Source organism: Flavobacterium amnicola, from assembly GCF_004122165.1.
GTDB lineage: Bacteria > Bacteroidota > Bacteroidia > Flavobacteriales > Flavobacteriaceae > Flavobacterium > Flavobacterium amnicola.
In genome coordinates, this window is record NZ_SBKO01000004.1 from 1 (window position 1) to 115,343 (window position 115,343).

Annotated in this window: 117 protein-coding genes, 3 tRNA genes and 1 riboswitch (1 of these 121 running past the window's edge); of the genes, 45 read left to right on the forward strand and 75 right to left on the reverse strand. The window is 33.1% G+C overall.

Going from position 1 to position 115,343, the window contains the following annotated elements; all coding sequences use genetic code 11:
• The 10 genes from EQG63_RS09315 to EQG63_RS09360 all read left to right on the forward strand — a co-directional run.
• Positions 1 to 634: hypothetical protein (locus EQG63_RS09315; protein WP_206733265.1), on the forward strand; the 634-nt coding region annotated here is incomplete at its 5' end.
• Positions 631 to 1,131 carry a hypothetical protein gene (locus tag EQG63_RS09320; RefSeq protein ID WP_129436108.1) on the forward strand — a complete coding sequence of 167 codons (501 nt, stop codon included), beginning with the start codon at positions 631 to 633 and terminating at the stop codon, positions 1,129 to 1,131. The genes EQG63_RS09315 and EQG63_RS09320, both read left to right, overlap by 4 nt.
• A 161-nt stretch (positions 1,132 to 1,292) precedes the next feature.
• Positions 1,293 to 2,141: a DUF4238 domain-containing protein gene (locus EQG63_RS09325; RefSeq protein ID WP_129436109.1), complete on the forward strand. Its 849-nt coding sequence runs from the start codon at positions 1,293 to 1,295 to the stop codon at positions 2,139 to 2,141.
• A 202-nt stretch (positions 2,142 to 2,343) separates the two neighbouring features.
• Positions 2,344 to 2,949, forward strand: coding sequence for a hypothetical protein (locus EQG63_RS09330; RefSeq protein ID WP_129436110.1), 606 nt, complete (start codon positions 2,344 to 2,346; stop codon positions 2,947 to 2,949).
• A gap of 172 nt (positions 2,950 to 3,121) precedes the next feature.
• Complete coding sequence (locus tag EQG63_RS09335) at positions 3,122 to 3,670, forward strand: hypothetical protein (RefSeq protein ID WP_129436111.1); 549 nt, start codon at positions 3,122 to 3,124, stop codon at positions 3,668 to 3,670.
• Positions 3,671 to 3,848: 178 nt separating this feature from the next.
• A complete protein-coding gene (locus tag EQG63_RS09340; RefSeq protein ID WP_129436112.1) occupies positions 3,849 to 4,367 on the forward strand; it encodes a hypothetical protein in 519 nt (172 codons plus the stop codon).
• Between the two features lie 171 nt (positions 4,368 to 4,538).
• Positions 4,539 to 5,063, forward strand: coding sequence for a hypothetical protein (locus EQG63_RS09345; RefSeq protein ID WP_129436113.1), 525 nt, complete (start codon positions 4,539 to 4,541; stop codon positions 5,061 to 5,063).
• A 173-nt stretch (positions 5,064 to 5,236) separates the two neighbouring features.
• Positions 5,237 to 5,497, forward strand: coding sequence for an RNA methyltransferase (locus EQG63_RS09350; protein WP_129436114.1), 261 nt, complete (start codon positions 5,237 to 5,239; stop codon positions 5,495 to 5,497).
• A 229-nt stretch (positions 5,498 to 5,726) separates the two neighbouring features.
• A complete protein-coding gene (locus EQG63_RS09355; RefSeq protein WP_129436115.1) occupies positions 5,727 to 6,494 on the forward strand; it encodes a DUF1796 family putative cysteine peptidase in 768 nt (255 codons plus the stop codon).
• A gap of 87 nt (positions 6,495 to 6,581) precedes the next feature.
• A complete protein-coding gene (locus EQG63_RS09360) occupies positions 6,582 to 7,034 on the forward strand; it encodes a dihydrofolate reductase family protein (RefSeq protein WP_235827828.1) in 453 nt (150 codons plus the stop codon).
• Positions 7,035 to 7,137: 103 nt separating this feature from the next.
• On the opposite strand, the gene EQG63_RS09365 is transcribed toward EQG63_RS09360, so the two are convergent.
• Genes EQG63_RS09365 through EQG63_RS12395 form a run of 3 tightly spaced genes read right to left on the reverse strand, consistent with a single transcriptional unit; the run spans position 7,138 to position 12,011 of the window.
• Complete coding sequence (locus EQG63_RS09365) at positions 7,138 to 7,818, reverse strand: hypothetical protein (RefSeq protein WP_129436116.1); 681 nt, start codon at positions 7,816 to 7,818, stop codon at positions 7,138 to 7,140.
• Between the two features lie 35 nt (positions 7,819 to 7,853).
• Positions 7,854 to 10,316, reverse strand: a complete 2,463-nt coding sequence (locus EQG63_RS09370; protein ID WP_394343568.1) for a TonB-dependent receptor — start codon at positions 10,314 to 10,316, stop codon at positions 7,854 to 7,856.
• 3 nt (positions 10,317 to 10,319) lie between these two features.
• A complete protein-coding gene (locus tag EQG63_RS12395; protein ID WP_129436118.1) occupies positions 10,320 to 12,011 on the reverse strand; it encodes a M23 family metallopeptidase in 1,692 nt (563 codons plus the stop codon).
• A 187-nt stretch (positions 12,012 to 12,198) separates the two neighbouring features.
• Here EQG63_RS12395 and EQG63_RS09380 point away from each other — a divergent pair, with 187 nt between their 5' ends.
• The 3 genes from EQG63_RS09380 (at position 12,199) to rny (ending at position 14,570) form a co-directional block, all read left to right on the forward strand.
• Positions 12,199 to 12,489: a hypothetical protein gene (locus EQG63_RS09380; RefSeq protein WP_129436119.1), complete on the forward strand. Its 291-nt coding sequence runs from the start codon at positions 12,199 to 12,201 to the stop codon at positions 12,487 to 12,489.
• A gap of 8 nt (positions 12,490 to 12,497) precedes the next feature.
• Positions 12,498 to 12,794, forward strand: coding sequence for a cell division protein ZapA (locus tag EQG63_RS09385; RefSeq protein ID WP_129436120.1), 297 nt, complete (start codon positions 12,498 to 12,500; stop codon positions 12,792 to 12,794).
• 213 nt (positions 12,795 to 13,007) lie between these two features.
• Positions 13,008 to 14,570 (forward strand): ribonuclease Y, encoded by a 1,563-nt coding sequence (gene rny / locus EQG63_RS09390; RefSeq protein ID WP_129436121.1) that lies wholly within the window; start codon positions 13,008 to 13,010, stop codon positions 14,568 to 14,570.
• A gap of 317 nt (positions 14,571 to 14,887) precedes the next feature.
• On the opposite strand, the gene EQG63_RS09395 is transcribed toward rny, so the two are convergent.
• Positions 14,888 to 15,868 (reverse strand): FKBP-type peptidyl-prolyl cis-trans isomerase, encoded by a 981-nt coding sequence (locus EQG63_RS09395; RefSeq protein ID WP_129436122.1) that lies wholly within the window; start codon positions 15,866 to 15,868, stop codon positions 14,888 to 14,890.
• A 78-nt stretch (positions 15,869 to 15,946) separates the two neighbouring features.
• Between EQG63_RS09395 and EQG63_RS09400 the strand changes: the two genes are divergently transcribed.
• Genes EQG63_RS09400 through EQG63_RS09410 form a run of 3 tightly spaced genes read left to right on the forward strand, consistent with a single transcriptional unit; the run spans position 15,947 to position 17,411 of the window.
• Positions 15,947 to 16,336 (forward strand): RNA-binding S4 domain-containing protein, encoded by a 390-nt coding sequence (locus tag EQG63_RS09400; RefSeq protein WP_129436123.1) that lies wholly within the window; start codon positions 15,947 to 15,949, stop codon positions 16,334 to 16,336.
• Positions 16,323 to 16,904, forward strand: coding sequence for a methyltransferase domain-containing protein (locus EQG63_RS09405; RefSeq protein WP_129436124.1), 582 nt, complete (start codon positions 16,323 to 16,325; stop codon positions 16,902 to 16,904). Before EQG63_RS09400 ends, EQG63_RS09405 begins: the two co-directional genes overlap by 14 nt.
• Positions 16,905 to 16,913: 9 nt before the next feature.
• Positions 16,914 to 17,411: a phosphoribosyltransferase domain-containing protein gene (locus tag EQG63_RS09410; RefSeq protein ID WP_129436125.1), complete on the forward strand. Its 498-nt coding sequence runs from the start codon at positions 16,914 to 16,916 to the stop codon at positions 17,409 to 17,411.
• Here the strand turns inward: EQG63_RS09410 and EQG63_RS09415 are convergent.
• The gene (locus tag EQG63_RS09415; protein WP_129436126.1) at positions 17,403 to 17,921 is read right to left on the reverse strand and encodes a shikimate kinase; all 519 of its coding nucleotides are present in this window, start codon (positions 17,919 to 17,921) and stop codon (positions 17,403 to 17,405) included. The two genes, EQG63_RS09410 and EQG63_RS09415, sit on opposite strands and share 9 nt — an antisense overlap.
• 128 nt (positions 17,922 to 18,049) lie before the next feature.
• On the opposite strand from EQG63_RS09415, the gene EQG63_RS09420 reads away from it, so the two are divergent.
• The 3 genes from EQG63_RS09420 (at position 18,050) to EQG63_RS09430 (ending at position 18,355) form a co-directional block, all read left to right on the forward strand.
• Positions 18,050 to 18,122: transfer RNA gene (locus tag EQG63_RS09420), tRNA-Lys, on the forward strand.
• 39 nt (positions 18,123 to 18,161) lie between these two features.
• Positions 18,162 to 18,234: transfer RNA gene (locus EQG63_RS09425), tRNA-Lys, on the forward strand.
• Between the two features lie 38 nt (positions 18,235 to 18,272).
• Positions 18,273 to 18,355 (forward strand) — tRNA-Leu (locus tag EQG63_RS09430).
• Positions 18,356 to 18,582: 227 nt separating this feature from the next.
• Here EQG63_RS09430 and EQG63_RS09435 read toward each other — a convergent pair.
• Positions 18,583 to 19,734 (reverse strand): lycopene cyclase family protein, encoded by a 1,152-nt coding sequence (locus EQG63_RS09435; RefSeq protein WP_164974492.1) that lies wholly within the window; start codon positions 19,732 to 19,734, stop codon positions 18,583 to 18,585.
• 73 nt (positions 19,735 to 19,807) lie between these two features.
• On the opposite strand from EQG63_RS09435, the gene EQG63_RS09440 reads away from it, so the two are divergent.
• Genes EQG63_RS09440 through EQG63_RS09455 form a run of 4 tightly spaced genes read left to right on the forward strand, consistent with a single transcriptional unit; the run spans position 19,808 to position 23,511 of the window.
• Complete coding sequence (locus tag EQG63_RS09440) at positions 19,808 to 20,707, forward strand: MerR family transcriptional regulator (RefSeq protein WP_129436127.1); 900 nt, start codon at positions 19,808 to 19,810, stop codon at positions 20,705 to 20,707.
• Between the two features lie 56 nt (positions 20,708 to 20,763).
• Positions 20,764 to 22,224, forward strand: coding sequence for a phytoene desaturase family protein (locus EQG63_RS09445; protein ID WP_129436128.1), 1,461 nt, complete (start codon positions 20,764 to 20,766; stop codon positions 22,222 to 22,224).
• A gap of 1 nt (position 22,225) precedes the next feature.
• A complete protein-coding gene (locus EQG63_RS09450; RefSeq protein WP_129436129.1) occupies positions 22,226 to 23,065 on the forward strand; it encodes a phytoene/squalene synthase family protein in 840 nt (279 codons plus the stop codon).
• Positions 23,066 to 23,067: 2 nt separating this feature from the next.
• Positions 23,068 to 23,511 (forward strand): sterol desaturase family protein, encoded by a 444-nt coding sequence (locus tag EQG63_RS09455; RefSeq protein WP_129436130.1) that lies wholly within the window; start codon positions 23,068 to 23,070, stop codon positions 23,509 to 23,511.
• Between the two features lie 29 nt (positions 23,512 to 23,540).
• Here EQG63_RS09455 and EQG63_RS09460 read toward each other — a convergent pair whose 3' ends face one another.
• The 4 genes from EQG63_RS09460 to EQG63_RS09475 all read right to left on the reverse strand — a co-directional run bounded on the left by EQG63_RS09460 (position 23,541) and on the right by EQG63_RS09475 (position 27,388).
• On the reverse strand, positions 23,541 to 24,062 hold the full coding sequence (locus tag EQG63_RS09460) for a DUF4252 domain-containing protein (RefSeq protein ID WP_129436131.1): 522 nt from the start codon (positions 24,060 to 24,062) through the stop codon (positions 23,541 to 23,543).
• A 1-nt stretch (position 24,063) separates the two neighbouring features.
• Positions 24,064 to 24,333 (reverse strand): hypothetical protein, encoded by a 270-nt coding sequence (locus EQG63_RS09465; protein ID WP_129436132.1) that lies wholly within the window; start codon positions 24,331 to 24,333, stop codon positions 24,064 to 24,066.
• A gap of 145 nt (positions 24,334 to 24,478) precedes the next feature.
• Entirely contained in the window at positions 24,479 to 25,555 is a 1,077-nt protein-coding gene (locus tag EQG63_RS09470; protein ID WP_129436133.1) for a YncE family protein, read from the reverse strand.
• 3 nt (positions 25,556 to 25,558) lie between these two features.
• The gene (locus EQG63_RS09475; RefSeq protein WP_129436134.1) at positions 25,559 to 27,388 is read right to left on the reverse strand and encodes a TonB-dependent receptor plug domain-containing protein; all 1,830 of its coding nucleotides are present in this window, start codon (positions 27,386 to 27,388) and stop codon (positions 25,559 to 25,561) included.
• Between the two features lie 31 nt (positions 27,389 to 27,419).
• Positions 27,420 to 27,617, reverse strand: a riboswitch (cobalamin riboswitch).
• A gap of 60 nt (positions 27,618 to 27,677) precedes the next feature.
• On the opposite strand from EQG63_RS09475, the gene EQG63_RS09480 reads away from it, so the two are divergent.
• The 5 genes from EQG63_RS09480 to EQG63_RS09500 are packed head-to-tail and all read left to right on the forward strand — an operon-like array spanning position 27,678 to position 32,335.
• Positions 27,678 to 28,541, forward strand: a complete 864-nt coding sequence (locus tag EQG63_RS09480; protein ID WP_129436135.1) for a T9SS type A sorting domain-containing protein — start codon at positions 27,678 to 27,680, stop codon at positions 28,539 to 28,541.
• Positions 28,542 to 28,580: 39 nt separating this feature from the next.
• The gene (locus EQG63_RS09485; protein WP_129436136.1) at positions 28,581 to 29,723 is read left to right on the forward strand and encodes an ABC transporter substrate-binding protein; all 1,143 of its coding nucleotides are present in this window, start codon (positions 28,581 to 28,583) and stop codon (positions 29,721 to 29,723) included.
• Positions 29,724 to 30,749, forward strand: a complete 1,026-nt coding sequence (locus EQG63_RS09490) for an iron ABC transporter permease (RefSeq protein WP_129436137.1) — start codon at positions 29,724 to 29,726, stop codon at positions 30,747 to 30,749.
• A complete protein-coding gene (locus EQG63_RS09495) occupies positions 30,749 to 31,531 on the forward strand; it encodes an ABC transporter ATP-binding protein (RefSeq protein ID WP_129436138.1) in 783 nt (260 codons plus the stop codon). Before EQG63_RS09490 ends, EQG63_RS09495 begins: the two co-directional genes overlap by 1 nt.
• A gap of 42 nt (positions 31,532 to 31,573) precedes the next feature.
• Positions 31,574 to 32,335 carry a dienelactone hydrolase family protein gene (locus tag EQG63_RS09500; RefSeq protein WP_129436139.1) on the forward strand — a complete coding sequence of 254 codons (762 nt, stop codon included), beginning with the start codon at positions 31,574 to 31,576 and terminating at the stop codon, positions 32,333 to 32,335.
• On the opposite strand, the gene EQG63_RS09505 is transcribed toward EQG63_RS09500, so the two are convergent.
• Genes EQG63_RS09505 through EQG63_RS09515 form a run of 3 tightly spaced genes read right to left on the reverse strand, consistent with a single transcriptional unit; the run spans position 32,332 to position 34,334 of the window.
• Positions 32,332 to 33,291, reverse strand: a complete 960-nt coding sequence (locus EQG63_RS09505) for an acyltransferase family protein (protein ID WP_129436140.1) — start codon at positions 33,289 to 33,291, stop codon at positions 32,332 to 32,334. The genes EQG63_RS09500 and EQG63_RS09505 overlap by 4 nt on opposite strands.
• A gap of 3 nt (positions 33,292 to 33,294) precedes the next feature.
• Entirely contained in the window at positions 33,295 to 33,747 is a 453-nt protein-coding gene (locus EQG63_RS09510; protein WP_129436141.1) for a tRNA (cytidine(34)-2'-O)-methyltransferase, read from the reverse strand.
• Positions 33,748 to 33,761: 14 nt separating this feature from the next.
• On the reverse strand, positions 33,762 to 34,334 hold the full coding sequence (locus tag EQG63_RS09515) for a pseudouridine synthase (protein ID WP_129436142.1): 573 nt from the start codon (positions 34,332 to 34,334) through the stop codon (positions 33,762 to 33,764).
• Between the two features lie 73 nt (positions 34,335 to 34,407).
• Between EQG63_RS09515 and EQG63_RS09520 the strand changes: the two genes are divergently transcribed.
• Positions 34,408 to 34,821, forward strand: a complete 414-nt coding sequence (locus EQG63_RS09520) for a hypothetical protein (RefSeq protein ID WP_129436143.1) — start codon at positions 34,408 to 34,410, stop codon at positions 34,819 to 34,821.
• A 1-nt stretch (position 34,822) separates the two neighbouring features.
• On the opposite strand, the gene EQG63_RS12400 is transcribed toward EQG63_RS09520, so the two are convergent.
• Both EQG63_RS12400 and EQG63_RS12405 read right to left on the reverse strand, forming a co-directional pair.
• Positions 34,823 to 35,689, reverse strand: a complete 867-nt coding sequence (locus tag EQG63_RS12400) for a hypothetical protein (protein WP_317125550.1) — start codon at positions 35,687 to 35,689, stop codon at positions 34,823 to 34,825.
• Between the two features lie 3 nt (positions 35,690 to 35,692).
• Entirely contained in the window at positions 35,693 to 36,355 is a 663-nt protein-coding gene (locus EQG63_RS12405; protein ID WP_317125551.1) for a glycosyltransferase family 39 protein, read from the reverse strand.
• Between the two features lie 108 nt (positions 36,356 to 36,463).
• Here EQG63_RS12405 and rmuC point away from each other — a divergent pair, with 108 nt between their 5' ends.
• The 3 genes from rmuC to EQG63_RS09540 are packed head-to-tail and all read left to right on the forward strand — an operon-like array spanning position 36,464 to position 38,727.
• Complete coding sequence (rmuC, locus tag EQG63_RS09530; RefSeq protein ID WP_129436144.1) at positions 36,464 to 37,801, forward strand: DNA recombination protein RmuC; 1,338 nt, start codon at positions 36,464 to 36,466, stop codon at positions 37,799 to 37,801.
• Between the two features lie 6 nt (positions 37,802 to 37,807).
• On the forward strand, positions 37,808 to 38,176 hold the full coding sequence (locus tag EQG63_RS09535) for a 6-phosphogluconate dehydrogenase (protein ID WP_129436145.1): 369 nt from the start codon (positions 37,808 to 37,810) through the stop codon (positions 38,174 to 38,176).
• Positions 38,177 to 38,178: 2 nt separating this feature from the next.
• A complete protein-coding gene (locus EQG63_RS09540; protein ID WP_129436146.1) occupies positions 38,179 to 38,727 on the forward strand; it encodes an acyl-CoA thioesterase in 549 nt (182 codons plus the stop codon).
• 89 nt (positions 38,728 to 38,816) lie between these two features.
• Here EQG63_RS09540 and EQG63_RS09545 read toward each other — a convergent pair whose 3' ends face one another.
• Genes EQG63_RS09545 through EQG63_RS09555 form a run of 3 tightly spaced genes read right to left on the reverse strand, consistent with a single transcriptional unit; the run spans position 38,817 to position 40,947 of the window.
• Positions 38,817 to 39,659, reverse strand: a complete 843-nt coding sequence (locus EQG63_RS09545; protein WP_129436147.1) for a DUF5777 family beta-barrel protein — start codon at positions 39,657 to 39,659, stop codon at positions 38,817 to 38,819.
• Between the two features lie 3 nt (positions 39,660 to 39,662).
• Complete coding sequence (locus EQG63_RS09550; protein WP_129436148.1) at positions 39,663 to 40,427, reverse strand: T9SS type A sorting domain-containing protein; 765 nt, start codon at positions 40,425 to 40,427, stop codon at positions 39,663 to 39,665.
• A 1-nt stretch (position 40,428) separates the two neighbouring features.
• The gene (locus EQG63_RS09555) at positions 40,429 to 40,947 is read right to left on the reverse strand and encodes an ankyrin repeat domain-containing protein (RefSeq protein ID WP_129436149.1); all 519 of its coding nucleotides are present in this window, start codon (positions 40,945 to 40,947) and stop codon (positions 40,429 to 40,431) included.
• 156 nt (positions 40,948 to 41,103) lie between these two features.
• Between EQG63_RS09555 and EQG63_RS09560 the strand changes: the two genes are divergently transcribed.
• Both EQG63_RS09560 and EQG63_RS09565 read left to right on the forward strand, forming a co-directional pair.
• On the forward strand, positions 41,104 to 41,454 hold the full coding sequence (locus tag EQG63_RS09560) for a hypothetical protein (protein WP_129436150.1): 351 nt from the start codon (positions 41,104 to 41,106) through the stop codon (positions 41,452 to 41,454).
• 7 nt (positions 41,455 to 41,461) lie between these two features.
• Positions 41,462 to 42,001, forward strand: coding sequence for a YceI family protein (locus EQG63_RS09565; RefSeq protein WP_129436151.1), 540 nt, complete (start codon positions 41,462 to 41,464; stop codon positions 41,999 to 42,001).
• 3 nt (positions 42,002 to 42,004) lie between these two features.
• On the opposite strand, the gene EQG63_RS09570 is transcribed toward EQG63_RS09565, so the two are convergent.
• Positions 42,005 to 42,958 (reverse strand): ion channel, encoded by a 954-nt coding sequence (locus EQG63_RS09570; protein WP_129436152.1) that lies wholly within the window; start codon positions 42,956 to 42,958, stop codon positions 42,005 to 42,007.
• Between the two features lie 56 nt (positions 42,959 to 43,014).
• Between EQG63_RS09570 and nhaA the strand changes: the two genes are divergently transcribed.
• Positions 43,015 to 44,157 (forward strand): Na+/H+ antiporter NhaA, encoded by a 1,143-nt coding sequence (nhaA, locus tag EQG63_RS09575; protein ID WP_129436153.1) that lies wholly within the window; start codon positions 43,015 to 43,017, stop codon positions 44,155 to 44,157.
• Here the strand turns inward: nhaA and EQG63_RS09580 are convergent.
• The 3 genes from EQG63_RS09580 to EQG63_RS09590 form a co-directional block, all read right to left on the reverse strand.
• On the reverse strand, positions 44,154 to 45,713 hold the full coding sequence (locus EQG63_RS09580; RefSeq protein WP_129436154.1) for an NAD(P)/FAD-dependent oxidoreductase: 1,560 nt from the start codon (positions 45,711 to 45,713) through the stop codon (positions 44,154 to 44,156). The genes nhaA and EQG63_RS09580 overlap by 4 nt on opposite strands.
• 76 nt (positions 45,714 to 45,789) lie before the next feature.
• Positions 45,790 to 47,031, reverse strand: coding sequence for a formate-dependent phosphoribosylglycinamide formyltransferase (purT, locus tag EQG63_RS09585; RefSeq protein ID WP_262707800.1), 1,242 nt, complete (start codon positions 47,029 to 47,031; stop codon positions 45,790 to 45,792).
• Positions 47,032 to 47,164: 133 nt separating this feature from the next.
• Positions 47,165 to 49,036, reverse strand: coding sequence for a peptidase U32 family protein (locus tag EQG63_RS09590; protein WP_129436156.1), 1,872 nt, complete (start codon positions 49,034 to 49,036; stop codon positions 47,165 to 47,167).
• Between the two features lie 264 nt (positions 49,037 to 49,300).
• Here EQG63_RS09590 and EQG63_RS09595 point away from each other — a divergent pair, with 264 nt between their 5' ends.
• Together EQG63_RS09595 and EQG63_RS09600 are read left to right on the forward strand one after the other, a co-directional pair.
• A complete protein-coding gene (locus EQG63_RS09595) occupies positions 49,301 to 50,857 on the forward strand; it encodes a T9SS type A sorting domain-containing protein (RefSeq protein WP_129436157.1) in 1,557 nt (518 codons plus the stop codon).
• Between the two features lie 49 nt (positions 50,858 to 50,906).
• A complete protein-coding gene (locus EQG63_RS09600) occupies positions 50,907 to 51,140 on the forward strand; it encodes a hypothetical protein (protein WP_129436158.1) in 234 nt (77 codons plus the stop codon).
• 76 nt (positions 51,141 to 51,216) lie between these two features.
• Here EQG63_RS09600 and EQG63_RS09605 read toward each other — a convergent pair whose 3' ends face one another.
• From EQG63_RS09605 to recQ, 3 genes are all read right to left on the reverse strand, one after another.
• The gene (locus tag EQG63_RS09605; protein ID WP_129436159.1) at positions 51,217 to 52,212 is read right to left on the reverse strand and encodes a fasciclin domain-containing protein; all 996 of its coding nucleotides are present in this window, start codon (positions 52,210 to 52,212) and stop codon (positions 51,217 to 51,219) included.
• A 264-nt stretch (positions 52,213 to 52,476) separates the two neighbouring features.
• Complete coding sequence (locus tag EQG63_RS09610; RefSeq protein WP_129436160.1) at positions 52,477 to 53,934, reverse strand: FAD-dependent oxidoreductase; 1,458 nt, start codon at positions 53,932 to 53,934, stop codon at positions 52,477 to 52,479.
• A gap of 94 nt (positions 53,935 to 54,028) precedes the next feature.
• Positions 54,029 to 56,224: a DNA helicase RecQ gene (recQ, locus tag EQG63_RS09615; RefSeq protein WP_129436161.1), complete on the reverse strand. Its 2,196-nt coding sequence runs from the start codon at positions 56,222 to 56,224 to the stop codon at positions 54,029 to 54,031.
• Positions 56,225 to 56,307: 83 nt separating this feature from the next.
• Here recQ and EQG63_RS09620 point away from each other — a divergent pair, with 83 nt between their 5' ends.
• The 5 genes from EQG63_RS09620 (at position 56,308) to EQG63_RS09640 (ending at position 59,520) form a co-directional block, all read left to right on the forward strand.
• Positions 56,308 to 57,273, forward strand: coding sequence for a KpsF/GutQ family sugar-phosphate isomerase (locus EQG63_RS09620; protein ID WP_164974493.1), 966 nt, complete (start codon positions 56,308 to 56,310; stop codon positions 57,271 to 57,273).
• Between the two features lies 1 nt (position 57,274).
• Positions 57,275 to 58,096: a twin-arginine translocase subunit TatC gene (gene tatC, locus EQG63_RS09625; protein ID WP_129436162.1), complete on the forward strand. Its 822-nt coding sequence runs from the start codon at positions 57,275 to 57,277 to the stop codon at positions 58,094 to 58,096.
• Positions 58,080 to 58,433, forward strand: a complete 354-nt coding sequence (locus EQG63_RS09630) for a carboxymuconolactone decarboxylase family protein (protein ID WP_129436163.1) — start codon at positions 58,080 to 58,082, stop codon at positions 58,431 to 58,433. Before tatC ends, EQG63_RS09630 begins: the two co-directional genes overlap by 17 nt.
• An 87-nt stretch (positions 58,434 to 58,520) precedes the next feature.
• On the forward strand, positions 58,521 to 59,261 hold the full coding sequence (gene lptB, locus EQG63_RS09635; protein WP_129436164.1) for an LPS export ABC transporter ATP-binding protein: 741 nt from the start codon (positions 58,521 to 58,523) through the stop codon (positions 59,259 to 59,261).
• 22 nt (positions 59,262 to 59,283) lie between these two features.
• Positions 59,284 to 59,520, forward strand: coding sequence for a DUF5808 domain-containing protein (locus tag EQG63_RS09640; RefSeq protein WP_129436165.1), 237 nt, complete (start codon positions 59,284 to 59,286; stop codon positions 59,518 to 59,520).
• Between the two features lie 97 nt (positions 59,521 to 59,617).
• On the opposite strand, the gene EQG63_RS09645 is transcribed toward EQG63_RS09640, so the two are convergent.
• Together EQG63_RS09645 and EQG63_RS09650 are read right to left on the reverse strand one after the other, a co-directional pair.
• Positions 59,618 to 60,475, reverse strand: coding sequence for a glycoside hydrolase family 25 protein (locus EQG63_RS09645; protein ID WP_129436166.1), 858 nt, complete (start codon positions 60,473 to 60,475; stop codon positions 59,618 to 59,620).
• Positions 60,476 to 61,216, reverse strand: coding sequence for a CDP-alcohol phosphatidyltransferase family protein (locus EQG63_RS09650; protein ID WP_129436167.1), 741 nt, complete (start codon positions 61,214 to 61,216; stop codon positions 60,476 to 60,478).
• Positions 61,217 to 61,329: 113 nt separating this feature from the next.
• Here EQG63_RS09650 and EQG63_RS09655 point away from each other — a divergent pair, with 113 nt between their 5' ends.
• Both EQG63_RS09655 and EQG63_RS09660 read left to right on the forward strand, forming a co-directional pair.
• Positions 61,330 to 62,406, forward strand: coding sequence for a putative type IX sorting system protein PorV2 (locus EQG63_RS09655; protein WP_449404002.1), 1,077 nt, complete (start codon positions 61,330 to 61,332; stop codon positions 62,404 to 62,406).
• Between the two features lie 45 nt (positions 62,407 to 62,451).
• Complete coding sequence (locus tag EQG63_RS09660; protein ID WP_235827829.1) at positions 62,452 to 63,561, forward strand: lipoprotein N-acyltransferase Lnb domain-containing protein; 1,110 nt, start codon at positions 62,452 to 62,454, stop codon at positions 63,559 to 63,561.
• A gap of 52 nt (positions 63,562 to 63,613) precedes the next feature.
• Here EQG63_RS09660 and EQG63_RS09665 read toward each other — a convergent pair whose 3' ends face one another.
• The 28 genes from EQG63_RS09665 to EQG63_RS09800 all read right to left on the reverse strand — a co-directional run bounded on the left by EQG63_RS09665 (position 63,614) and on the right by EQG63_RS09800 (position 91,843).
• The gene (locus EQG63_RS09665) at positions 63,614 to 65,008 is read right to left on the reverse strand and encodes an exopolysaccharide biosynthesis polyprenyl glycosylphosphotransferase (RefSeq protein ID WP_129436168.1); all 1,395 of its coding nucleotides are present in this window, start codon (positions 65,006 to 65,008) and stop codon (positions 63,614 to 63,616) included.
• A 62-nt stretch (positions 65,009 to 65,070) separates the two neighbouring features.
• Positions 65,071 to 66,435 (reverse strand): O-antigen ligase family protein, encoded by a 1,365-nt coding sequence (locus EQG63_RS09670; protein WP_129436169.1) that lies wholly within the window; start codon positions 66,433 to 66,435, stop codon positions 65,071 to 65,073.
• 1 nt (position 66,436) lies between these two features.
• Positions 66,437 to 67,504 (reverse strand): glycosyltransferase, encoded by a 1,068-nt coding sequence (locus tag EQG63_RS09675; protein ID WP_129436170.1) that lies wholly within the window; start codon positions 67,502 to 67,504, stop codon positions 66,437 to 66,439.
• A 2-nt stretch (positions 67,505 to 67,506) separates the two neighbouring features.
• Entirely contained in the window at positions 67,507 to 68,622 is a 1,116-nt protein-coding gene (locus tag EQG63_RS09680) for a glycosyltransferase (RefSeq protein WP_129436171.1), read from the reverse strand.
• Positions 68,619 to 69,668: a glycosyltransferase family 4 protein gene (locus EQG63_RS09685; RefSeq protein ID WP_129436172.1), complete on the reverse strand. Its 1,050-nt coding sequence runs from the start codon at positions 69,666 to 69,668 to the stop codon at positions 68,619 to 68,621. Before EQG63_RS09685 ends, EQG63_RS09680 begins: the two co-directional genes overlap by 4 nt.
• 57 nt (positions 69,669 to 69,725) lie before the next feature.
• Positions 69,726 to 70,565 (reverse strand): class I SAM-dependent methyltransferase, encoded by an 840-nt coding sequence (locus tag EQG63_RS09690; protein WP_129436173.1) that lies wholly within the window; start codon positions 70,563 to 70,565, stop codon positions 69,726 to 69,728.
• A 25-nt stretch (positions 70,566 to 70,590) separates the two neighbouring features.
• Positions 70,591 to 71,397, reverse strand: coding sequence for a class I SAM-dependent methyltransferase (locus EQG63_RS09695; RefSeq protein WP_129436174.1), 807 nt, complete (start codon positions 71,395 to 71,397; stop codon positions 70,591 to 70,593).
• The gene (locus EQG63_RS09700; RefSeq protein WP_129436175.1) at positions 71,372 to 72,535 is read right to left on the reverse strand and encodes a glycosyltransferase family 4 protein; all 1,164 of its coding nucleotides are present in this window, start codon (positions 72,533 to 72,535) and stop codon (positions 71,372 to 71,374) included. Before EQG63_RS09700 ends, EQG63_RS09695 begins: the two co-directional genes overlap by 26 nt.
• Positions 72,535 to 73,914 (reverse strand): hypothetical protein, encoded by a 1,380-nt coding sequence (locus EQG63_RS09705; RefSeq protein ID WP_129436176.1) that lies wholly within the window; start codon positions 73,912 to 73,914, stop codon positions 72,535 to 72,537. Before EQG63_RS09705 ends, EQG63_RS09700 begins: the two co-directional genes overlap by 1 nt.
• The gene (gene neuC, locus EQG63_RS09710; protein ID WP_129436177.1) at positions 73,914 to 75,035 is read right to left on the reverse strand and encodes a UDP-N-acetylglucosamine 2-epimerase; all 1,122 of its coding nucleotides are present in this window, start codon (positions 75,033 to 75,035) and stop codon (positions 73,914 to 73,916) included. The genes EQG63_RS09705 and neuC overlap by 1 nt, the downstream gene beginning before the upstream one ends.
• Positions 75,032 to 75,691, reverse strand: a complete 660-nt coding sequence (locus EQG63_RS09715; RefSeq protein ID WP_129436178.1) for a TylF/MycF/NovP-related O-methyltransferase — start codon at positions 75,689 to 75,691, stop codon at positions 75,032 to 75,034. Before EQG63_RS09715 ends, neuC begins: the two co-directional genes overlap by 4 nt.
• The gene (gene neuB / locus EQG63_RS09720) at positions 75,684 to 76,730 is read right to left on the reverse strand and encodes an N-acetylneuraminate synthase (protein WP_129436179.1); all 1,047 of its coding nucleotides are present in this window, start codon (positions 76,728 to 76,730) and stop codon (positions 75,684 to 75,686) included. The genes EQG63_RS09715 and neuB overlap by 8 nt, the downstream gene beginning before the upstream one ends.
• On the reverse strand, positions 76,727 to 77,392 hold the full coding sequence (locus EQG63_RS09725) for an acylneuraminate cytidylyltransferase family protein (protein ID WP_129436180.1): 666 nt from the start codon (positions 77,390 to 77,392) through the stop codon (positions 76,727 to 76,729). Before EQG63_RS09725 ends, neuB begins: the two co-directional genes overlap by 4 nt.
• Positions 77,385 to 78,026, reverse strand: a complete 642-nt coding sequence (locus tag EQG63_RS12380) for a CatB-related O-acetyltransferase (RefSeq protein WP_164974494.1) — start codon at positions 78,024 to 78,026, stop codon at positions 77,385 to 77,387. The genes EQG63_RS09725 and EQG63_RS12380 overlap by 8 nt, the downstream gene beginning before the upstream one ends.
• 9 nt (positions 78,027 to 78,035) lie before the next feature.
• Positions 78,036 to 79,055 (reverse strand): glycosyltransferase family A protein, encoded by a 1,020-nt coding sequence (locus EQG63_RS09735; protein WP_129436182.1) that lies wholly within the window; start codon positions 79,053 to 79,055, stop codon positions 78,036 to 78,038.
• A 2-nt stretch (positions 79,056 to 79,057) separates the two neighbouring features.
• Complete coding sequence (locus EQG63_RS09740; protein ID WP_129436183.1) at positions 79,058 to 79,951, reverse strand: glycosyltransferase family 2 protein; 894 nt, start codon at positions 79,949 to 79,951, stop codon at positions 79,058 to 79,060.
• A gap of 23 nt (positions 79,952 to 79,974) precedes the next feature.
• Positions 79,975 to 81,015 (reverse strand): acyltransferase family protein, encoded by a 1,041-nt coding sequence (locus tag EQG63_RS09745; protein ID WP_129436184.1) that lies wholly within the window; start codon positions 81,013 to 81,015, stop codon positions 79,975 to 79,977.
• A gap of 41 nt (positions 81,016 to 81,056) precedes the next feature.
• Complete coding sequence (locus EQG63_RS09750) at positions 81,057 to 81,911, reverse strand: glycosyltransferase family 2 protein (protein ID WP_129436185.1); 855 nt, start codon at positions 81,909 to 81,911, stop codon at positions 81,057 to 81,059.
• Between the two features lie 19 nt (positions 81,912 to 81,930).
• A complete protein-coding gene (locus tag EQG63_RS09755; protein ID WP_129436186.1) occupies positions 81,931 to 83,124 on the reverse strand; it encodes a glycosyltransferase family 4 protein in 1,194 nt (397 codons plus the stop codon).
• Positions 83,121 to 84,272, reverse strand: a complete 1,152-nt coding sequence (locus tag EQG63_RS09760; RefSeq protein WP_129436187.1) for a glycosyltransferase family 1 protein — start codon at positions 84,270 to 84,272, stop codon at positions 83,121 to 83,123. Before EQG63_RS09760 ends, EQG63_RS09755 begins: the two co-directional genes overlap by 4 nt.
• Entirely contained in the window at positions 84,265 to 85,413 is a 1,149-nt protein-coding gene (gene rffA, locus EQG63_RS09765) for a dTDP-4-amino-4,6-dideoxygalactose transaminase (RefSeq protein ID WP_129436188.1), read from the reverse strand. Before rffA ends, EQG63_RS09760 begins: the two co-directional genes overlap by 8 nt.
• A gap of 57 nt (positions 85,414 to 85,470) precedes the next feature.
• Entirely contained in the window at positions 85,471 to 86,586 is a 1,116-nt protein-coding gene (locus EQG63_RS09770; protein WP_164974495.1) for a class I SAM-dependent methyltransferase, read from the reverse strand.
• A 4-nt stretch (positions 86,587 to 86,590) separates the two neighbouring features.
• A complete protein-coding gene (locus EQG63_RS09775; RefSeq protein ID WP_129436190.1) occupies positions 86,591 to 87,391 on the reverse strand; it encodes a phytanoyl-CoA dioxygenase family protein in 801 nt (266 codons plus the stop codon).
• A 27-nt stretch (positions 87,392 to 87,418) separates the two neighbouring features.
• Positions 87,419 to 88,318: a glycoside hydrolase family protein gene (locus tag EQG63_RS09780; protein WP_129436191.1), complete on the reverse strand. Its 900-nt coding sequence runs from the start codon at positions 88,316 to 88,318 to the stop codon at positions 87,419 to 87,421.
• Positions 88,319 to 88,320: 2 nt separating this feature from the next.
• Positions 88,321 to 88,989 carry an acetyltransferase gene (locus tag EQG63_RS09785; protein WP_129436192.1) on the reverse strand — a complete coding sequence of 223 codons (669 nt, stop codon included), beginning with the start codon at positions 88,987 to 88,989 and terminating at the stop codon, positions 88,321 to 88,323.
• A 9-nt stretch (positions 88,990 to 88,998) separates the two neighbouring features.
• Entirely contained in the window at positions 88,999 to 89,697 is a 699-nt protein-coding gene (locus tag EQG63_RS09790) for a WbqC family protein (protein WP_129436193.1), read from the reverse strand.
• Entirely contained in the window at positions 89,697 to 90,974 is a 1,278-nt protein-coding gene (locus EQG63_RS09795; RefSeq protein ID WP_129436194.1) for an ABC transporter ATP-binding protein, read from the reverse strand. The genes EQG63_RS09790 and EQG63_RS09795 overlap by 1 nt, the downstream gene beginning before the upstream one ends.
• A gap of 2 nt (positions 90,975 to 90,976) precedes the next feature.
• Positions 90,977 to 91,843 (reverse strand): ABC transporter permease, encoded by an 867-nt coding sequence (locus EQG63_RS09800; RefSeq protein WP_129436195.1) that lies wholly within the window; start codon positions 91,841 to 91,843, stop codon positions 90,977 to 90,979.
• A 142-nt stretch (positions 91,844 to 91,985) separates the two neighbouring features.
• On the opposite strand from EQG63_RS09800, the gene EQG63_RS09805 reads away from it, so the two are divergent.
• On the forward strand, positions 91,986 to 92,720 hold the full coding sequence (locus tag EQG63_RS09805) for a tyrosine-protein phosphatase (RefSeq protein WP_129436196.1): 735 nt from the start codon (positions 91,986 to 91,988) through the stop codon (positions 92,718 to 92,720).
• A 78-nt stretch (positions 92,721 to 92,798) separates the two neighbouring features.
• Here EQG63_RS09805 and EQG63_RS09810 read toward each other — a convergent pair whose 3' ends face one another.
• The 20 genes from EQG63_RS09810 to EQG63_RS09905 form a co-directional block, all read right to left on the reverse strand.
• Positions 92,799 to 95,180, reverse strand: coding sequence for a GumC family protein (locus EQG63_RS09810; protein WP_129436197.1), 2,382 nt, complete (start codon positions 95,178 to 95,180; stop codon positions 92,799 to 92,801).
• A gap of 5 nt (positions 95,181 to 95,185) precedes the next feature.
• Positions 95,186 to 95,968, reverse strand: a complete 783-nt coding sequence (locus EQG63_RS09815; RefSeq protein WP_129436198.1) for a polysaccharide biosynthesis/export family protein — start codon at positions 95,966 to 95,968, stop codon at positions 95,186 to 95,188.
• Entirely contained in the window at positions 95,965 to 97,935 is a 1,971-nt protein-coding gene (locus EQG63_RS09820) for a polysaccharide biosynthesis protein (RefSeq protein ID WP_129436199.1), read from the reverse strand. Before EQG63_RS09820 ends, EQG63_RS09815 begins: the two co-directional genes overlap by 4 nt.
• A 69-nt stretch (positions 97,936 to 98,004) precedes the next feature.
• On the reverse strand, positions 98,005 to 99,126 hold the full coding sequence (locus EQG63_RS09825; protein WP_129436200.1) for a DegT/DnrJ/EryC1/StrS family aminotransferase: 1,122 nt from the start codon (positions 99,124 to 99,126) through the stop codon (positions 98,005 to 98,007).
• Positions 99,116 to 100,072: an MraY family glycosyltransferase gene (locus EQG63_RS09830; RefSeq protein WP_129436201.1), complete on the reverse strand. Its 957-nt coding sequence runs from the start codon at positions 100,070 to 100,072 to the stop codon at positions 99,116 to 99,118. Before EQG63_RS09830 ends, EQG63_RS09825 begins: the two co-directional genes overlap by 11 nt.
• Positions 100,073 to 100,081: 9 nt before the next feature.
• On the reverse strand, positions 100,082 to 100,975 hold the full coding sequence (locus EQG63_RS09835) for an NAD-dependent epimerase/dehydratase family protein (RefSeq protein ID WP_129436202.1): 894 nt from the start codon (positions 100,973 to 100,975) through the stop codon (positions 100,082 to 100,084).
• Between the two features lies 1 nt (position 100,976).
• The gene (locus EQG63_RS09840; protein WP_129436203.1) at positions 100,977 to 102,185 is read right to left on the reverse strand and encodes a glycosyltransferase family 4 protein; all 1,209 of its coding nucleotides are present in this window, start codon (positions 102,183 to 102,185) and stop codon (positions 100,977 to 100,979) included.
• 5 nt (positions 102,186 to 102,190) lie between these two features.
• A complete protein-coding gene (wecB, locus tag EQG63_RS09845) occupies positions 102,191 to 103,330 on the reverse strand; it encodes a non-hydrolyzing UDP-N-acetylglucosamine 2-epimerase (RefSeq protein WP_129436204.1) in 1,140 nt (379 codons plus the stop codon).
• A complete protein-coding gene (locus EQG63_RS09850) occupies positions 103,327 to 104,526 on the reverse strand; it encodes an O-antigen ligase family protein (RefSeq protein ID WP_129436205.1) in 1,200 nt (399 codons plus the stop codon). The genes wecB and EQG63_RS09850 overlap by 4 nt, the downstream gene beginning before the upstream one ends.
• Positions 104,527 to 104,536: 10 nt before the next feature.
• Complete coding sequence (locus tag EQG63_RS09855) at positions 104,537 to 105,655, reverse strand: polysaccharide biosynthesis C-terminal domain-containing protein (protein ID WP_129436206.1); 1,119 nt, start codon at positions 105,653 to 105,655, stop codon at positions 104,537 to 104,539.
• Position 105,656: 1 nt separating this feature from the next.
• Complete coding sequence (locus EQG63_RS09860; RefSeq protein WP_129436207.1) at positions 105,657 to 106,079, reverse strand: WxcM-like domain-containing protein; 423 nt, start codon at positions 106,077 to 106,079, stop codon at positions 105,657 to 105,659.
• Entirely contained in the window at positions 106,080 to 107,117 is a 1,038-nt protein-coding gene (locus tag EQG63_RS09865) for a polysaccharide biosynthesis protein (RefSeq protein ID WP_129436208.1), read from the reverse strand.
• A gap of 3 nt (positions 107,118 to 107,120) precedes the next feature.
• Positions 107,121 to 107,882, reverse strand: a complete 762-nt coding sequence (locus EQG63_RS09870; protein ID WP_129436209.1) for an AglZ/HisF2 family acetamidino modification protein — start codon at positions 107,880 to 107,882, stop codon at positions 107,121 to 107,123.
• Positions 107,883 to 107,884: 2 nt separating this feature from the next.
• A complete protein-coding gene (hisH, locus tag EQG63_RS09875) occupies positions 107,885 to 108,496 on the reverse strand; it encodes an imidazole glycerol phosphate synthase subunit HisH (RefSeq protein ID WP_129436210.1) in 612 nt (203 codons plus the stop codon).
• Positions 108,493 to 109,638 carry an N-acetyl sugar amidotransferase gene (locus tag EQG63_RS09880; RefSeq protein ID WP_129436211.1) on the reverse strand — a complete coding sequence of 382 codons (1,146 nt, stop codon included), beginning with the start codon at positions 109,636 to 109,638 and terminating at the stop codon, positions 108,493 to 108,495. Before EQG63_RS09880 ends, hisH begins: the two co-directional genes overlap by 4 nt.
• Positions 109,639 to 109,704: 66 nt before the next feature.
• Positions 109,705 to 110,643: a hypothetical protein gene (locus EQG63_RS09885; RefSeq protein WP_129436212.1), complete on the reverse strand. Its 939-nt coding sequence runs from the start codon at positions 110,641 to 110,643 to the stop codon at positions 109,705 to 109,707.
• Positions 110,644 to 111,050: 407 nt separating this feature from the next.
• Positions 111,051 to 112,193: an acyltransferase family protein gene (locus EQG63_RS09890; protein WP_129436213.1), complete on the reverse strand. Its 1,143-nt coding sequence runs from the start codon at positions 112,191 to 112,193 to the stop codon at positions 111,051 to 111,053.
• Complete coding sequence (locus EQG63_RS09895) at positions 112,193 to 113,296, reverse strand: glycosyltransferase family 4 protein (protein ID WP_129436214.1); 1,104 nt, start codon at positions 113,294 to 113,296, stop codon at positions 112,193 to 112,195. Before EQG63_RS09895 ends, EQG63_RS09890 begins: the two co-directional genes overlap by 1 nt.
• Position 113,297: 1 nt before the next feature.
• A complete protein-coding gene (locus tag EQG63_RS09900; protein WP_129436215.1) occupies positions 113,298 to 114,422 on the reverse strand; it encodes a glycosyltransferase in 1,125 nt (374 codons plus the stop codon).
• Positions 114,400 to 115,343 carry the 3' portion of an O-antigen ligase family protein gene (locus EQG63_RS09905; protein ID WP_129436216.1) on the reverse strand. The gene runs 79 nt beyond the window's last position, so only the last 944 of its 1,023 coding nucleotides appear in the window; its start codon lies off the right edge, out of view — the gene reads right to left on this strand; the stop codon is at positions 114,400 to 114,402. The genes EQG63_RS09900 and EQG63_RS09905 overlap by 23 nt, the downstream gene beginning before the upstream one ends.

Sequence of the window (115,343 nt, forward strand, 5' to 3'; positions counted from 1 at the left end):
AACAGCGGTTTCACGAAATGGCGGGCTGTTTAAATACCTCATGTTTTTTCTTCACGAAAAAACATTAAATTTAACCGAAAATAAATCGTCCGCTAAATCGCCACTTCGTGAAGCCGGCGGGACGTTAACTGCCATTTTACCAAAAAAAAAAAAAACGAAAAACGAAAATATGAAAAAAGGATTAAAAATTATTGGAATTATTTTAGGAGTTATTGTTTTAATTATCGGAATAATTGGATTTATTGGTTGGAGAAAAATGCAGAAATTTAATTTGCTTCAAGAACAAGCCAATTATATTATGGAAAATTTAGACAATCCAAATATTGGCGAAAAATTTCCAGCTAAATATTTTCCAAAAGAACAACTTGAACCAATTATTGGAGGAATAAGACAAAACTGTGATTGGAAAAATAAAGATGGAAAATTCGTGGATTTTTTCACTGAAAAAAATATAGGAGGAATTGACCAAACTGCATTTATTTATGAATACTATATGAAATGTGATAGTTTGAGATTTATTCTATCATTCAATACCGAAAATGAACCAGAATTAATGGGATTTAAATTCGAGCCAATCGAAACAGAAAATCCAATGATTTTATTTCCCGAAAAGCAATTAAAGAATAGAAAATGAAAATATTACCAATTGAAAAGTTAACTCTAATTACTGAATTGTCAAAATCCAAAGTAATTGAAGAGTTGAATTTAAACATAAGACCAAAACAGAATTTTGGATTTGGAAATAAAAATGTAGAAAGCGGAAAGAAATTCGAAGGAAATATATTTGGTGATAATTTTAATGTTACAAGAATTATAAATTACAAAAATTCATTTCTTCCTGAAATCAATGGTAAAATAATTGAAAAACTAAACGGAACAGAAATTGAGGTTGAATTAAAACCAGCGGGATTTGTTATGGGTTTTATGATACTTTGGTTTGGTGGAGTTTCATTTGGATTTATTGCAACCCTAATTGGAGCAATTATTGGAGAAGGTCCAATTTATGCTTGTATAATTCCATTATTTATGTTGCTTATGGGATTTGGAATGTCGAAATTTGGATTTTCAACAGAAAGTGAAAAATCTAAAAAGGATATAATTGAAATATTACAAGCAAAAGTAAAGAAATAAAAAAACGGCAGTTAACAGCAGTTTGCAAAAATGGCGGGTTTTGGGCTTAATTTAAAGTTGGTTTTGTACTTGCAAAGTCAGTTAAAAACCGAAAGTTTAGGCTTCCTTAAACCGCCACTTCTGCAAGCTGCGGAACGTTAGCTGCTATATTTCAGAACTTCATGGCAAAATTTCAACATAAAAATGACCACCATACAACTCCAAGATGTTATCTGAAAAATTTTTCAGATGACGGAACGTTTATTTATAGAAAATTAAAGCAAAAAAAAGATTTTGGAAAAGAAAATCTTGATTTAGAAAAACCTCTTTCTCTTAAAAGTGCTACAGTAAATGATAATTTCTATACGGTAAAAAAATCAAACGAACCTATGGTGGTTGAAACAATTTTTTACGATTTTGAAGTAGAAAATCATTACGAGAAACTATACAAAAAACTTATCTGTGAAGATTCAGAGATAATCATAACAATAGAAGAGAGAACACGCCTATTAATGTTTCTCCTTTCATTACATTGCAGAACTCCAAAACAATTTGATTTATTCTTCAAAAATATTCCAAAAGAACTTGAACACGAAATGGATATTATTAAAGAAGAATACAAAGCTGGACATATTGGAAAAACCTTGATCGAGTTTACAAAAAAACATGAATACAAAATATTCAAAGTCGCAAAATTATCAGATAGCTCTGAATTTTTAACTAGCGATAATCCATTTCTAATTGTTGATGAAACTGGACATTTAAAAAACATGGATTTCAGAGAACAATTCAATGAAGAAAACAAATTCATAATCCCAATAGACAACAAGCGTTGCATTATTATGACTAATGCAAACGATAAAAACGGTATTCCAATCAGCGGAAAGGTTTTTTATAACAAAATTGAAAGGATGAATGTTGATTGCAATTTTGCACAATTCATTAATTTCTTAACCATAGAAAGCGCCGAAAAACAAATATTTGGTTCAGAAAAATATTTAAAAACATTCTTCAGTTTTGTCAAAATTTAAATAATACAGCAGCTAACAGCGGTTTCACGCAATGGCAGCATAATTGCAAAATTCATGTATTTCTTTCGCAAGAAATATTATCTTAGCAGAAAGAACTCAGTCCCGAAGTCTGCCACTTCGTGAAGCCGGCGGGACGTTAGTGGCAATTTAACATACAGCAACAGCCATAAAAGAGAACAGAATACTAAAAAGAAAATATATTATGAGTAGTGGTTATGATTTAAAAGATATTGCTGAATTTTATTCAAAAAAAACTGATTCTCAATTAATAAATACTGCAACGGAAAAAGCTCATGAATTAAGACCTGAAGTTTTAGAAATAATTGAAAACGAAATTAAAAAAAGAAACTTAAATCCCAATATTTTAGAAGGAGCAAAAGCAGCTCAAAAAAGAGAATATTCAATCGAAGAAGTAACAGAATTATCTCAAAGATTGAGAAGTCTACCGTGTCCGTTATGTGGAAATAAAACTGCAAAACTCAATGCAACAATTATGTACACTGCAAAAAGTTTCATATTATTTTCAGTTTTCAGAGAAGAACCAATAATTGGTTGTCCAGATTGTTTAGATAAAAAAAATGAAGAATCAATAATCTCAACAGCTTTGTTAGGATGGTGGGGATTTCCTTCAGGAATATTAAAAACTCCATTTTACATTTATAATAACATTAAAGAGAAAAAAAAGAATAGAATTTCTGAACCAAATGAAACTTTACTCGGGTTTACAGTAGAAAATATTGGACAAATAGTAGCTTATAAAGATGATTCAGAAAAACTAAAACAAATAATCATGTTTGTGAAAAAATAAACTGCCACTAACAGCGGTTTCATGAAATAGCGAAAGCTGTTTAAGCCGGTTACCAATTTTCCGCTGCAAAATCTTATATTAGCAGAAACAAATCAGTCACGAACTTCGCTACTTCATGAAGCCGCAGGACGTTAGTGGCAAGCTTACAGCAGAAACTTAAAAACATAACCTCATGAAGTTTAAATCATTCAAATTATTTATTACCCTTTGTGTTTTAATTATTAATGTTAACTGCAAGAACAAAAAATCTGAAAAAAAAATTGAACAATTTTACTTTGATAAAGTTGAACATTATTCTACAGATAATAAATCATTAATATCTTTGTCAATTAACAAAAAGCATTACAAAAACTTAGATGAAAACGAAAAAAAATATCTAAAAATTCTTGAAACCAATTTACCTGCAAAAAATAGTGATACTACATTTGTATCGGAACTCCAAAATCTAAACTTTAAAAAAGTAACAGTTGAAAATTCGAATATAAAGATATATAGAGAGATTTTTGCCTCTGAATTTTGTAATGAAATGCAAGAAAATGCTTGCGCACCAATTTATCGTGATATTTATGTATTTAGAAATAATAATAAAATTGTTGGAATAGCAAAAATCTGTTTTAAATGCCAAATTATAGATTTTACAAGTGAAAAATATAATTGGGAAAGATATGGTGAATGTGAAAGTTTAAACAAATTAGAAAATATAAAAAAAGCCAGCCACTAACAGCGGTTTCACGAAATGACGAGAAGCTTAAATGCCACATGTTTTTTCTTCACGAAAAAACATTAAATTTAACCGAAAAAAATCGTTCGCTAAATCGCCACTTCGTGAAGCCGCCGAACGTTAGCGGCTATTTTGGACTAAAATTTGCTCATAAATATTCAACAGAAATAATTACCAAATGAAATTGAAATACTTATTTATACTTTTTACGCTTTTAATTATCCCTAATAGCTTATTTAGTCAAACTAAAACTCCATTCTTAATTAACGATGAGCTTTTTGAATTACCTGGAAAATGGGAAATGCTTGGAAAAGTAGAGAAATCAGGACAATATGGTTTTAACAATAAAAAAAACAAACTTACCCTATTAATTTCTGTTCGAAAAACAGAAAAATTTGAATTTTACTCTAAAGATTTAAGTGAACTTGATTTTTTAAATAAGTTCTATACTTGGGAATCTGAACATTGGTTAAAAGATGACAAGAAAATTGAAGTAGAAAAAATAGAACTAAATGAAACTGAAAAATATATCATTTGGAGGTTAAAAATCATTGACCAAAATATTGAAAGTTTTATATTGAGCGGAGTAAGGAATAGCAGATTAATTGGAATTAGTTTATCCGATAATAACAAAAAAGAACCGAAAAGTAGAAGCGAAAAAACTGAGTTTTTAAAGGACCTTTATTTTAAAAAATAAAAACAGCCGCTAACAGCGGTTTGGCGCCATTGCTAGTAAATCGTCCGTCGGAAACCTAACGGTTTCCTCAAACCCTTCCCTACTCAGAAAAAATTTCGTAAATTGCCGCAACGGCGCCAAGCGCGGGAACGTTAGCTGTAAGCATACCTAAAAAGACGAAAAAAAAATTCAATGAAAAAAATTAAGTATATATTTCCATTATTTTTTTTTATTATAATAAGTTGTAATAATGTAAAAGAAAGTAAAAAAATGCCTCTGTTTAAATTTGACGAAGTAGAACATTATTCTACAGGAAAGAAAGACACAATTTTTTCGAATATTAACAGAAAAAAATATAAAAATCTAACTAATGATGAAAAACTTTATTTAGATTTTGTGGCTGGTAATATTCCAACCAAATTAACTGACAAATCTTTTGTTACAAATCTTAAGAAATTAAAATTCAAGAAAAGAATAATTGACAAATCAAAACTTGATGATTTAAAAGAAATATTTAGCGAAGAGTTTTGTGATGAACTTCAGTTTACTGCTTGTAGCCCGATGTATAGAGATATTTATATTTTCAAGAAAAACAATCAGATTATTGGGATTGCAAAAATTTGCTTTGGATGTGGAATTGTTGATTTTACAAGCAATGACTATAATTGGATTCGATTTGGTGAATGCGATAGTTATAATCGGTTGAAGAAAATTTAAAAATAATGCCTACAGCTAACAGCGGTTTCATGAAATAGCGAGAGCTGTTTAAGCCGGTTGCCGATTTTCCGCTGGAAAATCTTATATTAGCAGAAACAAATCCATCATAAACTTCACCACATCTTGAATCCAGAGGGAAGTTAGCGGTAAGAAATTAAACCAAACCGAAAAATATGGCTTTCTACGAAAATACAGTTCAAAGAATTAGGGAATTCTTCCAGAGAAAGAACGCTGAGTTTTACGAAAAAAAAATGTTTAGCGGAGTTTGCTTCATGGTAGACGATAAAATGTGTTGCGGAACACATATTGACAAAGAAAGCGGTGAAGATTTTTTGCTTTGTAGAATTGGTGAAGAAGTTTACTCAAAAGCACTAGAAATGGAAAACGTGATTCAAATGGAATTTACTGGAAAAGCAATTAAAGGAAGAGAATAATAAAACAACTATTAACAGCGATTAGCTGCCATTGCTGGTTTCCGTTTAAACGGTTGCCAATTATTGTTTCGTCTGTTCGTATTTCCTGTTCGACTCCGTTGAAAATTAGCTATCTTTGCAAAAAATTTCAAATCACGAAAACGCAGCGGTAGTAATACCAGCGATCATTGTGTAATTCGCAACTGACAATCTTGAAATAAGTTGGTTGAAAATTCAAATAAAGTATCTAATGAAAAGAAAATTAAAAAAATCATTAAAAATGTTTTTGCCTTATGGAATTGTTGCTTTGCAAGAAAAGCATAAAGACTATAAAGTTAAGAAAGAAAAAGAATACGTTTTTGATGTTATTTTTAGCCTTGGAAATGCTTGTCGTCCAGCCTATCACTTACAAAAACATCAATTACGGTTTTGTGCAAACCCTTTAGACTGGATGATGTCCTATTCTTTGGACACAGTCATTCATTTGTATCAAACAAAGTTTAATGATTTTTTCCTTGATTATGTAGAAGTTCCACAAAAAATGGATTGGTTTACTGATGTTAAAAATAATGTCACTTCAATTCATTATCCTGAAATTGGAACCGACAATAAAGAATTTAACATAAAAATGAAAAATCGGTTTGAAATAGCAAACAAGAACTTAATTAAAGCGAATAAAATCGGTTTTATTTGTAATCGAAATGACGATCAAATTGCTTTTTCTGATTTTTTAAAAAAAATGGGTGAAATGTATTCGGGCGAAATAACGCTTATACATATAAAACATAATGAAGAAATAGATGGAATTCGTACTCCTATTAAATGTAGTAAGACAAAAATATCGGAAAGACTAAAGTTAATTGAATATGAATTTAATGACGTTCACGAAAACGGAAACGACAAAATTAACAATCCCGATTTTTGGCACGGAAATGTTCGTATTTGGAATAGTATTGTTGGAAAAATTGCTGTAAGACAAAACTTCATCTCTTATTTATTAAAAAGTGAAAAAGTATAAAACTTTGGAATGTAGATTTTAGTGACTTCAATAGTATTTACGGAATTGAATTTGAAGAAATCCAACACAAAATCAAATCACTACCATATGAGAAAGATAATTGCAGCAATTAACACAACCCTTGACGGAATTTGTGATCATACGGCAGGTGTTCCTGATGAAGAAATACACCAACATTACACAGAATTATTACAAGAAGCCGATGCCATACTCTACGGTAGAATCACTTATCAATTGATGCAATATTGGCAAACACTGATAAAAAACCCTTCGGGTGAAAAATCGATGGATGACTTTGCGATGGCTATAAACAACGTTCCTAAAATTGTTTTTTCGCATAGCCTTACCACAACCGATTGGGACAGCGCTACCATGTCGAATCAAACTATAGAAGAAACTGTTTTAAAACTCAAGCAACAAGACGGCGCTCCCATTTTTGTGGGGAGTCGAAGTTTAATTATACAGTTAATGAGACTAAATTTGATTGATGAATACCAACTATGTGTTCATCCTGTTGTGGCAGGAACTGGGATGCCTTAATTTGAAAATATTCAAGAAAGGACCATTTTCAAACTTATAAAAACGAAAACTTTTAGTGGTGGCGCTATAATTCTTTACTACGAACCACAAGAAAAGAAAAGTGTTATTTAACTGGTGAAAACTCCACCGATTTCCAATCTTCAGAAAGGTTTACCGAAAAATAATGCAGTTTATCTTTTTTATCAAATTCACCGTTTTTATTAGCATCTTCAATAGTACGGAAGTACACTTTATTGGTGTTTTCAATAAAATTCCAATCGATTAATTCTTGAACGTCAGGAGAAATTTTGGTAAAATTCTTGCCCATATCCGTACTCAAATACAAGGATTTTATATCATCGGAATCTACTTTTAAATCTTGATTCGTGTCGGCATCTGCCAAAACATAAACAATCATTTTTTTCGATTTCAAATAACTCATTCGCTCTATCATTAGGACTTTATCGGTCAAAACATGAAGGGAATCTTCTCCTACTTTTTGAAATTTAACATTGCGCAAATACCCAGTAACTTCTTCTTCCAATGAATTTGAAATAGTAAAATTTGCTTTGTCTTCGTATCCATTTTTTTTCATCTCCCCCACGCGCAAATCGCCAATTACATAAAGCAACACATTTGAATTTTGAAATTGCAAAGGCAAATCGGCTATTTCTAATCTTGAAGTGTCTTTCTTAATTTCAACTTTTGGCGCGGTGGAATCATATTTAACTTTTGGTTTTGGTTCTTCCTTACAACCAACCAACAATGTCAAAAATGGAACTATATATAGTGAAACGTTTTTCATAGTGTCGAATTTATATCAAATATACCAATTTCATTTTACAACTTCACATTCAATTTTACACTAAAAACTCGTGAAGTCAAATAATTCGGAACGCCATATTGCGATTTGGTATATACATCACGCACCCAAGTATTGGTAATCGCATTTTGGTTGTCAAACAAGTTGAAAATTTCCAAACCAAGTGCTAATTCTCTAAAATTATTCAACCAATTTCCTTTTTCTTTAGCCCTTGCTCTATCGGTAAACACATACGAAAAACCAGCATCGGCACGACGATAATCACGCAAACGCAATTGGTATTGATACGGATCAGCATATGAAGGAGACCCACCCGGCAAACCAGTATTGTACACCAAATTCAAATACATTTTTAGAGCCGGTAAATTGGGAACATAGTCTTGAAAAAGCACTCCAAATTTCAATCGCTGGTCGGTTGGTCGCGCAATAAAACCTCTATTATCGATATTTTCTTCCGTTTTAAGATAACCAAAACTCAACCAAGATTCGGTTCCAGGCACAAATTCACCGTTAACACGTAAATCCAATCCTTGTGCATACGCTTCAGCATTGTTGTTGGCTTGGTAACGAATACGAACATTATCCAAAGTATAAGAATTCACATCAGTCATTGACTTATAGTAGGCTTCCGAAACCAATTTGAAAGGTCTTCTCCACATTTTAAAACTATAATCACTTCCGATTACAAAATGAACCGAAGACTGTGCCTTGACATTGGGTTGCACGACTCCGTTGGCATCACGTAACTCTCTATAAAAAGGCGGCTGATGGTACATTCCTCCTGAAATTCGGAATAAAACGTCTCTCTTCCAACTAGGTTTAATCGCAAATTGTGCTCTTGGACTAATCGTCATCTGGCTTTTACCATTAATCGCATCGCCACTTACTTGCCATTGATGTCCTCTGACTCCAATATTGGTAAAAATCTCATGATCACCCCATTTCGAACGGCGATTCCATTGGGCATAACCTGAAAATCTATTAATATCGGTATAATTAATCGCTCTAACATTGCTGTATGGAACTAATGGACCAGTATAAGAAGTATAAGGTTGTTCATTTACCGGGACATCAAGAATTGGATTGTTTAACGAAAAACCTGCCGAATCGACTACTTCCCATTCTCTGATACGATCACGAATACTTTCTCTAGTATATTTAAAACCCCAATCAATTTGTGTTTCATTTTTTTTATGATTCCCTTTCACTTCAGCATTAACAATCAAAGCATCCAAATCATTTCTGGCATGCGTTAACTGAGAACCAACACCTCTTGAATATTCTACTTCGCCAAAATTTTCATCTCCTAAATTGGAATTGACTTCTCCCAAACGATAATCGGCCAAAATATCAAAATACTCTTGTTCTATAGTATGATACGTCGACAAAATAAATTTGAAGTTCGTATTTTCATTCAAATTATAGATTGATTTTACCGCCCCAAAAAAAGTATTGTATCGGTCTTTTTCTCTTCCTTCATAATTGACCAACAAAGCGATTGGTTCATTAACCGTTCCGAAATTCGTTTGTCGTGTTAAAGGTTGATAATCGTATTTATTTTGCGAAATATTTCCTAAAAATCCGAATTGCCATTTGGTGTTTGGCGTAAAAGTGACATAGGACTGTACATCGGCAAAACGAGGACGGAAGTTGGTTTCGGTTTGTTGACTATTCACTAACAAACTATTATCACGGTAACGAACCCCTGTTATGGCGGACCATTTTTGATTTTTGGACACATTATCCATAGAAATGCTTCCACCCAAAAAACTTGCTTCTAAAGTGGCGCCAAATTTTGATGGTCGACGATAGGTAATATCCAAAACGGAAGATAATTTATCGCCATACTTCGCTTGAAAACCTCCAGCAGCAAAATCGATGTTTTGAACCAAATCGGAATTCGTAAAACTCAATCCTTCTTGCTGACCAGAACGCACTAAAAAGGGACGATAGACTTCAATTTCATTTACATAGACTAAATTTTCGTCATAATTTCCACCGCGAACCGCATATTGGGTACTTAGCTCGTTATTTGCATTTACACCGGGAAGTGTTTTTAAAATATTTTCTACACCTGCATTCGCTCCTGGAATTAAACGAACTGCTTTGGGTGAAATAGTAGTCACTCCTTCTACCCTTTTGTTTCGATTATTATTAATAACTACTTCACCCAATTGCTCGGCAGTACTTTTCAGCACAATATTAAACTCATAATCTTCATTAGGTTTCAGCTCTAAAGTTATAACAGCCGCTTTTAAAGAAAGATGTGAAAACTTTAAATTCGATTTCACATTGCTCGGAATTGTTAAAATATAAAATCCGTTCGCGTTAGATTGTGCGTTTCTGTCTTGAAAAGTAACATTTACATTTTCTACAGGCTGATTGTTTTCATCAAGAATAATCCCTTTTACTCTGGCGGTTTGTGCAAAAGTCACAAAAGAAATAAAACTTAAAAATAAGGTGATTTTGGTCTTCAAAATGTTTTATTTGGTTTTTATAAAATATGATTCAAAAGTAGTAGAATTTCCCATATTATCCTTTACAATAATTTTAAAATCATTTCTACCGTTTATAAATATATCATCAGATAAATAATGCGTTAATCGATTCAGCTTGGTTTCGTACTCCATTAATATCCATTTATCATTTAAATAAGCATTATACTCTTTTATACCTGACAAATCATCGGAAATAGAAATTTTAACTGTTTTTTGTTTGTCTAAAGTGTCGCCTTCTTTAAAATTGGGATTATAAATTTTAGGCGCAGTTTCGTCTTTTGCTAATAGGAATTTTCCTAATTTTTTCACTTTTATAGAAAACGTATTTTCTTTTTTAAATGTTGCATTGTATTCAATTTTTCCATCATCTACATTGGCAATAAACATTTTTTCCCTTGCATCCATTGGAATAGTAGTAGCGTCATAACTAATCGTAATTGGATTATTCATGGCAATGAATTCATCATTAAGAAACAATTCGTCATTGATTACATCAAATTTGACATAAAAATCTTCATAAAAAGTATTCTCAGGAATGAATATCGAAAAATTATCTTTGGCATAACTGTGCTCGTTCAAACATTTTAAAAAATAAGGCGTTTTGTTTACTTCCTTGTGTTCTGTTACGGGAAGTTCTCCGAAGGTAATAGGAATATTAATCGTATTTTCATTTCCGTGAAAATCATGCACCACAATTTTATAATTCATGGTAAGATTGTTCGAAACATTTAAAATTCCTTGATTTTTCATGGTTTTAATAATGCTTTGAGGATAAATATATCCTACAAAGAGCTTCTGATACCTTTGTCTAGTTTCTTTGTACTTTGGATAATCTATAAAGCAATTGATATGTTTGGTTTCATCAAACGAAAAAGTATCAAATTCATAACCATAATAAGGCACTCCGTTTAAAAAGGCTTCCAATTTAAAAATTCCGTTTTTACCGTAATTAAAATCAGAAATATCATGCGCATTTAAACCAAATCCAATTTTCCCGTTGGCTACAATTTTTCCAGCCAAAAAAGTGCCGTCAGGTTGCAGTGTTAGTGGAATATTGACAGGTTTTTCGGAACCATTCACATTGGAAGTATCTCCAAAAGAATAGGCCATCAATCCACTGATAATTGGTGCTTTCGTATCTTTAACTTTTTCATTATAACCAAAGAAAAAAGGATTAATCACAAATTCCGATTTTGTATCCCGAATTTCGAAATGCAAATGAGGTCCGCTTGAACCACCCGTATTTCCGGTATAACCAATTAACTCGCCTTTTTTGACAGGAATTTCGTCGGCTTTTGGTCGAATTTCAATGGTGTAACTTTTCTCAGCATATTGTGTTTCAACGGCAATTTTTTGAATTTTGGGTGCCATACTTTGCAAATGAGCATACACCGAAGTAAATCCGTTTGGATGATCGATGTACAAACATTTTCCATATCCGAATAGGGAGACATTAAGTCTAGAAATGAAACCATCTGCCGTTGCATAAACTGGAAAACCTTCCTTTTGTTGGGTTCTAAAATCGATACCCGAATGAAAATGATTGGGACGCAGTTCTCCGAAGGAACCTGCTATGTTTAAAGGGATATCTAAGGGTGAGCCAAAATAATCTTTTGGATATTTATCTTGGGCAAATCCAACTGCGGAAACTAAAATAAAGGCGTATATAAATCTCATAAAAAACATTTGTGCTAAGATAAAGAATTTGTTTTATAAATAATTACTCACAAAGCAACTTGCTAACACAAACATTATTAAACATTTAAACTAAAAACGAATAAATATTATTTTTTTTAACAAACCTATTGCTATAATTAAATAGAAAAACTAACTTTGTGAAGTTATGTAATGAATTTTTATTCCAATGAGCGAAATAAAAGGAATAGTTGATTCTCTTGAAGTTAAGTTTCAAATGCTTTTCAAAAAAATGGAAAGTCTACAACAAGCAAACAACGAGTTGAGTATGAAACTAAAATATTCTGAAGCAATTATTCAGAACCAAAAAAAAGAGATAACTCAATTAAAATCTGATTTCGACTCGATAAAAATAACCAATTCATTACTTGGTAGTGACGAATATAAGAGAGATACAAAACTCAAAATAAATTCATTAATTAAAGAAATAGATTATTGTATTGCCCAACTTTCTGATTAGAAAGCATAATGAGTGAAAAACTGAAAATTAAAATATCAATTGCCGACCGCGTTTATCCATTAACGGTAGACCCGAGCCAAGAAGAAGGACTAAGAAGTGCTTCGAAAAAGATTGATGCTATGATCAAGCAATTTGAACAAAGTTATGCTGTGCGTGATAAGCAAGATGTATTAGCCATGTGTGCTTTGCAGTTTTCCGCACAAGTAGAGCAAAAACAAATAGACAAAGCTACTGTAGAGGTAGAAACTTTGTTGAAACTCGAAAAAATGAATGAAATTTTAAGTGAATATCTTAACGATAAATAACAAATACGTTCTTTACATACACTAAAAATACTACCTACATTAGTACTTATTTGATAAACTCAACACTAACATTTTAAAATGGGTAAATCTTCAATACTATAGCAAGCCTTTAAGTAGGAAGCTTGAACATTGAGTTAACCCAAAACTTGTCTAATCGAGTTTATACATTTCTTCTAATGTAGGTTTTTTTATACACAAATATTAAAACAAATTATGGACATTTTACTAATCATTATTGCCGCAATAGCTGGTATAGCAGGAGGTTTCGGAATAGCAAAGTACCTAGAAAAGAGCAACGTTTCTAATCTGGTTAAAAACGCTAAAAAAGAAGCGACTTCTATTCTAAAAGACGCCAATCAAGAAGCAGAAAACATTAAAAAAGATAAAATTCTTCAAGCTAAAGAAAAATTTATCGAGCTAAAAGCAGAACACGAACAAGTAATTTTAACTCGTGATCGCAAAGTAGCCGAAGTGGAAAAAAGAGTGCGTGACAAAGAATCACAAATTTCGAACGAATTGGCTAAAGCGAAAAAAATAAACGACGATTTTGAAGCCAAAACAGCAGAATACACCGCTAAAATCGAAAATTTAGAAAAGAAAACTGTTGAAGTTGAAAAAATGCACAAAAGCCAAGTAGAACAACTAGAAGTTATTTCTGGTCTTTCTGCCGACGAAGCAAAAGAACAACTGATCGAAAGTTTAAAAGCAGAGGCTAAAACCAATGCAATGGCGCACATTCAAGACACCATTGAAGAAGCAAAACTTACCGCTCAACAAGAGGCTAAGAAAATTATCATCAGCACTATTCAACGTGTAGGTACAGAAGAAGCAGTAGAAAACTGTGTTTCTGTATTCAATATCGAATCTGATGATGTAAAAGGTCGTATTATTGGTCGTGAAGGAAGAAATATCCGTGCTATCGAAGCCGCTACCGGTGTAGAGATTATTGTTGATGATACGCCAGAAGCAATTATCTTATCTTGCTTTGACCCTGTTCGTCGTGAAATTGCCCGTTTATCGTTACACAAATTAGTAACTGATGGACGTATTCACCCAGCACGTATTGAAGAAGTGGTTGCCAAAACAACCAAACAAATTGAAGAGGAAATTATTGAAGTAGGAAAACGTACCGTTATCGACTTAGGAATTCACGGATTACACCCTGAATTGATTAAAGTGGTTGGTCGTATGAAATACCGTTCTTCTTACGGACAAAACTTATTACAACACTCTAGAGAAGTTGCCAAACTTTGTGGTATTATGGCTGCCGAATTAGGCTTGAATGTAAAACTAGCCAAAAGAGCTGGTTTACTTCACGATATTGGAAAAGTACCTGATACTGAAAGTGATTTACCTCACGCTTTATTAGGAATGCAATGGGCAGAAAAATATGGTGAAAAAGAAGAAGTATGCAACGCTATTGGAGCGCACCACGACGAAATAGAAATGAAATCATTGATTTCGCCAATTATTCAGGTATGTGATGCGATTTCAGGAGCTAGACCAGGCGCTAGACGTCAAGTATTGGATTCTTACATTCAACGTTTGAAAGATCTGGAAGAGATTGCTTACGGATTTGGCGGCGTAAAAAGTGCTTATGCTATCCAGGCGGGTCGTGAACTTCGTGTGATTGTAGAGAGTGAAAAAGTATCGGACGATATGGCTTCTAAATTATCATTTGATATCTCTCATAAAATTCAAACCGAAATGACGTATCCTGGTCAAGTAAAAATTACGGTAATTAGAGAAACTAGAGCCGTAAATATTGCGAAATAACGGTTTTTAAACATAGATGAAACAAAAAAGCTGTCTCACAACGAGACAGCTTTTTTTTGCGCTAATAACCCAATAAAACATATAGGCAAACAAAAGAACAAACATTCCTTTTTTATATAAATATCTTTCGCCTACTGGATGGATTAATATTTAGGCATACTTTTATACATCCAATCAAACATCAGCCTTAAATAGCAGCTACAACTCAATTTAAATTCCAGCAATGGCATTTCAAAATATCAACAGGTAACTACCAGCAATAAAAAAGCCGTCTCAAATTTGCAATGAAACGGCTTGGTTTATCTAATTTTACCTAGTTATTGGCAATTTTTATCTAAATATTTTCTTTTTCGCATTGGATCTGTAGTATTGCCTGAACAATCTGGTGCGTTCTCAAAACTATAATAGCCTCCAGTAGGGATTTTCAACTCATAACTCGTTAATTTACCATCTCCATCATCATCAATATCAAAATAATTTGCAATTCCATCTCCATCAGTATCATCATCATAATAACTTCCGTCACCATCGATATCCTCATACCTAGTGTCAATATGATCAAAATCATTATCCACGTGATTGATTCTCTTTAACGAAAAGGTAAATATTAGTGGTGAATAAGCCGGAATAGTACTTAATGGAGTAGCATAATAACCAAGTCCTGAAGGCAAAAACATTACACCTGCACCAAAATCATTATAAGTAAATTGATTGTTAGAAGGATTTACTGTATACCCGCCTGGTTTAAACAAAGGAAATATTTTTTGCCAGCCTTCAATTAAAGAGTTAGTACCTTTTAAAACAAACCAAACCGGGTTTAAAAGTTTAGAATCAAACGTTTGATTTTCTTCAAAACTTTTATCATTACTATAATTGGACTTTTTATTCAATAGCATTCCACGGTAATTTACCAACACAGAATCTACCACAACTGGGTTTTGCTGCTCAGGTCCATCTCCTGCACCTTCACGGAATTGAATATAATATACTTTATAATTGACACCATTACTCTTTATCATTTTAGTTTTTAGCATATCATTTGCAGTATATACAGTTCTAATAGATTGTGATGCATCAATTGGAGTAGGCAATTTAGAAAAAACAACATCTTCGTAATTATTTGCTGCCGAAGCTGTCATCTTATATTCATCTAGGAATTTTTCAATCCCACCTTTTTCTAATCCATATTGCACATCATAAGGCATAATAAATGTAGAAGTCGGCTGATCCTCCTTCTCACAAGTAAAAGCAGAAAACAAAACAATCGAAAGCAATAATGTAAACTTTAAAAAACGCATATTAATCTATAATTTAGGTGTGCAAGATACAATTTTGATTTATTTTTGTTTGAATTTTAACTTAGTTTTTTAATTTCTATGCGAATTGACAAATACCTCTGGTGTGTGCGTTATTATAAAACCCGAAACATGGTCACCGAAGCCTGTAAAAAAAATCATGTTACGGTTAATGGACAGGTAGCAAAACCTTCTAAAGAAGTCTTTCCTGGTGATAAAGTCACTTTTCGCAAAGATCAAATTACGCAAATCATCACCGTGCTTGATGTTCCTGCCAATCGTGTTGGCGCCAAGTTAGTTGACATGTATCGCAAAGATGAAACTCCGGCAGAATCGTTTGCCCATCTTGAAATGTTAAAACTTGCAAAAGAGCATTACCGCAAAACAGGAGTTGGAAGACCAACCAAAAAAGACCGACGTGATTTAGAGGATTTTGAAACCGATTTTGACACCAACGATGAAATTGAATAGCAACTATTGGCAAATCAGATACCAAACCGCTGAAATTGGATGGGATGCTGGAAGAATTACAACACCATTAAAAGAATACTTTGACCAAATTGAAAATAAATCCATTCGGATTTTAATTCCGGGTTGTGGTAATTCCTACGAATTTGAATATCTTTTAAATAATGGCTTTACTAATGTTTTTGTTTTGGATTATGCGGAAGCTCCCTTAGAAAACATCAAAAAAAGAGTTCCTAATTGCAAAGACAATCAGATAATTTTCGCGGATTTTTTCGAACATCAAGGCGAATATGACCTAATAATTGAACAAACTTTTTTTTGCGCTTTAGATCCTGAATTGCGAGTAAAATATGTCGAAAAAATGCATTCCCTACTTTCCAAAAAAGGAAAATTAGCCGGCTTATTATTTCAATTTCCGCTAACCGAAGTCGGACCACCCTTCGGAGGCTCAAAAGAAGAGTATATTAAACTATTTTCAGATACTTTCGAAATTAAAACACTAGAAACCGCATATAACTCGATAAAACCGCGTCAAAAAAACGAACTGTTTTTTATCTTTACCAAAAAATAACAACACACAATGAACCACAACATCATCTTAAATCATCAAGAAATTGAGTTTAAAATCAAACGTATTGCCTTTCAAATTTATGAAACGTTCATTGATGAAAATGAAATTATTATAGCTGGAATAAATGGAAATGGAAGCATTTTTGCCGAAAAAATAGCTGCAGTTTTACAAACCATTTCACCAATTAAGGTGATTTTATGTGATGTCATTATTGATAAAAGAAATCCAAAAAATCCAATTAGTACTTCAATCCCTGCCGAAAAGTATCAAGACAAAGGATTGATTTTGGTGGATGATGTTTTAAATTCAGGCACAACCTTAATTTATGGTGTAAAACATTTTTTAGAGGTACCACTAAAGAAATTTAAAACCGCCGTTTTAGTAGATAGAAATCATAAAAAATATCCAATTAAAGCCGATTTTAAAGGAATTTCATTATCCACTTCATTATTAGAGCATGTACAAGTTGTGTTTGAAAGCAACAACGATTATGCCTACTTAGAGTAACATTTTCTTAATTTCTTCCACGACATCGGTTGGCGATTTATCATCCACTGAAATGACATGTTTGCATTGATTGTAATAAAAACCACGATCAAACAAATGCTTGGCTATAAATTCGTGCATTTCGGTGGCATCTAAATCTTTTACTAAAGGTCGTTTCTTTTTATTGATAGAAAGTCTTTCGACTAAATTGGATACACTAGCCTTCAAATAAATTGAAATAACTTCTTCCTGCTGCAATATTAAATGATTATTTGCATAACAAGGAGTACCGCCACCAAGACTTAAAACATATGACTCATTTTTTTGAATTTGCTTGACAAATAGTTCGTGTTCAATTCTCCTGAAATAAATTTCTCCTTTTTCAGAAAACAATTCAGAAATCGATTTTTGAACTTCATTTTCGATCAAAAAATCCAAATCATAAAACGGAAACAAGATTTTTTTGGCTAATAATTTGCCAATTTCTGTTTTACCCGAACCCATATAACCTACTAAAACTATTTTCTTCATTCTTCTAAAAGCCTATAAATAAACGCATTGAAAGCAATCTCTAAAAAAAGACAAATTTATCATTAATTTAGTTTGAAATGTTAAAAATAAGGTATTATATTTGCACCCGCATTAAGGAAATGATTTTAGACTTGGTAGCTCAGTTGGTAGAGCACATCACTTTTAATGATGGGGTCCTGGGTTCGAGCCCCAGCCAGGTCACAAAAATGACATTTTAAAAAATTATTTTCCTTAAAGCACGACTTGGTAGCTCAGTTGGTAGAGCACATCACTTTTAATGATGGGGTCCTGGGTTCGAGCCCCAGCCAGGTCACAAAAGTCAAACAGTAATGTTTGACTTTTTTTATTTCCGGCCACGTGGAGAAACGGTAGACTCGCCATCTTGAGGGGGTGGTGCTCGTAAGGGCGTGTGGGTTCAAATCCCACCGTGGTCACATTTGAAATTAAAAGGAAGACAGCCAGTGGCTGTCTGGTAAAAACACCAATCATTCATGGTGTTTTTTTTATATATTTTCAAAGCGAAGCTTTGTTGGGAAAGACAAAGTCAATCCCGCCGTGGTCACATTTACTTCGTACGTTCGCTTCGTTCGGGCGAAATTAAAAGAAGGACTACCAGTGACAATCAGGTATAAAAAACACCAAATTTACTTGGTGTTTTTTTTTAATTAACCTCAAAAAAAAAATATTTGACTAACGCTTTGAGAAAAGGTATTTTTGGACAGGCCCATATGATTTCAAGCTCTTCCATAAATGTTGATTCTTCATCCAAAAAACGTAAAATTTTATCGGGAGCAACTTTTGTAAACATTTCAGAAAAAATTTCCTTACCCAATTCATTATTCTGATACAGTACCGAAACAAAAAGCGTATCATAAAATAAAAACCGATTGCTTTTTTTAAAATTTCGAAAATCGACTGTGTCCTGTTGTAGTGTATTTACTAATCGTTTGGCTTGTTTGGTCGCATTTTTAAACGTATAACCCGTACTGGCTTTTGTCCATCCTCCTGCCGTTCCAATATGCAAAATTCGTTGGGTGTTATTTTTCCAAAAAGGATAAGCTGTCATAGGAATAACGCCTCGCTCTTTTGCAATTACCTCAAAATCTAGAGCTCCTTTGTTTAGTATATAATTCTTGATTTCTTTTTCATACTCATTATCTTTCAATTCATTCGGAGAAAATAAAGTGTATTCTACTAAAGCTTCAGTTGCTGAAAAAGGCAATACATACATAAAACGAGTATTCTCATTTTGTGAAACCGAAAAATCCATAAAATGAACACTATCCGGAGAAAAAACAGGTGCTTTCGTTTTCACAAACCAACCTATAAAATGTTGTTTCAATAATGGATATTTAGTTTGTGATGTCACTGCATCAATAACCGAAACGGCATTAAAAAAATATTCTGAAACAAAGGTTTGTGACGGAGTGTTCACAAAAACTTCTGCTCCATTATCCCGAAAAGAACATACTTTATCCTTAACAAAAACTATATTTTTATTGTCTTTTAATACAGGAATTATCTTGCTATAAAACGATTGTGATTCCAACATTTTATATCTTAATTCTTCAGACAAACATTCTTTTTTATGATTTTCAGTTAGAAAAAAAGCACTTTCCCATTGCTTCCTTACTAAAGGATCCCAATTTCCTTTTCCTTTTTCCCAAAAACACCAAGTTCTATCGTTAGTATCTTTAGTTTCGGGCTCTATTATTAATATAGATTTCCCGACTAGAAAATTATTTTGCATCATTTCGTGCAAAACAAGTAAACTAGATAATCCTAAGCCAGAAAAGATATAATGGTATTTCACTTTAAATATTTTAACAAATATAACGAATTGCAAAAAGAATTGAATAAATTTGTTTAACCAAAACACAAAAAACATGAACAATATAAAAAATGTTTTCAGTATTAAAGATTTAGAAAATCTTTCAGGTATTAAAGCACATACTATTCGTATTTGGGAAAAGCGTTATTCCGTTTTTGCTCCGATGCGAACTGACACAAACATTAGAGTTTATGATTTACAAAGTTTACAAAAACTATTAAATATAACATTACTACACAATCACGGCTATAAAATATCTAAAATTTCCAAAATGGAAGATAGCCAAATTTCAAAGCTTGTAAAAGATATTGTTACCGAAAAAAATTCGAAAAATCATGCTATTAATGCCTTTAAAATGGCTATGATGAATTTTGACCAAAATCTATTTACCACTACGTATAATGAATTACTTTCGGAAAAATCCTTTCAAAAAGTATTTTATGAAGTTTTTATCCCGCTAATGACTGAAATAGGCCTTTTATGGCAATCGGAAACAATAAGTCCTGCTCATGAACATTTCATAAGTCATTTGATACGCCAAAAAATACTCCTAAATACTGAAAAATTACAATATCAAAAAGAAACAAAAACGGACAAAGTGTTTGTCCTTTTTTTACCCATGAATGAAATTCATGAATTAGGTTTAATGTATTTAAATTTTGAATTTGTCTCAAGTGGTTATAAAACCATATATCTGGGTGAAAGTGTACCAACGGAAAGTTTGAAGGATGTTACAAAATATTTCAATAATATCATTTTTGTGACATATATGACGGTTGAACCTGATAAAGATAAAATTAATAACTATCTTAACGACATTGAAAAAGAGCTTTTATCAGAGACTAATTCTCAATTATGGATAACGGGTAGAATGACCGAATTTATTGATTCTAAAAATCAAGGCAAAAACATTAAAGTATATCAAAGTATCAATCAAATAATCTCCGAATTATAATTAACATTAATTTATATAAATTTGTTTAACTTTTTTATATATTTGTTAAACAAATTATGAAAAAAAATATAGCAATAATAGGTTCAGGTTTTTCTTCTTTGGCTGCTGCATGTTATTTAGCAAAAGATGGAAATAACGTTACAGTATATGAAAAGAATAGTACTGTAGGAGGTCGCGCACGTCAATTACATAGAGAAGGATTCACTTTTGATATTGGTCCAACTTGGTATTGGATGCCAGACGTTTTTGAACGATTTTTCGGTGATTTCAATAAAAAACCCTCCGATTATTATGAACTCATAAAATTATCCCCAGCCTATCAGGTTTACTTCGGAGTAGAAGAATTTGTTACTATAGCTGATAATTTAGCCGAAATAGCCAACACATTTGAATCTATTGAAAAAGGAAGTGGGGCAAAATTAATTCGTTTTATTAATGAAGCTAAAAGAAATTACGATATTGCCATCAAAGATTTGGTGTATCGCCCAGGCCTTTCTCCTTTAGAATTAATTACTTTGGAAACCGCCAAGAAAGTCAATCAGTTTTTTAGTACCATTTCAAAGGATGTTCGGAAACAATTCAAAAACAAAAAATTAATCCAAATATTAGAATTTCCAGTACTGTTTTTAGGCGCAAAACCATCAAATACACCTTCCTTCTATAGTTTCATGAATTATGCCGATTTTGGATTGGGCACTTTTCATCCCAAAAACGGAATGTATAGTGTCATTTTGGCTATGAAATTGTTGGCAGAAGAATTAGGCGTAACAATACATACCAATGCAAATGTTGAAAAAATTACTGTTGAAAACGGAAAAGCATCTGGATTAGTTATGAATGGAAACAGAATTGTGGCAGATGTCGTATTATCGGGTGCTGATTACCATCACTCGGAAACTTTATTGGATGCAAAATATAGAATGTATTCTGAAAAATATTGGGAAAAGAAAGTCTTTGCCCCTTCCTCGCTCCTATTTTATGTCGGATTTGATAAAAAAATAAAAAATGTAGAACACCATTCTTTGTTTTTTGATGTTGATTTTGATGTTCACGCAAGAGATATTTATGACAATCCGAAATGGCCTGATGAACCATTATTTTATGCAAGTTTTCCATCAAAAACCGATAAAAATTCGGCCCCAGAAGGCAAAGAAGCTGGAATATTTTTAATTCCATTAGCACCTGGATTAGATGATATTCCTGAAATTAGAGAAGAATACTTTATTAAAATTATTTCAAGACTTGAAAAACTAACCAATCAAGATCTTAAAAATAACATTATATTTAAGGAATCATTTTGTGTTACTGATTTCGTAAAAGAATATAATTCGTACAAAGGAAATGCCTATGGAATGGCCAATACCTTATTACAAACTGCTTTTTTACGTCCCAAACTAAAAAGTAAAAAAGTAAGCAATTTATATTTCACTGGACAATTAACTGTGCCAGGACCAGGTGTACCACCAGCGTTGATTTCCGGAAAATTAGTCGCTGATTTAATTCAAAAATATTCTTAGTATGAAAGCACTTTTTGATACCGTTTCAAATGATTGTAGTAAGTTAGTGACTAAGAAGTATAGCACCTCTTTTTCATTGGCTGTAAAGATGTTGTCTAAAAGTATTCGCCAGGATATTTACAACATTTATGGATTTGTCCGTTTGGCGGATGAAATCGTAGACAGTTTTCACGACTATAACAAAGAAGCCCTTTTTGAACAATTTGAAGCCGATTTGAAATCGGCATTAGACATTGGCATTAGTTTAAATCCGATCTTAAATGCGTTTCAACATACCGTTCGCAAACATGCCATACCACAAGAATTAATAGATTCATTTATGAAAAGCATGCGAATGGATTTATACAAAAATACCTATAAAACAAAAGAAGAATACCACGAATACATTTACGGAAGTGCTGATGTAGTGGGTCTAATGTGTTTAACCGTGTTTGTAAAAGGGAATACCGATTTATATAAAAATCTAAAAGATCCAGCAATGAAATTAGGATCTGCTTTTCAGAAAGTAAATTTTTTACGAGATTTGAAAGATGATTTTGAAGGATTAGACAGAACGTATTTCCCAAACACCGATTTAAACAACCTCAACGAACATTCTAAAAAAGAAATTATTGAGGATATTGAACATGATTTTAAATTGGCGTATGAAGGCATTTTACATTTGCCAATGGAAGCAAAGTTTGGTGTGTACACGGCATATCGATACTACAAACGACTGCTCACCAAACTCAAGGCAACTCCTTCCACAGAAATAAAAAATACTCGAATTAGAGTACCAAATTATCAAAAAGCCGAACTTTTAGCTCGTTGCTATGTTAAATACAGATTAAATATTTTATAATTATGCTTGTACAAATTATTGCCTTTTTGGGAACTTTTTTCTTTATGGAATTTATGGCATGGTTTAGTCATAAGTACATCATGCATGGCTTTTTATGGTATTTACATGCCGATCATCACAAGAAAGATCATGATTCTTGGTTTGAACGTAATGATGCGTTTTTTATTTTTTATGCAGTTGTAAGTATCGGTTTTTTCTTGTTGTGGAAATATGCCATTTTGGAAACAGGATTAGCTATTGGACTGGGTATTTTCGCTTACGGATTGACCTATTTTATGGTACATGATATTTTTATTCATCAACGTTTTAAAATATTCAGAAATGCGAACAATCGTTATGCTAAAGCTGTTAGAAGAGCCCATAAAATGCATCATAAACATATTGGAAAAGACCACGGCGAATGTTTCGGAATGTTACTTTTTCCATTTAAATATTTTAAACCCTAAAAAAAAGCCCTCAAACGAGGGCTTTTCGATTATTTTTTTGCTGCCGAGTTGAGCACTTCTCCACCAGGTAAATTCATACGTTTAGTAAGCAACGAAATTTCATTAATATCAAAATCACCCGTCAAAGACATTAAAACTGTCTCAGAACCTTTTACACCTGTTCCTTCAATAAACATCAAAAGTTCTTTTACTTGTGTAGAACCAGAAGTCGATTTGACATAAATTTTAGCGTTTTTACCACTTTCATTCACACGCATTAATTCTTCCAAACCAGCCGTTGTCAGATATTTATCGACAGTTGCTCGCATATCGGAAGTAGTTTTGGCACTAGATGTTTTATAAACTTTCAAGTTTTCCAGCTTTTTAATCAAACTCAAATACGCTTGATCTTCTTTGCTTTCCATTTTCACTTTACTCATCAGTTCAAACATCTTTTTATTGACCACTACTGAAGAAACCGTACTTTGTCCGTCAAATTTATCTAAAGTCGTTTGAGCATTACCTAAAAAGGAGACTAAAAATACTGCCGTTATTATGACTAACTTTTTCATTTTACTTTACTTTTTTAAATACTTTGTTTTTTGTTGTTTCGTATTCTTTTATATGTTGTGCACTTTCTATGCCAGAATTAATATTCGTCGATAATAAATTCAGTGCTTTTTGGGTTTCTTGATAAGCTTGCTCTGGAGTTGCACAGGTACCTAGCTCATCTTCAATGGATTGTTCCTCTTTTCTAGTGAAGTAAAAAAGAAGCATTCCTAGCAATAGAAATCCACCTACATAGCCCACTATTCGAATACTATCTTTATTTTTTTTGTTCATTTCAAACATTCTTATCTAACAAATATACAGCTGTTCCCATTAAAAAACTATATTTTAGTTGATACAAAACAAAAATCCCGTTCTAATTGAATTAAAACGGGACTATTAAATTATTGAAAAGCTACTTTCCTATTGCATGAATCAATTAATTGAAATAAAATCCTGCTGGAATAACTCCTACTGTATAGTCTTTTTTCAAAACTCCTGATAAAGAATAAATGTATACTTTTCCGTTCGAACTGTAATCTACAGCATCTCCAACAAATATTTTACTGTTTTTCACTGCAAAACTATAAACCCCATAAACGCCTTGTGCTGTTGTAGAAAACAATTCATCAATTGGCAAACTAGTTGCCGTTACATTCATTTTGTAAATATTAGAACCTTCTGTGTAATACATCAAATCATTATCGATAACTAAATTGGAAGGGTGGCTTGTTGTAGCAAAAGCTATAGAGCTAGTCGAATTATTACTCAAATTGATTTTAACTAATTTTCCTCCTGTTTCAGAACCACTCCAAGAAGGTTTTCCTTCACACATTACGTATAATGTTCCGTTATTTTCCACTAATGAATTGGGCACATCACCAACTGTTATTGGAGTAATAGCGTTATTAACTGGATTAATCATAGAAACTGTATTTCCAAAATTATATCCTCCTTTGTGTGCCACATACAATTTATCATTCTCAACTACAATACGCTCCGGACCTTCGGCAACTGGAATTGATGAAGTAACAGTATTCGAAGTCAAATTAATAACCGCAACGAAATCATCGGTATCACTTCCTCCGTCTCCCCAATTCGTTACATATCCTTTTCCTTTATAAAAAGCAATATAACGCGGATTACTCAAGCCAACAGTAATGGAAGTAATGTGTTTCATCGTATATCGGTTAACTATTTCAATTTTGTTTGAGTTGTTTACAACAATATAAGCTTTATCACCATAAAAACCTAAGTCCTGACCAGTATCACCTAACGTTTCGTCAGGATTAACAATTCCGAAAATATTATCTTGAAATTTCGCTAAATCATCCGACACATACGACATTGTACTGTTTGGTGTGCCAAAATTCCCTTGATTTAGTATTAAGACTCCACTAGCATAATTTCCTAAGGGTATTTGCAACTGAGGCGTCACCATCTCATCATCATTAGAACAAGAAGTAAAAAACAAAGCGGTAAATAGAGTGAACGCTGTAATTTTAATAAATTTCATAATTTAAAAATTTAGATTAATGTTGAAAGTATAATTACGTCCGGGCATGGGCCTACCGAGGACATTTTGATAATTCTCATTGGTAATATTAGCGGTTTGAAAACCGACTTTATAATTTTGTTTTTTTCCAAAACCATAACGAATTCCCGAATTGAAAACCATATAATCGGTTAGAATATTTTCATTATCACTTGAAGTAAATACTTGACCGTTATATAAAACCTGAGCGTTTATTGAAAACCTTCTGTAGGCATATAGAAAATTAGTCACCCATTTGTGATTAGGAACATAAATCAATTCCTTTCCCGTCAGCTCATTGATGGATTTGGTAAAGCCATAGGAAGACGAAAAATCAAATCCATGATTCCCAAACGCTTTGTTTCCTTTTAAAACGACCTCAAGTCCATACGTTTTAACTTGATTCACATTTTCTGGCGTCCAAATTCCTGATAGATTAGGCTTCCATTGAATCATATCGCTTATTTTCATTCCAAAACCTGTCAGTTGAAGAGAAACATTTTTAGTAAAAAATTCATGTCCCAATTCTGCTTGATACGAACTTTCTGGCTTTAAATCTTTATTGCCACTTCCTTCCCAATACAAATCGTTAAAACTTGGAATTCTAAAATTTCGAGAACCGTTTAGTTTGATTCTGTAAAAAGACAAAGGTTTGAAAACGGTCCCCATCGAAAACAAAAGCGGACTTTGGTATTGATTGGTGGTTTCTTTTCGGGACGACAATTCATACAAAAACCAATGCGTCACGTTATGCTTTACTAAAATCGAAGCCGAACCAATTTTTCTAACATCCGAAATCAAGTCACTTCCTGAACCTTTCGTTTGTGTATAATCAACAATCCCGTTAATCGTCATTTTCGAAAACAAATGGAACTCCGCATTATATTTTACAATTGCTGTTACCGATTTTCCAAAACTGAATGCATCCTTGCCCGCATTTTCAAAATACTTGTACTCTTCTCCCAAATGGGCAAACCGTAAGGTTGACGTAAATGCATTAAAAAACGCTTTCCATTCCAATAAATTTCGAGTGTCAAAGTTTTGATATTTACTTTTAGAAACCGAACCCAAGGCAGCCGAAAAATGTCTTTCGCCATTGTACGATTGATTATAAAACTTCACAAAATGCTTTTCATTGAACTTGTATCCAAAATTTACATTTAAGCTGTTGTTATAATATTGTCCGTTTTCGTTTTTCTTATTGGTTCTAGGAAAAGTGTAATCGTTGTCGGAACTATTTCGGGAAAAACCAATTTGAGAAGCTATTTTATCGGAACTGATTTTCCCATTAAAATGGGTTCCCAGCGTATTAAAACTTCCATAATCTACTAGAACTTCTCCAGAGATAGCTTTTTTAAAAATCAAATCATTGTTTAAGTGAACAGAACCTCCAATTGCGCTGCTACCGTAAATAGCACTTCCACCTCCAGAACGAACCGAAATGGAATTTAAATTACGGGTTGAAATGGTGTTAAAATCCGTTTGACCGTTTAACTGCGAGTTGATGTTAATTCCGTTCCAGATTACAGCTGTTTGTTGGGCTGTTGTCCCTCTAAACGATACCGAAGAAACCATTCCTAATCCATTTTCCTTGAAATAAATCAGTGAATTGTAATTGAGCAAGTTGGTTAGTGAAGGCTTATTATTCTTAGTAACAGAATCGGATAGTTTCAAAACGGATTGTGATTCCGAATGCTTTTTCAAAAGTAAATCGGATACGGACACTTCTTGCAACTTAATCGCAATAGTATCTTGTGCCAAAGCATATTGACAGCAAAACAGAAGAAAGATTACAACTAATTTCTTTAGACTCATAATTCCAGAACCTTTTTTCCCGAAGATTCGATATTTGTTAAGAATTTAGGCAGGTCTCCTGGCTTGCGTCTTGTTGTTTACCTTCCCATTCCGACAATTTGGAACAGTGGTATTGTAGTTAACAACGAGCTTGATAGCTTACAGTTGCGGGAACAGCTTAGGTTTTGAACCTAATTCCCTTTTAATGTCATTTATTTACTAAATCACAACCTTAATTCGGGTGCAAAGGTAGTTTTATTTCAAGTTAATTTCAAAATCTTTTGTAGATTTATGCAATAATCTTTTCTTGATGAAAAAAATTCACTTTACTTTTATTTTTGTATTGATTGGTTTTATTGGTTTTTGTCAAGTAACCCATGTGCAAATTGACACCAATAATTATATTTATGTACCTGTAAATTGGGGAGAATATTATGGCACACAAACTAGTGATGCCGGACTAAACACGATCTTTCAAAACAATCAAATAACGCAATGTTATCAAGGATCTCATCCTGTTAACCAAAGTAATTCCATTTTTGCAGTTTGTCAAAACAATAATTTATCAAATTTTATTTCCGAGTTAAACAATTACACCTCATTAGTTACAAAAGTTAGCATTTGCCCACAACCAGAAACCTTTGGCGATGTTATGTCCATCACATTATTAAATGAGACAATTGGAATTCCAACTGGTTTTGACAGTAACGGAATCGTGACAACCAATGACGGTGGACTAAATACAATATTTCAAAATTTTAATGTAAAGTATTATAGTCGTGCTTTTCCATCCTATATTGGAACTGAATCTCCAGTAAGGGTATACTACACAAAATGCAATTGCGATATTTCTTTACTAAAAAATCAACTTGACTTATATAATTCTATTATTGAACGTAATTCCTATATAGGCGTTGCTTTTCTGAGTACTAATGAATTTGAAATTTCAAAAACTAATATCTATCCCAACCCATTTTCAACTCAATTAAATATTGATTCAAAAGACAGCATAACTAACTATTCCGTTTTTGATGTTATGGGAAAAGAATTATCAAATTGCCATTCTAAAGTTGAATTTGACCATCAAACTTCTCAATTGCTTAATGGAATTTATTTCTTACAACTTCAGTTTGAAAACGGAAAAACCAGTACCTATAAAATAATCAAAGAATAAAGATTCCTTTTTTTACATTTGCAGTAGATGTAAAACAATATGAACACTTTTTTAAATCGCTTTATTTGCTCTTTAATACTAATCACAATTTGGAGCTGCAAAAAGGAATCAACTTCTACGACAACTTCTGATCAAAAAGTAGAAAACAGTATTCAACATGCAAAAGACTTAGAAATTTACAAACACAAGGGGTATTCTATTATAAAGGTTAAAAACCCGTGGCCTAATGCGAATAAGGTTTTTACATACATCCTTCAAGAAAAAAACGGAATTATCCCCGACAGTTTAAAAGAACACACTACTATTCAAGTGCCAATTAAAAGTGTAGTTGCTACTTCAACAACCCACATATCCTCTTTAGTGATGTTAGAGGTTGAAAACACTTTGATCGGTTTTCCTCACTTGGATTATATCTCTTCAGAAAAAGTCCGCAAAAATATCGACAGCGGAAAAGTAAAAGAATTAGGTAATAACCAAACCTTAAATGTAGAAGTAGCCATCGACTTAGCACCTTCTGTTATTATTGGATATGGTTTGGACAATCACAATCCGAGTTTGGATAATTTAGAAAAAAGCGGATTAAAAGTTATCTTAAATGGTGACTGGAACGAACAATCACCATTGGGTAAAGCCGAATGGATTAAATTTTTTGGTGCCTTATACGGAAAAGAAAAAGAAGCTAATGTCCTTTTTAAAAGCATCAAAGACGAATACGAAAACGCCTTAACCATTGCAAAAAAAGCCAAGTCGCATCCTACCGTTTTAGCTGGAGCGATGTTTGAAGAAATTTGGTATGTCCCGCAAGGACAAAGTTGGGGTTCTTTGTTTTTAAAAGATGCTGGAGCAAGTTATCTTTGGGCGAATGAAATAGGAACGGGAGGTTTGTCATTATCGTTTGAAAAAGTATTCGAAAAGGCACAAAATGCGGATTTTTGGATAGGCCCAGGACAATTTAATTCCTTGGAAGAAATGGTAAAAACCAATCCACATTATGCACAATTTAAAGCCTTCAAAACTAAACAAGTCTATTCGTATTCTCTTAAGAAAGGAAAAACAGGCGGATTGATTTATTTTGAAGAATCCCCTAACCGACCTGATTTGGTATTGAAAGATTTAATTAAAATTTTGCATCCCGAGCTTTTAACTGATTATGAATTGCATTTTTTCCAAAAATTAAACTAATTGTCAGGTTCTCAAAAACATACAATTACTTTCATAGCACTGGGATTACTATTGCTATTCTTGTTATTGCTCAATATTAGTTTTGGTCAAATTGCTATTCCGATAAAAGAAGTTTTTAAAAGTTTGACTGGAAATACAGCCAGTAAAGAAAGTTGGGAATATATTATTTTTAATTACCGATTACCCAAAGCTATTACCGCTATTTTAGTGGGTTTTGGATTATCGATAAGTGGCTTATTAATGCAAACCCTATTCAGAAATCCGCTAGCAGGACCTTATGTTTTAGGTTTGAGCTCCGGTTCGAGTTTAGGAGTAGCTTTTGTCATTATGGGAGCAAGCTTTCTCCCAGTGTATCTAGCTGAAATTTTTCTTTCGCCTTACGGAATAATATTTGCCTCTTGTTTAGGGAGTTTAGTCGTCCTTATTGCCGTATTACTCGTTTCACAACGCATACGGGATACTATGGCAATATTAATTGTGGGATTAATGTTTAGCAGTTTCACGGGAGCTATAGTGAGTTCGCTTACTTACTTTTCAACGGCAGAACAATTGCAAAAATTCACCTTTTGGTCGATGGGGAATCTAGGCAATTTAGCGTGGTCACAAATTTCTATCTTACTTATCGTAACCATAATTGGTCTACTTTTGAGTATCTCAAAAATCAAAGCCTTGGATGCACTTCTTTTAGGAGAAAGTTACGCCAAGAGTCTCGGAATTAACTTCAACAGAACACAGATTATAATTATCCTAGCCACAAGTCTTCTAGCCGGAAGTATTACGGCATTTGTTGGACCTATTGCCTTTGTTGGTTTGGCTGTGCCCCATTTAGCGAAATTGATTTTTCAAACCAGTAAACACTGGATTTTATTTTGGGGAACCTTATTTTTTGGAGCCATCACCATGTTATTTTGCGACTTACTTTCACAATTGGCAGGTACGGTTGTGTTGCCTATTAATGCCATCACCTCTATTATTGGGGCGCCAGTTATAATTTGGCTTTTAATCCGAAAAAGAAACTATAGCTAATGAAAAACAAGACAGTCATAGCTACAAATCATTTGAGTATTGGATATAGTTCCAAAAACTCCAAAACGGTTATTGCCCAAAATATAAACCTGAGTTTTGAGAGCGGAAAACTCATCGCATTAATTGGTGCTAATGGTATTGGAAAATCAACTTTATTACGCACTTTAACAGGAATTCAAAAACCGCTTTCGGGTGAAATCGAGTTGAACCAAAAGCCACTTCAAGCGTATACAGCTCTCGAATTAGCACAAAACTTAAGTGTGGTTTTAACCGAAAAACTTCCTCCAAGTAACTTAACCGTTTACGAATTAGTAGCACTAGGAAGACAACCTTACACCAATTGGGTTGGAAAATTAACCTCAGTCGATCAAGAAAAAATTGCAAATGCAATAGCACTTACTGCTATTCAAGAAATCGTTCATAAAAAACATTTTGAAATCAGTGATGGACAGTTTCAAAAAGTATTAATAGCAAGAGCATTAGCCCAAGACACACCGCTTATCATTTTAGACGAGCCCACTACCCACTTGGATTTGCATCATAAAGTTTCTTTATTCAAACTATTGAAGAAACTAGCACAAGAAACTCATAAATGCATATTATTTTCAACACACGATATTGATTTAGCCATTCAATTGAGTGATGAAATGATCGTTATGACCCAAAAACAATTTATACAAGACCAACCTTGCAATTTAATTGAGAAAGGTGTTTTCAATTCACTATTTCAAGATGAAGACATTACTTTTGATGCTCAAAAAGGAAAGTTTGTTTTCAAATAGTAGTAAAAATTCCCTAAATTTATAGTGCTAAAAAAACGAATTATGAAGACATTATTTTCTTTACTGATTTTAACATCTATGACTATAAATGCGCAACTCAAGACCGTTTCATATGTGGATGGAAACCAAAAACTTGAAGGAATACTAGCTATTCCAAAGAAAAGTTTAATAAACAAAGCAGGTGTTTTAGTACTACCAGCTTGGAAAGGAATTGATAATCATGCTAAAGAAAGTGCTACCGAACTAACTAATTTAGGATACATCGCTTTTGTGGCCGATATTTACGGAATCGACAAAAGACCAACTGACGCGAAAGAAGCCGGACAACAAGCGGGCTACTATAAAACCAATTATGCCGAATATCAAAAAAGAATCCAATTAGCCTTAGATCAATTGGTGAAAGCGGGTGCCAATCCAGAAAAAATTGCAGTTATTGGGTACTGCTTTGGAGGAACTGGTGCAATTGAAGCCGCTAGAGGAAATATGAAAGTGCAAGGTGTAGTTTCCTTTCACGGCGGATTAGCCAGAGAAGGTATTAGAGCTATAGAAACAATTCAACCAAAAGTATTAGTACTACATGGTGCTGATGATTTTTTTGTTCCAGACACAGAAATTAAAGCTTTTCAAAATGAAATGAATACCGCCAAAGCCGATTGGCAAATGGTGTATTATGCCGATGCTGTTCATGCCTTTACGCATAAAGATGCCGGAAACGACAAAAGCAAAGGAACCGCTTATAATGAAAAAGCCGACAAACGCTCTTGGGAAGCCATGAAACAATTTTTCGCAGAAATACTGAATTAAAAAAAATACGGTAATTTTTTGTTGATTTTATCTAAAATCCACCAAAAACAAATAGCAATTAAACAAATCAGGAGATATTTAAAAACAACAAATCCAAAGGTTTTTTGAGGCAAGAACTCATACACCAAGCGAATGGCATAGGGATGCACCAAATAAATCCCAAGAGAAAATGTGGTATTTATTTTTCTTTCAGAGATTGATCTGGCTTCATTGACAATGCTGAATGTTAGCATACTCAATACTGGTAAAACCAATAAAAAATCCATCGCTTTCACTTTAAACTGATAGTAAAAATACACTTCGACAAGCAATACCAGCCAAAGTGGAAAATAAAAGTGCTTGATTTTAGCAACAGAATCTTTCCAGTTTTCATACAAAGTTCCTAACAGCAACATAGGAAAGGCAAAAAACAAAAAGTTTCGGGTTGTCCCTATAATTTCATATAAAAACTGACCATTCAAATCATGTACAAAATTGGATTGATAGGCCATTTGATATCCATATCCGATGGATAAAAACAAAACAATCACTACTGATTTTAGTTTTAAAGTTAAATTTCGAGAAACATACAACAGCCCTACCGCAAGGACGGAAGCCAATAAGTACCACAAATGCCAGTACCCATAAACTACTTTTAAAACAGCATCAAAACTAGAAAAACGCTTTAAATTATAAAAACGAATCAAATCGGGCAAATAAATCAATTGCCAAACCACATAGAGCAAAAGAATTCGCCTGGCATATTTCCACAAATAAACTTTGTCTTCAATTTTGTTCCGAAGAAAATAACCTGAAATCAAAAAGAATGTGGGTACTGCAATTCGGGTAATGCCACTCGCAATTTCATACGAAATCAAACCTACAATTCCTTCCATTTTAGCGACCGGAAAGATATGCAAGGCCACCACCAAAAAGGCTAGTACTATTTTTAGAATGTCTAAATTATTATTTCTCATTAACTATTTAAAAAACAACTGTCTTCTCGCCTCACCTACCACAAATGCCACCGAATTGGCAATATTATAACTTCTTATTTTATCACTCATCGGAATGGTTAAATGATTTTCAAATTGAGCCAAAACTGCTGTACTCAAACCGACACTTTCTTTGCCAAAAACCAACCAATCGCCTTCCTGAAAACTAGCTTCATAATAGGATGTATCTGCCTTAGAACTAAACAAAAAGACGCGGGATTTATCTGGAATTTGCGCAATCCATTCTTCTACATTATTATACTCATTCCAATCCAAATGCACCCAATAATCGAGACCCGAACGTTTTAAATTTTTATCTGTGATTTCAAATCCGTACGGTTTGATCAAATGCAAACGATTTCCGGTTCCGACACACAAACGGCCAATATTTCCGGTATTATTAGGGATTTCTGGTTCTACTAAAACAATGTTTAACATTTTTGATTATTCGGTTATTCAGTTATTTCAAAATCGGTTACTTCTAAAACTTCACCCGCTTTTAAGTGGTGCAAATGTATATTTCCTACTCGAATTCTCACCAATCGAAGCGTGGGAAATCCTACGGCAGCAGTCATTTTTCGTACTTGACGAAATTTCCCTTCCGTTAAAGCAATAGAAACCCAGCTTGTAGGTCCGTGACGTTCATCTCGGATTCTTCTCCCTTCTCCAATACAATCTGGCAACAGTTCTACCAGAAAAGCTTCACAGGGTTTAGTGGTATATCGAATTCCTTTAAAGCCAATTTCCACACCACTTTTCAGTTTTTCTACGGCATCCAATGTAATTACACCATCCACCTGAGCATAGTATTCCTTTTGAATGGTTTTACTTCTGACAATTTCACTCATCATTCCGTCGGTAGTTAGTAACAACAAGCCTTCCGAATCCTCGTCTAATCTACCTATTGCCATAGTTCCTTCTGGAAAATCGTACAATTCTCCTAATTTCTTTTTCGGACGTTTCTTTTCATACACAAACTGACTTAAATAGCCGTGTGGTTTGTAAAGGATAAAATAACGATGCATACTAATTTTTGGTAAAAATACAGTTATTCTGTTATAAACATCCCTAATTTTGTTGCAATAAAATCAATGTCAGATGGAAATGCATTTTGAATTAAACGATACCGAGTTTACACAACAATTTGAAAATTGCACACTGGAAGCTTCGCTTTTTAGCCATGAAGCCCATTTGAGATTGGCTTGGATTTACATTCGACAATTTGGTTCGGAGGAAGCTATTTCAAACATCAGAAATCAAATTCAACGCTATGCCGCTTCACTTGGTGCGCATGATAAATACAATGAAACTGTTACAGTGGCTAGTGTTAAAGCAGTTGCACATTTCATTCGAAAATCTAAAAGTGACACTTTTGCCGCCTTCATTTCAGAAAATCAGCAATTGAAAACCCATTTCAAACAATTGTTGGCAACGCATTATAGTACTGATATTTTTACTTCAGAAACGGCTAAAACATCTTTTTTAGAAGCCGAATTGGATCCGTTTGACTAAACTATTTTTTACTTTCGGCAATCCATTTTTTCAGTAAAGCATTGATATCCTTTTTAGGATTTTTCAAAATAAAAATAGTGGTACCATACTCTCGCGCGAGCTTATTTTCAATCGAATCGAAGACAACAGTATTTTTAAATATTTTCTTGCCTAACTCAATCGTTTCCGCTTTATTTTGAGCTTCTTTTACCCAAATGATGGTTTCGATTTTTTTCTCTAATGGAAACCAATTGATATAATCAGCATTGAAAGAAACCACGTTAACCGATTTGTTTTTTGAATAAAAATTAACCGCTCCCGCCTGACCATAATTGTCACAAACCATTAGTGTATTTTCGGTATTTCCGATAGTATTTAAAGCTTTGTCTGTTTTTTGAGCCAATTCTTCCCAACCCAACATATCGGCAAAATCCTGAGGTAAATCGTGTTCTTCGCCATCTTCCCATTCCAACATTCCTAATTTTTGATAGCGTTCTGGATGGTTCTTAATGTGCATCGGACTCATATTTGGAAAAGCCAATTGATACATTGGTATAAATAACAAAAGTGGAATCAACACAGCGAATGGCTTAAGATATTTTTGCCATTTTTTCTGTAAAAGTACTTCTGTATAAACAGCTCCAAAAGCGATGACAATAGGATACAAACCAAGGGCATAATAGGCTTTGGCTTTAAAGAAAATAAAAATTGCTATGGTGAATACGAATGCCCAAAAGAAAACGCGGTATTCTTTGAAAGGTTTGTATTTCCAAAATCCAATAAATCCGATGATAAGCACAAAAAAGCAACCGAGAAAAAATAAGATTTGTTCTTTAATAAAATCTGCAATATCCACATTTTCCAACTGGGTTTCTTGAAGTTCTTTCATGTGTCAGATTACCGGAAAACCATGTTGAAACTGCCAAAGCAAATTAGGTAATACAATTAATATGGCCGGTAGTAATGCCAAATACAAATGCTTGTTGGTGAATACTTTTCGATGTGAGGTTAGTAAAATAGCGGGTAGCAATCCTAAAATCAAGAAAACAATATTGTATTTATTCAGAAAGCCGAAAGCAAAAACTACGCCGGCGACATACAACCATTTATTCTTTTCCGTTTGAATATATTGCACGATAGTATAATAAAAGAATGTCCAAAGCAAAATATCCAAACTGTTGGGTTGAAACAGAATGTTCATTCGAAGAATAACCGAAAACAAAATCGAAACAGCTCCTAAAATCAAGGCAAATCGATTTCCTTTAAGTACTTCAATGGTTTTCCAAACCACTACCATTGTCAAAGCACCGAATAAAGCTGGAAAAAACTTCACCCAAAACACCGAATTTCCTAACTGGTACACAATATAGGAAAACCATGCCGTGAGAGGTGGCACGGAGACATAACCCCAATCCAAATGCTGACCTTGGTCTAAATGTAGAAATTCATCCCGATGTAAACCATATTCGGATGTAACTAAATGATACTGCAAGCAAAACTTTAAAAGAACGAACAAAAGCAGTAAAAGCGAATTACTTTGAAAATTTAGTTTCATTGAAATTAGGTTATTCCTGCAATTTAGGAAATTTTGTAGTATCCTGAAACAGCAATCCTTTTACCAATTCATTTTATTGTTTACTTTTACATTACAAAATCAAAATCCATGTCGGAAACCATTATTATACTAGCCTCATTTGTTATTGCTTTAGCCATTGGAATATTCATTGGAAAAGCTCTTTTCGCCGCCAATTCTAAGTCGGCAACAGCTTCTTTGGAAGAAAAAATCAACGGATTATTGTCGCAAATCGAACAATTAAAACAACAGTTAGCACAATCCAATTTCGAAAAAGAAACCATTCGTGCCGAGAAAGAATCGCTTGCGATTCAATTGTCTAAAAAAGAAACCGATTTCGAAAATCTTTGGGAACGCAACAAAGAACAAAAAGAAGAAGTCAATCAGCTACAAGAGAAATTCACCAAGGAATTTGAAAATCTAGCCAATAAAATCTTAGAAGAAAAAACCAATAAATTCACCGAACAGAATAAAGAAAACCTCAAAAATATTCTATCTCCGTTACAGGATAAAATTCAGTTGTTTGAGAAAAAAGTCGAAGACACCCACAAAGAAAGTATTGATTACCACGCAGCTTTGAGACAACAAATTTTAGGTTTAAAAGAAATGAACGCTCAGATGAGCAAAGAAACCTTAAACTTAACGAAAGCCTTAAAAGGCGATAGTAAAATGCAAGGAAATTGGGGCGAATTGGTCTTAGAACGTGTTTTGGAAAAATCGGGATTGGAAAAAGGTCGCGAATATGAAGTACAGCAAAGTTTCACAACGGAAGAAGGGAACCGCGTTTTTCCTGATGTCGTGATTAATTTACCCGACGGAAAGAAAATGATTGTCGATTCTAAAGTAACCTTAACCGCCTACGAACGCTATATTAACGAAGACGACGAAGAAACAAAAGCGCAATATTTAAAGGAACATGTTATTGCCATAAAACGCCATGTAGAACAATTGGGTGACAAAAATTATCAGGATTTATACCAAATTGAAAGTCCTGATTTTGTGTTGTTGTTTATTCCAATGGAACCCGCATTTGCCTTGGCTTTAAACGAAGACACCACTTTATACAACAAGGCTTTTGAGAAAAATATTGTCATTGTAACTCCTTCCACTTTATTGGCGACTTTAAGAACCATTGATAGTATGTGGACCAATCAGAAGCAACAAGAAAACGCTTATGAAATTGCACGTCAGGCAGGAGCTCTGTACGATAAATTTGAAGGTTTTGTTTCTGATTTGATTAAAATTGGTAAAAAAATTGACGAATCGAAATTAGAATATAGTGGCGCGATGAACAAATTAGTGGAAGGCAAAGGAAACCTCATCACCAGTGTGGAAAAACTAAAAAAGATGGGCGCCAAAGCCAAAAAATCGTTGCCTGAAAGCATTATCAACAGAGCCGAAACAAACGAAAACAACATTTTAAACTAAAATATTATGTTACGAAAAATCCTTTTTATTTTTATCACTACCCTATTATTGGGAATTACACTCTATTTTACTTTTTTATATTATGCTACCTATAGCGAAGGCGATCGTACCGGCGAATTAATCAAATTCAGTAGTAAGGGCTATGTCTTCAAAACGTGGGAAGGGGAAATATCACAAGGTATTTCGGGAGCCCAAATTTTCAAATTTTCGGTTTTGGACAAAGACCAAAAAGTGATTGACCAGTTAAAAGAATATCAAGGAAAATACGTCAAAGTAACTTATGTTGAGCGCTATAAAACATTCCCTTGGTGGGGTGATACTAATTATTATGTAACCGAAGTTCACTCGGAAAAATCACCACATTTTAATAAATAATCATGACAAAGGTTTTTAAAACAGTCAAATCTTCCAAGGTGGTCATCTCAGAACTGATGTTACCCTCACACACCAATTTTAGTGGTAAAATTCACGGTGGCTATATTTTGTCGTTATTGGACCAAATTGCTTTTGCTTGTGCTTCCAAATTTTCGGGTAATTACTGTGTAACGGCTTCGGTCGATACGGTCGATTTTTTAAATCCGATTGAAGTTGGAGAATTAGTGACCATGCGCGCTTCTGTGAACTATGTCGGAAATAGCTCCATGATTGTTGGCATTCGAGTGGAAGCCGAAAACATTCGAACAGGCGTCGTAAAACATTGTAATTCGAGTTATTTTACCATGGTCGCTAAAAATACAGAAGGAAAAAACGTTCCTGTTCCTGGTTTGATTTTATCCAATTTAGACGAAGTGCGACGTTTTTACAATTGTATTAAAATGATTGCGGTTAGAAAAGAAAAACAACAACATGAGGAGGAGTTCGATTACAAATCTGAGGAAGCCTTGTCGAATTTGAGCCGTTATAATGTACAATTGGAAATGTATTAGGAGCTAATTCCCGCTGTCCGTTATATCTTTTTCAAACTTTTACAAGTTTAAAAAAGGATACCACTTCCCATCGGGGCTAAGGCTAGCAATTAAAATACGCGAACCAAATTAAACCCAAAGAAAATATCGCCTTTCCCCCAATCACCCGTTGAATTGCCTAAAAATCCGGATTCATGAATGCCTTGTGAATTGGTAAAATGCATTTGAAAAACGTGTCCGCCCGTTTCAATATCGACACCGACAGATAATGGATTGTGAAAAGTAGACGACGAACTTCTATTTAAATGCGGGACATAATCAGCATTGATCGAAACCCTTTTGGACACTTTGTACCTTCCACCAAAGCCTAAAGCAAACTGACTGTTATCTTGGGCGTTATCAAGCACAAAATTTTCATGAAAGTACGTCGGCGCAAATTCCAACGATAAATTGGTATTGCATTTTTTTGAGATTAAAATTTGACTGACATAAATCAATCGGTTGTCAAATTTCATTTTGGGATAATTTTCTTTTTTCAATAAATTATTAATTCCAATACTATTAAAACCCACTATCGTAAAAGGAAAACCAGCTGTTTTTTGAGAAGTAATTAAATATTTAGCAGAGAAATCATAGGCTTGCTCGCTTCTACCGGCACCTAGTGAAAGTTTATCGGAAATTCCATAAATAAATTTGATTTGAGTTACTGCATTATCCAAACCAAAAAAACCTTCCAAACCTTGTTTTACTGAAGCGAAGCGATGTGCCACAACAAAATACAATTCCTTTTTTCCGAGCAGCTTCGTTGATTCTAAATTGACAATCTTTTGGGCTTTAAAAGCTGCTACTACCACCTCATCTGTAGCTACTGAGTCAATCTTGGAGAGTAAATCGTCTTGAGCTAATGCAAGAGGAGAAAACGCACAAAAAAACAATAGTAAAAAATATTTCATGAACTAGTCGATTACTAAATTTTTAGTGACATTTCCATATTCTGTTCGCAGCACAATCATATAGGTACCACTGGTTAAACTACCGGTTTCAATTTTATTTTCAGATTGGGTTATCGTTTGCTTTCTGACTACTCTCCCTAAATTATCATAAATCTTCATTTCTCCAGTATTCACTTGTTGCGGAAGTTCGATAGTTACATATTCTTTGGAAGGGTTGGGATACATTTTAAAAGCGTCTGGTTTAAAACCATCTCTACCCAAAGTCAAATTAACAGTTGTTGCACCACAATTACCAGATCCATGATAGCCAATAGTAGTTGATCCTGTTCTACGGGCAAACAATATATTCAATGGTTGTGCCGCTAGAGGAAAAGTATAATCGGTTCCTTCTGATGCGACTCTCGGTCTTGTCATCGTAACCGTTCTATTACCTGTAGTTGGAGTGTTGTTCAGATTAGAAACCAATGTCCAGTTTTGAGTATCTGTTGGAGGAATTACACCTGTACCATTAAAACTTCTATCGGTAATGGCAGTTCCATCAAAGATAACAACATCTTGACCAACATCATCCATTGTAGTGGCATCAAAACCGATTCCTAGCCAACTGTTGTTCGGTCCCACCAAAGTTACCGTTACGGTGGTGCTGTTTACATCTATTTTTCCTGAAAAATTGGCAAAAAAAGTCACCGTTCCGGTTGTATAGGTTTGTGCTGACAAACCCGACAGCGTTAAAATATTGATGACCAATATTAAAATAAAGTTTTTCATGTTATTTTGCTTTTAAGATTTGTATTAGTTTATCATCATCTGCAAGTATTGCATAATCAATTGCTGAATTGCCCCTATTGTCTTTATGAGCATTATCCCCTTTGTGTTTTATTAATAAATCAACAATTTCGTATGATTTAAAAATGGAAGCATAAATCAATGCCGTTGAACCGTTTGCATCAGAAATATTAGGATTTGCTTTATTTTCTAGTAGTAATTTAACTATTGAAACATTTTGTTTTACCGTGGCGGCCATTAATGCTGTTCCCATTCCAGAAACGTAATTGATATCCTTGACGTTTTTAATCAAGAATTCAGCCACTTCAACATTCCCTTTGTAACACGCTAAAATTAATGGAGAATAGCCATCTTTGTTTAACGCATTTATACTATTGGGATCACTTTTTATCAATTCTTTTAACTCGGCAACAGTTCCAGATCGTGCCACGTTAAAAACATCATTTTGCGAAAAACACTGCAAGGATGCCATCAAAACAATTAGAAGTAAAATTTGTTTCATAAATTCTAGTATTTAAAAATCTAGCAACGTTTCGTTAACCATTCATTTTATGAATTAAAACACTCTCAAACAATTGATTAATATCTCAAATTTAACATTTTTTTTAAGCAAAAAAACATTTTTTATTTTAATTTTAACAATTAAATTCATTCTTTTATGAAAAACATAGTCATTTCAATTTTACTAATAATTATAACTTCTTCATGTACTAATGATAGTGAATCCGATTTGACGCTACCCGCTCCAGTTGTAATAAAATATTCTACTGATGTGAAACCCATCATTCAAGCCAATTGCATTGAATGTCATACCAACCCGCCACAAAACGGCGCACCAATGCCATTACTCACTTATCAAAATGTACGAGATGCTATTATTGCACGTGGATTGATCAATCGAATTTCCAGTACGGATCCTGGTTTTTTGATGCCTTTTGGAGGAGATCGCTTACCTCAATCAAAAATTGATTTAATTATAGCTTGGAAAAACAGTAACTATCCTGAATAAACACCTGATGAAAAAGTTAATTCCAATCTTATTTTTTATCCTTCCATTATTGGGGTTTTCCCAAGACAAAGTACTTACCAAAACCGGCACCGCTATCTTTGAAGCCTCCGTACCTTCTTTCGAAGAAGTAAAAGCCACCAATAAAAATTCAGGCTGTGTATTAAATACTAAAACAGGAGAAATTGTTGGATTGGTTTTTATGAAAGGATTTCAATTCCGATTGGCTTTAATGCAAGAACATTTCAACGAAAACTACATGGAGAGTGACAAATATCCCAAAGGAGTATTCAAAGGGAAAATTGACAATTTTGATTTCACTCAGTTAACTACTCAAAAACAAGATGTTACCATTAGTGGTAATATGGAACTACACGGAAAATCGAAAGAGATTCGCATAGCTGCAAAAATTTCAAAAACGGGAAATACAGTATTTTTAACTTCAAATTTCGATTTAAATACGGACGACTTTAATATAGAACTTCCACTACTTATCAGAAGCAAAGTAGCCAAAAAAGTCAATGTAACCCTCGAATACAAGCTCCAATAAATCTTAAAGCACTACTTCAGTATAGCTATTCAATCGATCAAGATGCAGAAGGGTTTTACTATTATCGTTGTTTTCAAACATCTGTATAAATTTCGCACCATATACAATTTCTTTAAAAATATAAGAAGACCTGATGGCCACCGTATTGCTATACATTTCATCAAAAGCTTTTAAATAAATAATTACCTCTCCTTTTTGTGTCTGAAAATCATTTTTCGTAAAAGCAAACAACGGACTATCTTCTGTAATAGGATGCACCAATGTCCAACTTAAAGTCAACGCATTGATTCTATCGTATTCCAAATCCAAAGAAAAAAAGCGATTGACCTCGATACCATTTTCTACTACCTTCATCCCTAAAGTCACTTTAGCTTCCGCATCGGTCAAATTCGTATTTTTATACGGAGCAATACGAAACATTAATGCTTTTCCCTCTTGAAAAGGAGCGACAATAGCATTTTCTGAAAATTTGATATGCGCTTTGGGCTTGCTAAATCTTCCGTAAAACAAACCGGTAGCAATAGCAAAACTTAACAGTCCAAACAACGCTTCTACCGAAGCTACAAAACTGGCTAAAAAACCGGTTGGACTGATATGTCCGTACCCCACTGTTGTAAACGTTTGTGCACTAAAAAAGAAAGCCTGACCAAACTTTTCGATAAAATTATCGGCAGAAATTCCATTAAGGTGCTCCACACCAATCAAACAATAAATAGAAGCAAATAAAAAATTGACAAGTAAATAAAAAATAAAAATAATGGTCATGAACTTCCAACGTGGAATATTCAGCATCGTGTGGTACCAGCTAATACTTTCTATAAAACCAATCCCTTCTTTTCTAACATTGGCTGTACCATTTTTATTGATAAAACGTCCTCCGTAACTAGCGGCGTTAGCACCAAAACCAGTTTGGTTATCGGCTTTTATTTTTTTATTTACTTTTTTCAAAACTGACATAATAATTTTTAAGAATGTCGTAAATTTAGAAAATTATTAGCCATTATTTTTTATTAATGAAAGCCACTAAATTATTTACTTCTTTTTTTGAAAGCGAAAAGGCAAGCGGAATTATACTTCTGTTGTGTACACTTAGCTCTATTTTAATTACCAATTCTAGTTTCGGCGAAAGCTATTTGCATTTTTTCCATCTTACAATAGGAAACTTTTCTATAGCACATATTGTGAATGACGGCTTGATGACCATTTTCTTTTTAATGATTGGTTTGGAATTAGAACGCGAGGTGTATATTGGCGAATTATCCTCGTTTAAAAACGCAATACTTCCCATTATGGCAGCATTGGGTGGCATGATATTTCCGGCGTTACTCTATTTTGGTTGCACTTATAACTCACCAGAAAGCAACGGTATTGGAATTCCAATGGCGACCGATATCGCTTTTGCAATAGGCATCTTATCCTTGTTAGGAAATAGCGTTCCACTGTCATTAAAAATCTTCTTAACTGCACTCGCGGTAATTGATGATTTAGGAGCTATAATCATCATTGCTTTGTTTTATTCAAATGATTTGAACTGGATGAATTTAGGAATAGCGATGGCTATTTTTGGACTTATGTTGGTGATGAATCGATTCAAATATTACAAATTACTTCCCTATTTGATTTTAGGAGTAGTGATGTGGTATTTTATGCTTCATTCGGGTGTGCATGCAACCATTACTGGTGTTTTATTGGCTTTTGCGATTCCATTTCAAAACGGAACAAAAAATACCATTTCCTACCAACTAGAGCACTTTCTTCACAAGCCTGTGGCTTTTATCATTTTACCAATTTTTGCTTTGGCCAATACAGCTATAACATTAAACTTTAATAGTTCTGGGACATTTTTTCCAAATTATGCTATCGGAATTATTACTGGTTTGGTCGTTGGAAAACCCCTAGGGATTTATTTGTTTTCGTATTTATCTGTAAAATTTAAAATTGCGGAACTTCCAAAAGATTTGCCATTAAAATCCATTTTTGGAGCAGGTTTATTGGGTGGCATCGGGTTTACCATGTCCATTTTTATCACATTACTGGCTTTTAGCGATGCCGAAATCATTAACAATGCAAAACTATATATAATAATTGCATCCTTACTAGCAGGACTATTCGGATTGCTTTATCTGAAAATTAGTTTAACCAAAAAAGTGAATTAGGCCAAAGATTCAGCGATTTTTAATGCGCATTTTTCACCGTCAATCGCCGCTGAAATAATTCCTCCGGCATATCCGGCCCCTTCTCCACAAGGATACAAGCCTTTTATTTGAAGATGTTCTAAGGATTCATTATCACGTGGAATTCTTACGGGCGAAGACGTCCTACTTTCCGGTGCATGTAAAATAGCTTCGTTAGTGTAATAGCCTTTCATCGATTTTCCGAATTGAGAAAAACCTTCCCGCATAATTTGCGTTAAAAAACCTGGAAAAACTTGTCCCAATTCTACGGAAGTAGTACCTGGAACATAAGACGTTTTGGGTATGTCTGCCGATATTTTATTTTGAGTAAAATCGACCAATCGTTGTGCCGGAACTTTTTGTGTCTGCCCCGCCAAATGCCAAGCTTTTTGCTCGATCGCTTTTTGGAATTCCATTCCAGCCAAGGCACCGTGTTTGGCGAAAGGCTTAAAATCCTCTAATTTCAATTCGACCACAATCCCAGAATTGGCCGTAATTTGATCACGCTTAGAAGGAGACCAACCGTTTGTAACTACTTCTCCCGGACTTGTAGCACAAGGTGCAATAACACCTCCTGGACACATACAAAACGAATACATGCCACGGCCATTCACTTGTTTCACAATTGAATAGGGTGCGGGTGGCAAATGTTCCCCTCTAAAATCACAAGAATATTGAATACTATCGATTAAACTTTGCGGATGCTCGGCGCGAACACCCAAAGCAAAAGGTTTAGCTTCGATTAAAATTTTCTTTTTATCTAATAATTCAAAAATATCTCGAGCAGAATGCCCGGTAGCTAAAATTAACTTTTGTGCTTCAATAGCATCGCCATTTTGAGTCAAAATACCTTGAATTTCGTTGTTTTTAACCAAAATATCAGTCACACGAGTATCAAACAATACTTTTCCACCAAATTCGATGATTTTTTCTCGGATGTCTTGAATGATTTGCGGTAATTTATTGGTTCCAATATGCGGATGCGCATCAACCAAAATATCCGGTGTAGCACCAAAAGCAACAAGTAATTTTAAAATTCTATCGACATCACCACGTTTTTTAGAACGGGTATATAATTTTCCATCAGAATAGGTTCCGGCCCCGCCTTCCCCAAAACAATAATTGGAATCTTCGTTTACAATATGATCTACATTTATCGCTTTTAAATCACGACGACGCCCACGAACATCTTTACCGCGTTCAATGACGATTGGTTTTAATCCGAGTTCGATTAATTGCAAAGCCGCAAAAAGTCCGGCAGGACCTGCTCCTACTACAATTACCTCTTGAGCATTGGAAACGTTTTTATAATCTGGCAAAGTAACTTGTTCTTCCACAATTGCTTCGCCTTCCAAAAACACTGTAATTTTCAAATTGAATTTGATCGCTTTTTGACGGGCATCAATGGAGCGTTTCAGAATTGAAAAGTGCTTTATTTCAGAAGATTTTACATGCAATAACTTCGCTAAATGTTCTTTTAATAAAAAAACATCGGAAGCAATTTCAGGTGCAACTTGTATTTGAAGTTCTTTGGGCATTTAAAATTTTTTACAAAAGTAGTTTTTTTGACCCTTTTATTAAAGCTATATTTTTCTTTCTGTTCTATAAAAAACATTAAGCCATTACACTCGTTGGATTAACCACAACTAAGGCAGCGGCTTCTTTTGCTCTTTCTACAATGGTTTCAATTGGCGTTTCTAGTGAATCATTCGTTAACACAACTCCCATTCTTCTGTACGGTCTTGATGTTGGTTTTCCGAATAATCTAAAATCCGTTTTAGGCAAAGAAGCGACTTTTTCAATTCCTGCAAATGTTGGGTGATTCGAATTTTCGGAAGCTAAAATGACAGCACTTGCGCCGTTCTTTTCTAACGTAATTTCGAATATGGGCAAACTTAAAATGGCACGTAAATGCAATTCAAATTCATTGAAGTTTTGAGTATTGGCTAAGGTTACCATTCCGGTATCGTGTGGTCTTGGCGATAATTCGGAAAAATAAACACCTTCATTGGTTAAGAAAAACTCGACTCCGAAAAGCCCAGCACCTCCAAGTGCTTCAGTCACTTTCCTTGCCATATCTTGTGCTTCCAGCAAATCTTTATCGGAAACTCGAGCAGGTTGCCAACTTTCTTGATAATCGCCACGTTCTTGTCGGTGCCCGATTGGCGCACAAAATAAAGTTGGATTGTTATTTTGTGTTACAGTTAACAAGGTTATTTCTGAATGAAAATTCACGAATGCTTCTACAATCACTTCAACCACATCCCCACGAGAACCTTCTACAGCATAGTTCCAGGCTTTTTCAATATCACTTTCTGTCTTAATTGTCGATTGGCCTTTTCCGGAAGAACTCATTAAGGGTTTTACCACAGAAGGCATTCCCACTATAGCGACAGCTTTCTCTAATTCTTCTGCAGTTGTTGCGTATCTATAATTGGCGGTGCGAAGTCCTAACTCTTTGGCTGCTAAATCCCGAATCGCTTTTCTATTCATGGTAAAGTTGGCAGCTTTCGCGGATGGAACCACAGTAATCCCTTGTTTTTCATAGTCATAAAAACGTTCGGTACGAATGGCTTCTATTTCGGGAACAATAAAATCAGGTTGGTGTTTGGCTACAATGGCATCTAAGGCGTCACCATCTAACATATTAATCACTTCAAAACCATGAGCGACTTGCATGGCTGGCGCATTTTCATAGCTATCGACTGCGATAACCGTTTGACCGATGCGTTGTGCAGCGATTGTAAATTCTTTTCCTAATTCTCCGGATCCTAGTAGTAGTATTTTAGACATTTTTGTTGTTTTGTGGTGTTGTGTGTTTGCGTGAAGGATTACTTCACTTAAACTTATTTTCATTTGAGTTCAGTGAACTCCGTTTGCGGCGGTATCCTCGTAACGAAGTGGAGAGATAAAGCCAAAAGCCTGACCCTTGTGGTCACGCCAAAATTAATAAAAAAACCGACACTCTATAAAGCATCGGTTGTGTATTTTAATGAATATGGTCGTCTTCAATTTCAAACTCGGCGTCTTTTTCCCAAATTTCCATTTCGCAGGGTTTGCAATTAAATTTCAATTTGTATTCTAGTTCGCCTTGTTTCAATACTAAGGGTTCTTTTAGTTTTTGATCCATGTTTTCACGATGGTATTTTGGGCAGCGTTCCAATTCGTATTTGATACAATATTTAGTAGTCATTACGCGAGATTTTCCAGGATCCCATTGTAATTCGAAGGCTTTTTCAATTTCGGTTACACCGTGGCGTTCGTAAAATTTACGAGCCGTTTTGTTCGCGACATTGTACATGAAATCCAATTTTGTTTCTGGATATGGATGAGATGTTTTGACCAATTGATGTTCTTTACGCACATAATTTTTCATACGAATTTCCGAAAGTTGTTCGTACACCGTTCTTCGCATTTCATTAATCTTCGAAATAGGAAGGAACCAATTTTGAGAAAAATCAATGGTGATTTCATTAGCCGTATAAGGAGTAAACCCTGTTTTCGCTAAATTTATTTTGAAGTTTTCTTCAATGGATTCGTTATTTTTTGTTTGCTCTTTAGCGTGAACTAATTTCACAACACTAGTATTTCCGTCTTCGTCGGTCGCGATTAATTCAAAACCATCTTGGTTTTCTTTCAATAACAAAGAAGTACTAATTTTACGAACCGCACTGTCTTCGCGTTCCACCAACTTAATAAAAGCGGCATCGTTATTACGGTAAATTTCGGTTCCTTCTGCAATTTCTTTTAACACATTTGGATAGATTTTACCATTTTCGGCACGATTGACATAAATCCCTTCCGCTACATTATTTTCATTGATGTAACATAGTCCGTCCCCGTTATTCAACAACTCACCGTTTTCGATTTCATACGAATTCCCAACGGTTTTAAGTAGTTTTCCGATGTATTGTCCTTTCGATTTTGGACTTTCCCAAGAGCCAATCGATTGATGTCTTTCGTTTACAAAATAATCAGTATACCCACGATTAAAAGTTCTATCTAGAGCAGAATCGAAACTGTAAGTACAAGATCCAGATGAAGCTTTAACATATTTATCACCATTTTCAGCTAAGAAAGCATCTAATTTTTGGCGTAAATACGACACATTGTTTTTTACATACACGATATCTTTCAATCGTCCCTCAATTTTAAAAGAACAAATTCCGGCTTCTACAAGATTTGGAATTTGATTCGAAACATCAAAATCTTTAATCGAAAGTAAGTGACTGTTTTTTATTAACGTTTCGCCATGACCATCGATTAAGTTATACGGCAAACGGCAGTTTTGTGCACAAGAACCTCTATTAGCAGAACGCTCTCCATTGGCCACACTCATATAACAATTCCCACTGAAGGAAACACACAAAGCACCCGTTACGAAAAATTCTAGTTCTACATCAGTAGCTTCACTTATTTCTTTGATTTGGTGTAAGTTCAATTCTCTAGCTAAAACCACGCGTTGTATTCCGGCATCGGCCAAAAATTTAATTTTATCGGCATCACGATTATTGGCCTGTGTACTAGCATGAAGGGCTATTGGAGGCAATTCCATTTCCATGATTGCCATGTCTTGAATAATTAAAGCATCTACGCCAGCTTCATACAATTTCCAAATCATTTGGCGGCAATTTTCCAATTCATTATCGTATAAAATAGTGTTGATCACCACAAAAACCTGTACGTTGTACAAGTGGGCATATTGCACTAGTGCCGCTACATCCTCTATAGAATTGGTTGCATTAGATCGAGCGCCGTATAAAGGAGCGCCAATATAAACGGCATCGGCACCACTATTAATGGCGGCAATACCTGTTAATAAATCTTTTGCAGGAGCTAGAATTTCAATCTTCTTTTTCATTTCTAAAGCTTTAATTTTTCGCATTTTGTCGAAAAAAAGTGTGCAAAGTTCTTATAAAAAACTCAAGATTTCTAATTCCGATTTGATTTTTTAATAATTGTAAGAAATTTTAACAATTTAATTGAAAAAAAAGCATTAAATAGAACAATAAAAAAACTAGTATTAAAAACAATTTAATTAAATATCAATTAATTACAATTTCAAAAAGGATAATTAAAAAAATGTAACTTTGCAAAACATCAAATTTCATTCAAAACAAAAATTATGAGCAAAAAATTACTTTTAGTATTATTTATCTTCATTTCTGTTAAATCAATTTCACAAACATTTAGTAACGGAAGAATTGAATATGGAAATGGTTCTTCTAATATGTTTAGCACTACTGCAATAGGTGCCGATGGAAAATTTTATTGCCTTTTTAACGATGGTGTTTTTACACACTCAAGTAATAGTATAAATCCGGTTTACCGATTATTAAGATGGGAATCAGGAACTTCCAGTTGGGTTAGTGTTGCGAATTTTGATGCTTCAATTATTCCAGGTGTATTAATCTCTTCGACAAACACTATGTTTAGCGATGGCGTTTCGTTAGAAATTGATTCTACAGGGGCATACCACATGCTTTTTAGTGTATACACGAGTAATGGATTAGAAATAAAGTATGTATATAGCAATAACGGAACTTCATGGACATATACAACAATAGATCAAACTAACAATGCTACTAATTATGGATATGCTCATGTGCAATTAAAATTAGATAGTTCCAATAGACCACATGTGTATTACTTAATTCGAAATATTGGAAGTGGAGGTGTTTCAAGTAGAGTTTATACTATTATGCATAAAAATTTCAATGGTAGTAGCTGGGCATCTGAAACAGTCTATTCGCAAACTGGTGGAAGTGGTACTGGTGCTAATGAATTAAACATGATTGCAGCTTCGATTGACAATAACAATAAATCTTATGTTGCATTTGTAGCAGAAACCAATGGAAGCGGTACTGATGGCAGTTTATTATATACAAACAATGTTTCAGGAAGCTGGTCAGCTCCAGTATTTCTTGCAACTGGCGCAACAGGTTCAGCTGCTGCAGATAGAGTTACTATTTTATCAGACAGCAACAACAAGCAACATATAATATACCGTGAAAACAATACAACTCTAAAATTAATTTATACTACCAATAAAACCGGATCATGGGTAGGTGGGCAAATGAATGGTAACATTGTTGCTGGAATAAACTCTTCAACTGATGGGTTTCATGCATTTACTAGAAATGCGTCAAATGATTTATTTTTAGCCTATAACGCCTCTCCCACAACTACTAATATTGGGCAAGTGAATTATGCTTGTTTGTTCAATGGTGCGACTACTTGGCAAACTGGAACTGTATTTACAGGAAACTCAAGGACAGGTCAATTTATTTCTGCCGAATTTAGCAATAGTAAAAATGCAATGATTACATTCGATCATTTTACGGATCCAGCTGCTACAGGAGGAAATCCAAGCTATGGCCCCCCTAATAATCCTAGACAAGTACAATATGCCACAACGATAGTTAATAATTTATCAATTGGTGAATGGAATGTGTCTAAATTTAACATTTATCCCAATCCAACCAATTCAGTACTAAATATAGAATTTGCGATTGCCAATACTATTACAGTTGAAGTTATTGATTTAAATGGAAGAATTTTAAAAACTAAAAATGCTTCAGGTACTACACAAATTGATCTTTCAAATTATAGTTCAGGAGTCTATTTAGTAAAATTATATTTTAACGAAGGAACCGAGACTGTAAAAATTGTAAAAGAATAAAGCTTTTTGTTCATACCAGAAACTTTTATATAATTTTAAAAACATTCATTTGAATAGAAAGATTAAATTAATTTGGGATTTTAGAGGACCTGCTGCTGCAAAAACTGCCGAGCACCACGAAATACATTTGAAAGAATACATTCAAATTGAAAAATTAACCCTAAACATTACTGGTTTTGACATTGTCAATGACATGCACGCCGTGGCTTGGATTGTAGTAACTGATGAGTATATGATTCCCGTTCGAGATGCTTTAAAACCGCATCGAGGTGAAGTATATTAAAAACCAAAGTCCCATTAAATAATGGGACTTTACAATTAAATTAAATAACATTTAACTAAACTAAAAACATTAAAAGCTAATTCAGATTGGGCACGATAACTTTGTTTACTACGTGAATCACTCCATTTGAACATTGAACATCAGTTGCGACTATATTACTAATTCTGCTATTATAATCGGTAATTATAGGTCCGCCGCCCGTGTTAGAGATTGTAAACGTTTGACCCAAGTAGGTAGTTACAGGTGATGTTGGTAAATTATTAGAAAGTACGTTAGCATTCAACACAACATGGTATTTTAAAGTTTTCTCCAAAACTGTTTCTGGAACATCATTTAGAGTAGCCCAACTAAATTCTTGCAATAATCCCAGAGGTGTACTGGTATTTGAAAAAGCTGTGTTGGTGGGCGCAAAAACGGTAAATGGAGAATTTGCAGTTCCTGCTAACGTACTTACAAAATTTTGATCCAACTGATCTGTTCTGGTTAATGCCGCCACCAAAATTGAAAAATTAGGATTGGCTGTGGCGTGTGTGACAATAGTTGGTAATCCAATAACTGCATCTACAACATGTACAACGCCATTGGAAGCATCTAGATTCGCTTTCGTAACTGTAGCCACTCCATTTAACTTCACGCCGCTAGTGGTATCAACGTATAAAGAAAGAGTGTTTGTTGAAGATGCAGCACCTTTTGCTAATGTTTTAACGTATGTTGTGCTTAATTGTGAAGAAAAAAGTTCGCCACGCACAACATGATTCAGTAACACTTCTTTTAACAAATCAACAGGAACATCATTCAAACTGTCGAAACCATTATCCATTAGAAATGTATCAAACGCAGCGTTTGTAGGAGCAAATACAGTGTAATTCCCGGACGAATTAAGCGTAGCTGTGAGACCTGTTTTGTTTAATGCGGAAACCAAGGTAGAAAAATCATTACTCGAAGAAGCAATTCCAGCAATTGTTTTGGTTGTAGGAAGAACCACATTGTCATCATTGTCATCACAATTTGACACCGAAAAAGTAAGGGCTCCCAAGACCATTACTTTCAAAATTTTACTTATATTTTTCATAGTTAATAAATTTGTTTAATCAAAATTAAAAAAGATTAAACAAAAAACATATGTCAAATTTTAATTTATCAAAAGATTATAATTTGTTTAAGGAATTAACCCAAATCGCAAGAATAATCTATAAAAAAATTAAACAAAACAAAATATAAACATTTGATTTACTGACTTTTATAAATGCGACACGCATTAATCCAAATCCTTGTGTTTCAAAATCGCGCTAAAATTTCTTTAAAGTTTCTTCTTTTCTAACCGATTTGGGATTGTTTATCGTTCAGTCTCTTTAAGACATCTACCTCTGGGCTCATCGCCTTCCCGAAGGACGATTTCGGAATGCAGAAAATGTGCCGCCTTTTCAGAATCTTTCACTTTTATAGCGCTACGGGCTAACATTTCTGACTCAAACTCATTTAACACTCTTTCTCTTATTCCTGCTTCTCTCCATCGAGACAAAGGTTTGCATCCTTTTGCAATTCCTCTAGCCAAGGCCAAAGCATCCAATAATGCTTGATTTGCTCCTTGTCCTTTGAATGGACTCATCGGATGTGCGGCATCTCCAATCAATGTAACTTGCTTTGCTTTTTCCAATAGTGCTGTGGTGAGCAATTCTCGATCATATACCGGATAGCCTGAAATTTGAGTTTCTGAAGTTGCTTTTAAAATTTGAGGAATTGGGTCATGCCATTGCGTTCTTCGAATAGCTTCTACTTTGAGTGCATGAACTCCTTGAGTACTTAATGTTTTAGCCTCTTCTTCAGACATTGGAAAACTTAATTGCCACATCACCGCATTTGGTGAATAAGGCATCACGTAGATTCGCTCATTTCCATTAGCCGTTTGAAATACTGTAGCCGAGTCAAGCAAATCACTCTCAATACCTTCGAGAGCTTTTAAGGGACAAATACCTAAAATTACAATACAACCTAAATATCGTAAAGGAGAAATCTCTTCGTTAATTAACAATTTCCGAACCGAACTACGAATACCATCTGCTCCAACAACAAGATCAGTTTTGGTCTTTTTTATTTTTCCGTCTACTTGGAAACTCAATTCAATGGTTTCATCGTCACATTCCTGAAAATTAACTAACTGATGTCCCCATTGCACTTGATCTTTTCCACCGAGTTGTTCCAAAAGTGCTAAACGTAAGGATTGTCGTGCGATATGTACATTTGTTCTTTTCGGAGCGTTCTTTGCATCCGACTTCACCCACTTTCGGATCCCCCATTCACCAATTACATTTCCTTCCGGAGTATGAACCAAATGTCTTGTTGAAACTACGCCTTCTGTTAACGATACAATTCCCAATCCAGCTATTGCTTTACTGGCTTGTTGCAAGGTGAGTCCATAGCCTTGGTGACGTTCATCAAAACCGTTATCACGCTCGTAAAGAGTAAAAGGAATTCCGCGATGCAAACAAGCTACTGCCAACGCTACACCACCTATACCTGCACCAATAATTGCGATATGTGGGTAATTTTCTATATCTGCTATTGGAGACTTATCTGAAGCAAGCAAACCAGTTCCAGAACAGTTCAAACAAGATTGTAGTGGCGATTTAGGAGGTATTGGAGCAGTACCTTCTCCATTTGATTTTTCAAATTGTTTGACTGCTTCCTGGTATTGAAGTCGTACTTTCTTATTAATTCTTTTATTTATTTTTCCACGTCCCTGACATTCCAAACAAACAGTCCAGTTTGCTTTGTCATTTTCCTTCTTTTCCACTGAATCTTGAATATATTATGGCTTGACAACTACAAAAGTTGCTCAATATTATTTTTCTGAGTTTTGATTAATTTAAACAGAATCGTTTGAAACACTAGTTTGCAACTTCGCTAATAAATTTAATACGCATCAATCGAAGTTCTTCGGTATCATAATCGCCATCAAATTCTTTCAAAGCTTCTTCAATTCTATCCGATTCTGATTCCATAAAGTAATCGTGGATTTCTTCTTGTTGGTCATCGTCAAGGATTTCATCAATCCAATATTTTATATTCAATTTGGTTCCTGAATAGACGATTTGTTCGATTTCCTTCAACAACGAATCCATATCTAATCCTTTTGCTTTCGCGATATCTTTCAAGGATAATTTTCGATCCACATTTTGAATGATATAAAGCTTTAAGGCCGAATTGGCTCCAGTTGATTTTACGACCAAATCATCGGGACGTACGATATCATTTTCTTCCACGTAACGAGCAATCAAATCGACGAATTCTTTTCCATATTTTTTGGCTTTCCCTTCGCCAACCCCTTGCACATTACTCATTTCATCAATAGAAATGGGATATTTTAGGGCCATATCCTCCAATGAAAATTCTTGAAACACTACATAAGGAGGCACGCCTTCTTTTTTGGCCACTTTTTTACGTAAATCGATAAGCATTTTCATAAGGGCTTCGTCGGCAGTCCCTGAAGATTTTGAAGCTGTTACAATTGCTTCGTCTTCATTTTCATTGTACTCGTGGTCTTCCGACATCATGAAAGAAACTGGATTTTTCACAAAGTCTAAACCTTTTGGCGTGACTTTTATAATTCCGTAGGTTTCAATATCTTTAGATAATAATCCATCCACCAATGCCAAACGCAATACCGACATCCAATATTTTTCATCGTGGTCTTTTCCACAGCCAAAAAATGGTTGCGTATCCGTTTTATGAGCCTTTATCATTGCATTTATTTTACCCATCAAGGTATACACAATTTCTTTCGACTTGTAAATATGCTTTGTTTCTCGAATAACTTTAATTAATTTTACAACTTGTTCTTTTGCTTCAACTTGAGGTTTCGGATTTCGGACATTATCATCCATATCGCCACCTTCTCCTGTTTCGTTGTCGAATTCTTCTCCGAAATAATGCAGTAAAAATTTACGACGGGACATTGAAGTTTCTGCATATGCTACTACTTCTTGCAACAAAGCAAAACCTACTTCTTGCTCTGCAACAGGTTTTCCCGACATGAATTTTTCTAATTTTTCTACGTCCTTATAAGAATAGTAAGCCAAACAATGACCTTCTCCTCCGTCACGACCCGCGCGTCCGGTTTCTTGATAATAACTTTCTAACGATTTAGGAATATCATGATGGATCACAAAACGAACATCCGGTTTGTCAATTCCCATACCAAAAGCAATAGTAGCCACCACCACATCTACATCTTCCATAAGAAACATATCTTGGTGTTTGGCTCTTGTTTTGGCGTCCAAACCCGCGTGATAAGGCACTGCAGAAATTCCGTTCACTTGTAACACTTCGGCTATAGCTTCTACTTTTTTACGAGAAAGACAATAAATTACTCCCGATTTCCCTTTGTGCTGTTTGATAAATCGGATTATATCCCCTTCAATATTTTTGGTTTTGGTGCGTACTTCGTAAAACAAATTCGGGCGATTGAACGATGCCTTAAAGGTATTGGCATTGGTCATGTCCAAATTTTTTAGAATATCTTCTTGTACCTTTGGCGTAGCAGTTGCAGTTAACCCAATAATGGGAATATCTCCTAATTGTTTGATAATGCTTCTTAGATTTCGATATTCGGGTCTAAAATCATGACCCCATTCGGAAATACAATGCGCTTCATCAATCGCAACAAACGAAAGTTTTTCATTTTTAAGAAATGTTACGTATTCTTCTTTTGTTAACGACTCCGGCGCCACATAAAGTAATTTTGTCAATCCTGAGGAAATATCTTTTTTAACCTGATTGATTTCAGTTTTAGTAAGGGAAGAATTTAAAACATGTGCAATTCCGTACTCAGAGCCTAAGCTTCGTAAAGCATCCACTTGATTTTTCATTAACGCAATCAATGGTGAAACTACAATTGCCGTTCCATCCTGAATCAAAGCAGGCAATTGATAACAAAGTGACTTTCCGCCACCGGTAGGCATAATTACAAAGGTATTGTGACCTGTAATAATACTTTTAACAACTTTTTCTTGTAATCCTTTGAATTGGCTAAAACCAAAATATTTTTTTAACGCTGCGTGGATATCAATTTCGTTGGAATTCATTCTCTAATAACTGGATTTTATTAAATTTGCACACATAAAGATACAAATTTCTTTTACACACACAAATTTAAAACTATTCTGTTTTGATATCAAAAGAAAAAATTTTGGCTTCGGCTAAAAAGACGATTTTATCCGAAAGCGAATCTATCGCTAAGCTTGTCACCCTATTAAATGATGATTTTTCAAGTGCTGCCCAGTTAATTTTTCAATCTAAAGGAAGATTAGTGGTTACAGGAATTGGAAAAAGTGCCATCATTGCCCAAAAAATGGTAGCCACTTTTAATTCTACAGGTACTCCTTCGATGTTTTTACACGCTTCGGAAGCAATTCATGGCGATTTAGGAATGGTGCAACCTAATGATGTGGTTATTTGTATTTCAAAAAGTGGCAACAGTCCTGAAATTAAGGTTTTAGTACCGCTTTTAAAACGATTTGGCAATACCTTAATCGGAATGACCGCCAATTTGACTTCTTTTTTAGGAAAAGAATCCGATTTGGTATTAAACGCTTATGTTGATCACGAATCGTGTCCAAATAATTTAGCACCAACCAATAGTACTACTGCACAGTTGGTTTTGGGCGATGCACTTGCGGTATGTTTAATGGAAATGCGTGAATTTACAAGTACTGATTTTGCCAAATACCATCCTGGTGGTGCCTTAGGCAAAAAATTATTACTTCGCGTGACCGATATGTTAGACCGTACTCACAAACCAATGGTGAACCACACTTCTTCTGTTAAAGATGTAATAGTTGAAATTTCTGAAAAACGATTGGGGGTTACAGCTGTTATGGAAAACGGTAAATTAGCCGGAATCGTAACCGATGGTGACATCCGAAGAATGCTCAACAAAACAGAAACTATTTCGGGATTAACCGCTCAGGATATTATGACTAAAAACCCTAAAACGGTTCAATTAGAAGCTATGGTAATAGATGCTTTTAATGTGATGGAAGATTTTTCGATTACGCAATTGGTGGTTTTTGACAAAGAAGAATATGTTGGAATTTTACATATTCATGATATTTTAAAAGAAGGAATTATATAAAATGGCAAAGAAAAATTTAAGCGAAATGTCCTTTTTAGACCATCTTGAAGAATTAAGATGGCTATTGGTGCGCAGTTCTATTGCAATTATTATTTTGGCAATAGCGGTTTTTTTTGTTGCCGATTTTGTTTTCGATGACATCATTTTTGGCCCTACAAGGGTAGATTTTGTGACCTATCGATTTTTTTGTGATGCTTCGCATTACCTAGGTTTTGCTGATAGTATTTGCATTGAAGAATTACCGTTTGTCATTCAAAACACCAGTATGGAAGGACAGGTCAATGTTTTTGTGTGGACCTGTATCACGGCTGGATTTATTTTAGGATTTCCCTATATTTTATACGAATTATGGCGTTTTATTAGTCCTGCGTTGTATGAAAAGGAACGTAAATACGCCAAAGTATTTATTTTCATGGCTTCACTCCTGTTTTTCATTGGCGTTTTGTTTGGGTATTACGTAATTGTACCAATGTCGGTTAACTTTGTAGCTACTTTTTCCATAAGTAGTGTTGTGAAAAACGAATTCAATTTAGAATCCTACATCAGTATGATTAAGACATCTGTAATTGCGGGAGGTTTATTTTTCGAATTACCGATTATCATATATTTACTAACCAAACTAGGATTGGTAACTCCAACGTTTTTACAAAACACGCGTAAATATGCTGTAGTAATTGTATTGATTATTGCAGCCATCGTTACGCCACCTGATGTAGTGAGTCAAATTACTGTCGCAGTACCCATGCTTTTGATCTACGAAATAAGTATATTAATCTCTAAATTCGTTGTAAAACGACAAGAAAAAAATGAGCAACTTAGTTAAAGAATTCAACGATTATCGTTCAAAAATGAACGAAAAATTATTAGCGGATGACAATAAAGTGATCAAACGCATTTTTAATCTAGACACCAACACGTATATGGAAGGTGCGTTAGATGTTAAAACAAAAGAGCTGTTAGGATTAGTAGCTTCGGCGGTTTTACGTTGCGACGATTGCATCAAATACCATTTGGAAACCAGCTACAAACTTGGCGTAACCAAAGCCGAAATGATGGAAAGCATGAGTGTTGCTACTTTAGTAGGTGGTACCATTGTCATTCCGCATTTACGCAGAGCCTATGAATTTTGGGAGGAATTGGAAGAAGGAGAAACTAAATAATTGTTAATGTGTGGATTTGTTAATTTGGTTATTCGTTAATTTGCGAATATCGAATCATCGAATCAATACATAACCGAATCAACAGACATGATATTAAGAGCAGATAATTTAATAAAAACATACAAAAAGAGAACCGTTGTTAAAGGGATTTCTGTGGAAGTGAACCAAGGTGAAATTGTTGGACTATTAGGTCCAAATGGAGCAGGAAAAACAACTTCTTTTTATATGATTGTGGGATTGGTAAAACCAAATTCTGGGAATATCTATTTGGATGATATGAACATTACCGATTTCCCAATGTACAAACGTGCTCAAAACGGAATTGGTTATTTGGCGCAGGAAGCTTCTGTGTTCCGAAAATTGAGTATTGAGGATAATATCATGAGTGTTTTGCAGTTGACCAACTTAACCAAAGACGAACAAGAAGCCAAAATGGAAGCGTTGATTGACGAATTTTCTTTGAATCATATTCGTACCAATCGTGGCGATCTACTTTCAGGAGGAGAGCGTCGTCGTACCGAAATTGCACGTTGTTTGGCGACCGATCCAAAATTCATCCTTCTTGACGAACCTTTTGCGGGAGTTGACCCTGTAGCGGTTGAAGACATCCAGCGTATTATTGCTAAACTAAAAGAAAAAAATATTGGCATTTTAATTACCGACCATAACGTACAAGAAACTCTTGCTATTACCGATAAAACTTATTTGATGTTTGAAGGTGGTATTTTAAAAGCAGGTATTCCAGAAGAATTGGTAGAAGACGAAATGGTTCGTCGTGTGTACTTGGGTCAAAACTTTGAATTGAGAAGAAAAAAGTTGGAGTTTTAGTTTAATTCATTCAAATAATCAAATGGAACCTACAAAAGAACAAATAGAAATCTGGCACAACGATTCAAAAAATTGGAAATGGGGCGTTATATACAACAATCCTGAAGATCCAAGAATGTTAGTTGACAAGAGAACAAAATGGATGGGAGCTACCATCAATTTCGCCCACAATAGAGCTGTTTTAGTTTTTTTTGGTGCAATAATTGGTTTATTATTGTTAGCTGCTTTAGTAGTTTATATGGCAGAAATAAAAAAATAATATCCAATATTTTCTAAACGTAAAGCACACAAAGTTAAAATACAAAGAATACAAAGTTTTTTGAGAATCTTGCGATTGAAAATGAGTTTGCAAAAAACTACTTAATCAACAATTCCTTCATTTCAACAGAATTTCCGTTGTAAATATTGATATCCACTGGTGTTTTAATTCCGCTTACTTTGCCGTTTTCCGTAAATTGCCAAAGTGACCATTCATCCTCAATATCGGTATAAAAAGCGGTATAATTAGCAATCCAAAACGGATAGGTCTCAAAGTCCTCTTTTAAGAAATCTTCATAATAACTTTCGCTACTGTAAATGATAGGTTTCACACCATAATGCTTTTCAACGGTTTCCAACCAACGCTTCAATCCTACTTTGAGTCGTTCGATGGATTGCGTTTTAGGTAATTTTTCAATATCCAAAACTGGTGGAAAATCACCAGGTACTAGTGTGACTTGTTGGATAAAATTTCGGGCTTGTTCCAATGAATTTTCATTCGGACGATAATAATGATAAGCACCACAAATAAATCCTTTCTCTTTAGCCTTTTTCCAATTTTTCTTGAACTTTTTATCGGCTCTTTCATTTCCGACTGAAGCCCTAACAAAAACAAATTCGATAGGATAACCTCCTTCAATTTCTTTGAGTGCGTCCCAATCAATTTTATCTTGGTATTCTGAAATATCAATTCCGAATGATTTTTCGATATGTGTATCTAAAACTTTGTCAATAGGCATTGATCGCGCTTCAGCATACATGATTTTATCGGTAGTAAAGCCTAAATAGCGCTTAAAAACATTTTTTTGGCTGTACAAAACTACGCACAAGCCAAACAGCATGATTAGTTTAAAAAACAACGAACTGGAGAAAAAGGAAGTAGTATTTTTAGTTGATTTTCTTCTGTTTGTTTGTTCTTTCTTATTGGTACTTTGGATTTTCTTTTTAACGGCCATTTATGCTTTCTTCAAAAAAGTATTATTAACCACCGAAAGTAACACATAAAATAAGATTACTAATGGAATTCCTAAATAACGGAAAAACACAATCAGCAGTAGTGAAATCAATAAAAAGAACAATTGCAACGCATTTTTTTGAAGCGTAAAATTTTTAATCTTTAATGAAAACAACGGAATTTCGGCGTTCATCACATAAGCACTTAAAATTGTAATAATCAAAAGCACACGCGAACACTGTAAATTAGTTGTGATAAATTCGACAGAAGAATATTGAATAACCAAAGGCAAACTCATGATAAAAAGCGCATTGGCAGGTGTCGGCAACCCAATAAAAGAATCAGTTTGACGTGTATCGATATTAAAATTTGCCAAACGATAACAAGCTCCTAAAGTGATGATAAAACCTAAAAAAGGTAATACCATTACAGCGTTATCCCAAGAATGAATATTGATGATTTTAGCTGATCCATAAGATTTCAACAACAATTGAAACATAATAACTCCAGGCGCAACACCGCTAGTGACCATATCGGCTAAAGAATCTAACTGAAGCCCCAATTCACTTTGTACTTTAAACAATCGGGCGAAAAAACCATCAAAAAAATCAAAGAAAATGCCCATGCAAACAAAAAAGAAAGCAAATTCATACTCGTATTGAAAAGCAAAAACAATTGCGATACAACCGCAAAAAAGATTCAATAATGTAATAATATTGGGAATTTGTGATTTTATTGACATAGAGAAAAGCTTATAAAATGTATTTTTACTTTACAAATTTAACACAATAAGTTTATAAGTTGTTGAGTTTATTATATCAGATTTTTATTTCATCTTTGCTAAAATTTTAAAAATTGAAGAAAAGCCTACTCATAGTACTCGTTTTCATAAGTTTAACCACGACTGCACAGACCATTCGAAAATATTCCAATGAGTTTATGAATATTGGCGTAGATGCGCGTGCATTTGGTATGGCCAATGCAATGGTGGCACATACAAAAGATGTCAATTCGGGCTATTGGAATCCGACAGGTTTATTAAACATTGAAGATAGCGAAGGTTCTTTGATGCATGCCAATTATTTTGCCAACATTGCGCAGTATGATTATATTGGTTTTGCAAAGAAAATTGACAATCGCAGTGCTTGGGGCGCCTCTATTATACGATTTGGAGTAGACGATATTTTAAACACCACGCAATTAATTGACGCCAACGGAAATGTTGATTACAACCGCATTAGTTTGTTTTCTACCGCCGATTATGGATTCACTTTTTCCTATGCCCGTGATTTACCGGTTCGTGGATTGCGTTACGGTGCCAATGCGAAAGTGATTCGAAGAGTTATTGGAGATTTTGCCAGTTCTTGGGGATTTGGTTTCGATTTCGGAATGCAATTCGAGAACAAAGATTGGCAATATGGAATTATGATTCGTGATATTACCACGACTTATAACATTTGGAACATTAACGAAGAAGAGTTTAAGAAAATTCAGGATGCTCAAACGTTGAATCCGCTTCAAAATCAAGATTTACCTGAAAGTAGCGAGATAACCTTACCAAAAGCACAACTGGGAGTGGCAAGAAAATTTAATTTTCACAATGAGATGAGTTTATTGGCCGCTGCCAATTTGAATATGGAATTCCAACAAACCAACGACATAATTTCTACCAAAGCGGTAAGTATCACTCCGGCGTTTGGTTTTGAAGGCGGCTATAACAATTTAGCTTTTTTACGCCTTGGAGTGGGCAATTTCCAAAAAAACCTGCAACTTGACGGAAGCGAAAAAACTACTTTTCAACCCAATTTAGGCGTTGGATTTCATTACAAAGGAATTTTTGTCGATTATGCCTTGACCGATTTAGGGAACCAGTCGGCAGCATTATATTCGAATGTATTTTCCGTAAAAGTGGATTTGTCTATTTTTAGATAAAAATTCAAGCGAAGAGAAAATTGAACAAAGAAAAAAGACAATAAAATGATCAAAAAGATATTTATCCTTTCATTACTTCTTCAATCATTGTTTAGTTTTTCTCAAATTCCGAATCTATCCGACAAGGCTATTTTTAGCGTTTTAACTGTTGATGTGGCGAATGCATCACACACCTTATATGGTCACACTGCACTTCGTGTTAACGATTCCATTGCTGGTTTTGATGTCGTTTACAATTACGGAATGTTCGATTTTAGTACGTCAAATTTTCTTTTAAAATTTACCAAAGGTGATTTACAATATTACGCAGCCGTATATCCGTATGCTGATTTTGAATACAGTTATCGTGAAGAAAACAGATCCATATACGAACAAAAACTACATCTTTCCTTATCTGAAAAACAAGCTTTATTTCAGAAATTAAATCAATCCGTTTTTTCGGAAGAGAAATTTTATACCTATAAGTTTATTGACAGAAACTGTACTACCAAAGTAATTGATGTCATCAATTCGGTTTTGAAAGACAAGCCAATTCAAAATAACTTGCATAAAGACGAAAATTATCGCGAAGTCTTGTACGGCTACCAACAAGGTCAATTTTGGCTTAATTTCGGGATCAATATCATTTTTGGACATCGTCCTGACGAGCAAGCGGCGGTTTTATTTCTTCCTATTGATTTGTTGGAAGTTTTAAAAACAGCACAACACGACGGAAAAGCATTAGCCGAAAAACCAACCGATTTATTTATCGCCACTCCTTTGGATTCGAAATTTTCTTTTTGGAATAGTATTTATCCATTAATTGTATTTCTTTCGATTATAGTGCTTGTCAATAAAAAAGGACTGAACCTCTTTTATTTTTCTATTCTAGGACTTATAGGATTGTTTTTTGTGGCCGTCAATTTATATTCGCTACATCGCGAAGTACTGTGGAATTACAATATGTTATTATTTAATCCTCTTTATTTAGTGCTGGCTTATTTTTTAATCAAAAACAATACGATTTGGATTAAGAAAATAGCGCTAATTTGTCTCTTATGTTTGGGAGCTTATCTTATTTACCTACTGAATAAGGCCCATTTACTAATGATGTTGCCGTTGATTATTGCCACAGGAATTGTAACAGGAAGGTTGTATTTAAAAAAAGAGCAATAAGTATAAAGGGATAAGAGAAAAGGAGAATGTTTATAATTATACTAAAAACAAATTATTGTCCTCTATAAAAAAGTACGGTACTGATCGTTTTCACCACGATACTCAAATCGAGAAAAACACTTCGATGCTTGATATAATACAAATCGTATTGCAGTTTAATTAAGCTATCTTGTAAGGTTTCTCCATAAGAATAATTTACTTGCGCCCAACCTGTTAAACCCGGTTTAATTACATGGCGTGTTTGGTAAAAAGGCATCATTTTAGCAATTTCATTTACAAAAACGGGACGCTCTGGTCTTGGACCAATAATAGCCATTTCGCCTTTAAGCACATTAATGAATTGTGGTACCTCATCCAATCGAGATTTACGCAAAAACCTTCCAAAAGCTGTAATTCTTGTATCGTTAGCAGTGGCGAAAACAGCTCCATCACTTTCTGCATTTATAATCATGGAACGTAATTTGTAAATTTTAAATACGGCGCCGTTTTTACCGACTCTATCTTGGGTGTAAAACAAAGGACCTCTGTTGGCCATTACATTTCCTAATAAAATAAAAGGCAATAAACACAACCCAATAGTTAATCCAATTAAGGCAGTCACAATTTCAATCAAACGAACGTAAATTAAATACAACTGATTTTGATTACTTCTGGAAAAAGGGAAAAACTTATAAAAATCACGAGCTACATATTGAACTGGAATACGTTGGGTTATACTTTCATACACCTGAGTATATTCGCGAACAGGAAATCCATTTTCAAGAAACAACAATAATTTATTGTATAATTCAACAGTAATTCCTTCGGTTTTATGAGGAGCCATTACTATTTCAGAAATATGATTTTTACTGATAAATGTATCCAGATTTTCTATTGTCAAAACCTTAATTGCATTTGATTTCAGAAGAACACTATTCGTAGTATTTAGATTTAAAAAACCATCAATTTTATAATGTGGATCATTCTTTTGAAGTCCATTAACCAATTCCTCTAACTCTTCATCTTGACAAACGATAATGGCTCGTTTCACAAAACGAGTAGATGCTAAAAATTTAACATAAAGCAAACGCCATGTCAACAAAGCCACTACTACGGCAATGTAAAACAAAAGAATTTGCAATCGATTATCTGGTAATGAAGGTGTAAAAAACGGAGTAAGCAAATAGGTTAAAACAGTTGCCGAACTGGTTAACACAATACTTTTAATAATAGAAAACTGATTACTTGCAATTTGCAAATTATACATTTCAAAAACGGATCCAAAAAAAAGCAAATAGACTGATAAGAAAATAGTCCAATAGTAATTTTCTTTTGCAATTTTAAAGTAATGGAAATCGAAAAAAGTCCCGATTAGGTGCAACAATAATAACACAAACAAAACATCGAAAACCCTAAGAAGAATTTTTCTTTCCGATATCTCAAAATGGATTTGTTTGTTTTTCGTCATAATTACGTGAACCTACCGCAAAATAACAATTTTTTGAAATATAGTAAAGGATATTCCGAATTTTATTCTAACTCTTCAATTACTGGATTATCTTTTGCTTTTTCGACAATATAGACTTGCACCAAAGAAAGTGCATAAACAAAGGCTGGTGCGGCTAAACGCATGGCAGCATGATTAATGGTGAGTATCCAAAAAGTGAAGAAAGAAAGCAAGTAAATATGTTGCCTATTATTAATATACAAAGTCAGAGGCGTCATGATTAAAATTAGAAGTGCTAAAACACCAAAAGCACCATGTTCTGCCATCATTCTAGTGATTTCGTTATGGGAGGCAATTACTTCACCAAAGGTATCCAATCGATACTCTTTGGCTTTACCAATTCCAATTCCCATTATTGGATTTTGGAGAAACATTTCAAATTCTCCTTCCATAATTACTTCTCTACCCGTTAGTATACTCTCCTTTACTCTCCCTCCTTTATCTTGATTGGCATAGCGTTTATCAATCAATCCATTGGTTTGCTCAGAACTATACATCCAAATAGCGGTCAATGCAATTAACGAAAATACAATTGACCATATAATTTTTATTTTTGCCTTTCTTTTTGTTACAAAAAATAAAACTAGAATTAATAACGCTACCATAATTGCACTACAGATCATTCCTCCTCTCGAAAATGTGACCAAGCCTCTGAAAGTTAGTATCATAAGCAATGTAATATTCAACACAATTACCCATCTTTCTTTTGAATAAAAAATTACTCTTGTAAACATTAGAAAGATTGCCAAACCTATCATGGTTGACACTTGATTTGGACCAAATCCACCTGAAGTTTCGAAATTAGATTCGGTACTCGTAATCACGTTTTTTATACTCGGGTTATACAAATACATATACGTTACTGCAGTAAGTAATGGAAGCAACATAGTTAACATTAAATGATCTAAATCCTTTAGCGTAATTCTACGTTGGTAACAATACATTGAGCAAATCCCTAAACATAAAGGTCCTGAAAGATTAAAAGAAAGCGATTTAATAATGTTAGCATTCAAATTTAAAGTAACGGAAGCTACCAAAACACCTGGAATTAATGATAAAAGAAATACCCAGTATAAAAATGAATTCTTTGAAAACCCAGAAAAATAAATACCCATTAACATAAAAAACACTATTGAGTACTTTGCAATTTCATAAAACAAAAAACCACCTGCCATTCTTAAAACAATTTCACTACCTACAGCATAAGCGGCAACGAATAACACTTCATTTTTTTTGTTTTGTGTTTTTAATAAAATTAAAAAGCTGAGTGATAAAATTGCAATACTATAAATAACAGATATTTTCGTATTCAAAAAGATTACTATTCCAAGTAAAATATGAATTAGCACTAGCGAAGTATAGGTTAATGTTTTTTTGGATACTTCCATCTTATTTATTGTAGCAATCGAGTAATTGATTAATTATAGCAACCTTTCCGTATTTAGTATGTACTAAATAATTTAATTTTTTGGCATAATTGGTCCTTTTTTCAAAATCATTTATCATAAGACTCAAACAATTCGTTAATCCATTCAAATCATTAGAATTAAACAATAAACCAGTTTCATTATCAATAATAATTTTAGGACAATACCCTACATTAGAACTAATAACAGGCAATTTTGCTAATCCATACTCAAGTAATGTCACTGGAAAACCTTCATAAGTGGAACATAACACTCCAATTGTACTTTGAGTCAAAATAAATTCAATATCTGATTTTGCATCATACAAAAAAACAGAATCAATGATATCTAATTCCTTAATTAGCTTACTAATTTTTTCAGAATAGTCATCATGATAATTTTTACCTACAAAATGCAAAGTCCAATCTTCATTTTTTAAGTTTAATTCATGAAATGCCCTTACTAAAATTTCATGATTTTTAGGATCTCTAAGATTCGCCAAACAAATAATTCTTTTATTTTCAACACCATTTAACAAAGTATTCTTGGCGTTATCGGTTTCGAAAGAAGCAAAATTTGGAAAATAATTAACTTTTTTAAATCCAACTTTTTTAAACCAACTTTCAATTTGTTGATTAACCACCAAAATTCTATGGAAAAATAAATTACAAAAAAGTAAAGGTATGTTTTTATAATAGCTTTGATTTGATCTATTACCATTATGTTCATGAAAAATAACCTTAACATTCCAACAAAATAACTTCACCAGAAAAGCCAAGAAAAAAGAGGTCCCATGCGCATGAATTACATCTATTTTATTCTTCCTGATTTGTGTGATTATTTTCTTTAAAGCTTTAGTATCAAAAAAAGTCTTCCGATTAATAAATGAATAATAAACGTTTGTTTTTAACTGCTGTTTTAAAATTCCTTCTTTTCTAGTCACAATAATTCCACTAAAATCAACAACATCAGCTAAAGCATTTGCATAATTAACTGACATCTTCTCGGCACCGCCTGCATTTAGGGAATCTATTATTTGTAGTACTCTCATAACTATTGCAAAAATAGTTTTATTTCTGCTTCAAATTTTTCTAAAGTAAATTCTCTTGACCAATTAATACTTTCCTGAGCCATTTTTTGGTACATGACATTCTGATTGAGAATGTTTTTAATTTCTATAATGTCCTTTTCAAAATTTAAATCTAACAAAACACCACGTTTCCCTTCATCTAGCATATATGGAACGCAAGAAACCTTAGAAACAATTGGTACGCAACCCCAAAACATTCCTTCTGCAATCACTTTAGGCCAACCTTCACTTTGAGATGGTAATAAAACAAAATGACTCCTTTTATACGCTTCTACTAATTCTTCACTATTTCTATTACCAAACAGTTGAATTTGCTCATTTAAATCGTTTTTTGTTATATAATTTTCTATTTCTGCTCGTTGATTACCTTCCCCATAAATTGACAATTTTACATTACAATTTTCAATATGTAGTCTTTGAATTAATTGAATCGCATATAATGCTCCTTTTCCTTTTAGTAAAGCACCAACAAATATCATTCTCACATCACCATTAAGTGATCTAATAACATTATTTTCCTTCTGTAATTCAGAATAAGTAGCTGTAAAAAATGGGTAAATATTCTGGGTACTATTTTTCCATTTCCCATATACCAAAACTTTTATGTTCTTTGTTAAAAAAGTATTGCTTAAAATAAACTGTTGTATTTTATAACTTAAAGGCTGTCTACTTTTAGGATCCCAATTACCAGCATATTTTGCTGTTTTCTTTTTTTTGGGAAATAAAATTTGTACAAACAACCCTAACAACCCTATATTACCAGGGCAACGCAGATGAATATGATCTGCTTTTTTAAAATAATTGAATAGTGTAAAAAGTATAATTGGAACTTTAACTATTGTTTGAAGAATTGAGAAAAAGGATAATAGATTAATACTCGGGATACTTACAAATTCTATATTCTCATGTTCATATTTTAAATGAATTGCAGATTTATTAACCGATTCGGTTGGAGCTAAAACAATTACTTTTTCAACATTTTTTATCCATACATTCATTTCTCGAACATATGGGGAATATGAATAAAATTTATTTTCTTCTATAATATGTGGTACACTTGTAACTATTAAAAAAATCATTTTATAATTTTATAAATTGATTCACAGTATTCATTCATACTAAATTTTTCTAAATAGAATTCTCTTGCGTTTAGAGACATTTCAGAATATTTTTCCATGCTTAATTCTACTTTAGAAAATACCTCCATGATCTCTTTTACGTTTGGATTAAATGTAAAACAATTAATAGAATCTTGCAAATATGGCGTTAATCCAGTGTTTGTAGATAACAAAACTGGTATTGCATTCATTAATGATTCCAAACCAACGGTAGGTAAATTATCAAATTTAGAAGGAATAATTGTAAAATAACTTTTTCTTATATATTCGTCTATATCTGCATAGGGTATTTTCCCAAAAAATGTGATATCCTCATTTTTAACAATTAAATCTTTAATCAATTTTTCTTGAGATCCGTTTCCAGCGATTTGCAGTCTAATTTTTGTATTGGGATTACTCACTACAAATTCATTAAAAGCAGTTATAAGATCAACTATCCCTTTAGTAGGCTCAAATCTTCCTAAATATGAAATTATAATGTTATTTGTATTCTTAACCGCTTTTGATTCCTCATATCTATCCAACATTGGATTTACAACCACTACTCCATTTGTATAATTATAGAAGTTTTTTAAATCACTTTTGGATATTTCAGAAGGACAAATTATATGGTTGCAAAACAAATGGTAAAACATTTTTTTTCTAAAAATAAACCATCTATATTTTACCTGTTTTAGATTTAAATCTTCATTATGTGCTCCAGTAATAGTATGATAATAATCAAATGTTTGGGTTTTTCCAAAAGAGAATAACTTTGAGGTCATAATGGGAATATTTCCTCCGACAAAATGACCAATAACTGTTTTAGGCTTGTATTTAAAATGCAATTTTAGATACCAAAAAAAATCTTTTAACGTAGTTGGTCGATTTTTAGAGACCCATGAGTACACAATTATTTCACCAGTTCCTACTTTAAAAAATAGTCTTTCATCAAACTTTGGTACATGTGAAATAAAAACAACTCTATAGCCTTTATTTGCTAAATAATTTGCCAAAGTGTAACTCATGGCAGAAAAGTTATTTAGTGTGTAATTATGTGCGATTAGAATTGTTTGCAACCTTTCTTATTTTTTTGTGGCAACAAAATATATTGTTGTTCCTTGAAATTTACCGATTAAAGACTTGAATATATCTTTATAAAAAGAAATACTTTTAATTTCAAGATACGGCCATTTTTTTAGTACCGCTTTACAGTCAGAAAAATTATTCAATTCGAAGATATTTTTGATGTTTTGGAGTGTAAAAAAATTGAGATGAATTGGCGGCGAGTTTTGAAATAATTGATCTTTTGCTCTATTAGGATAATTATATATTTTGTTATAGTTAGGAGTTGATAAGACAATTTTTCCACCAACATTTAACTTTTGATGTGCTAGTTCAAGAAATAATTTTAAATCTTGCAAATGTTCAATAACTTCCCATAGTGTGATAACATCATAAGTCTCCGTTAAATTAGCCATTTCTTTAAAATCGGCATTAACGGTATTTAAACCGAGTGTTTGAGATTTATCAAAGGCCTCTTTATCCAATTCAATTCCTTTGTAAAATATTTTATCATTATTCTGTCTGATATAGGCGCCTATTAAGCCTATTCCACTTCCTATTTCTAAAACAGAATTGCATTTACCATTTAAAATGTGTTTTTTAATTAGCTTGGATCTATTAAAACCAACATTGATCTTTTTATTTTCTTTTAGAGCATTATATTGTGTAACAGAATGCATCTTATATAATGCATCTTGATCGTTATACAACTGATTGTATACTTGAATAAATTCTTCTTGACTAAAGATAGTAACACAAAAAATAAAATTACATTTTTCGCATTGCCCTAGATTATATGTAGTATTTATAATAGAAACATTTCCGCTACAAATTTTGCAATTATGGTATTCGTTTTTCATAAATTTAATGTATCAATACTATTTTTTATTTCTTTTTCATCAACATTGTAAGATGCATGCATTTGTATAATGCATAATCTGAAACTGCCGATTTCTCCCAATCTTGTTGGTGCCATTTTTGACCAATTTTCTTTTTTCGCTCTTCTGAAATTGGAAGAAAATTAACAACAAAAACCCATTTTGATTTCCCTAAAATCCCTCTTCTTTCAATCACATCAAAGGCATTATGGTATTTTTGAATGGTTTCTTTCGTAAAAGGCCATTCCCAATCGGCATCGGATTGAAAGGGTCTGTATAAAATTCTAACCAATTTAACTGGCCAACTGGTTTCTAATGGATCATAACTTATGATACTTGCATTATCAGACATGATTTCATTTAACCTATTAATTAGAATGTCTGTACTAGGAAAATGATGTAAAACACCATAGGCATACACCAAATCGAAATTTCTTTCTGTAAATTCATCCGATAAGAAATCAATGGCTTCCGCTTTGGCATTTGGATATGGTTTCAATCGATCGCTTAATTTTGAAATAGCCACGTCACTCAAATCTATTCCTAAATAACTTTTGGAATTTTCAGCCAAATACATCGACAAAGCATTGCCAGAAAAACAACCTAAATCAAGTACTTTTTTATCTTTCAAGTCTCCAAACCAAACTCTGTGTAAATCATAGGTTTGATTACTAACACCAATATTTTTACGCGTTTTATTTAAAATTCCATTTCTAAATTTCGCCCACAATTTTGTGAAAAAATTTTGCTTAAAATTATTATAAAACTCCTTTTGCTTCTTGTTTGTTTCAAGTATTTCTTGAGTTGTCTTCATTTAATATGGATTTATAACAATCTAAATTTTTAGTGACGATACTATTAATATCAAATTTTTCAAGTATACTCGTTCGTGCGTTTTTACCAATTTGTATTGCTTGCTTATAATTTTCAAATATATATTTTATTTTATTAGCAATTGCTTTCGGATTATGAGGATTTACTAAAAAACCAGTTACATTATCCTGAACCGCTTCTGGACCCGGTCCAGTTTCACTTCCAATGAATATTTTACCCATTGCTAAGACTTCCAACCATGCTAATGGCATTGCTTCCATATGACTTGGATAACAACAAATTTGTGCCTTTTCAATATAATTTGGAATTTCAAAATTCGGAACAGCACCAAGAAATTCAATATTGTTTTTTATTGTGTTCGTTATGGATTTTTCTAAAATTGGCCGATACGGTTTATTTGTTCCAGGTACAGTAGCATCTCTTCCAGCTATTTTCAATTTAATATCTGGAAAATCATCAACTAAGTACTCCAAAGATTCTACTAGTTGACGTATTCCTTTTTTTTCGATAATACTCCCTGCAAAAAATATCGTATGCAGTTCCACTTTATTTTCATCAGCTTGATAAAAACGTTGGGTATCAATAGGATTATAAATTACTTTTATTTTTTCTTCATCAAGCTTAAGCAATTGACACGTTGTTTGCGCAACATATTTTGAAACTGCAATTATAGAATCGGCTTTTTTAAAGGATCTTTTTTCTTGCCACACTTTTTTTCTTTCTGTTTTTCTCTTTTCGGCTTTAGCGAAAAAATGGTGGCCACCATGCATTCTAATTACATACTTTATCCCTTTTATTTTTTTTAAAAATGCAAGTCCTAATTCAGGAGTTTCAATAATTGAAATCGATTGTTGAGAATGGATTTCTTTTATTTTTTTATGTATTCGATATGAATTCCAAACAAACTTAAATGGTTTTTTGCTTTCTTCTGGAACAAGATAAACCTTTATTCCATTATCATTTATAAGCATTTCTTTATTGACTTTTGCTAATCTTATAACTGAAACCTCAACGCCTTCATTGACTAATTTATATCCTAAACTTCTGGTAAAAGTTCCTACACCTCCATGCGGTAAATTTTCTATTGGATATTCTCCAGTTATATAGCAAATATGCATTAATTCAATTCTTTTTTAATAGTTGATGAAGCTTCCTTATAGTCTCCCAAAACAATATTTTTCCATAATTTCATGCCGTCAGTATTTTTATGCAACTTCTCATTATTTAAAATTGAAATCAAATCTGATTTATTGTTTAACCAATAAACAGCTTCTGGAGAAGGCATACTTTTAAAATGTTGAAATTCATAAATCTTTTTGGTAGACCAATTTGGATTTAATTTTTCGTTTTGATCATAGTTTATAAAAATACACGGTTTATCATACATAGCAAAATCAAAAGCCATTGTTGAACCAACATTTACTACAATATCTGAATAATATACCGTACTTACTAATAGTTTTACATCATCGATTGAAGGATAAATACTTGCAAAACCAGCATTAGATTTACGATTCCAAATTGGAGAGACTTTCTTAATTAAAGTAGGATTGGCAGTACAAATTTCATCATATCGCCCAGTAATATCGACAGGACATCTTCTAAATAAAATTTGATAATTCTCATCCAATCCATTTTGAACCAAAACAGTTACAATATCTTCTAAATATTTAGGGTCATCAGGAGAAGTATGGGCATCATCACCTGAAAAACAAATAATTTTTTTATTGAAATCTAAATTATATTGTTTGTAAAAGGTTTCTTTTTCAATAATATTACTTTCATCACTATAAAATTCAAACTGTGGAGTTCCGGTTACAACAATATTTTCTTTTGATATTTCAGGATAATACAATTTAATTTCATCTTTCATATAATTCGACCAAACAAAATACTTTTTTGCCTTCAATGCCATTCGAGCTTTTGGCAAATTATCCCATGAAAAAATAACTGTTACCGTTTCAATATTTAAGTCCTGAGCAGCAGCAAAAACTGGAGCACATTGAATTCCTCTTTGATGAGAACAGAACAAATGAGTTGGATTGATTTCACATAATAAAGCTCTAACCTGATGATAAAAAGAATGCTTCCTAATTTCTTTTTGATATAAATCTTCTAGTTTTAGAATGTAGTTATAGTTTGAAATTAAAGATGAAATACTTTCGATAAGAAAGTAAAACATTTTCTTCAGGAAAGTATTTTTAAGCGGATTCCAGTTTGATAGTATGGTTTTATTTTGAGTTATTTTGGCGTTATGTTGCAATCTCAAATAACATATTAATTCTCTTAAAAATTTTTCTTTAAAGGATTCCTTATAAACAGGAATGGTATAATCTTTCTCAAAATTTACGTTTCTACAAATATCATTTATAGTCGTATCATCAAAATTATGAAACAAGATTAAATCTTTTTCAAAACCTTTAAAGACGTCTGAATACAGGTAATTACGAATTCCTACACCATCAGGAAATAATAAAACTATTTTATCTCTTGCCATTAAATATCTCTAAATTGTTTTTGATGATTGAGTTTCCAAATATCATTTTTCTCTAATGACTCAAGAAATAGTTCCGCGCTATTTCCAATACCAAAATCTGTTTTAGAACTGGTCTTTTTATACGAATCAATACTTTTTAACGCTTTTAAAATATTTTCTTTTGAATAATCAGCATTGATAATTTCTGCATCCAACACTCGATTTTGTTGTCTTGTCCCAATATTTAATACTGGCAATCCATAATAGGGTGCCTCTCTTACTCCTGCACTACTGTTCCCAATTATGAATTGAGCGTTTTTCAATAAGGTAAGAAAATATTCGAACCGTAACGATGGAAAAATGCGAAAACGAGAATTTCCTTTCAATTTTTCATACGCTTTTAAAATTGCATTACTTCCCAAATCATTATTAGGAAAAATGACCACATAATTGTGAGAATCTTCTAATAATGATTCCACAAAATTTTCAGCATATTCCTGCATAAATTTTGCTTCCGTTGTGACTGGATGGAACATTACAATGGCATAGTTTTCGAAAGAAATTTCGTAGTATTCTTTTACGTTTATCAATTCTGGTAAATTATCCGAAAACATGATATCTACATCTGGAGAACCTATAATAAATATCGATTCCGATAATTCTCCCATTTGAATTAAACGATTTTTTGCTTGTTGATTAGACACAAAATGAATGTGACTCATTTTACTAGTAGAGTGGCGAATTAATTCGTCAATTGTTCCTGAAACTTCACCACCTTCAATATGCGCAACTAATATATTATTAAGCGAACCAACAATTGCTCCGGCTAAGGCTTCTACTCTATCACCGTGTATTACAATCATATCAGGTTGACATTCTTTAACATAAGCAGACAATCCTTCGATGGTTTTTGCCAAAGTCAAATCCATCGTAGTTTCATGAGTATGATTTTCAAAAGTATACACATTTGAAAAAGCACAACGTTCAATTTCTAAAAGTGTATACCCATATTCCTGTTGCAGGTGCATACCCGTTACAAAAACAAATACTTCAAAATCATTATGACTTTCAAGAACTTGTATGAGTGATTTAATTTTACCAAAATCGGCTCGAGTACCTGTTAAGAATAGAATTTTTCTCATTTAACAATATACGAAATTGCATTAGAGAATGGAAGTTTTTTAATCTCAGCCTTATTCTTAAAAAAATCATCAACCGCTTTATTCGTTCCAGCAAAAGCACCATAATCGTCAAAGATAATTATACCTCCAGTAGTAACTTTATCGTATAGTTTTTCTAAAACATGTTTTGTTGGTTCATATAAATCTACATCAATATGAAGAAGCGATATTTTCAAATGGGGGTTATTGATTAAGTACTCATCTAAAGTTTTTAAAATATCTCCTTTGATAATTTCTACGTTCTTATTTAATCCTTGTTTTTCTAACAAAAGATTTATTTCTTCAAAAGAAATACTCTTTCCTCCATTTGTTTCCGCTACAAAAGCATCTCTCTTAGCTTTATCCTCATCAAAATTGGCTTCTGGGAAATCACCAAAAATATCAAATCCAATTACTTTTCTGCTCCCTGTTTGTTCTAATAAATCACGGAATTTTATCCATCTAAAAAAAGAATTACCTTTAAAAATACCAAATTCAACAATCTCACCTCTAACCGTTGATGTTTGTTTAAAAAATTCTAAATGAGAAATAAATTTACTAAATCTTGTAGGATCAGCTGTTGCATAAAACCCGTTTTCATACTCAAATTTTCTATTTATATCATACAAATTATCCATTATCAATATCATTAAAAGTTAATTGTTCATCATTTTCAATATCTCTAGTTGCCTTTTTTCCTAATACATTTTCAAAATGTTCCGCTAGTATTTTTCCAGTTCCAGGACGTTTGACCCAAATGTTTTCTTTCGTAAATAGTTCCCCTTTTTTAATATTAGCAATTGAGCAAACGGTAGCAAAAGCGAAGTCAATTGTTACTTGTTCTTCATCTGCTGGTTTTTTTGTGCCACCTCGCATTAAAGCGATTTCTGCACTATTTTGAATTAACTCTTTACAAGTATTTTCATCCATACTACACACAATATCAGGACCAGTACGATTCATATGGTCGGTAAAATGTCGCTCCAAAATAGAAGCACCGAGCGCAACAGCTCCTAAACAGGCATTATTATTTAATGTATGGTCACTTAATCCAAAAACTTTTGTAGGAAATGCTTGATGCATTTCCATCATTGCCCCAAAACGTACCAGATGAATAGGCGTTGGGTATAAGTTTGTAGTATGCAATAATGCTACCGGCACATTATGTTTATCAAAAATAGCTACTGCTTTTTGAATACTTTCGATAGTATTCATACCTGTGCTTAAAATAATTGGTTTCCCAAAAGAAGCAATATGTTCCAATAGAGGATAATTATTACATTCACCAGAACCGATTTTATAAGCAGGGATATCAAACTTTTTTAATCTTTCGGCGGCGGCTCGTGAAAAAGGTGTTGAAATAAAAATCATACCCTTACTTTCAACATATTTTTTAAGTTCAAGTTCTTCCGTTTCATTTAATGCACAACGTTCCATAATTTCATAGATAGAAACATCGGCATTTCCGGGAATTACTTTTTTAGCAGCACCACTCATTTCATCTTCTACAATATGCGTTTGATGTTTAACAACCTCAACACCTGCTCTATAAGCTGCATCTACCATTTCTTTGGCTACTTGCAAAGAACCTTCGTGATTTATTCCGATTTCTGCAATAATTAAAGGTGGAAAATCTTGCCCAATTTTTCTACCTGATATTTCTATGTATGGGTTCATTTTTTTATATTTATAAGATATTCAGCATAATTAAAATCTTCTTGCGTATCAATATCTACATTCACAAAAGGATGATCTACGATTAATGGAAAAGCATTTTCTGAAGTAATAGTATCCTTGTTTAAAATCAATTTAGCTTTACTAATATACAATAATCCATTTTCAAAATACAATGGATCTAAATCTTGACTTCTTTGTCCAATTTTATAATTAAAAGGGATAAACCGATTGGCTTCAATTTTACCGAATTTTTGATGGTTTCTAGAAACAGTAAACAAACTATCACAATCATTTTTAAGAAATACTTCAAAGGCTTCTTGTAATAAATTTGCAGGGCGAAGTGGATTTGTAGGCTGTAATAAAATTACGTTGTTAACTTCATTAATATTTTGTAAGACATGCTTCAGCGCAGAGGCTGTTGGTTCTAAATCACCCGATAATTCGGCAGGTCTATCTATAATTTTCGCACCATACAGCAGCGCAATTTCTTTAATTTTTTCATCATTAGTAGAAACATAAACTTCCTCTATGATTTCACTATTTGCTTTGGCATACAAAATACTGTGCGCAACAAGAGGGATACCATTGAGTAGTTTAATGTTTTTTTCTGGCAATCTTTTGGATCCACCTCTTGCTGGTATTATGACTATAGTTTTATTCATAAATACTTTCTTTGTTAACAAAATCTTTAAAAAATAAAGGCTTTATCTCTTCCAATTCAGCTTCAGATTTATCCCACCATTTTAAAGCTTCAATCTCTGATATAACTTGCATTGAAAAGCGCTTTCTTAAAGGTTTTGCAGGAACCCCTGCAACAATGGTATAAGGAGAAACATCTTTAGTTACAACAGATCCAGCTGCCAAAATAGCTCCATTACCAATACTAACATCACCAACAATTATGACATTATGACCAATCCAAACATCATTTCCTATGATAACTGTATTGGTTTGTTTGAGTTGTTGCAATTCCCCTTTAAACAAATTAGTATTAATATAAGTTGACATATAACTCACGGGATGATTTGTAGTATGAATGGCTACATCTGCTCCTATCTGACAATATTTCCCAATCGTAATGTTTCCAGCAAAGAAATTATTATAACCAAGTGTCGTGGCATAGCCTAGTTTTATAGTTCCGAAAAAATTGCATCTATCTGGGATCGAATTTTTTCCTTCAAAAGTAACGTTATGAATACCTCTTGATTTTCCTGAAAATAAAACACCCTTTCTAATTTCGGCTGTATCAAGAAAGTAATATAAACACTTTTTTATAAAATTTCTAAACTTTCTCATTACCATATCCTAATAATTTTTTGCCTCTTTTTTACTTAATCCCTTGTATTGCAAAAATAAGTTCCAAATGGGTTTTCTACATAGTATTTTTAAAAAAAAGATTTTTTTTAAGCTATTAAAAAGTTTTATACTATTATTTGTTTTTAATTTTGGACAAACCTGCTCTATATAGCTGTCATCTTTTAATGACAATATACATTCTTTCATCCAAGGTTCAAAAACATTTCCCATATGATATGCATAGTTATCTTCGGTTGACAATCTCCAATATCCCATATCAGCAACAGGAGCATCTAAAAAAACATTTTCAGTATCACCGCCTAAACTAAAATTAGAAAATCTATCTTGTAATTTATTAAAAATTGAACCACGATATGTAGTAACAAAATGTCCAGCACCTACAACAGCCTTGGTATTTTTATTTGAAATTGTTAAATTACTAGATAATTGATATTCATTATAAAAATTAGGATTTCCTATACTTTTTGCGAAATTTAACAATGCATCTCTATTAAATGTTGGCGTAAACTTCATTTTTTTAGAGAACATGTTTTCAACGATAATATTTGAGGTATTTTGCTTTAAAACTTTGGAAGATGGAGTAGGACAAACAGCTCCTGCTTTTGGATAAACCTCAAATATTTCATAGGTTTTTTTTTGCCAATTATTTAAAAACAATACATCCGCGTCAGTAATAGTTACTATTTGAAATTTATGTCCGGATACTCCTTTTAAAATAGCATTTAGTTTACCAATATTATTGGTATGTACCAATTCGTGAATTTTTTCCTCTTCTAATAAATCATTCAGATAATCTACAATCTCTTTACAACTTCCGTTATTAATAACACTAAAATAAGTTTTTTTATGTGATGTTTTAAACAACGTATCCAAACAATATTTCAAAATAACAAAGCTGTGCTTAAAATAGCCTTCCTGATTTGGTATATATACTGGGATAATAACCTGATGAAAAAAATCAGATATAGGTAATTCTTTATCTTTATTAGGATTAAAACCTATTCTCATAGCTACTTTTTAAAAAACAAAACATAAATTAACATTTTGCAATTGTTCGTTTTAAACAACCAAAAAAAATCTAACAAATATAGACTTTTAATAGTCTTTAAAATACTCATTTTCACAGTGCTTATTTGCATTTGGCACAAATTATTTAAAAGTTGTGCATATTGCTTTTTAGTGATTTTATTATTTACAAACTGTTGTTGTAAAACTTTTTTCAAACATAATGGCAACTGTAAGTACTTTAAAGTATCATTTGACATATTTTGATCATGGACACGATATAGCACTAATGGTTCATCGATGTAGTAAAATTGAGTATAAAATGATGTTTTAACCCAATATTCAACATCGGCAAATGTCCCAGGTATTGTTTCATTAAACCCACCCACTTTATCAATAATCTCTTTTCGGACTATAGGTGTCGGCATCATGATAGTCCAATTCCCCATCATTCGCATAAAAACATCTCCATGTTTTACGTTAGGAGATCCAGGTTTTCCAACAAATTCATCTTTTAACATGCCAGCTGCATCGATGACTTGACAATAGGTATGAACCAAACCAAAATCAGGATTTTCATCCAAAATATCAACTTGTTTTTGTAATTTTTCAGGAGTCCATAAATCATCATCATCAACAAATGCAATGTATTTCCCTTTTGCATTTTCAATTCCAACATTTCTTGGTTTTGCTGGACCTCCGGTATTGTCTATTTTGATGTAATATACTTTATCTAAAGAACTACAAAGCATCAAATTATCATCATTAGGAGTACCGTCATCCACCACAATAATTTCAAAATCTTGAAAGGATTGATTCAGAATACTTTCCAAAGTTAATTTTAAGTAATCCGTTCTTTTGTATGTTGGTATAACAACTGTAACTAATGGATTTTGCATAATAGTAATTTATTTAATACAGTTTAAAAACTCTTTTTAAATTTTAAAATCGGTTTTTCGACTATAATCCATGAAAGGTAAGATATAAATAGCAACAGTAAAAATTGTGCAGACAATTCATAATAATTGATTCCTGAATTATCAAAAGGAGATTCTACTTTAAACATTCTAAAAAATCTTCTCCAATAAGACGGCAAAGGGCAATGGTATAAATAAACACCGTAACTTATCATCCCAATAAAATTCAAAACTCGCGTATTTAGAATAGCAAATAGCAAGTTTTTTGGATTATTCTCTAGACAAATTCTGATGCAATTCAGAGTAATAACGGCAACAATTAATCGAATAGGAAATACTTTTATATACAACACCGTATACTGTAATAGCACAAATAGGATTAATGGTAAAAATGTGTATTTGATTGTTTTTTTAAACTGATTCGAAAATTCAGGTTTATACACCTCAACATAGGCAAAGAAAGCTCCTAATCCGAAGGCGTTTATACACGAAAGCGTTAAAATGTATGACATGTAATTGCTACAAAAAAATGGAAATATTGTTCCAATCAGAATACTAAATAAAAATAATTTGACAAAATGTTTTCTTAAAATAAACAGCAATAATAAAGGCCAAACGAGATAAAACTGTTCTTCCACTGCAAGCGACCATAAATGAGCCATCATGCCATGCCACTCTTGGGTATCATAAAAGAAATAATTGGAAGTATAGGTTAAATAGTAAACAAAACCTTGTTTAATTTCAGGTCCGTTGGTAAAATACAAGACCAACAATAGCAAATAATAAATTGGAAATATTCGCAAGGTTCTTCGAATGATAAATCCTTTAATGGCTCCTATTTTTTCTTTGAAAGTTTCTCCAATGCTTTCCCTTTTATTCAATAATATTCTTGAAATCAAGAAACCACTTAAAACGAAAAAGATATCAACTCCAATTCCGCCTAACGGAAAACTTTTTAAAATATGATTTGCCGGAAACCAATGCTCAATTATTACTAAAATTACTGCTATTGCTCTTAAACCATTTAGTCCATTTATATGATTCATCAACTTACTTTGTTATTATATTCAAACTTCAAAAAACCAAATTATGATTTAAAACAATTTTTAATATATCTAAATGGCTGCAATATTAGCTTTCCTATTTTAAATTCAATAGCATTTTTATATTTTAATTCGTTTTTTTTGTTGCGATCGGCGAGATCTGTGAGATAAGTAACCGTTTCAGTAAAATGCTTTTGATATAGCTCCTGATGCTTGAGATAAATATATTTCAGGTTTGCTTCTCTATGATATATTTTAGAAGCTTTATCTAGTGATAGTTGTGCTTCTTTTTGTCTGTAATTGAAAAGAAACTCAGGAATAGTAAAAATAGTCCATCCACTTTTGGTTAAAGCAATCCAAAATTCCCAATCTTCAAAACCGTTTTTCATTTTCTCATCATATCCACCAATGGTTTCCCAACATTTTTTTCGAATTAGTGCGAAGGAAACGCTGTTGTTGTCAAACAAAAAATCATCAACACTTCCGCCTTTTGGGGAATGTTGATGAATTATCTGATGGTTATTAACGAATATATTACAGTAACAAGAAACAGCACCTATACGTTGGTTTTCATCTAAAATGGGAACTGCTTTTTCTAAAAAACGTGTATCGAAAGTATCGTCTCCGTCTAATGTTAAAATGTATTCTGCTTTTGCGACTTTAAAACCATTATTTCTGGCAATACTTGACCCTTGATTTAATTGAGTAATAATCTGAAGTTTTTCGTTTTTAAACCCAGAAAGCACTCTTTTTGTGGCTTCATCTGAACCATCATCCACAATAATAATTTCAAAATCCTGAAACGTCTGGTTTAAAACCGACTGCACCGTTTCCTGAATATAATCTTTATCATTATAACACGGAATTACTACCGAAACTTTAGGATTGTTGTGAATCATTTTTAAGTTATAAATGCAATTAATTTTTGTTCAACAATAACCCTTTGTAGTTCTTATTGAAGTTATCAATTCCAAATTCTTTTTGAGCATACATATAAGCATTACTCGATACTTGATTAAAAGTAGAATTATCTTGGTAAAGTTCTATTATTTTTTGAACAAATTTTTCAATTATCACTGTATCATCTTTATCATTTTCAATTAAAAAACCGTTATGACCGTCGACTATATGCTCGCAAATTCCTCCCACGTTTGTAGAAATAGGGACAACTCCATTGCTCATGGCTTCCATAATAACTACTGGAAATCCTTCGCGATACGAGGTAATTAGAATTATATTGGCTTTTTGATACAATTCGTTTAAAACCTTCTCGTTGGTAATTTCACCTTTATTATGGATTCCAGCCGAAATAATTACATCATTATTCAAATCCAAATCGGTTCCAGCCATAGCAAAATCTATATTTGAATGTATTCCTTTGACTTTTTTAGCAATTTCTATAAACAATTCTGGTCTTTTCTCTTTGGCCCATCTTCCAACGTATATCACTGAAAAATTATCCGAAGGCTTTTCAACAAATGACGTATTCATGGCAATCAAACCATTAGGAATGATTTTAACTTGATTAAAATACTGAGTCAGTTTATTTTCAGCATACAATTCTTTAAAATCGTCAGCCGTTTTATGATTAATCACCACTCTAGTATTCAAAAGAGGGACGCAGGGTAAACTATAAATTTCTAATCCGTAATCCGGTTTAGAAAACGCATGTATTAAGTCAACTTTTTTAATGGAAGGAGAAAGCAATGGCAAAAAATCATAATAATACATCGAATTACAGCCAAAAACTGAAATCAGCTTATTATTTTCGTTTAAATGATTGGCTACAACTTTACTAAAAAACTTTCTGATGGTTAAATTTCTGTTCAAAAACTCAAAAACTTCGTAGGTATTTGCCAACGTTTCAAATTGCTTTTTGAAATGATTTGACTCCGATTTGTTTGTAAAAAAGATATAGGCATTAGGGTTTTCAATAGCTTTAACAATATTCAAATGTACTTTTTCGGCGCCACCGGTATGATAAAATGGAAAAAAAAAGACAACTTCAGCCTTCTTTATCTTTTTTAATTCTGTGATAAGAAAAGGAACCAATTTCAACAAAGCGACAACTTTGAGAGGGAAAAATTTTATATGAATTAGTAATGCTTTCATTTTTGCGCCAATACATCTTTGTAAACGTTATCCAAAACAACAATAATTTTTTTGACATCCCTATTTTGGACTACATCTTCAAACTGAAGCGTTGACAGTTCATTTGCCTGTTCGGCATCCGTTAATATTTTCACACTTCTATCCACAAATTTTGTCAGGTTTTTATAGTGAGGATATATTTTATTTTCAGATGTTATTGGTTTCTCAAAAAAGTCCCAACATAACAATGGCAACCCAGTAGAACAAATATCAAAACCTGCATAACCTGCAGGACGGTCATTATTATAGCCCTGAAACCAAGACAAGTCAATGTGTTCTGCCAGAACCGTTTTTACAATATCCTCTTGATGCCCTCTGAAAAAAACTTTTTCGGATAATTCCAGGTTTCTCAAATAATGATTTACACCTTCAATTTCTGGATCGCCTGTTCCAAAAATATGCAACTCCGTATTGGGTAATTTTTCCAACAATAACTGAAAAGAATAGAAAAAGGGATCTAAGGGTTTGTATTTATCTAATCGGGTGAAAATTCCGATTTTTTTAACTTTACTATCAATATATGTCCAATCTTTCTGCTCTTTTTCAATTTTTAAAACCAATGGAAAAAACCAGTGGTTTATTTTTTTGAACTGACTGTATTCAAATTCAAACTCATTTTCAGAAAAACCAGACATGAAATTGTAAGGATAGTCAAAATCAAATTTTTTATACAAATCGGGATTTTGAAACTTAGCGGACATCGAATTAATTAAGCTTTTTCGAACGATACTTTCCGGTAAATTGGGGATAAAAGTATATTCGCCCATCCAATGAATTAAGTCAAAAGAGGATAAAAAGGCCGCTAATTTTTCCATTTTAAAATTAGAAGTCTTTTTAACTTTAAAAATTTTCCTATAAACTCTAGAGAATAAATCGCTTTTTACTTTGGCAAGAAAATCGTCGATATAATAAATTTTTGTCCCGAGTTCTAAATGTTTTTGATCATAATAGCGTTGCCACTTGCTGTTTTTATTGTCTTTGGACTCAATGCATAAAATGAAAATCTCATATTTGTTTTTATCTAAGGCACAATCCATTTCATAGGCTAAGCGCTCGGCTCCACCTTTAAAAAATTCCGCAACAACAAATAATACTTTTACTTTATTCATTTTTCAATGTACTAATAATGGTCGCCACATCTTCATTTGACAATTCGTAATACATTGGCAAACGTAATAATGCATTGGAATAATGATCACTCCAAGACAACTCTCCTCCTTTGTGTTTATCTTGGTAAAAAGGACTTTTATGCAGACTCAAATAATGAAAAACAGCATAAATACTTTTGCTTTTTAATCTTTCAATGGCTTCCATTCTTTTTTCCAAAGATTCAAAAACCAAATAAAACATATGCGCATTGTTTGTGGCATTGTCTGGTATTTGCGGAAGTTTGAAATTTTTATCTGCTGCTAATTGCTGCAAGCCTGCATAATATTGATTCCAAATACTTTTTCTTTTAATTTGTATGTCTTCCAACTGTTCAATTTGCGCCCATAAAAATGCGGCGATAACTTCTGAAGGTAAAAATGAAGACCCTATATCAACCCAACCATATTTATCCACTTCGCCTCTAAAAAAAGCAGAACGATTAGTTCCTTTTTCCCAGATTATCTCGGCTCGATTTGAAAACTGAGTATCGTTAATTACCAACATGCCACCTTCACCGGAAATAATATTTTTGGTTTCATGAAAAGAAAATGCGGCCAAGTGTCCTATAGAGCCCAATGCCTTTTTTACACCATCTTTACCTATGTGATAACTATCAATAGCTTGGGCTGCATCTTCTATAACAAACAAATTATATCGGTTAGCAATTTCCATAATGGCATCCATATCACAAGCAATTCCGGCATAGTGTACGGGAACAATGGCTTTTGTTTTTGACGTAATTAAACTTTCAATTTTACTAGCGTCAATGTTAGGATTGTCGGGACTAGAATCGGCAAAAATAATATTAGCACCTCTTAACACAAAAGCATTGGAAGTAGAAACAAAGGTATAAGAAGGCATAATCACTTCGTCTCCAGGCTGAATATCGATTAAAATAGCAGCCATTTCAAGAGCATCAGTACATGATGTCGTTAATAAACATTTTTCAAAGCCATATTTATTTTCAAAATACTCCTGGCAAAGCTGGGTGTATTTACCATTTCCAGAAATTTTACCTGAAGCAACAGCATCTGTGATATAAATCGTTTCTTTTCCTGTAAGGTAAGGTTTATTGAAACCTATATGTTTATAATTTGCCATTTGTAATCGTTATAATCTCAAAAACTAATTCATTTTTTTACTCAAAGAAATATAATATTAACTAATTTTATTTGAAAATGGTGAATAAAATTTCAATCCCGAAACTGTTTTAAATTTTTCTTTTAAAAACTCATGGTAATGAGGATTGGCTAATAAAATTAAAAAGCTGTCTTTTACTATATTCTTGTTAATTGCTTCTTCAACACTTATCACATTTTCTTCAGATTTTGCTTTTACATCATCAATAAAACAATTGACTACCGAATTTAATTGGGTATACGATTGATAGAAAAAAGAAGTTTCGCCATAACCAAAAGCCACTAAATTTTCGCTTGTGTTTTGTTTTAAAAAAGTATTCAGATTTTCAATCCAAACGTTAGAAGCATAAAAATTATGGTTTTTCTCGTATTTGATTTCACTCAAGGTAGTAGCATTTTTTCGTAAAACAAAATACCCCATAGTCGTCATGCATTTGTATCCTACTTCATAGTTTTCTACTGTGAAACCATTTTTTTGACACAAATAAACAAACTGATTTACTGTAAAATGATGTAAATGATCCAGAAAATACACATCGAAACTTTCAGTATCCTGAATTGGAAGCCCTATGACAATTATGCTGTTATCGTTTGCAATATGCCAATTCTTTTGCAAGAAATCGTTGGGATCAATAGTGTGTTCAATAACGCAGCTCGAAAAAATAAAGTCGTATTTTTCTTTTTCCGAAATTTCTTCGTAACCAATATTCCTGATCTTTGCAATTGCGCTAGCATATTTGGCCGCTTTTTCACTTGGTTCAACACCATATTTGTCTTTGATCTCAAACAAGTTTAACAAATTACCACTACCGCATCCAATTTCGATAATGCTCTTACAATCTTCAATTCGATTGCCAACCAATTTGGTTATCCATTCCAAATGCATTTCACTTTTAAGCATTTTTTCGCCTTGGAAAATATATACAGGATCGTTATTTACAACATTTAGTTTGTAATAATTTTTATAAAAATCATTTAAAAAAGAAATATCCGACGATCTTACTGTACCGCAATTTGAACATTCTTGTTTACTAATTGTTAAATCTACAATTTGCCCGTCAGATGACATGGAAGGATTATTATCAAGCACTTCTGAAAACGAAGATGCTCCACAAACATAACAAGGAATATTCATGTTTTTATCTATTAAGTTTGTTGGTTCTCCATTCGACATCACTAGAAGGAGTATTAGAATGGTATCCTAAGAATTTTGCTAAAAAAGGATTGTCGGAATACTTTCCGTTTAAAGCGGAATGCAAATCGATTTGTTGTTTTAAGATGGGCACAACATATACGTTGTTGATAGCTCTTCGAGTAAAATTAGCTGAATTGTAACCTGCTTTATGAAAAAGCATCGAATCGAATAAAATTACCGAACCTGCTTTTGCCACGACTTGTTTGCTGTATTTTTCTACAAATTGAGAAGAAGGAATCGACTCCACTCTGTGAGAATGTGGTAATACAAATGTTGCTCCAGACTCGTTGGTAAAATCATCAATACAAAATAAGGCTCCGATGGCCAATGGCTTTGAAATTACAAAGTTTTGATATGGCAAATCACGATGCCAAGAACTCTGATGATGTTCTTCGTTTGGTTTGTTAATTATTCCATTTTGAAGATGAAGTATAAAATAATTTCCAATAATTTTTTCAACAACTTCAAGAACACTAGCTTTAGTAGCTATGTTCAAAAAGAATTCGTCATAAACCAATGGACATCTTACAGTATTATTTTCACTTATTTTTTTTAGATTTTCTTCTCCAAAGTTTTCTTTTTGGATTTCGTAAATACTGTCAAGCTTAACTCTACAATCTTCTAATTCTTGAGTATTAAGCACATCATTCAATATTGAAAATCCATTAATTTGTAATTCTTCAATATGAGAATCGACCAAATCATTAAGTTTAGTTTGTTGATTGACACCGTATGATTTTTCCATAACTTAATTAATCTTTTTACTGAATTATTATTCTAGAATAGCAATACCAAAACCAGCTTTACCAAATTCATTTCCGTTGTATAGCATATACCATTTGTTTTTATGTTCAAAAACAAAGGGATAGCAAATCATTTCGCTGTCCCATCCTTTTTCTGAAACATCTATACCTACTTCATTATGTTTGCGCTGCCATACGATTCCATCTGTACTATGTGAATATCCAATTCTGTATTTCGTTCCGTCTCCACTTCTATAGGAATACCACATGTGATATCCATTTTGATCAATCATAACGGTTGGTCTTGAAAAAGCTTGTGCTTCTCCAAGTTCATAAGGTATGGCGATTCCGTGTTTTTTCCAATTTTCTCCATCGAGCGATGTGGCATATTTGATAACATGAATCATTTCCCCATTCTCGGTATTCCATGTGACTGTTGACCCGTACCACATTTTATAAATTCCCTCATGATAGACAACATACGGATATGATAAACTTACCTCATCTTCTGCATCAACCGTCATAAATGGTGAATTGGGAACCAATGTAAATTCGGCATTGTTTTTTAATTCCAATCTTCCGACGTCACCTCTCCAATGTTCATTGTTTCGTATGTTCCAACCCATGAAAAGTATGTAATTTTTCTCATTTTGAGCATATAAATTACCAATACTTACACCATGCGAATAAAATGAATTGGGTTCACCATAAACAAAAACGGGCTCAGAACATTCGTTTAAAATCGCTAAAGTTTCAATGTCCAAATCTACATAACCAACGGATGATTTATTGTCTTTGTCTCTTCCGCTGAAAAAAACCCTGTAATTATTTCCATCCAGATGTACTGCCAAAGGGTTTGAAGCATGAGACTGTAAAAGTGGATGCTTAATTTTATAATAGTAAACCTGTCCTAATTTTTTCCAATTCATTATTATGAGATCTTTATTTCATCACTTTTTTTGTCATAAAGAATCGTTTTGGCTGGAAGGTATACATCGGCTTCGTTTGTATCTTTAACAACAATAGCTCCGGCAGCAATTAGCGTTTTACTTGCAATTTTGATTCCATCGCGCAATGTGGCATTAACACCTAAAAAACAATTGTTTTTTATTTCAGTAAATCCGGAAATGACTACGTGTGATGTTATAAAATTATGATCTCCAATAACCACATCGTGACCAATATGATTCCCAGACCACAAAACGTTATTGCTTCCAATTTTCACAAAAGGCTGAATGGTGTTATCTTCTAAAATTAAATTATTATCTCCAATGTTTTCTTCTGTTAAAAAGGAACACTTTGGACTGATATAATTTGGCAGCAAATAGCCTAAACTTTTCACTTTATTGTATAATTTTTCCCTTATGGTGTTCATTTCATTATATCCGACTGCGATAAAAGCATCGCATTGATTTGGCGGGAATAATTCGACCAAAGATTCCAATTCAAAAACAGGAAAGTTATAAAACTGCTCAACATTTTTATATTGCTTGTCAACAGCAAAACCAACTACTTCGTAGTTTGTATCTTTATTAAAATAAAATGCCGCCAATTTTGCGTTGTTAGATAAGCCAATAATTACTACTTTTTTATTCTTCATTATCTAAAACTATTTTTCATTTAGAAATTTAAACATTTTTTTTGCATCTGAGCCTGTATTGAATAGTAAATCTACAATAGACACACCATGCTCAAATGGTTCGTGCATTTGTTTATAGACCGGATAACCTGAATAATCAAAGTAATGAATTCCAATATTTGCATCCTTAAAAACTCTTTCATTCATATAGGCTTTCGCAGCTGGTCCTGAATAATAATCAGTACCCTCAAGTTGAAGGCAAATGTCTAATAATCGTTCTGAGCGTTCTTCTTTTAAATCAAATTCGGAAGAAAAGCGAATATCTGTTTTTATGTCTAAAATTTCACAAATAGCATTTATGAATTGGTAATTTATTTCGGTTAAATAAACAGACTTTGAGTTCAAATACAATTCCTCAAAAAAGTCTTTGTACTCTTTAAAATGGTTCGCTTTACTATAATTCTGCTTTATTACGTTCCAATGATCTTTGTTCCAATTGGCATCGGAAATTTTAGTTTCGTTAATTTTCTGAAAAAACTTTCCTTTTACTTCTACAGGAATAGTCAACCATTTACTGCCAGCTGGAGTTTTAATCACATTTCTATTTCTCCAATCTCTACGGGTAAACTGCATATCATCGTATATCACAAACTCATCTGCCAAGGCAATTGCATCAAAATATCCTTTCCATGGAATATAGTTAGACTGAGTGATTACAATTTTTTTCATTATACTTTTTTGCCATTAAGAAACCATGGCAACTGTGGTCTGATAATTCCGTTTATTTTTCCTAAGTATCCTGATTCTCTTTTTATGTCTTTAACTTCAAAAGTCAACAATTCAGTATTGCTGTATAAATCAGCCATATCGTTGGTATGGAAATAAACAAATATTTGATAGATATCGTCATTTAAAAAATTGGATGGTATTTGGCAAGATACCTCAGTTACGCCACCAATTGTACAATTAAATTTGTTACCAGAGCCAAAAACCACATCTCCTTTAATTGTAAGCAAATCATAGCCAATAGAGATTGTTTCTTTATTGGTTAAATTAACAATTTTCATTCTAAAATCGATCGTAGAAGTTACATCAATAACCGAATCTTTATCGGTTGCAGAAGCGTTTTCGATACTGGCATACATGATGCGGATATTTGCATTACCAATGGCGTCTGAAATCGATTCAAATTTAACTTTTCTTTCTGAAAAAGAACTGTCTTGTAAATATTCTGAAATAATTTTTGTAGGATTTCCACTAGACAAAACTGTTCCATTTCTCATACTTATGACACGAGTACACAGTGACTCAACTGCAGCCATGTTATGACTTACAAACAAAACAGTTCTACCGGATTGCTTTGAAATATCTTTCATTTTACCGATGGCTTTCTTTTGAAACTCGGCATCACCGACAGCCAATACCTCATCGACCACTAAAATTTCAGGGTCTAAGTGAGCCGCTACAGCAAACGCCAATCGGACCATCATTCCGCTACTGTACCTTTTAACTGGTGTATCAATATACCGTTCACAACCTGAAAATTCAATGATTTCATCAATTTTAGAAGTGATTTCTTTTTTGGTCATTCCCAGAATAGCGCCATTCAAATAAATATTTTCGCGTCCTGTCATTTCAGGATGGAAACCCGTTCCAACTTCCAAAAGAGAAGCAATTCTACCTTTGGTTTTTATGCTACCTGTGGTTGGGGATGTTACTCTGGATAATATTTTTAGCAATGTTGATTTACCTGCTCCGTTTTTTCCAATGATTCCAAGTACTTCTCCTCTATCGACTTCAAAATTAATATTTTGTAATGCCCACACATACTCTGAATCCCCTTTTTTACTACGATCATTGGTTTCACCAATTTTAAGAAAAGGATCCTCTTTGCCTCTTATTTTTGCCCACCAACGATTTAAGTCATGAGAAATAGTCCCGGTACCTACTTGTCCAAGTCTGTACTGTTTCGATACATTTTCTATTTTTAAAATTACTTCACTCATGATTAAATAACGTCTATAAAGTTCTTCTCTGTTCTATTAAATACAAAAACACCAGCAAAAAATATCACAACTGAAAAAATAAAAGAATACAATACTCCGAAAAAATCTAACTTACCACTACCCAAATATGCATATTTAAAAAAATCAAAAATACTGGTTAATGGATTTAAATATACTAAATAATGAAGTGATTCAGGCAACTTTTCTAAGGCTAATGATGTTGGGTAAACGATTGGAGTAATATACATATAAAGGGAAATACCAAAAGAGATAACAAATGTCAAATCTCTGTATTTTGTTGTCATTGATGTAATAATCATTCCTAGTCCCAAAGCCAGTAATATCATTACGAATAGTAATATTGGCGTATAAAGAGTATATAAATTAGGGCTTACATTATAACCGTTGTACATACAATAAAAAAGTACACCTAGAAAGAAAACAAATTGAATTCCAAATTTTACCAAATTAGAAAATACAATTGCCAAGGGCATTATTAATCGAGGAAAATAGACTTTTCCAAATAAATTCTGATTAGCTTTAAATACTTCAGAAGTAGATTTAAAACAATCCGAAAAGTAAAACCATAAAACATTTCCAGCTAGCACAAACAAAAAATAAGGAACTCCATCCGAAGGAATATTTGATATTCTGCTGAAAATTACAAACTGAATAAAAGAAGTTATTAACGGCTGAATAATGAACCAAATTGGACCTAGAATAGTTTGCTTATAAAAAGTAACAATATCTCTTTTCACAAAAAGGAACAACAAATCTTTATAATGCCATAATTCTTTATAATCTAGTTCAAACAATCCTTTTTTAGACGAAATTTCAAATAACCATTCATCATCGTTATTTCCTTGCATTCTCACGTATTATTATATGTTTTTGTAAATCTATAAATTTAATTTTATTAGTAAAATAAAAAAGGTCTAAAAGTACGTTAATTCATAACATTAGAATAAATATTAATCTTACTTTTGTACCCCAAATTAAAATGTCTTAAAATTGATCTTTTTCAACAAAAACAAAACCCTACTCAAGGACATAATTCCACAAGGATTTACAGATATCCATTCTCATATCATGTTTGGGATAGATGATGGCGCGCAAACGGAGGAAGATTCGGTGTTTTTAATAAACAGTCTAATTGATTTTGGAGTTGAAAATTTCATTACTACTCCACATACTTTTAGTGGTTTTTGGGACAATTCCTCTGAAAAAATTTTGAAAAAAGAAAACGAAGTCAAAGCCTTATTTCAAAAAAACAACATCACTAATTCGTTCAAAACCGCTTCGGAATATTTAATGGATGATCACTTTGTCGAATTATTTAAAAACAAAGACATTCTAACTCTAAAAGACAATTATGTTTTAGTAGAAATGTCTTATTTAAACCCTCCGATTCAGTTGTATTCCATCATTTTTGACATGCAAGTGGCTGGTTATAAACCTGTACTAGCTCATCCAGAACGGTATACGTTTTACCATAAAAATTTTGATGAGTATAAAAAACTTAAAAACCAAGGTTGTTTGTTCCAATTAAACCTACTTTCTACTGTTGGTTATTATGGAAAAGAGGTTCAAGAAACTGCCTTTAAACTATTAAAAATGGGCATGATTGATTTTGTAGGGAGTGATGTGCATCATAAAAAACACATCAAAGCTTTTGACATTAAAATAAATTTAAGAGATTTAACTCCATTAAAAGAAGCCATCCAAAACAATACTTTTTTTAAATAGATAATAAACCTAATGTGATATAACACGTTTACAATAAAACAAAAAAGCGAGAAATTTAAATTTCTCGCTTTTTTGTTATTAATTCAAAAATGGTAATTGACTCAACATTTTTCTATACCATGGTTTTTTATTTTTAGTAGATTCTACATAGCCGTAGCCGTAGCCGTAACCTTTGCTAACATCTGTATCATTTAACAAGAGTGACATGTTAGGTAGTTTCTTTTCTCTATAAAGTGTTTCCGGAACTTTCAACAATGTTTTGTCGAGGTAATTGGCGCGAACTACATAAATAAAAGCATCAGCAAATTGAGAAATCAATAAGGTATCGGTAACCAAGCTAACTGGGGCAGTATCTACAATGATATAATCGTATAAATTTTTTAATTCGGCAAACATGTCTCCTACTTTTTTACCCATTAAAAGTTCGGCTGGATTTGGTGGGATAATACCTGCTGGTAAAATATCAAAATGCTCGTATCCTTTTTGATTGATAATATAATCTTCAATTGATTTATCATTATTTGATAAAAAATTGGTAACACCATGACTCGGTAACTTTATATATTCATCTAATTTAGGATTTCGAATATCCATCCCAATCAATAATACTTTTCTTCCAGAAATAGCAATGGTAGCCGCTAAGTTTACCGCAATAAAAGTCTTGCCCTCTGCCGGTAAAGTAGAAGTCATAAAAATAGTTTTTGCCTGATTTTGAATGGAATTATTCAAGATAAATTCAAGGTTGGTTCTCACAATTCGAATGGCTTCGGCTGAACTAGTACGACTATCTGGTTTGATTAATTCATTATTAGAATCTGAATGGGGAACATCTCCAATAAACGGAATACCTAATTTATCAACATCTTGTCTGTTTTTCACTTTAGTATCAAGCAAATTCAATACATAAATAATAGCAACTGGAATTAGTATTCCCAACAATAATGATATTAAATAAACCAAACTATTTTTTGGTGAAACCGGAATAGGAGAACTAAAAGCTTTATCAACTACTTTTGAGTGAGGAGCGGTTGCTGCTAAGGAAATAGCTGTTTCTTCGCGTTTTTTAAACAAGTACAAATACAACTCTTCTTTTATTTGCTGTTGACGAAAAATCCCTCTATATTCTCTTTCTATTTGAGGCAATTGAGATATTTTTCCTTGAATGGATCCTTTTTGTGAATTGATACCATAGCTTTTTGCTTGTAAAGAAGATCGTAATTTGTATAAACTCTCATTAACATTCCCACGAAGTGCATTAATTTTATCGCTCAATCGCACTACAATGGGGTTATCTGGCATAGAACTCTTTAAAATTCTATTACGTTCAATGACTAAATTATTGTATTCCCCAATTAATGTTGCCGAACCTGTATCGTCAGGAATAATATTAGATGGAATGATATCATTGGTGCTATTTTTTAAATGACCAATCATCATATCAACTACAGTTAACTGAGTAGTGATAGAAATTCCTTCGGCAATATATTTTTCATTCGAACGAAGGTTTAATTCTGCCTCGGTAGGAATATCGGTTATGTTTTTGCTCTTTTTATAATTTTCGGCTTGGCGCTCCACTCCATCTAATTCGGTAGTAATAATACTTAATCGATCGTTGATAAATTTCGCCGTTTTCTCTGAAATTAAATTTTTATCATTTATTGCACCTTCATTATAAATTTCGACCATCTTATCAAGATAATCTTTTGCTTTAGTAGGTACCTCATCATTAATGTTCAATTCTACTACATTTGAAAATTTAGACAAAGTCGCAACCCCAAGTTTGGCTTTAAATCCTTCCGCACAATTTTGCAAATTTGTTAATTTAACAATTGTTCTACCATTGGTAAAAGGAACAATTTTACTCTTTTTATTTATAACAACATTTTTGACCACTTGAATCGGTCCTAAATCTTCAGAATTTATAATTTGATTAAATGCAAACTCACCATGACTCGTGTTTTCTTTGTCTAGTATTTCAAAACGTGAAGGTGACTTTACATCAATTGTGAATACAGTATCTATTTTATAAAATCGATCGTCTTTGTTTAAGAAATTGACTTTAATCGGGTTAGACCCATAGGCATCGGATGATTTAATTCTTCCTTCAGAAATATAGGTGATATTAAATTCACCAGATTTAACAGTTTTTTCAGCTATAGATCTTGATTTTAAAATCTCAATTTCATCATCAATTACATTTTTCTTTCCCGAAAACAAACCTAAGTCTTCAAATGCAGAAAGCTCGGAAGCCAAATTACCCGATTGTTCGTCTTTAATTAATAACGATGTAGAAGCTTTATATACTGGAACAGCATATCGTAAGTATAATTTTGCTAAAATTAAACATAAAATAACGCTCAGCAAAAACCACTTCCAATGAATGAGGTATTTGGAAAGAGCTTCCTTAAAATTAATATTTGATTCTTCAATAACAGAATCTGAAGTGTAACTATTTTGCATTAATTTTATTTTTTAAATAACAGTACTAAAGAAATTAATACCGATGATAATGAAATCCAAACTGGAATATTTTGATTAAAGGTAGAGGAATTGGCTTTTGCCGCATTAGGTTCTACATATATTAAATCATTTTGTTTCAAATAATACGCTGGTGAGTTAATAAAATCAGATTTTGACATATCGACCTTAAGTATTGCTTTTTTATTATCTACTTCGCGAATTACTGTAACATTATTTCTTTTTCCATAAATTGTCATATCGCCCGCCATACTTAACGCTTCAGGCAATGTAATACGTTCTGAATTGATAGGATAACTTCCTGGACGCGCCACTTCTCCTTGAACCGAAACCTTAAAGTTCATAATACGAAGGTTAACAATAGGATTTTTGATATATTTTGAAGACAATCGGTTTCTTAAATCTTTTACCACTTCCGATTTTGTTTTATCTATAACATTCAGAGTTCCTAATACTGGGAATTCTATAGTCCCGTTTTTATCTACCAAATACATTTGATGCTGTCTTTGTGCGGAAATATTTTGACCTATCATGGAGGGAACAATTGTCGATTCTAAATTGAATGGAGCCGCAGCCTCTGCGTCTTCAGCAGAAACTATAATCAATAACAAATCATCGGGTTGAATTGTCGCGTCATACGTGTTAGAAAACGAATTTGATGTTTGTCCATCAATACTTTGATAGTAAGCAATATTTTTTTGTTGCTTACAACTAACAAGGGTAAGAACAGCAATAATAACCAGGCTTTTATATATCGTATTTAGTTTCATTTGGTATCTAATATTTCAAAAGAGGAATTTAAACTTATGTATTCTGGAACAATTTGTTTCATTTTAGCAACAATTAAATTGGCTTCATAATTTTGAGCCAATTGCATTACTTCTGAAACATCTTGATCAATATTCTCAAATTTTTCAATCACTTCCTGTGCAATCATTATTTTTTCATGATGGGTAGGTAAGGTTTTGGATTGATCGGTCAATAATTCTTCGTACAATTTTTCACCCGGACGCAAACCTACTACTTTAATTTTGATTTCTTTCTCGGGCACATACCCTGCCAATCGAATCATTTTTTTGGCTAAATCATAAATTTTGACCGGTTTCCCCATGTCAAAAATATAAATTTCACCTCCATTTCCCATACCTCCAGCTTCCAGTACCAATTGACAAGCCTCTGGAATCGTCATGAAATAGCGTATAATTTCTTCGTGTGTTATGGTCACAGGACCTCCCTCGGCGATTTGTTTCGAAAACAAAGGCACGACAGAACCATTGGAACCTAAAACATTTCCAAAACGCGTAGTTATAAATTTTGTTGTATCGGAATTGGATTTTAATTCGTTAAAAAATAACGATTGGACATATTTTTCGGCAATTCGCTTACTAGCCCCCATTACATTACTAGGATTCACCGCTTTATCGGTAGAAACCATCACAAATTTTTCAACTCCAAATTCAACCGCTAAATCGGCTAAATTTTTAGTCCCCATCACATTCGCAAAAATGGCTTGAGAAGGATTCTCCTCCATTAATGGGACGTGTTTATAGGCTGCCGCATGATAAATTAAATGCGGCTTATACATCTCCAGAATTCTAGCAATTCCGTTTTTATCGCGTATATCTGCAATAAGCGATATGATTTCAATTTTATTATTTAATTTTTGAATTTCAAGCGTTAAATCATGAAGTGGCGATTCTGCTTGATCTAGAATTAGAAGTTTCTCTGGTTCAAAATTCAATAACTGACGAACAATTTCACTTCCAATAGAACCAGCTGCACCTGTTACTAAAATCGTTTTGTTCTGGATCTGATTTGAAATCAATTTATTATCCAAAACGATTGGCTTTCGGTCTAATAAATCTTCAATTTGGAAACTCTTAATTTTTTTAGAAATTTCTTGTTGATTCTCCCAGTCCGTAATTAAAGGAACGGTGTACACTTTTAAATTGTACTCTAAACAATCGTCAACAATAATCATTTGTTCTTCTTTTGACAAACTTTTGTCGGCAACAATTAATGCTTCTGCCCCCATAGAACGCATAATAACGGAAATTTTTTTCTTCTGACTAACAATCGGCAGATTCAAAATACGCTTTGTATCGTTCAAATTGTATTTATCTATGAAACCTAAAATTTTAAATCGGGAAGGAATTTCAGCATTTAAAGCATTGGTAATTGAAATGGCATTCGCATCGGCTCCATAAATTAAAGCATTTACTAATTTTCCTCCTTGAATAGGCTTAACTATGTTCTCGAAAACTTGTTTCACTAAAACACGATAAGAAAACAATAAAAAAAAGGAAAATAGTGGATTTAAAATTAAAGCAATGGTGATGTACAAATCGTACTTAAAAACATACTTACTTACAACATCAATAAACACCAAAACTGCTGTTGAAAAAGCTAAGGAAAAAAATATTTTTATGGCATCAATAAAAGACGAGTGTCTGATAATCCCAGCATAGGTTTTAAACCACCAAAAAAAGAAAATATTTACCCCGAAATATAAAACGAGTTTTAAAGAATAATTTTCACCCTTAAAAAAATCGAGACTTAACCAAAGAAACACAAAATAAGTAAACGCACATGACATTGCTATAGCCGCAATATCAAGCAGTAAAATAACCCATCTAGGAAGGTATCCTAAATTTTTTATGTTAAAATTTGAACCAGCTGTTGACTGTAAAATTTGTCGAATAACCGATTTAAAATTTGCCTTATCTTTAATTTCCAAGTGTTCTAGTATTGAATAAGATAGTTCCCCAATGGCAAATTAAGTAAATTCCGTATGGAATACCGCATATTATGCGAAAAATTTTCGCATAACTTCAAGAATTTTTTCTTTTTCAAGTGCAGTAGTATTCGAACTGGAAGGCAAACACAATCCGTTATTAAATAAATTTTCCGCCACCTGCTGTCCATAATACGGTGCATCTGAAAAAATGGGTTGCAAATGCATTGGTTTCCAAAGTGGTCTGGTTTCGATATTTTCGGCTTCAAATGCCAAACGCAAGGCCTCTCTTTTTTTGTACGAATCTAGCAAAATCGCACTTAACCAATGGTTTGAAAAATAATCATTTGTGGGCTCGTGCAATACTTTTACTTGGTCAATATTTTGAAAAAAATCAAAATACAGTTGATGCATATCGCGACGCAAACCAACATACTCCGTTAATACTTCCATTTGACCGCGACCAATACCCGCACAAATATTATTCATTCTGTAGTTATACCCAATCTGGCTGTGTTGGTAATGAGGAGCAGTTTCACGGGCTTGGGTAGCTAAAAAAATAGCTCTTTCTTTAATTTTTACATCTGAAGTAACCAAAGCGCCACCTCCGGAAGTCGTAATAACTTTATTGCCATTAAAAGACAAAATACTGATATCGCCTAACGTCCCACATTTTTGATTTTTATAGGTACTGCCGAGTGCTTCTGCACTATCTTCCACTAACGGAATAGCATACTTTTGAGCTATTGTGCTTATTTCATCGTGTTTGTAAGGCATTCCGTATAAATGCACTGCAATTATTGCTTTTGGTTTCTTCCCTTTTGAAATACGATCAACAATCGCTTCTTCTAGTGCAATTGGACACATATTCCAGGTATCCAGTTCACTATCTACAAAAACAGGGGACGCACCTAAATACACAATAGGGTTAGCTGATGCCGAAAAAGTCATACTTTGGCAAATCACCTCATCATCTTTTTGAACTCCTAACACCACCAAAGCCAGATGTAAGGCCGCTGTTCCAGAACTTAAAGCGGCAACATAAGAATCCGCTTTTAAATATTGTTCCAAATCAGCTTCAAAACCGGCAATATTTTCCCCTTTCACATCAATCCAATTTGGCGATTGAAAAATATATTTTTCTTCCTTCCCAGATAAGTGTGATTGCGATAAATGGATTCGGTTATTGTGCATCGTTCAATCGTTTAATAAGATAAAATTTGGTCCCATAAATGGCTACTAAGGGCAATACAATCAGTAAAAACAAATACACTGGGTTTATTTGGTGGTACCAAATTATTAAAAAAGAGCACAACAACTGGAGTACCCCATAAAAAAGAGCAACCAAACGATGCTGAATTTTGTAATCATTACTTAGAATCTGGTAGAAATGGTGACGGTGTGCTTCAAATATATTTTCTCTTAAATACAAACGGTGAATAATTGTACAAACAGTATCTACTCCATAAACCGCCAAAAACAATAACCAAATTATAGTATTCGTCGCAATAATCAACTGAATTAAAACATAGATTATCCAAAAAGCAATTCCGATACTTCCAATATCACCTGCGAAACATTTTGCCCTTTTTCTGAAATTAAAAAAAAGAAAAACCAAACTGGCAATCATCGGATAAATTAAAAAAGAAGATGACAGAAAAGGATGAATCATCTCATTAACATACCAAAGCGAAGCAAACACTACAGTAGTATATACCCCAGTAATTCCGTTGATTCCATCCATGAAATTATAGGCATTTATAATTCCGATAAATAACACATAGGCTAGTAATACAATCCAAAAAGGAAGTACTTGAAATAAATTTAAACTATAAAACACGGTTGTTATGGCAATGAAATGTGCCAGCAATCGTACTTTATTCGGTAAACTTTGAATATCGTCCCAAAAACTAACCAAACTCATAATCGAAATCCCTACAAAAAACCATTTGGCTTCTTGAAAATGCTGCATTGTGTAGAGTAAGGCTGCTAACCAAAAAATGACACCTCCCCCTCTCAAAGTGATTTCGGTATGGGCACTGCGGTGGTTGGGTTTGTCAATAATATTGTACTTGTCGGCCACTTTAAAGTAGACCAACTCTAAAACAAAAAGTACGACTAAAATTAATAAATATTCCATTTTTATATGTTAACGAAAAGATGTAAACGTAATCATCAAACCTTCTCTCGACGAAACGGGCATTGGTTTTTGAATGGCTTTCACAATTTTATGATTACTAACTACATAATTTTCAGTTAATTTATGTAATCTTTCTGTGTTTAAAGGCAAATGCAAATAATCCCCCGATTTTGCTATCGTTTTTATCCAATGGGCAGGTACTTTCCATATCCTACTCTTCTTACCTAGGCTTTCTCCTAATAATTCGATTACATTATTGGTCGACAATGAAACATCATCGGCTACATTATACACCCCAGAAGGAATTGTTTTTTGATGCAATAATTCTTGAATCACAAAGCACAGATTTTCGATACTTAAAAACGAACGTTGGTTTTGAAAACTTCCTAACGGCCATGGAAATCCTTTGGAAACCAATTGAAACAATAAATTTAAATTGCCTTTGTTTCCGGGACCATGAATCATACATGGACGTAAAATATAGACCCGTTTGTTAGGCGGTATATTGTTTAAAATATAGTGTTCTGCTTTTAATTTTGATTGGCCATACGCGGTTACGGGAGTAGGCACATCTTCTTCTGTTAAAACACCTTCCACGATATCTTTTACTGCTTTTACAGAGCTCATATACACAAAAACTTCCGATTCTGATTTCAGAAAACAATCATAGATTTTTTTGGTCAGCTCATAATTCACTTCAAAATAGGCCTCCGCATTGCTCGTCTTTTTTAAATCGTGAGCTTTACCTGCCAAATGAATTACCGCATCTGCTTTCAAATCTATAGTCTCTTTCCAATTGTCATTTCGTAACGACAAGGATTGTATCTCACAATTTGCTTGCTCCAAATAGTGGGAAAGGTTCGTTCCGACAAATCCTGAAAAACCGGTGATTACCACTTTCATTTTATCTTCCTTCAATTATCTCGTTCAAATTATTAATACATTTTTCCATCTTGAAATGCTTTTCGTAATAGGCTGCTCCCGATTTCCCCATCGCAGTTCGCTCTTCAGCGTTCAGATAATATAACTTAAGCACGATTTGAGCCAATTCTTTATAATCGCCAGCTCCAGCACTAAAACCACATTTTGCTTCATTTACAAGTGAAGCCCCTTCTCCATTCATCATCGCCAATATGGGCTTTGAAGCACTCATATACGCTTGAACTTTGGCTGGAACTGTTACATTAAATATCAATTCGTCTTTTAAAGACACTAACAATCCGTCGGCTTTATTAAAAAACGACGACATCGCTTCGATTGGATGTTTTCCCATCAGGTAAATAGTATCTTCTAAATGATGTTCTTTGATAAACTCTTCTACGAAAGATTTACTTCTTCCATCGCCAACTAAAATAAATTTTATATCCGAATATTGCTTCAATTCCAAAGCAGCCAAAGCCACATTTTCCATGTCTTGAGACGTTCCAATATTTCCAGCAAAAAGTATTTTAAATCCTTCGGGTAAATTTGGAATAGGAAAATTAGCATCTCCTTTCGATATGGTATCTTCCGACCAATTAGGGAAATAAATTAACTTATCGGCATAATTCCCTTTCTCCAAAATTGACTTTTGAAACCCTTTGGAACTAATTAATATTTTATCAGAATTATTATAAATGTACTTCACAATTTTATCAAAAAAACCGAGAACGAATTTATTTTTTATTCCACCCGCCGAAGTCAAACTTTCAGGCCATAAATCAAGCACCCAAAAATAAATCGGAATTTTACATATTTTTTTGACCACAATAGCCGGAAAACCTTGTGTGATAGGTGATGGCTCGTGAACAATTATAGCATCGTATTTATTGCTGAAGGTTAAAAAAAGTGCTTTTATTGAGGCAAAAAAGGCCCAACTGAAATAGTTCAAAAACAATTTAACGCCTCCGCCTTTTCCGCGAGGAATCAGCAAGGCTCGAACCACCTCAACACCGTTTATGGTTTCTTTTCTTTTCTTAAAAAAACCATACCCTTTGTAAATATTACCTTCTGGATAATTGGGCAATCCCGTTAACACTGTCACTTGATGCCCTTTCTTTTGAAGTTCAAAAGCAATATCATTACTTTTAAAATTTTCGGGATAAAAGTATTGTGTTACTAAAAGTATCCTCATCTACATTATTTTTTACTCCAAACTACTCTATTGATATAATCGGTATAACTCAAAATAATTCGAACCATTTTTTCCGACACATTCGGCATGGAATAATCGGCTACTGGTCGATAATTTCTCGTATCTTTTCCTACTTTTTGTTGTTGCAGTTGCACCAATCCTTGTAATATTCTTTCCGGTGACATTCCAACCATCATCACAGAAGCTTCTTCCATGGCTTCCGGTCTTTCATGCGCATCACGAATATTTAAGGCACGAAAATTAAGAATGGAACTTTCTTCAGAAATGGTTCCTGAATCCGACAAAACAGCATAAGAACGCATTTGTAATGCATTATAATCATGAAAACCTAGCGGCTTCAAAAACTGAATTTCTGGTCGAACTTCCACTTGTTTTTTATCAATCATATTTCGAGTTCGCGGATGCGTAGAAACAATAATTGGGTATCCAAATTTTTCGGCAATGGCATTTAAACTTTCCATTAAACCATTAAAATTTTTATCCGAATTGATATTTTCTTCTCGATGTGAGGAAACAACAAAGTATTTACCTTCTTCTAAATTTAATCGGGATAACACATCCGATTTTTCAATTTGAGGCAGATAATGATGCAGCACTTCAAACATAGGCGAACCCGTTTTGATGATTCTATCGGCTGACAACCCTTCTCGTAATAAATACTCTCTAGCTATATCACTGTAAGTCAAGTTAATATCCGAAATATGATCTACAATTTTTCTATTGGTTTCCTCTGGAACTCTTTGGTCAAAACATCTATTTCCCGCTTCCATATGAAAGATTGGAATTTGTCGTTTCTTGGCCGGAATAGCACACAAACAACTATTGGTATCTCCCAACACCAAAAAAGCATCAGGTTGCAATTGTTCTAACAAAGGATCTATTTTAATTAGAATATTTCCAACTGTTTCTGTGGCTGTAGCCCCAGCCGCTTCAAGAAAATAATCGGGTTTACGCAATCCTAAATCTTCAAAGAAAATTTGATTTAATTCATAATCATAGTTTTGACCCGTATGTACAATAATATGTTCAATTGCTTCCGAAGCATCTAAGGCGCATAAAACTCTTGACAATCTTATGATTTCAGGTCGTGTTCCTACGACCGTCATTACTTTTAATTTCTTCATTCTGATTCTTTATTTAAAATCAAGACCAATGCCGATAAATACCATATCTCAGGGCTTGAATGCAAGTTATAGGAAAATAACGAAAGTGTAAAATATTGCACCCACAAAACTAAAACCCAAATGATTTCAGGGTATTTTTCACTTACGCTTTTACCATTATAAATATACTGTATACATTTTTTAAAAAACAAAAAGTAGAGTACAAATCCGACGATACCCGTTGCCATTAATACTTCTAAAAATATATTGTGTGGATACATCCCGTCTTCGTATAGAATTCTTCCTCCTAAAATTGGATGCTCCGTAAAAATTTGAATTCCTTGTTGGTATAGACTACCACGTCCAGAACTATCTCCTGTAGTAATTGATTTTGTTATTCTTGAAAAAAAGCTACTTTCATTTTCGCCTGAAAATTGCGGTTTCAAAATAACTAAAGAGACGACTCCAATAAAAAGTAAGGCCAGAAATCCAAATAAAATTTTTCGTTTGTTTTTCACCCATAATAAAAACAAAACTCCTAATACCAATGCTACAAATGGGCTTCTGGTCCCCGATGCATACATGATATACAGTCCAATAAAAAATCCTAAAACGGCACTTATTTGGAAATATTTATTGGTGATAAACTTATACAATAATTGATACAAGGACAGTACTACCAAACTTACTCCCCAATGTCCAAATGAAATCGAATACATTCCCATAATTCCAGATGTCCTGCCTTGGTGATCGTGTTGAATTCCGATTAAGATATTCGATACCAATACTATTAAAATTATATAATAGATGATAATATAGGAAAGTTTAAAATCTATATCTGATTTTTTAAAATTCAAGACTGCAAAGGCTGGAATAAAAGTGATTCCGACAATTCGAAGATAGGTCTCCATCTCTTTTAATTGTATATCGGGTAAAAAAGTGAAATTTTGAAATGAATAAATCGCTTTACTAAAATACAATAACCAAAAAAGTAGAAATGCAATTTCAGTTATTTGATAGTTTTTGAATGATTGCTGATAAAATTTTCTAAGAATTATAATACTTGATAGCAACAAAACAATCGTTCGAAACGGAATCGTGATGACTTGACTATCGATTTGAAAAGTGCCAGGAAATATACTTACGACAAAAAACCCTACTAAAAGTAAAATCCAAAAATAGGTCGTAAATAATTTTTCTTTATGTTCTAAATTCATTTAATAAGAATTATACTTCTTCAAAATAAGTATCCGCATCTAGTGGATTGTAAGGCTCATTGATCCAAAAATTGGTATACAAATCTTCTTCTCCTATATTTTTGATATTATGTGTGTACCAAATTGGCATATCTACATAGGCGGGTTCCTTTCCATCCAAATAAAAATCCAACACTTCATGGGTTCCTATTTTTCGCAATTGAATTAACGCTTTCCCTTTAATAACGGCAAATCGCTCAATTTTACGTGTGTGATAGTGATTACCTCTGGTAATTCCAGGAACTGTTGTTGAAAAAGAACATTGCCCCCCAATTCCCAATCGGATTATTTCTACAAAGGCACCACGATCATCAGTATGTTGAGTGAATTTTACCGGATAATGTGTCGCAATATCAAAATACGACCGAAAGGTATTGAATAAATTTAAATCAAATGTAGAATGAATTTGCGGAACTTCACCCGTTTCAAAATAGGTGGTTTTATAATACTGCAACGTTTCCAAAACCTCGGAAACTTTATGTGTGTATGTAGGCTGTATTTCGAGAATTGCTTCCGATTTACCAGCTCTTATATTTTCAATAATGGCTGCCACTAATTCGCCAACATAAATCAGTTTTACTTCTCCATCCGTATCGATTACAGGGGTTTCGTTGTGCGTCAGTTTATAACAAAAGGTAGCCACAAACGAGTTGTAATTTGGTTTCCCAAAAGGACCAAATACATTAGGAATAATCATCCCGGTAAATTTGCCTTCACATTTATCAGCCCAATCGGCTAATAATTCGCGGCCTTCTTTTTTGGATTTTCCATATAAATTATCTCGCTCTTCTTGTGATGAAGACGAAAAGAGAACGTGTGCTTTGGATTGGGTTCGATCTAAAGAATTGATCAATTTTTGGGCTAAATCGACATTGGTTTGATAAATAAATTCTTGACTTTCGTGACGATTCATTGCCGCTAAATGCACGATAACATCACATTGCGAAACAAAGTCATCTAACAAAGAAGTATCTTCGAAATATTCTTTTTTAAAAGGAATGCGTTCAAACTCATCGGCATACAAACCTAAAGTATTGAATAGATGATTGCCTACAAATCCGTTTTGTCCTGTTATACCAACTTTTAGCATATTATTTCGTACAATTAAATTGATCTAGAGTATACCTAAACTCATCACTGATTTGACCTAGTAAATAATCAGCCATTACTAATAATTTTGAATTTTCTTCCATCGCTTGAATACAGGAAATATAACCCGCTGGTATATGAAGTACATCCAATGTTTCGGATTCCAGTTGAAACACAAACGGTTCCAAAGTACCACTTGGATGCTCCCAATCGTCTACTTTAATCAGTTGAATTTGAAAACTTCCTGATAGCGCAGAAAACCATCGTTGTTCAACTTTATGACCTTGCCATCCACGTTTAAAGACAGTCGATTTATTTTCAATAATGTAGGTACGTTTGACTTCAGAAGCATCAAAGTCATTATTATACTTTAAATTCCCTCTATCATCGGAATGACAATTTCCTTTTAATAAAATAGGATTCATTTAGTCGGGATATTGTCTGGCATCCACCTCACCTAAAACTTCTTTACGAATGAGAGGCAGTTTCATTAATAAATTTTTCATTCCCGCTACATCTTGTTGCGTGGTATTATGAGAGTGATAGTCTTCTATTTTAGAAATATCCACTTCCCCTTCCGAGAAATATTGAGCATAATTTAAATCGCGATTATCCGCAGGGATTCTGTAAAAATCGCCCATATCTTCCGCTTTTATCATTTCTTCACGCGTGCACAATGTTTCATATAATTTTTCACCGTGACGCGTACCAATAACTTTTATAGGGTTATCGGATTTAAAGAGTTCTTTTAAGGCTTGGGCCAAATCGCCGATAGTACCCGCCGGTGCTTTATTGACAAATAAATCCCCCGAATTTCCGTGTTCAAAAGCAAATAAAACAAGTTCTACCGCCTCTTCCAAAGACATTAAAAAACGAGTCATGGAAGGATCTGTTATCGTAATTGGCTCGTTATTTTTAATTTGTTTGACAAACAAAGGAATCACAGAACCTCTTGAAGCCATTACATTTCCGTATCGGGTCAAACAAACCGTTGTTTTTTCTAAATTCCTAGAAGCAGCCACAGCCACTTTTTCCATCATTGCTTTGGAAATTCCCATAGCGTTAATAGGATAAGCTGCTTTATCGGTACTCAAACAAATTACTTTTTTGACATCATTTTTTACAGCGGCATCAATAACATTTTGAGTTCCGGTTACATTGGTTTTAACCGCTTCCATTGGAAAAAACTCACACGATGGCACTTGCTTTAGCGCTGCGGCATGAAACACATAATCCACACCACGCATGGCATAATCTACGCTTTGTGCATTTCGTACATCGCCAATATAAAATTTTAACTTGTCATTTTTATACAGATTACGCATATCATCTTGTTTTTTCTCATCACGAGAAAAAATTCGAATTTCTTTAAAATGATTGGTATCTAAAAAACGGTTAAGTACTGCTGTTCCGAAGGAACCTGTACCACCTGTGATCAAAAGCGTTTTGTTTGTAAATTCCATTTCTTAACTGTATAGCTTTTCTTTTTCTTCTTTGTTGGGATAATTGATCAGTACGGCTTTATAAACCCCTTTAAACACAAATAAACTTCCAGCCGCAACACCGATAATTTTATGTTTATCAATCACTTTTTTAATATCTTGTAAAGTGCCTGCACCTCCCAAAACGGTCACAGGAATGGTTAAGTTCTCGACCATTTTATCAATTAAATTCATATCATAGCCTTTCATTACGCCATCTTGATCAATGGAGTTGATGATAATTTCACCTGCTCCCAATCGTTGCGCTTCTTCGGCAAATTTAACTGGGTTGACACCTGTTGCTTTTTTTCCGTTATGAATGTATACTTCATAGCCTCCTAAGAGTTTTTTCTTCACATCAATCACTACGATAACACTTTGTGAACCTACTCGATTGGCAATTTCCGTAATTAAAGATGGATTTTGAATTACTGCAGAACTTAAAGCGATTTTTTCAATCCCTAATCCGAATATTTTTTGTGCTTGTTCTACGGTTTTTACGCCTCCTCCATAACACAAAGGCATTCTGGATTGGTTGGCTAACTTTTCAATTAAGGCATAGTTTGGTTCATTTCCTTGAACACTTGCATCAATATCAAACACAGCCAATTCATCTACTTCCTTTTCATTAAATATTTTAACGGCATTTATGGGATCGCCGACATATTTTGGATTTTTGAAGTTCACTGTTTTTACCAAACCATTATCGTGAACTAAAAGACTGGGAATTATTCTTGGTCTAAGCATACTTATAATTTAGCAAAGTTATGTAACAATTCTTCTCCGTAATGGTGGCTTTTTTCTGGATGAAATTGAATTCCGTATACATTTTCATGATTGGCAGCAGAAGTAAACGAAATACCATAATTGGAAGTCGCTAAAATATCTTTAGGATCATTGCATTCAAAATAAAAACTATGCAAAAAATAAAAAATTGCATCCTTTTCTAATCCTTTGAATAACGGATGTTCAGAAGGATGTACGTCATTCCAACCCATATGTGGCAATTTGGTTCGCTGATGGATGGTTGATTCATCAAATTTTCTAATATTAGCGTCAATCCACTTCAAACCTTCCAACTGACCTTCGTCGCTTTTATTGCCCATCATTTGCATTCCGACACAAATACCAATTACAGGAATCTTTTTTTCCAATACAAGTTCATCCAATTTTGCTCGCATTCCTGAATTGTTCAACTGTGACATGGCATAATCAAAATGACCTACCCCGGGCAAAATCAACTTTTGCGCGTCTTCTAAATCCTGAGGTGTTTTTGCAATTTTTGTAGGGATATCTAATCTTTTGTATACATTTTGAAACGCATAGATATTTCCAACCCCATAATCTATAATAGTAATCATCTAAACAATCTTTTTTCTAACCCTAATTTCATCATTACTTTAGAGCCTAATTTAATGATTCCCATCTTATTCTTATAGTCTTTATAGGTTTTATTTGGACCTTCGAATATTTTTTGAAGTTCCTCTACCGTTAAATCCAATTTATGCGCTACGTATTCAAATTCTTTTTGTAAAAATTCTTCCGACAATTCAGGTCTTGAAATTCTATCCAACGCTTCTTCTCTTGTCATTTGCCCCGTAAGAATTAAGCTTGAAAAGTGCGCTCTTCTTTTTTCGAAACCAAATTTTCTTGGCAACCAAAAATCTTCATAAAAACGAGTAAATCTAGACTCGTGGTGTTTGTGTTGAAAGCTTTCCCATCCGAATTTATCGAACAACAATTGCTCCACATCTTTTTTGATATAAGGCACTAGATTTAAAGGTTTGAAAACTTTCATTCCCAAAACATATCGATAATAAATTTTATAACTCAAAATATCCACTAACGGAAAAGTCTTGAGTGGTTTTTTCCCAAATTTAGAGTGGATATCATTGACCAAAACGGTGTCAATTCCCGGAAAACCACCCCATTCTTCTGGCTCTCTACAACATTCTGTAGAAAAATTTCCGCCAGTTAGGACGTATTTAATTTTATTCTGTTTGGCGAATTTATACAGTCCGGAGAAAAAAGCATAATCCTGAGGCAAGTCTTGATCGGCAATTTGCGATTTTAGAAAGGCAACCTGAAGGTCTTTCATTTCTTGCCAATTAATAACATCAGTATATAAATCTAAGCCTAATCCGTTGATTAATTTTTCAATGTTTCCTACTGCTTTATCGGTATTCCAACCCGCATCGACATGAAATATCAAAGGTCTTAAACCCATAATTTCTTTGGCAACGTAAGCGGCATAAGAACTATCCAATCCACCGCTAAGACCGATGATACAATCAAAATCCCTGTTTTTTCCGTCTTTTTTGATTTTTTCGGCAACACTCATCAGTTCCTTATAACCTCTTTCGTCGATATGCCAATTGGGTTCAATATTTTGTTTAAAGTTAACGTAATAATCGCTTTCCCCTTTTTCATTAAAAACAATGTTTGGATCGGATGTATCCATAATTGTTTTGGTACACATTTGGTAAGGTTTATTCGTATTCATGTATTATAATTATTTTATGCAAATGTAAAATTTTAAAGACAACTTAACTTATTGTTTTGATAACTTTTAATGAATTAAAAGCGGTTTGACAATTTTTGCCTTTTCTATATAATTTTTATCGTTATACTTGATATAAACGGTTTTTGTTCCTTTGAATTCCTTGTTGATATTCATTCCGTCTTTTCTACCGTAAAAATAAGTATCGGCGGCCCACCAAACAATTCCGTCAACATTATGTCTGTTATACTCACAACTTACAATTTTATTGATATAATCTTCCCAAAAAGAATTTTCCATTAGTGACCAACCTAGTTTTTCGTTGCTGGGATGAAATCGATGCAACACAAATGGATAAACGGGTTTGTGATATTTTCTACCTAATTCAATAGATTTTTCAACATTAGAAGAAATGTATTCGGAATTTTTTAGAGTCCCTACAATACCATCATCGTAAAACATGTACATAGAAGGAAAAAACACATCAACTTCTTTCAACAACTTATCAATTTTATCATTTCGGTCTAAAAATCCCGTCATGGTTTCCCAATAGGTAGTAAATGGAATAGCATAAAACCCCCATTTTACATTTGGCCTTGTTTTTTTTGCAAATTGAACGATGCCTATAAATAATTGTTGCGCTTTAATAAAATCTTCATCCGTTGTTTCGTTGTTACAAATTTTTTCTAAATAGGGACTTTCAAGATCAATAAAGCAATATCCGTTTTGATTTTTATTTGGAAATTTTTCAGAAATAAATTTTTTAAATTTTAGCGTATCTATTTTATATTCTTCAGTTGATAAGAACATTTTCTCGTCGACATAATTAACATATTCCATCTCATTTTTTTGGGCGAATTGTTTCATTTCATCACCATAATCAAGAATTGAATATAAAAATTTTTGCTCAATATTTGCATCAACATCATTTCGATTGTTATGCTTTGTTTTGGGCAAACAAGAAATAGCCAAAACAAAAAGCAATAGGATAGTTAAATTCTTATTCATAGCACAATTGATTAACCTTTAACACAGTTAATTTACATATTTTATATTTACCAATTTTAATAAAATTTAGCCATTAAATCGCTTACAACCTTCTCTTTTTCAAAAACTCTGCTACAACCGCTTTTACAGTTTTATTAAAAAACTAATTATCAGACTCCTAAATTTCTAATCTGTCAATATTGTGGTCTTTAAAAGTAGTTCAAATTTTAGTTTTATACGTGTTAAAAGCATTTTTTGGAGTAATGTAATCGGCTTTTAGGTCGCATAAATTTATACAAGTGCTTTCCAAATTTACATAATCAACAACTGTATCATTAAGATTCGTTACGAAATAGTTTGAAATTTGAATCCATCTTGATTTTGGCGAAGTATTTTAATCTGTAACTTAAAAAAAGAACACTATTAGTTTAGGAAAATAAAATCTTCTTCTTGCATTTTTTTACCCAATCTTTGTCCATACACGGTCTTTCAACTAATAAGAAAAACAGGGAAGACAACATGATTATAAGAATTAGCAATAAAATGGAATAAATTGAAACGTTTACAAAAGCATTATTAGAAAAAGAAAACTTGACAAGCGGATTTCCAAACATACTAATAATTGGGTAGTGAAGTAAGTAGATGGTATAACACATCCCGCCAATATTGGTAATTACGTTTAAAGTTAAAAATTTAAATATTTTATGAAATAGTACATAGTAATACAAAAAGAAAATACTGATGAGTTGAATGCCTTCCCAAACAAATTTTAGCTGATTTGAATTAAAATCGGACTCATCAAATATCCAAATAATTGCGAAACAGCATAAACCGATTAAATAGTCCCATTTTGTTTTTGAAAACAATTCGGTTTTTGAAACGTTTAAATCTGCCAATATAAAACCGATAAGAAAATACTGCATGTAATTCATTACACTTATGTATTTAAAAGTAATAGTATGATTTACAATCAGAAATAATAAAGTCAGTAGGGTTAACAATAAACGTCTTGTTTTGACTGGTTTTACAAAAAACAAATACCCCATTAAAGGAGCCAAGATATAAAACTGAATTTCCACTTCTAAACTCCAAGTAACTGCATTTAATTTAGGCAACATACCCGGATAGAAGAAATTATGGGTATAGGTTATAGAAGCAAGATAACTCATAAACCCCTCCTGAAACGAATATTTATGTACAACAAAACAAGCTGCAAAAAACAACAAGGTCATTACCAATATGTAGGGTGGTTCTAACCTACTTAATCGTCTTGCGAAGTAGTTTTTTAAATTTATTGGCTTGGAATTAGCGATATGAAATTTTGCAAAAGGTAAGCCCAATATATATCCACTGATGACAAAAAACAATGGCACCCCAAGATGACCGTGTGATAATAGATTCTTTAAAAAAGAATAAAAAGTAGTATTCTGTTGAATGGCATCTAAATATTTTTCATTTAAAAAACCATTCAAATGATACAATACAACACTGATTATTGCAATAAACCTTAAACCGTCAATTTCAGGAATAAAGCTTCCAGAAGAAGTAATTCTTTTAAAAGAAATTCTCATTATTTGTTACGATAAAATTGGTCAAAAAGGTCTAAAAACGATTTTCTAAAAATAGAAACTCTGTATTTTTCATCCGCTTCTTTTCTATTGTTTAATGCTATATCAATCAGACTTTCCTTTTGTGTAATTAAATTCTCAATGGCTTTCTGAATAGACGGAACGGATTTCTTTTCTACCACAAATCCATTTCGATTGTCAGCAAACACATAAGGTATTCCACTGTGGTAACTTGTAATCACAACACAACCTGCTGCATACGCTTCAAAAATACTAAAAGGCTGACCTTCAAACGGATAATAGGTTGGTAAACAAAACACTTGCGACTGACTCAACAATTCTCTTTTTTTATCACCATCAATATAACCTAAGAAGCTAATTCGGCTTTCGTCTTTTATTTTATCTAAAAATACTTTTTCGCTCTCTTCCGATTCGAAACCACCAACATAAACTATGTTAACCTTACTTTTTATCTCTTCTGGCAAACTTATAAATGCATCTGCCAGTTCCTCATAGCCTTTACCTGGTATTAAATTGCTTAAAAACAAAATTTGTATGGAATCGTAATTTTTAAATTTTGCTTCTATTTCTTTACTATCTACAAATAAATAATCTTCGGCAAAATTGGGAATGATGTGTATTTTGTCTTCAGAAATAACTCTTTTGAAAGCTTCTAAATTCATTTCTCCTTCAATAACAACGCCACCAATTTTACTTAAGAAGAATTTATTAATTTTTTGCTGTATTCCATTACCACTCAATATCGTTCTCATACCCGTTCCACCTAACATGTGTACAAAAATTTTGTGACGACTATTAAAACACAAGGCGCAAATGGCTAGATCTCTCATATTTCCGAAGAAAGATTCTGCTAACGACAAATAAATAATATCGTTGTTCCTTCTTTTCTTCCATACTTGAAATAGCACTTTTATAATCGTAATAAGTCGGCTGTACGAATCGACTCCATGTTTCAAACTTTCTTTCCCAAGATTAATCAATTCCACTTCGTGTTTTTCTTCCCGAAGGGCATCCATCAATGTTTTACTGGCTCTTGCTTGACCACTAATTACAGGATAAACTGCTGCTATATATAATATTCTCATACTACTTTAAAGTATTAATCATTTTAAAAAATTGTTGAGACATAATCTCAGTATTGTTTTTATGTCGGACAACATTATAAACATTCTGTTTCATTGCTTCCATTTTGCTTTCATTTTTCAATGCAAATATGATTTTATTTGCCAAATCTACAGGATCATTTTCTTTGAACAATAAACCTGTTTTATTTTCCTCAAACAAAAAGACTTCAGGAGAATGATTCATAATGTTATCATGTATGATTACCGGAAGCGAATAACCGAATGAATTGAATATGGTTAACCCCATAAAGCCTGGATGAATTAATACTTTTGAAAGTAAAAACCAAGGGCTTTTTTTATCTTCTTCGTAGATTTCACCTAAAAAAAGAATATTATTTTGTAGTCCTTCTGTTTGGGCAGCCGTCTTCAACACTTCTATTTCTGTACCATTACCGATGATTACCCATAAAACATCAGGAATAGTGGTTACCACTTTTTGCAAAGCTTCTAAAGCAAGAGCGTGATTGTTTGCTTTATTAACTCTACCAGAAGAAATAATGATATTTTGCGACTCAATATTGTGTTGCTTCTTAAACGCTTCCAATTTGTCCTTGTTCCAATTACTTCGAGTATTGTCAATTTCATCTTGATTGAGTCCGTTGTTTATGGCAATTATATTCTTACGTTCAAATTTTTTATCATTAAGAATTTCGACATCCTTTTCGGTGTACATTAAAAAATTATCAAAAATGCGCCACCAAGTCCTTCTCACCCATTGCAAAGCAGAATTTCCGTGTGCGCTGTACACATTACTCCAAATGACTATTTTTTTTCCAAACAATCGAAATAATGTAGAAAGCAATGCCATAGTAACATGTCTCACATTTCCATCTACAACCAAAATATCATATTTCCATAAGGTAAATATTGGTAGAAAATGAAAAACAAGACTGTCGTTTTGAAATGGCGACCAATACTTTAATAAAACAACACGCTCTCCATACTGTTCATGTATAGGTTTAAGATTAGATCCAGGTACAGATTTCTGGCAAAAAACAGTTACTTCGTGGCTTTCATTAGTAAAAACACGGTTGTAAAAATCCTTGCGATAGGTAGGAATGACATTAGTAAGTACGGCTACTTTCATTTCGTACTATGTATTTAGTAGATTGGTATGTGAGAATTATCGCGGCTAAATTCCAAAATTTAAAATTATTAGCTATGGATCCGGATGTAAAAGTTACAATCAAATTGGATAAAAATATTAAAACCAACCAAATTATTTCTTCCTTTTTAAGTTGGACCAAAGCTTTTTTAAACGAAACATACAAAATGACCAAACAAAGAATACCTCCGAAAATACCCAAGGACATAAAGGATTCTACTAGCATATTATGTGGGTATACTCCATAGGGTTTCACTTCAATAGAATCCCCTACAAATGGGCTATTGAGAAATTGCTCCCAACCTCCCTTTAAATACATAAATCTACTATAATCACTACCTCCTTCATTTGTTTGAGATTCTGTAAATCGAGCCGTAAGCATTTTAAATGCATCGTACTTGGTACTAAAATAATAAATAATTCCAATGAGAGAAATAAGAATTGGAATGACAAATTTGAGTTTTATCTTTTCGTGATTTTTATACCCAAAGAAAATCGCAATCAATATCATTTGCAATATAGGTCCTCTAGAACCCGCAATTCCCATATTAACAACGGCAAGTCCGATAGGGATTAAAAAGAAAATTTTATATCTCGATTTAGACATAATTAACAAACTGGCGATGATTAAATTCAAGGCCATATTTGAAAATACAATTGTATTTAATCCTGAATTGGCATCGGCTCTTACCCTTTCTTCTCCATTGGCATCCAAGATATATTCTTGATTATTCATCATTCCCATGATATTGATGAACAATAGTAAGATAAAAATGATTTTCAATGATTTTCGTAATGTTTTCTCATCAATTTTAGTCAAAAGAGCTAACATAGGTAAGATACATCCCAATATTAAATAGCCCCAATAATCCAAGATTGGTAGCATAATAAGATGTCCATTCA

What these genes read in the sequence shown, in the direction of transcription:
- EQG63_RS09365 (WP_129436116.1), bottom strand. Translation starts at nt 7,818, where the DNA reads ATGAAAAACGTTTCACTATATATAGTTCCATTTTTGACATTGTTGGTT.
- EQG63_RS09885 (WP_129436212.1), bottom strand. Translation starts at nt 110,643, where the DNA reads ATGAATAAGAATTTAACTATCCTATTGCTTTTTGTTTTGGCTATTTCT.
- EQG63_RS09470 (WP_129436133.1), bottom strand. Translation starts at nt 25,555, where the DNA reads ATGAAATTTATTAAAATTACAGCGTTCACTCTATTTACCGCTTTGTTT.
- EQG63_RS09775 (WP_129436190.1), bottom strand. Translation starts at nt 87,391, where the DNA reads ATGGAAAAATCATACGGTGTCAATCAACAAACTAAACTTAATGATTTG.
- EQG63_RS09840 (WP_129436203.1), bottom strand. Translation starts at nt 102,185, where the DNA reads ATGAGGATACTTTTAGTAACACAATACTTTTATCCCGAAAATTTTAAA.
- EQG63_RS09760 (WP_129436187.1), bottom strand. Translation starts at nt 84,272, where the DNA reads ATGAATAAAGTAAAAGTATTATTTGTTGTTGCGGAATTTTTTAAAGGT.
- EQG63_RS09590 (WP_129436156.1), bottom strand. Translation starts at nt 49,036, where the DNA reads ATGAAAAAGAAGATTGAAATTCTAGCTCCTGCAAAAGATTTATTAACA.
- EQG63_RS09855 (WP_129436206.1), bottom strand. Translation starts at nt 105,655, where the DNA reads ATGCTAAAAGTTGGTATAACAGGACAAAACGGATTTGTAGGCAATCAT.
- EQG63_RS09505 (WP_129436140.1), bottom strand. Translation starts at nt 33,291, where the DNA reads ATGAGAAATAATAATTTAGACATTCTAAAAATAGTACTAGCCTTTTTG.
- EQG63_RS09705 (WP_129436176.1), bottom strand. Translation starts at nt 73,914, where the DNA reads ATGGCAAGAGATAAAATAGTTTTATTATTTCCTGATGGTGTAGGAATT.
- EQG63_RS09660 (WP_235827829.1), top strand. Translation starts at nt 62,452, where the DNA reads ATGATCAAAAAGATATTTATCCTTTCATTACTTCTTCAATCATTGTTT.
- rffA (WP_129436188.1), bottom strand. Translation starts at nt 85,413, where the DNA reads ATGGCAAATTATAAACATATAGGTTTCAATAAACCTTACCTTACAGGA.
- EQG63_RS09830 (WP_129436201.1), bottom strand. Translation starts at nt 100,072, where the DNA reads ATGGAATATTTATTAATTTTAGTCGTACTTTTTGTTTTAGAGTTGGTC.
- EQG63_RS09520 (WP_129436143.1), top strand. Translation starts at nt 34,408, where the DNA reads ATGGAAATGCATTTTGAATTAAACGATACCGAGTTTACACAACAATTT.
- hisH (WP_129436210.1), bottom strand. Translation starts at nt 108,496, where the DNA reads ATGATTACTATTATAGATTATGGGGTTGGAAATATCTATGCGTTTCAA.
- EQG63_RS09865 (WP_129436208.1), bottom strand. Translation starts at nt 107,117, where the DNA reads ATGGAATTTACAAACAAAACGCTTTTGATCACAGGTGGTACAGGTTCC.
- rny (WP_129436121.1), top strand. Translation starts at nt 13,008, where the DNA reads ATGGACATTTTACTAATCATTATTGCCGCAATAGCTGGTATAGCAGGA.
- EQG63_RS09410 (WP_129436125.1), top strand. Translation starts at nt 16,914, where the DNA reads ATGAACCACAACATCATCTTAAATCATCAAGAAATTGAGTTTAAAATC.
- EQG63_RS09355 (WP_129436115.1), top strand. Translation starts at nt 5,727, where the DNA reads ATGAAAAGAAAATTAAAAAAATCATTAAAAATGTTTTTGCCTTATGGA.
- EQG63_RS09400 (WP_129436123.1), top strand. Translation starts at nt 15,947, where the DNA reads ATGCGAATTGACAAATACCTCTGGTGTGTGCGTTATTATAAAACCCGA.
- EQG63_RS09680 (WP_129436171.1), bottom strand. Translation starts at nt 68,622, where the DNA reads ATGATTTTTTTAATAGTTACAAGTGTACCACATATTATAGAAGAAAAT.
- EQG63_RS09835 (WP_129436202.1), bottom strand. Translation starts at nt 100,975, where the DNA reads ATGAAAGTGGTAATCACCGGTTTTTCAGGATTTGTCGGAACGAACCTT.
- EQG63_RS09570 (WP_129436152.1), bottom strand. Translation starts at nt 42,958, where the DNA reads ATGTCAGTTTTGAAAAAAGTAAATAAAAAAATAAAAGCCGATAACCAA.
- EQG63_RS09630 (WP_129436163.1), top strand. Translation starts at nt 58,080, where the DNA reads ATGAGCAACTTAGTTAAAGAATTCAACGATTATCGTTCAAAAATGAAC.
- EQG63_RS09450 (WP_129436129.1), top strand. Translation starts at nt 22,226, where the DNA reads ATGAAAGCACTTTTTGATACCGTTTCAAATGATTGTAGTAAGTTAGTG.
- nhaA (WP_129436153.1), top strand. Translation starts at nt 43,015, where the DNA reads ATGAAAGCCACTAAATTATTTACTTCTTTTTTTGAAAGCGAAAAGGCA.
- EQG63_RS09595 (WP_129436157.1), top strand. Translation starts at nt 49,301, where the DNA reads ATGAGCAAAAAATTACTTTTAGTATTATTTATCTTCATTTCTGTTAAA.
- EQG63_RS09560 (WP_129436150.1), top strand. Translation starts at nt 41,104, where the DNA reads ATGAAAAACATAGTCATTTCAATTTTACTAATAATTATAACTTCTTCA.
- EQG63_RS09670 (WP_129436169.1), bottom strand. Translation starts at nt 66,435, where the DNA reads ATGGAAGTATCCAAAAAAACATTAACCTATACTTCGCTAGTGCTAATT.
- EQG63_RS09755 (WP_129436186.1), bottom strand. Translation starts at nt 83,124, where the DNA reads ATGAAAGCATTACTAATTCATATAAAATTTTTCCCTCTCAAAGTTGTC.
- EQG63_RS09555 (WP_129436149.1), bottom strand. Translation starts at nt 40,947, where the DNA reads ATGAAACAAATTTTACTTCTAATTGTTTTGATGGCATCCTTGCAGTGT.
- EQG63_RS09395 (WP_129436122.1), bottom strand. Translation starts at nt 15,868, where the DNA reads ATGCGTTTTTTAAAGTTTACATTATTGCTTTCGATTGTTTTGTTTTCT.
- EQG63_RS09320 (WP_129436108.1), top strand. Translation starts at nt 631, where the DNA reads ATGAAAATATTACCAATTGAAAAGTTAACTCTAATTACTGAATTGTCA.
- EQG63_RS09445 (WP_129436128.1), top strand. Translation starts at nt 20,764, where the DNA reads ATGAAAAAAAATATAGCAATAATAGGTTCAGGTTTTTCTTCTTTGGCT.
- EQG63_RS09810 (WP_129436197.1), bottom strand. Translation starts at nt 95,180, where the DNA reads ATGCAAAATAGTTACACTTCAGATTCTGTTATTGAAGAATCAAATATT.
- EQG63_RS09665 (WP_129436168.1), bottom strand. Translation starts at nt 65,008, where the DNA reads ATGACGAAAAACAAACAAATCCATTTTGAGATATCGGAAAGAAAAATT.
- EQG63_RS09475 (WP_129436134.1), bottom strand. Translation starts at nt 27,388, where the DNA reads ATGAGTCTAAAGAAATTAGTTGTAATCTTTCTTCTGTTTTGCTGTCAA.
- EQG63_RS09695 (WP_129436174.1), bottom strand. Translation starts at nt 71,397, where the DNA reads ATGAAGACAACTCAAGAAATACTTGAAACAAACAAGAAGCAAAAGGAG.
- EQG63_RS09890 (WP_129436213.1), bottom strand. Translation starts at nt 112,193, where the DNA reads ATGAGAATTTCTTTTAAAAGAATTACTTCTTCTGGAAGCTTTATTCCT.
- EQG63_RS09745 (WP_129436184.1), bottom strand. Translation starts at nt 81,015, where the DNA reads ATGAATCATATAAATGGACTAAATGGTTTAAGAGCAATAGCAGTAATT.
- EQG63_RS09415 (WP_129436126.1), bottom strand. Translation starts at nt 17,921, where the DNA reads ATGAAGAAAATAGTTTTAGTAGGTTATATGGGTTCGGGTAAAACAGAA.
- EQG63_RS09850 (WP_129436205.1), bottom strand. Translation starts at nt 104,526, where the DNA reads ATGAATTTAGAACATAAAGAAAAATTATTTACGACCTATTTTTGGATT.
- rmuC (WP_129436144.1), top strand. Translation starts at nt 36,464, where the DNA reads ATGTCGGAAACCATTATTATACTAGCCTCATTTGTTATTGCTTTAGCC.
- EQG63_RS09685 (WP_129436172.1), bottom strand. Translation starts at nt 69,668, where the DNA reads ATGAGTTACACTTTGGCAAATTATTTAGCAAATAAAGGCTATAGAGTT.
- EQG63_RS12380 (WP_164974494.1), bottom strand. Translation starts at nt 78,026, where the DNA reads ATGAGAAAGTTTAGAAATTTTATAAAAAAGTGTTTATATTACTTTCTT.
- EQG63_RS09750 (WP_129436185.1), bottom strand. Translation starts at nt 81,911, where the DNA reads ATGATTCACAACAATCCTAAAGTTTCGGTAGTAATTCCGTGTTATAAT.
- EQG63_RS09740 (WP_129436183.1), bottom strand. Translation starts at nt 79,951, where the DNA reads ATGCAAAATCCATTAGTTACAGTTGTTATACCAACATACAAAAGAACG.
- EQG63_RS09405 (WP_129436124.1), top strand. Translation starts at nt 16,323, where the DNA reads ATGAAATTGAATAGCAACTATTGGCAAATCAGATACCAAACCGCTGAA.
- EQG63_RS09700 (WP_129436175.1), bottom strand. Translation starts at nt 72,535, where the DNA reads ATGCATATTTGCTATATAACTGGAGAATATCCAATAGAAAATTTACCG.
- EQG63_RS09380 (WP_129436119.1), top strand. Translation starts at nt 12,199, where the DNA reads ATGAGCGAAATAAAAGGAATAGTTGATTCTCTTGAAGTTAAGTTTCAA.
- EQG63_RS09565 (WP_129436151.1), top strand. Translation starts at nt 41,462, where the DNA reads ATGAAAAAGTTAATTCCAATCTTATTTTTTATCCTTCCATTATTGGGG.
- EQG63_RS09460 (WP_129436131.1), bottom strand. Translation starts at nt 24,062, where the DNA reads ATGAAAAAGTTAGTCATAATAACGGCAGTATTTTTAGTCTCCTTTTTA.
- neuC (WP_129436177.1), bottom strand. Translation starts at nt 75,035, where the DNA reads ATGAGAAAAATTCTATTCTTAACAGGTACTCGAGCCGATTTTGGTAAA.
- EQG63_RS09650 (WP_129436167.1), bottom strand. Translation starts at nt 61,216, where the DNA reads ATGTCAATAAAATCACAAATTCCCAATATTATTACATTATTGAATCTT.
- EQG63_RS09540 (WP_129436146.1), top strand. Translation starts at nt 38,179, where the DNA reads ATGACAAAGGTTTTTAAAACAGTCAAATCTTCCAAGGTGGTCATCTCA.
- EQG63_RS09895 (WP_129436214.1), bottom strand. Translation starts at nt 113,296, where the DNA reads ATGAGAATATTATATATAGCAGCAGTTTATCCTGTAATTAGTGGTCAA.
- EQG63_RS09550 (WP_129436148.1), bottom strand. Translation starts at nt 40,427, where the DNA reads ATGAAAAACTTTATTTTAATATTGGTCATCAATATTTTAACGCTGTCG.
- EQG63_RS09770 (WP_164974495.1), bottom strand. Translation starts at nt 86,586, where the DNA reads ATGAATATTCCTTGTTATGTTTGTGGAGCATCTTCGTTTTCAGAAGTG.
- EQG63_RS09385 (WP_129436120.1), top strand. Translation starts at nt 12,498, where the DNA reads ATGAGTGAAAAACTGAAAATTAAAATATCAATTGCCGACCGCGTTTAT.
- EQG63_RS09545 (WP_129436147.1), bottom strand. Translation starts at nt 39,659, where the DNA reads ATGAAATATTTTTTACTATTGTTTTTTTGTGCGTTTTCTCCTCTTGCA.
- neuB (WP_129436179.1), bottom strand. Translation starts at nt 76,730, where the DNA reads ATGAACCCATACATAGAAATATCAGGTAGAAAAATTGGGCAAGATTTT.
- EQG63_RS09860 (WP_129436207.1), bottom strand. Translation starts at nt 106,079, where the DNA reads ATGAATCCTATTTTATTAAAAGGAAATTGTCATTCCGATGATAGAGGG.
- EQG63_RS09605 (WP_129436159.1), bottom strand. Translation starts at nt 52,212, where the DNA reads ATGAAAAATATAAGTAAAATTTTGAAAGTAATGGTCTTGGGAGCCCTT.
- EQG63_RS09725 (WP_129436180.1), bottom strand. Translation starts at nt 77,392, where the DNA reads ATGAATAAAACTATAGTCATAATACCAGCAAGAGGTGGATCCAAAAGA.
- EQG63_RS09500 (WP_129436139.1), top strand. Translation starts at nt 31,574, where the DNA reads ATGAAGACATTATTTTCTTTACTGATTTTAACATCTATGACTATAAAT.
- wecB (WP_129436204.1), bottom strand. Translation starts at nt 103,330, where the DNA reads ATGAAGAAATTAAAAGTAATGACGGTCGTAGGAACACGACCTGAAATC.
- EQG63_RS09455 (WP_129436130.1), top strand. Translation starts at nt 23,068, where the DNA reads ATGCTTGTACAAATTATTGCCTTTTTGGGAACTTTTTTCTTTATGGAA.
- EQG63_RS09535 (WP_129436145.1), top strand. Translation starts at nt 37,808, where the DNA reads ATGTTACGAAAAATCCTTTTTATTTTTATCACTACCCTATTATTGGGA.
- EQG63_RS09785 (WP_129436192.1), bottom strand. Translation starts at nt 88,989, where the DNA reads ATGAAGAATAAAAAAGTAGTAATTATTGGCTTATCTAACAACGCAAAA.
- EQG63_RS12400 (WP_317125550.1), bottom strand. Translation starts at nt 35,689, where the DNA reads ATGAAAGAACTTCAAGAAACCCAGTTGGAAAATGTGGATATTGCAGAT.
- EQG63_RS09735 (WP_129436182.1), bottom strand. Translation starts at nt 79,055, where the DNA reads ATGAGAATAGGTTTTAATCCTAATAAAGATAAAGAATTACCTATATCT.
- EQG63_RS09795 (WP_129436194.1), bottom strand. Translation starts at nt 90,974, where the DNA reads ATGAGTGAAGTAATTTTAAAAATAGAAAATGTATCGAAACAGTACAGA.
- EQG63_RS12395 (WP_129436118.1), bottom strand. Translation starts at nt 12,011, where the DNA reads ATGAGATTTATATACGCCTTTATTTTAGTTTCCGCAGTTGGATTTGCC.
- EQG63_RS09340 (WP_129436112.1), top strand. Translation starts at nt 3,849, where the DNA reads ATGAAATTGAAATACTTATTTATACTTTTTACGCTTTTAATTATCCCT.
- lptB (WP_129436164.1), top strand. Translation starts at nt 58,521, where the DNA reads ATGATATTAAGAGCAGATAATTTAATAAAAACATACAAAAAGAGAACC.
- EQG63_RS09480 (WP_129436135.1), top strand. Translation starts at nt 27,678, where the DNA reads ATGAAAAAAATTCACTTTACTTTTATTTTTGTATTGATTGGTTTTATT.
- EQG63_RS12405 (WP_317125551.1), bottom strand. Translation starts at nt 36,355, where the DNA reads ATGAAACTAAATTTTCAAAGTAATTCGCTTTTACTGCTTTTGTTCGTT.
- EQG63_RS09440 (WP_129436127.1), top strand. Translation starts at nt 19,808, where the DNA reads ATGAACAATATAAAAAATGTTTTCAGTATTAAAGATTTAGAAAATCTT.
- EQG63_RS09510 (WP_129436141.1), bottom strand. Translation starts at nt 33,747, where the DNA reads ATGTTAAACATTGTTTTAGTAGAACCAGAAATCCCTAATAATACCGGA.
- purT (WP_262707800.1), bottom strand. Translation starts at nt 47,031, where the DNA reads ATGAAAATAAGTTTAAGTGAAGTAATCCTTCACGCAAACACACAACAC.
- EQG63_RS09325 (WP_129436109.1), top strand. Translation starts at nt 1,293, where the DNA reads ATGGCAAAATTTCAACATAAAAATGACCACCATACAACTCCAAGATGT.
- EQG63_RS09675 (WP_129436170.1), bottom strand. Translation starts at nt 67,504, where the DNA reads ATGAGAGTACTACAAATAATAGATTCCCTAAATGCAGGCGGTGCCGAG.
- EQG63_RS09690 (WP_129436173.1), bottom strand. Translation starts at nt 70,565, where the DNA reads ATGAAAAACGAATACCATAATTGCAAAATTTGTAGCGGAAATGTTTCT.
- EQG63_RS09800 (WP_129436195.1), bottom strand. Translation starts at nt 91,843, where the DNA reads ATGCAAGGAAATAACGATGATGAATGGTTATTTGAAATTTCGTCTAAA.
- EQG63_RS09495 (WP_129436138.1), top strand. Translation starts at nt 30,749, where the DNA reads ATGAAAAACAAGACAGTCATAGCTACAAATCATTTGAGTATTGGATAT.
- EQG63_RS09870 (WP_129436209.1), bottom strand. Translation starts at nt 107,882, where the DNA reads ATGCTTAGACCAAGAATAATTCCCAGTCTTTTAGTTCACGATAATGGT.
- EQG63_RS09825 (WP_129436200.1), bottom strand. Translation starts at nt 99,126, where the DNA reads ATGCACAATAACCGAATCCATTTATCGCAATCACACTTATCTGGGAAG.
- EQG63_RS09580 (WP_129436154.1), bottom strand. Translation starts at nt 45,713, where the DNA reads ATGCCCAAAGAACTTCAAATACAAGTTGCACCTGAAATTGCTTCCGAT.
- EQG63_RS09345 (WP_129436113.1), top strand. Translation starts at nt 4,539, where the DNA reads ATGAAAAAAATTAAGTATATATTTCCATTATTTTTTTTTATTATAATA.
- EQG63_RS09465 (WP_129436132.1), bottom strand. Translation starts at nt 24,333, where the DNA reads ATGAACAAAAAAAATAAAGATAGTATTCGAATAGTGGGCTATGTAGGT.
- EQG63_RS09640 (WP_129436165.1), top strand. Translation starts at nt 59,284, where the DNA reads ATGGAACCTACAAAAGAACAAATAGAAATCTGGCACAACGATTCAAAA.
- tatC (WP_129436162.1), top strand. Translation starts at nt 57,275, where the DNA reads ATGGCAAAGAAAAATTTAAGCGAAATGTCCTTTTTAGACCATCTTGAA.
- EQG63_RS09790 (WP_129436193.1), bottom strand. Translation starts at nt 89,697, where the DNA reads ATGAAAAAAATTGTAATCACTCAGTCTAACTATATTCCATGGAAAGGA.
- EQG63_RS09335 (WP_129436111.1), top strand. Translation starts at nt 3,122, where the DNA reads ATGAAGTTTAAATCATTCAAATTATTTATTACCCTTTGTGTTTTAATT.
- EQG63_RS09645 (WP_129436166.1), bottom strand. Translation starts at nt 60,475, where the DNA reads ATGGCCGTTAAAAAGAAAATCCAAAGTACCAATAAGAAAGAACAAACA.
- EQG63_RS09780 (WP_129436191.1), bottom strand. Translation starts at nt 88,318, where the DNA reads ATGAATTGGAAAAAATTAGGACAGGTTTACTATTATAAAATTAAGCAT.
- EQG63_RS09485 (WP_129436136.1), top strand. Translation starts at nt 28,581, where the DNA reads ATGAACACTTTTTTAAATCGCTTTATTTGCTCTTTAATACTAATCACA.
- EQG63_RS09815 (WP_129436198.1), bottom strand. Translation starts at nt 95,968, where the DNA reads ATGAAACTAAATACGATATATAAAAGCCTGGTTATTATTGCTGTTCTT.
- EQG63_RS09880 (WP_129436211.1), bottom strand. Translation starts at nt 109,638, where the DNA reads ATGAATACGAATAAACCTTACCAAATGTGTACCAAAACAATTATGGAT.
- EQG63_RS09360 (WP_235827828.1), top strand. Translation starts at nt 6,582, where the DNA reads ATGAGAAAGATAATTGCAGCAATTAACACAACCCTTGACGGAATTTGT.
- recQ (WP_129436161.1), bottom strand. Translation starts at nt 56,224, where the DNA reads ATGAATTCCAACGAAATTGATATCCACGCAGCGTTAAAAAAATATTTT.
- EQG63_RS09350 (WP_129436114.1), top strand. Translation starts at nt 5,237, where the DNA reads ATGGCTTTCTACGAAAATACAGTTCAAAGAATTAGGGAATTCTTCCAG.
- EQG63_RS09330 (WP_129436110.1), top strand. Translation starts at nt 2,344, where the DNA reads ATGAGTAGTGGTTATGATTTAAAAGATATTGCTGAATTTTATTCAAAA.
- EQG63_RS09900 (WP_129436215.1), bottom strand. Translation starts at nt 114,422, where the DNA reads ATGAAAGTAGCCGTACTTACTAATGTCATTCCTACCTATCGCAAGGAT.
- EQG63_RS09515 (WP_129436142.1), bottom strand. Translation starts at nt 34,334, where the DNA reads ATGCATCGTTATTTTATCCTTTACAAACCACACGGCTATTTAAGTCAG.
- EQG63_RS09715 (WP_129436178.1), bottom strand. Translation starts at nt 75,691, where the DNA reads ATGGATAATTTGTATGATATAAATAGAAAATTTGAGTATGAAAACGGG.